General features: G+C 61.5%; 93 protein-coding genes, 2 tRNA genes and 1 pseudogene. 47 read left to right on the forward strand and 49 right to left on the reverse strand.

Features of this window, described 5'->3' with window-relative positions:
* Positions 1 to 121: 121 nt before the first annotated feature.
* Together K6N12_RS29325 and K6N12_RS29330 are read right to left on the reverse strand one after the other, a co-directional pair.
* Entirely contained in the window at positions 122 to 1165 is a 1044-nt protein-coding gene (locus tag K6N12_RS29325) for a hypothetical protein (protein WP_222149060.1), read from the reverse strand.
* The gene (locus tag K6N12_RS29330; RefSeq protein ID WP_222149061.1) at positions 1152 to 1502 is read right to left on the reverse strand and encodes a hypothetical protein; all 351 of its coding nucleotides are present in this window, start codon (positions 1500 to 1502) and stop codon (positions 1152 to 1154) included. Before K6N12_RS29330 ends, K6N12_RS29325 begins: the two co-directional genes overlap by 14 nt.
* Before the next feature lie 95 nt (positions 1503 to 1597).
* Here K6N12_RS29330 and K6N12_RS29335 point away from each other — a divergent pair, with 95 nt between their 5' ends.
* Positions 1598 to 1861, forward strand: a complete 264-nt coding sequence (locus K6N12_RS29335) for a helix-turn-helix transcriptional regulator (protein ID WP_222149068.1) — start codon at positions 1598 to 1600, stop codon at positions 1859 to 1861.
* Positions 1862 to 1878: 17 nt separating this feature from the next.
* Here the strand turns inward: K6N12_RS29335 and K6N12_RS29340 are convergent, their stop codons facing one another.
* The 7 genes from K6N12_RS29340 to K6N12_RS29370 form a co-directional block, all read right to left on the reverse strand.
* Positions 1879 to 2250, reverse strand: coding sequence for a DUF3768 domain-containing protein (locus K6N12_RS29340; protein WP_222149062.1), 372 nt, complete (start codon positions 2248 to 2250; stop codon positions 1879 to 1881).
* 9 nt (positions 2251 to 2259) lie between these two features.
* A complete protein-coding gene (locus tag K6N12_RS29345) occupies positions 2260 to 2835 on the reverse strand; it encodes a hypothetical protein (protein ID WP_222149063.1) in 576 nt (191 codons plus the stop codon).
* Between the two features lie 127 nt (positions 2836 to 2962).
* Positions 2963 to 3748, reverse strand: coding sequence for a hypothetical protein (locus tag K6N12_RS29350; protein ID WP_130705338.1), 786 nt, complete (start codon positions 3746 to 3748; stop codon positions 2963 to 2965).
* A gap of 93 nt (positions 3749 to 3841) precedes the next feature.
* Positions 3842 to 4735, reverse strand: coding sequence for a hypothetical protein (locus K6N12_RS29355; protein WP_222149064.1), 894 nt, complete (start codon positions 4733 to 4735; stop codon positions 3842 to 3844).
* Positions 4736 to 4845: 110 nt separating this feature from the next.
* A complete protein-coding gene (locus K6N12_RS29360) occupies positions 4846 to 5520 on the reverse strand; it encodes a hypothetical protein (RefSeq protein WP_222149065.1) in 675 nt (224 codons plus the stop codon).
* A 353-nt stretch (positions 5521 to 5873) separates the two neighbouring features.
* Positions 5874 to 6812, reverse strand: a complete 939-nt coding sequence (locus tag K6N12_RS29365) for a hypothetical protein (RefSeq protein WP_130705341.1) — start codon at positions 6810 to 6812, stop codon at positions 5874 to 5876.
* 267 nt (positions 6813 to 7079) lie between these two features.
* Complete coding sequence (locus K6N12_RS29370; protein ID WP_097624856.1) at positions 7080 to 7358, reverse strand: hypothetical protein; 279 nt, start codon at positions 7356 to 7358, stop codon at positions 7080 to 7082.
* A 363-nt stretch (positions 7359 to 7721) separates the two neighbouring features.
* On the opposite strand from K6N12_RS29370, the gene K6N12_RS29375 reads away from it, so the two are divergent.
* Entirely contained in the window at positions 7722 to 8105 is a 384-nt protein-coding gene (locus K6N12_RS29375) for a VOC family protein (protein ID WP_097624776.1), read from the forward strand.
* Positions 8106 to 8468: 363 nt separating this feature from the next.
* Here K6N12_RS29375 and K6N12_RS29380 read toward each other — a convergent pair whose 3' ends face one another.
* On the reverse strand, positions 8469 to 10475 hold the full coding sequence (locus K6N12_RS29380; RefSeq protein ID WP_097624777.1) for a methyl-accepting chemotaxis protein: 2007 nt from the start codon (positions 10473 to 10475) through the stop codon (positions 8469 to 8471).
* Between the two features lie 540 nt (positions 10476 to 11015).
* Between K6N12_RS29380 and K6N12_RS29385 the strand changes: the two genes are divergently transcribed.
* Positions 11016 to 11891 carry a transporter substrate-binding domain-containing protein gene (locus K6N12_RS29385; RefSeq protein ID WP_097624778.1) on the forward strand — a complete coding sequence of 292 codons (876 nt, stop codon included), beginning with the start codon at positions 11016 to 11018 and terminating at the stop codon, positions 11889 to 11891.
* A gap of 114 nt (positions 11892 to 12005) precedes the next feature.
* On the opposite strand, the gene K6N12_RS29390 is transcribed toward K6N12_RS29385, so the two are convergent.
* The 5 genes from K6N12_RS29390 to K6N12_RS29410 form a co-directional block, all read right to left on the reverse strand.
* Positions 12006 to 12419 (reverse strand): tellurite resistance TerB family protein, encoded by a 414-nt coding sequence (locus tag K6N12_RS29390; RefSeq protein ID WP_003570543.1) that lies wholly within the window; start codon positions 12417 to 12419, stop codon positions 12006 to 12008.
* 82 nt (positions 12420 to 12501) lie between these two features.
* Complete coding sequence (locus K6N12_RS29395; RefSeq protein WP_097624779.1) at positions 12502 to 13206, reverse strand: thermonuclease family protein; 705 nt, start codon at positions 13204 to 13206, stop codon at positions 12502 to 12504.
* 11 nt (positions 13207 to 13217) lie between these two features.
* The gene (locus K6N12_RS29400; RefSeq protein WP_012556513.1) at positions 13218 to 13895 is read right to left on the reverse strand and encodes a S24 family peptidase; all 678 of its coding nucleotides are present in this window, start codon (positions 13893 to 13895) and stop codon (positions 13218 to 13220) included.
* A 113-nt stretch (positions 13896 to 14008) separates the two neighbouring features.
* A complete protein-coding gene (locus K6N12_RS29405) occupies positions 14009 to 14656 on the reverse strand; it encodes a response regulator (RefSeq protein WP_012556514.1) in 648 nt (215 codons plus the stop codon).
* A gap of 93 nt (positions 14657 to 14749) precedes the next feature.
* A complete protein-coding gene (locus K6N12_RS29410; RefSeq protein WP_097624780.1) occupies positions 14750 to 15148 on the reverse strand; it encodes a hypothetical protein in 399 nt (132 codons plus the stop codon).
* Positions 15149 to 15266: 118 nt separating this feature from the next.
* On the opposite strand from K6N12_RS29410, the gene K6N12_RS29415 reads away from it, so the two are divergent.
* Both K6N12_RS29415 and K6N12_RS29420 read left to right on the forward strand, forming a co-directional pair.
* On the forward strand, positions 15267 to 15620 hold the full coding sequence (locus K6N12_RS29415; protein WP_097624857.1) for a DUF952 domain-containing protein: 354 nt from the start codon (positions 15267 to 15269) through the stop codon (positions 15618 to 15620).
* The gene (locus K6N12_RS29420; protein WP_097624781.1) at positions 15617 to 16705 is read left to right on the forward strand and encodes a quinone-dependent dihydroorotate dehydrogenase; all 1089 of its coding nucleotides are present in this window, start codon (positions 15617 to 15619) and stop codon (positions 16703 to 16705) included. The genes K6N12_RS29415 and K6N12_RS29420 overlap by 4 nt, the downstream gene beginning before the upstream one ends.
* On the opposite strand, the gene K6N12_RS29425 is transcribed toward K6N12_RS29420, so the two are convergent.
* Genes K6N12_RS29425 through K6N12_RS29435 form a run of 3 tightly spaced genes read right to left on the reverse strand, consistent with a single transcriptional unit; the run spans position 16681 to position 18816 of the window.
* Positions 16681 to 18021 carry an MATE family efflux transporter gene (locus tag K6N12_RS29425; protein WP_097624858.1) on the reverse strand — a complete coding sequence of 447 codons (1341 nt, stop codon included), beginning with the start codon at positions 18019 to 18021 and terminating at the stop codon, positions 16681 to 16683. The two genes, K6N12_RS29420 and K6N12_RS29425, sit on opposite strands and share 25 nt — an antisense overlap.
* Before the next feature lie 29 nt (positions 18022 to 18050).
* On the reverse strand, positions 18051 to 18548 hold the full coding sequence (locus K6N12_RS29430; protein ID WP_097624782.1) for a CAP domain-containing protein: 498 nt from the start codon (positions 18546 to 18548) through the stop codon (positions 18051 to 18053).
* Position 18549: 1 nt separating this feature from the next.
* Positions 18550 to 18816: a DUF6460 domain-containing protein gene (locus K6N12_RS29435; RefSeq protein WP_064836366.1), complete on the reverse strand. Its 267-nt coding sequence runs from the start codon at positions 18814 to 18816 to the stop codon at positions 18550 to 18552.
* Between the two features lie 174 nt (positions 18817 to 18990).
* Between K6N12_RS29435 and K6N12_RS29440 the strand changes: the two genes are divergently transcribed.
* The 3 genes from K6N12_RS29440 to K6N12_RS34695 all read left to right on the forward strand — a co-directional run bounded on the left by K6N12_RS29440 (position 18991) and on the right by K6N12_RS34695 (position 21033).
* The gene (locus K6N12_RS29440; RefSeq protein ID WP_097624859.1) at positions 18991 to 19923 is read left to right on the forward strand and encodes a class I SAM-dependent DNA methyltransferase; all 933 of its coding nucleotides are present in this window, start codon (positions 18991 to 18993) and stop codon (positions 19921 to 19923) included.
* 208 nt (positions 19924 to 20131) lie between these two features.
* Positions 20132 to 20767, forward strand: coding sequence for a YitT family protein (locus tag K6N12_RS29445; RefSeq protein WP_097624783.1), 636 nt, complete (start codon positions 20132 to 20134; stop codon positions 20765 to 20767).
* 131 nt (positions 20768 to 20898) lie between these two features.
* Positions 20899 to 21033 carry a hypothetical protein gene (locus K6N12_RS34695; RefSeq protein WP_275617445.1) on the forward strand — a complete coding sequence of 45 codons (135 nt, stop codon included), beginning with the start codon at positions 20899 to 20901 and terminating at the stop codon, positions 21031 to 21033.
* Between the two features lie 377 nt (positions 21034 to 21410).
* Here K6N12_RS34695 and K6N12_RS29450 read toward each other — a convergent pair whose 3' ends face one another.
* Both K6N12_RS29450 and K6N12_RS29455 read right to left on the reverse strand, forming a co-directional pair.
* Positions 21411 to 21872: a carboxymuconolactone decarboxylase family protein gene (locus tag K6N12_RS29450; RefSeq protein ID WP_097624784.1), complete on the reverse strand. Its 462-nt coding sequence runs from the start codon at positions 21870 to 21872 to the stop codon at positions 21411 to 21413.
* A gap of 21 nt (positions 21873 to 21893) precedes the next feature.
* Positions 21894 to 22394: an RrF2 family transcriptional regulator gene (locus K6N12_RS29455; protein ID WP_097624785.1), complete on the reverse strand. Its 501-nt coding sequence runs from the start codon at positions 22392 to 22394 to the stop codon at positions 21894 to 21896.
* 130 nt (positions 22395 to 22524) lie between these two features.
* Between K6N12_RS29455 and K6N12_RS29460 the strand changes: the two genes are divergently transcribed.
* From K6N12_RS29460 to pdeM, 3 genes are all read left to right on the forward strand, one after another.
* A complete protein-coding gene (locus tag K6N12_RS29460) occupies positions 22525 to 23154 on the forward strand; it encodes a YitT family protein (protein WP_097624786.1) in 630 nt (209 codons plus the stop codon).
* Positions 23155 to 23202: 48 nt separating this feature from the next.
* The gene (locus K6N12_RS29465; RefSeq protein WP_097624787.1) at positions 23203 to 25728 is read left to right on the forward strand and encodes a ligase-associated DNA damage response DEXH box helicase; all 2526 of its coding nucleotides are present in this window, start codon (positions 23203 to 23205) and stop codon (positions 25726 to 25728) included.
* A 69-nt stretch (positions 25729 to 25797) separates the two neighbouring features.
* The gene (pdeM, locus tag K6N12_RS29470) at positions 25798 to 26523 is read left to right on the forward strand and encodes a ligase-associated DNA damage response endonuclease PdeM (protein ID WP_097624788.1); all 726 of its coding nucleotides are present in this window, start codon (positions 25798 to 25800) and stop codon (positions 26521 to 26523) included.
* Between the two features lie 70 nt (positions 26524 to 26593).
* Here pdeM and K6N12_RS29475 read toward each other — a convergent pair whose 3' ends face one another.
* The 9 genes and pseudogenes from K6N12_RS29475 to K6N12_RS29515 form a co-directional block, all read right to left on the reverse strand.
* A complete protein-coding gene (locus tag K6N12_RS29475; RefSeq protein WP_003588729.1) occupies positions 26594 to 27175 on the reverse strand; it encodes a transglycosylase SLT domain-containing protein in 582 nt (193 codons plus the stop codon).
* Positions 27176 to 27203: 28 nt separating this feature from the next.
* On the reverse strand, positions 27204 to 28190 hold the full coding sequence (locus tag K6N12_RS29480) for an alpha/beta hydrolase family protein (protein ID WP_097624789.1): 987 nt from the start codon (positions 28188 to 28190) through the stop codon (positions 27204 to 27206).
* 108 nt (positions 28191 to 28298) lie between these two features.
* A complete protein-coding gene (locus K6N12_RS29485) occupies positions 28299 to 28856 on the reverse strand; it encodes a dihydrofolate reductase family protein (protein ID WP_097624790.1) in 558 nt (185 codons plus the stop codon).
* Positions 28857 to 29037: 181 nt separating this feature from the next.
* Complete coding sequence (locus K6N12_RS29490; RefSeq protein ID WP_097624791.1) at positions 29038 to 29838, reverse strand: TIGR02186 family protein; 801 nt, start codon at positions 29836 to 29838, stop codon at positions 29038 to 29040.
* The gene (locus K6N12_RS29495; RefSeq protein WP_054183786.1) at positions 29838 to 30761 is read right to left on the reverse strand and encodes a sulfite exporter TauE/SafE family protein; all 924 of its coding nucleotides are present in this window, start codon (positions 30759 to 30761) and stop codon (positions 29838 to 29840) included. The genes K6N12_RS29490 and K6N12_RS29495 overlap by 1 nt, the downstream gene beginning before the upstream one ends.
* 346 nt (positions 30762 to 31107) lie before the next feature.
* Positions 31108 to 34893, reverse strand: coding sequence for a peptidoglycan-binding protein (locus K6N12_RS29500; protein ID WP_097624860.1), 3786 nt, complete (start codon positions 34891 to 34893; stop codon positions 31108 to 31110).
* A gap of 327 nt (positions 34894 to 35220) precedes the next feature.
* Positions 35221 to 35586: a VOC family protein gene (locus K6N12_RS29505; RefSeq protein ID WP_097624792.1), complete on the reverse strand. Its 366-nt coding sequence runs from the start codon at positions 35584 to 35586 to the stop codon at positions 35221 to 35223.
* Positions 35587 to 35670: 84 nt separating this feature from the next.
* Entirely contained in the window at positions 35671 to 36372 is a 702-nt protein-coding gene (locus tag K6N12_RS29510; RefSeq protein WP_097624793.1) for an SDR family NAD(P)-dependent oxidoreductase, read from the reverse strand.
* A gap of 75 nt (positions 36373 to 36447) precedes the next feature.
* A pseudogene (locus K6N12_RS29515) lies at positions 36448 to 37137 on the reverse strand (DNA-3-methyladenine glycosylase I).
* Positions 37138 to 37367: 230 nt separating this feature from the next.
* Between K6N12_RS29515 and K6N12_RS29520 the strand changes: the two are divergent.
* The 5 genes from K6N12_RS29520 (at position 37368) to K6N12_RS29540 (ending at position 43883) form a co-directional block, all read left to right on the forward strand.
* Positions 37368 to 39164, forward strand: coding sequence for an acyl-CoA dehydrogenase C-terminal domain-containing protein (locus K6N12_RS29520; RefSeq protein ID WP_097624794.1), 1797 nt, complete (start codon positions 37368 to 37370; stop codon positions 39162 to 39164).
* A gap of 226 nt (positions 39165 to 39390) precedes the next feature.
* On the forward strand, positions 39391 to 40599 hold the full coding sequence (locus K6N12_RS29525) for an acetyl-CoA C-acetyltransferase (RefSeq protein ID WP_097624795.1): 1209 nt from the start codon (positions 39391 to 39393) through the stop codon (positions 40597 to 40599).
* Between the two features lie 2 nt (positions 40600 to 40601).
* Complete coding sequence (locus K6N12_RS29530; RefSeq protein WP_097624796.1) at positions 40602 to 40985, forward strand: cupin domain-containing protein; 384 nt, start codon at positions 40602 to 40604, stop codon at positions 40983 to 40985.
* 16 nt (positions 40986 to 41001) lie between these two features.
* A complete protein-coding gene (locus K6N12_RS29535) occupies positions 41002 to 43215 on the forward strand; it encodes a 3-hydroxyacyl-CoA dehydrogenase NAD-binding domain-containing protein (protein ID WP_097624797.1) in 2214 nt (737 codons plus the stop codon).
* 458 nt (positions 43216 to 43673) lie between these two features.
* Positions 43674 to 43883, forward strand: coding sequence for a cold-shock protein (locus K6N12_RS29540; protein WP_003545273.1), 210 nt, complete (start codon positions 43674 to 43676; stop codon positions 43881 to 43883).
* A 223-nt stretch (positions 43884 to 44106) separates the two neighbouring features.
* Here the strand turns inward: K6N12_RS29540 and K6N12_RS29545 are convergent, their stop codons facing one another.
* A complete protein-coding gene (locus tag K6N12_RS29545; RefSeq protein ID WP_097624798.1) occupies positions 44107 to 44607 on the reverse strand; it encodes a MarR family winged helix-turn-helix transcriptional regulator in 501 nt (166 codons plus the stop codon).
* 54 nt (positions 44608 to 44661) lie between these two features.
* Here K6N12_RS29545 and K6N12_RS29550 point away from each other — a divergent pair, with 54 nt between their 5' ends.
* The 3 genes from K6N12_RS29550 (at position 44662) to K6N12_RS29560 (ending at position 48231) form a co-directional block, all read left to right on the forward strand.
* Positions 44662 to 45066 carry a GFA family protein gene (locus tag K6N12_RS29550; RefSeq protein ID WP_097624799.1) on the forward strand — a complete coding sequence of 135 codons (405 nt, stop codon included), beginning with the start codon at positions 44662 to 44664 and terminating at the stop codon, positions 45064 to 45066.
* 83 nt (positions 45067 to 45149) lie between these two features.
* Entirely contained in the window at positions 45150 to 45614 is a 465-nt protein-coding gene (locus tag K6N12_RS29555; protein ID WP_131711355.1) for a nuclear transport factor 2 family protein, read from the forward strand.
* A gap of 259 nt (positions 45615 to 45873) precedes the next feature.
* Positions 45874 to 48231: a methyl-accepting chemotaxis protein gene (locus tag K6N12_RS29560; RefSeq protein ID WP_222134636.1), complete on the forward strand. Its 2358-nt coding sequence runs from the start codon at positions 45874 to 45876 to the stop codon at positions 48229 to 48231.
* Positions 48232 to 48291: 60 nt separating this feature from the next.
* On the opposite strand, the gene K6N12_RS29565 is transcribed toward K6N12_RS29560, so the two are convergent.
* Positions 48292 to 49485 carry an MFS transporter gene (locus K6N12_RS29565; protein ID WP_097624801.1) on the reverse strand — a complete coding sequence of 398 codons (1194 nt, stop codon included), beginning with the start codon at positions 49483 to 49485 and terminating at the stop codon, positions 48292 to 48294.
* A gap of 163 nt (positions 49486 to 49648) precedes the next feature.
* Here K6N12_RS29565 and K6N12_RS29570 point away from each other — a divergent pair, with 163 nt between their 5' ends.
* Positions 49649 to 50206 carry a TetR/AcrR family transcriptional regulator gene (locus K6N12_RS29570; RefSeq protein WP_097624802.1) on the forward strand — a complete coding sequence of 186 codons (558 nt, stop codon included), beginning with the start codon at positions 49649 to 49651 and terminating at the stop codon, positions 50204 to 50206.
* A gap of 9 nt (positions 50207 to 50215) precedes the next feature.
* On the opposite strand, the gene K6N12_RS29575 is transcribed toward K6N12_RS29570, so the two are convergent.
* Entirely contained in the window at positions 50216 to 53719 is a 3504-nt protein-coding gene (locus tag K6N12_RS29575) for a PAS domain-containing hybrid sensor histidine kinase/response regulator (protein ID WP_097624803.1), read from the reverse strand.
* 221 nt (positions 53720 to 53940) lie between these two features.
* Here K6N12_RS29575 and mscL point away from each other — a divergent pair, with 221 nt between their 5' ends.
* From mscL to K6N12_RS29600, 5 genes are all read left to right on the forward strand, one after another.
* Positions 53941 to 54378, forward strand: a complete 438-nt coding sequence (mscL, locus tag K6N12_RS29580; protein WP_097624861.1) for a large conductance mechanosensitive channel protein MscL — start codon at positions 53941 to 53943, stop codon at positions 54376 to 54378.
* Between the two features lie 122 nt (positions 54379 to 54500).
* The gene (locus K6N12_RS29585) at positions 54501 to 55667 is read left to right on the forward strand and encodes a pyridoxal phosphate-dependent aminotransferase (RefSeq protein WP_097624804.1); all 1167 of its coding nucleotides are present in this window, start codon (positions 54501 to 54503) and stop codon (positions 55665 to 55667) included.
* A 194-nt stretch (positions 55668 to 55861) separates the two neighbouring features.
* Entirely contained in the window at positions 55862 to 56896 is a 1035-nt protein-coding gene (gene galE / locus K6N12_RS29590; protein ID WP_097624805.1) for a UDP-glucose 4-epimerase GalE, read from the forward strand.
* A 107-nt stretch (positions 56897 to 57003) separates the two neighbouring features.
* A complete protein-coding gene (locus K6N12_RS29595) occupies positions 57004 to 58965 on the forward strand; it encodes a putative bifunctional diguanylate cyclase/phosphodiesterase (protein WP_097624806.1) in 1962 nt (653 codons plus the stop codon).
* 127 nt (positions 58966 to 59092) lie between these two features.
* A complete protein-coding gene (locus K6N12_RS29600; protein WP_097624807.1) occupies positions 59093 to 60145 on the forward strand; it encodes an enoyl-CoA hydratase/isomerase family protein in 1053 nt (350 codons plus the stop codon).
* A gap of 13 nt (positions 60146 to 60158) precedes the next feature.
* Here K6N12_RS29600 and K6N12_RS29605 read toward each other — a convergent pair whose 3' ends face one another.
* Both K6N12_RS29605 and K6N12_RS29610 read right to left on the reverse strand, forming a co-directional pair.
* Complete coding sequence (locus tag K6N12_RS29605) at positions 60159 to 62219, reverse strand: ATP-dependent helicase (protein WP_097624808.1); 2061 nt, start codon at positions 62217 to 62219, stop codon at positions 60159 to 60161.
* Positions 62220 to 62325: 106 nt separating this feature from the next.
* Positions 62326 to 62592 (reverse strand): hypothetical protein, encoded by a 267-nt coding sequence (locus K6N12_RS29610; protein WP_097624862.1) that lies wholly within the window; start codon positions 62590 to 62592, stop codon positions 62326 to 62328.
* A gap of 176 nt (positions 62593 to 62768) precedes the next feature.
* Here K6N12_RS29610 and K6N12_RS29615 point away from each other — a divergent pair, with 176 nt between their 5' ends.
* Together K6N12_RS29615 and K6N12_RS29620 are read left to right on the forward strand one after the other, a co-directional pair.
* Complete coding sequence (locus K6N12_RS29615) at positions 62769 to 63029, forward strand: BON domain-containing protein (protein WP_097624863.1); 261 nt, start codon at positions 62769 to 62771, stop codon at positions 63027 to 63029.
* Positions 63030 to 63087: 58 nt separating this feature from the next.
* Positions 63088 to 63348: a hypothetical protein gene (locus tag K6N12_RS29620; protein WP_097624809.1), complete on the forward strand. Its 261-nt coding sequence runs from the start codon at positions 63088 to 63090 to the stop codon at positions 63346 to 63348.
* Positions 63349 to 63615: 267 nt separating this feature from the next.
* Here K6N12_RS29620 and K6N12_RS29625 read toward each other — a convergent pair whose 3' ends face one another.
* Positions 63616 to 63858: a DUF982 domain-containing protein gene (locus K6N12_RS29625; protein ID WP_003588688.1), complete on the reverse strand. Its 243-nt coding sequence runs from the start codon at positions 63856 to 63858 to the stop codon at positions 63616 to 63618.
* A 279-nt stretch (positions 63859 to 64137) separates the two neighbouring features.
* On the opposite strand from K6N12_RS29625, the gene K6N12_RS29630 reads away from it, so the two are divergent.
* On the forward strand, positions 64138 to 64560 hold the full coding sequence (locus K6N12_RS29630; RefSeq protein WP_310804127.1) for a hypothetical protein: 423 nt from the start codon (positions 64138 to 64140) through the stop codon (positions 64558 to 64560).
* Positions 64561 to 64750: 190 nt separating this feature from the next.
* Here the strand turns inward: K6N12_RS29630 and K6N12_RS29635 are convergent.
* Positions 64751 to 64825, reverse strand: a tRNA-Thr gene (locus tag K6N12_RS29635).
* A gap of 156 nt (positions 64826 to 64981) precedes the next feature.
* Here K6N12_RS29635 and K6N12_RS29640 point away from each other — a divergent pair.
* From K6N12_RS29640 to K6N12_RS29685, 10 genes are all read left to right on the forward strand, one after another.
* A complete protein-coding gene (locus K6N12_RS29640; RefSeq protein ID WP_003588684.1) occupies positions 64982 to 65176 on the forward strand; it encodes a hypothetical protein in 195 nt (64 codons plus the stop codon).
* A gap of 106 nt (positions 65177 to 65282) precedes the next feature.
* Complete coding sequence (gene murA / locus K6N12_RS29645) at positions 65283 to 66575, forward strand: UDP-N-acetylglucosamine 1-carboxyvinyltransferase (protein WP_088939387.1); 1293 nt, start codon at positions 65283 to 65285, stop codon at positions 66573 to 66575.
* Positions 66576 to 66668: 93 nt separating this feature from the next.
* Positions 66669 to 67100 carry a DUF2948 family protein gene (locus tag K6N12_RS29650; RefSeq protein WP_097624811.1) on the forward strand — a complete coding sequence of 144 codons (432 nt, stop codon included), beginning with the start codon at positions 66669 to 66671 and terminating at the stop codon, positions 67098 to 67100.
* 115 nt (positions 67101 to 67215) lie between these two features.
* Positions 67216 to 68514, forward strand: coding sequence for a histidinol dehydrogenase (gene hisD / locus K6N12_RS29655; RefSeq protein ID WP_097624812.1), 1299 nt, complete (start codon positions 67216 to 67218; stop codon positions 68512 to 68514).
* Positions 68515 to 68518: 4 nt separating this feature from the next.
* The gene (locus tag K6N12_RS29660; RefSeq protein WP_097624813.1) at positions 68519 to 68992 is read left to right on the forward strand and encodes a UPF0262 family protein; all 474 of its coding nucleotides are present in this window, start codon (positions 68519 to 68521) and stop codon (positions 68990 to 68992) included.
* On the forward strand, positions 68989 to 69474 hold the full coding sequence (locus tag K6N12_RS29665; protein ID WP_179867088.1) for an arsenate-mycothiol transferase ArsC: 486 nt from the start codon (positions 68989 to 68991) through the stop codon (positions 69472 to 69474). The genes K6N12_RS29660 and K6N12_RS29665 overlap by 4 nt, the downstream gene beginning before the upstream one ends.
* Before the next feature lie 123 nt (positions 69475 to 69597).
* Positions 69598 to 69816 carry a translation initiation factor IF-1 gene (gene infA, locus K6N12_RS29670; protein ID WP_003545338.1) on the forward strand — a complete coding sequence of 73 codons (219 nt, stop codon included), beginning with the start codon at positions 69598 to 69600 and terminating at the stop codon, positions 69814 to 69816.
* Positions 69817 to 69871: 55 nt separating this feature from the next.
* On the forward strand, positions 69872 to 70492 hold the full coding sequence (locus tag K6N12_RS29675; RefSeq protein WP_003570453.1) for a Maf-like protein: 621 nt from the start codon (positions 69872 to 69874) through the stop codon (positions 70490 to 70492).
* A 167-nt stretch (positions 70493 to 70659) separates the two neighbouring features.
* On the forward strand, positions 70660 to 70872 hold the full coding sequence (yacG, locus tag K6N12_RS29680) for a DNA gyrase inhibitor YacG (RefSeq protein ID WP_003588672.1): 213 nt from the start codon (positions 70660 to 70662) through the stop codon (positions 70870 to 70872).
* Between the two features lie 284 nt (positions 70873 to 71156).
* A tRNA-Phe gene (locus K6N12_RS29685) sits at positions 71157 to 71232 on the forward strand.
* Positions 71233 to 71313: 81 nt separating this feature from the next.
* On the opposite strand, the gene K6N12_RS29690 is transcribed toward K6N12_RS29685, so the two are convergent.
* The 4 genes from K6N12_RS29690 to K6N12_RS29705 form a co-directional block, all read right to left on the reverse strand.
* Positions 71314 to 71610 (reverse strand): transposase, encoded by a 297-nt coding sequence (locus tag K6N12_RS29690; protein WP_131711357.1) that lies wholly within the window; start codon positions 71608 to 71610, stop codon positions 71314 to 71316.
* On the reverse strand, positions 71600 to 73042 hold the full coding sequence (locus tag K6N12_RS29695; protein WP_131711358.1) for an HlyD family type I secretion periplasmic adaptor subunit: 1443 nt from the start codon (positions 73040 to 73042) through the stop codon (positions 71600 to 71602). Before K6N12_RS29695 ends, K6N12_RS29690 begins: the two co-directional genes overlap by 11 nt.
* A gap of 14 nt (positions 73043 to 73056) precedes the next feature.
* Entirely contained in the window at positions 73057 to 74772 is a 1716-nt protein-coding gene (locus K6N12_RS29700) for a type I secretion system permease/ATPase (protein ID WP_097624817.1), read from the reverse strand.
* A gap of 93 nt (positions 74773 to 74865) precedes the next feature.
* Positions 74866 to 75441: a hypothetical protein gene (locus tag K6N12_RS29705; protein ID WP_012556558.1), complete on the reverse strand. Its 576-nt coding sequence runs from the start codon at positions 75439 to 75441 to the stop codon at positions 74866 to 74868.
* 477 nt (positions 75442 to 75918) lie between these two features.
* On the opposite strand from K6N12_RS29705, the gene K6N12_RS29710 reads away from it, so the two are divergent.
* The 3 genes from K6N12_RS29710 to K6N12_RS29720 all read left to right on the forward strand — a co-directional run bounded on the left by K6N12_RS29710 (position 75919) and on the right by K6N12_RS29720 (position 78731).
* On the forward strand, positions 75919 to 77007 hold the full coding sequence (locus K6N12_RS29710) for a hypothetical protein (RefSeq protein ID WP_097624818.1): 1089 nt from the start codon (positions 75919 to 75921) through the stop codon (positions 77005 to 77007).
* A gap of 641 nt (positions 77008 to 77648) precedes the next feature.
* Entirely contained in the window at positions 77649 to 78422 is a 774-nt protein-coding gene (locus K6N12_RS29715) for a response regulator transcription factor (RefSeq protein ID WP_097624819.1), read from the forward strand.
* A gap of 108 nt (positions 78423 to 78530) precedes the next feature.
* Positions 78531 to 78731: a hypothetical protein gene (locus K6N12_RS29720; RefSeq protein WP_179867089.1), complete on the forward strand. Its 201-nt coding sequence runs from the start codon at positions 78531 to 78533 to the stop codon at positions 78729 to 78731.
* A 37-nt stretch (positions 78732 to 78768) separates the two neighbouring features.
* Here K6N12_RS29720 and K6N12_RS29725 read toward each other — a convergent pair whose 3' ends face one another.
* The 6 genes from K6N12_RS29725 to K6N12_RS29750 form a co-directional block, all read right to left on the reverse strand.
* Positions 78769 to 79494, reverse strand: a complete 726-nt coding sequence (locus tag K6N12_RS29725) for an SDR family oxidoreductase (RefSeq protein WP_097624820.1) — start codon at positions 79492 to 79494, stop codon at positions 78769 to 78771.
* A gap of 10 nt (positions 79495 to 79504) precedes the next feature.
* Positions 79505 to 80566 carry an ABC transporter ATP-binding protein gene (locus K6N12_RS29730; RefSeq protein ID WP_222149066.1) on the reverse strand — a complete coding sequence of 354 codons (1062 nt, stop codon included), beginning with the start codon at positions 80564 to 80566 and terminating at the stop codon, positions 79505 to 79507.
* Between the two features lie 153 nt (positions 80567 to 80719).
* Positions 80720 to 80926, reverse strand: coding sequence for a DUF2160 family membrane protein (locus K6N12_RS29735; protein WP_097624822.1), 207 nt, complete (start codon positions 80924 to 80926; stop codon positions 80720 to 80722).
* A 4-nt stretch (positions 80927 to 80930) separates the two neighbouring features.
* The gene (locus K6N12_RS29740; RefSeq protein ID WP_097624823.1) at positions 80931 to 81767 is read right to left on the reverse strand and encodes a carbohydrate ABC transporter permease; all 837 of its coding nucleotides are present in this window, start codon (positions 81765 to 81767) and stop codon (positions 80931 to 80933) included.
* 4 nt (positions 81768 to 81771) lie between these two features.
* Positions 81772 to 82647: a carbohydrate ABC transporter permease gene (locus K6N12_RS29745; RefSeq protein ID WP_097624824.1), complete on the reverse strand. Its 876-nt coding sequence runs from the start codon at positions 82645 to 82647 to the stop codon at positions 81772 to 81774.
* Positions 82648 to 82741: 94 nt separating this feature from the next.
* On the reverse strand, positions 82742 to 84175 hold the full coding sequence (locus K6N12_RS29750; protein ID WP_097624825.1) for an extracellular solute-binding protein: 1434 nt from the start codon (positions 84173 to 84175) through the stop codon (positions 82742 to 82744).
* Between the two features lie 294 nt (positions 84176 to 84469).
* On the opposite strand from K6N12_RS29750, the gene K6N12_RS29755 reads away from it, so the two are divergent.
* The 6 genes from K6N12_RS29755 to K6N12_RS29780 all read left to right on the forward strand — a co-directional run bounded on the left by K6N12_RS29755 (position 84470) and on the right by K6N12_RS29780 (position 90457).
* Positions 84470 to 85354, forward strand: coding sequence for a sugar phosphate isomerase/epimerase family protein (locus K6N12_RS29755; protein WP_097624826.1), 885 nt, complete (start codon positions 84470 to 84472; stop codon positions 85352 to 85354).
* Positions 85355 to 85415: 61 nt separating this feature from the next.
* On the forward strand, positions 85416 to 86630 hold the full coding sequence (locus tag K6N12_RS29760; RefSeq protein WP_097624827.1) for an ROK family transcriptional regulator: 1215 nt from the start codon (positions 85416 to 85418) through the stop codon (positions 86628 to 86630).
* 31 nt (positions 86631 to 86661) lie between these two features.
* Positions 86662 to 87639, forward strand: coding sequence for a tagatose kinase (locus tag K6N12_RS29765; RefSeq protein ID WP_097624828.1), 978 nt, complete (start codon positions 86662 to 86664; stop codon positions 87637 to 87639).
* The gene (locus tag K6N12_RS29770; RefSeq protein ID WP_097624829.1) at positions 87639 to 88934 is read left to right on the forward strand and encodes a class II D-tagatose-bisphosphate aldolase, non-catalytic subunit; all 1296 of its coding nucleotides are present in this window, start codon (positions 87639 to 87641) and stop codon (positions 88932 to 88934) included. The genes K6N12_RS29765 and K6N12_RS29770 overlap by 1 nt, the downstream gene beginning before the upstream one ends.
* A gap of 12 nt (positions 88935 to 88946) precedes the next feature.
* The gene (locus K6N12_RS29775; RefSeq protein ID WP_097624830.1) at positions 88947 to 89672 is read left to right on the forward strand and encodes an SDR family oxidoreductase; all 726 of its coding nucleotides are present in this window, start codon (positions 88947 to 88949) and stop codon (positions 89670 to 89672) included.
* A gap of 11 nt (positions 89673 to 89683) precedes the next feature.
* Complete coding sequence (locus K6N12_RS29780; protein WP_097624831.1) at positions 89684 to 90457, forward strand: SDR family NAD(P)-dependent oxidoreductase; 774 nt, start codon at positions 89684 to 89686, stop codon at positions 90455 to 90457.
* A 122-nt stretch (positions 90458 to 90579) separates the two neighbouring features.
* Here K6N12_RS29780 and K6N12_RS29785 read toward each other — a convergent pair whose 3' ends face one another.
* From K6N12_RS29785 to K6N12_RS29795, 3 genes are all read right to left on the reverse strand, one after another.
* Entirely contained in the window at positions 90580 to 91515 is a 936-nt protein-coding gene (locus tag K6N12_RS29785; protein ID WP_097624832.1) for an AraC family transcriptional regulator, read from the reverse strand.
* 43 nt (positions 91516 to 91558) lie between these two features.
* Positions 91559 to 92332: an L-iditol 2-dehydrogenase gene (locus K6N12_RS29790; protein WP_097624833.1), complete on the reverse strand. Its 774-nt coding sequence runs from the start codon at positions 92330 to 92332 to the stop codon at positions 91559 to 91561.
* On the reverse strand, positions 92332 to 92729 hold a 398-nt coding region (locus K6N12_RS29795; protein WP_222149067.1), incomplete at its 5' end, for a TOBE domain-containing protein. The genes K6N12_RS29790 and K6N12_RS29795, both read right to left, overlap by 1 nt.

The following is a 92729-nucleotide window of genomic DNA, read 5'->3' on the forward strand; positions in this document are numbered from 1 at the left end:
ACAATAAGCATCCAAACAAAAAGCCTCCGATGAAACCGGAGGCTGTTGTAACCCCATCGCAGATGGGGGTCCCGTTTGGACGCCGATCACCCCAAATGCGGGGTCCTTATTCCATGCCTAATCACAATTTGGACACTGCGTCGGCCGCGCCTGCCAAATCGACAAGAACCCGCTCACCGCTTGCGCCCGTTACCGCCATTTCCTTACCGTGTGACGCTTGATCCAGCAATTCAAACGGCAACTGACCAAATTCGTGCCAACCGAAATAGTCGCTCTCGCCTCCGTCTGAGACATAGGCAGGCTTGTCATCTACATGCCATGTTGCTCTGGTGTCGCCACTGAACAAGCTGCTGACAAAACCGACGAGATCATCCTTGCCCGGCGAGCCCATAAAGCCCACCATCACAATTCCACGATGGGTTTGGGCAAAGCAGGTGGGACCCCAATCCTCGTCACGGGTATAGAACTCCCAATCCGAGGGGGCAGCCGGAAGCTGAGAACTGACGGAAGGTTGAGCTGGAGGCTGGCCCGCTGGTGAGGCAGCGCCGAAAGGCGAGGTGACTTCCTGGCTGCTGCCGTCCTGTTCGGTTTTGGACTGCAAACCCCTGAGGTCGAGGGCACAACGTTTAAACGCGTCATTCATTTCGAAAGCCTGGAACCGGTCCAGCGCTGGGACGGTCCATAGCGGTTCGTTGCCACTGAATCTGATGGGTAGCGGCTGAGGTTGCCGCGCCGCCAACACGGAATCGACCATCGCGCCTATTACAGCATTATATAGAAGAACAGGCACACTGGGCACGCCCGAATAGAGTTCTTGCTTGCCGATCGACTTCATTGGGAGGTCGACCACTCCCATCACAGTGTCGGCGGCGACTGTCGTTGTTTGATTGGCTGGAAGTTGCCAAGCGTCTTTTCGGATACGAAGGGCTATGGCCACCTCATCGCCGGCTCCGATCATCTTTTCGATGGAGATTGACCTCGTCTCCCACAACGATGTTCGAAACGCGCAATAGGGGCGTTCGTTTTGTTCGTCGGGCACATGCAAAACGATCTCCCAAGGCTTGCCGCTATAGTAGCTCGTCTTGCTCGCTGCCGCGCCGCCTGTCACGGCAACAAAAGCCGATAGGCTGATAGCAAAAGGCTTTAGGCGATCAAACAGACGCATCGAGCTTCTTCCGCTTGGACGAACGCCACGTGAAGAAGCTCATCATGGCTAGCACCAAGGCGATAAAGCCCCAGATCGTGATGTCGGAGAAGCTGCCCGACGTTGATGCAATGAAGGCGAAGGCAGCGGCAAGCGCAAACATGATCGCGCCGACGAGCGGCAGGGCGAACGAGAACGCCCCTGCGATGAAGAACAGCAAGCCAACCAGCATACCGATGGCGCCGGCGCCTCCGGTCGCTTTGTCCTGCAGCAGGCCGCTGCCTGCCGTCACGGCGCACGATTGCATCAGCACGAGCAGGCCCAAGAACAGGCCAATAATTCCGACTGCTATTTTCATTGATTGCCCCCAGCAGCGCTAAGCTCGCGCACGAATTGAAATATGTCGGATATATCCGATGGATTACGAGCCTTCAAGGTGGTCGCCATGCGATCATGGATACTCGCGAACGACTTGCCTGGAATCTTCGGAAGGTGCGCGCCGACAAGAAGGTGACGCAGGAAAATCTTGCCGTAGATGCCAGCGTCGACCGCACGACTATAAGCGGAATCGAGCGAGGTGACTTCAACGCGTCGATCGATCTCATTGATCGTATCGCAGCAGCACTGGCCATCGATATCGCCGAGCTCTTTGCGATCCCAAATGAGGGTGAAGCGCCGCCGAATACGCTGCCCGCCGGGCGAAAGCCCGGTCGTTGATATAGTGAGATCGGTCATCAGTATTCGTCCGCCCGCATGATCGTCAGCACGCGACGCGTGACGTGTGGATTGGCGGGGTCTGGTGACGCCATGTCGTAATCATGGTCGTAATAATCGATCTTCCAGAAATAGCTGACCCCATCCTGTTCGATCGCGCCGAAGTCGTGTTCGTTGTACGGATCATCGCCGGCGTTGAAGTTGTCAAAGCCGACAACGGCCATCAGCAGGGCCAATCGTTGGTCATGGGGCAGAGCGCTCACCGCTGGGGTGATGACAACCCTTCCAGCGGTGGGATTGCGCCTGAACGTGTCGTTGAGGGTTCGGATGGTGGCCGCCTTGTCGACGGCCTCCTCTTGATGATTTGCTGAAGTCATGGCGAGGCTACGCATCGGCCAATCTCACAGCTTGATGGTGGGATGCAGCAGCGCCACGTCTTCGAGCTTGCGGTTGAATGGCGGCAGGTCGAGGTAATGCCGCCACTGAAGCCGCAGAACACCGTCAGACTTCAATTCGAAGACGGTCGCCTCAAACCAGCCCTCGAGCGGATCCTCGGTGGCGAGCACCAAACTGCCGACCACGATCTTCGACCAGTCGTCCGGCACATTGCTCGGCGTTGCAGCGTGCCCCTGCTGCGAAATATCGGCAGGGGCAGCTCGCACTTCCTCCGCCTTCGCCCGATCGGCCTCGGGCAGATGGGCCGCAATCTGCTTGTAGAGGTCCTGCTTCACGAAAGGCACAAAAGCCTTGCCGCTATCGAAAAGCTTTCCCTTCGGCAGCTTCGGTAGCAGGGAGCGAACCGCGTCATTATCTGCCTTGAGCGAAAACATGCCCATCAGGCTTGCGGCACGGGACGCTGGTTGGGCGTCAGTGGCTGAAAAAAACGATGCGTGGGCCTTGCCGCTGTCGTCACGACCGAGAATGATTACAGGATGGGGTAGGTTGATCCCGGCCACGGCGGTTGAAGTGATGCTCATTTCTCTCTCCAAAAAAAGAGGGGCCGAAGCCCCCGAAACACGCCGGCAAAACACCGGCGTGCAAATGTTATATCAGAACGCCCTGTAAATGTCAATCGTAGGTTGTTTTGTTAGTCAACGCTACCCTCTATAGATGAAAAAACGGAGGCATAACGAGATCCGACGCAGATGCGAATATGAAGCCATCACCAGACGGTTCTAGACCGACAACTTCACATCTCATGGTGGCGTCTTCCGGTCCGTAATTTGAAGCCATTTCCGCCAACAGTCTTTTATTTGAGATAACCATCGGGCGCTCTGGCCGATCAAGCCGTCGTTTCATGAAGCCGAACATGAGACCTTCGGAAGGAGCTGCGTGAACGCCCCGTCCCGTTGCGAATGGCACCGACGACACACGCCCGTCAAAACTAGACATGAGTGACTCCAGAACATCGAAATCGGCCTCGGCACTCACGCCGGTCACCGCAAACTCCACAAGCATCACGCGTTTTCCCTGTTTTTCGGTTCCAGCATCCTCAACAAGTCCAAAAGTCGATACACATGCAAAATGTTCATTGGGCGGTCGATCCTCGACTTGAACCGCGAATCGCCTCCAATGATCAATCGATCTTCTTATTTTGTTGGCAATATCTGTAATCGGCAGAGAATTCGTATTCCCATTGGGAACCGTTAACGAATGCAAAGCAAAAACGCTTCGTCTCCAAGATTGGCGTTTGATTGACGTTGATCTGTCGATTGTCAGTAGTGCGTCATTGACTCTCGCGGTGCAGTTTGGGCACCGACCCTGTTTGCACCTAAGGGCGGGTTCGCACTTTATGGCTTCATACAATCCATTACCCAAGGTGAGGCCGAGAGAAGCACTACCTTCCACAATTGCGTCCGAAATACCTTTCAAGACGTTGTCGTTCATCATTTTAGTATCCTATCGATTAGGGGAGGGGCGGCATTAACCGGGACATGAGGCGCTATGATCATGTGCCAACGACTAGGCCTCTTGTGACGATTCCTAGTTGCCGAACAGACGGTCGCGGTTTGCCGCGATCTGGTTTGCGGCTTGCATTCTTAGTTCGAGGCGGGTGGATCGAAGGATATCCCGATAAAGCAGACTTCCTGCTCCGCCTGCGAAAGCAAGATCTTCGATCGTCCTATCGGCCATCGCAATAAAAGCGCGAACGAGATTAGTCGGTCTTATTGGTCGCTTGCGGTTTCTCCACCTTCCGGACGGCTGCTTCGTGATCTCGCCGGTGATAGGATCAAAGTGAGCAAGCATTTTCGGGTACGCGGTGTATTCTTTTATGATCGATTTAGTCATGTACCGTGCGTACGACTCAGCTGAACTGGAATCGATGCGCCGGCAGTGCGCAGCTGTGCATCCAGGCACGAAGGGCTGGTGAGCTTGATTAAAGGCGCGGCGTCGCGAGGTCAGCGCTGACTGGGTGGTTTCCCAAACGATAGCGTGGGTGTGCCATGAGAAGTATTGGCCGTCTGGGGCCGGTACAAACGCAGCCTGATAATAAAAGGCCGGCTCGACTATCCCGATGTAATTCCAGCCATTGAGGAACTGTTGTGTCAGATCCTTACAGACCTGCACATCGAAGGAGGCCGCTTCACGCAGTGGAACGGAATGCTTGTCAATGTCTAGCGTTACAAATGAAAATTTTCGCACGCCTAAGTCGACCAATAGACGTTGAATCTTCTCCGAAAACTGCGCCGAAAAAGACATTCTGGCGGCAGCGTTTATCGCTTTAAGCGATAACGCCTCGCGGGAGTTTAAATGACTTCTGAGTTCATGCGCATTGAGCGCCCTCCCGCGCTTCGTATGAAGAAAGGCGCGCAACGCAGCGTCAAGATTTCTATGCAACATATCGAAATCCTCTTGTGACCAAGTGAGTTTTTTCATGATCGTTCTCCATAGAGCAGGCAAAGCTCCGCCATCGGGCGTTGCCCGCCTGCGTCTCTAGTTGTTTGTGGTAAGTTGGATGGTTTGCTTTCGATAAGCACAAAACTGTATTACAAGGTAGCGTGCTTAACTTTACTCGTCTTGAGAACACTTATTGTGATCTCAACGTTATTGTTGGGTAGGCGCTTTAGCTCCCCCCTTATCTTAATTTTTGTTTTGTCGGGCAACCTGTAGAGCGTTGCCTGGATTGCAGTTGGCGCACTAACCCCGATTGAGCGAGAAGCAGCCTGTCTCATCTTTTCGATGCCACCGGCTTCACTGATTATCTGTGGTATCTTAATCGCGGAGATCTTCTCGTCGAAGTGCGGCAACAGTGCCCGATGGTATCTATGGACAGTGCTGTCTGCCTTTTTGCCATTGAACCCCACGGCTAGACGCAAGGCGGCCCGTAAAGGATCGTCTCGATTTGGCTTCAGCTTGGGATGCTGTGCCCATTCATCTGCGGCACAAAGCTCATCCCATTGCTCATCGTCTTCTGCGAGAATCAATGCGGCCCCATAAACAACAGCGAGCTTCGTCGTCAACGCCTGATCTGTATTCTGAAGTAGGTCCGCGATACCTTTGTTTGCACTCCTCAGCGCAGGCACAACACCCTTTTCATGAAGCTCACTTAGGGCTGCCCCAAGCTCTGATTGTGAACCGCCAGTGCTAGCTTTCTTGTCGCCATCTTCTCTTGCTGCCACGTGCTTGTGAGCTTTTTTGCTCGTTTTTTTGTGCGGCTTCATCGATTTGCCTCCGCTAGCGAAGCAACGAAGCGACGTATCGCCGATATCTCATAGACTGACATTCTCGGCCCAATTAAGGTTGGCTTTGGGGCTCTGCCGGCCCGCACGAGCGAATACCAGCTGGATCGGCTAATCGGGATCAGCTTGCCTTTCCCGACAAAGTCATTGAGGCGAGCGAAGCCCTCCATGGGTAAAGTTTGATTGTCTCTGTTCATTTCCGTTCTCCTATCGTCTGAACTAGGTTTCGACAGGAACAGAGATGATCAAAAACGTGGAGCTAGTACATTTGTCCGCGGCTTTGAGGACACTCCGCACTTAAGTGGACACAATATCTAATTGAAAAAATTAGAACATTATAAGTTGCTGTTGATCAGCTTTACCTCATCTGCCGTTAGATCGAAAACAAATGACTCGGCTTCAAGTCCACCGAGGAATTTTGAGTTAGAAGATTGGAGTTCGTCAGACATCAGCCGCAGCACGCTATCGCAAACAAACCTCGTCCTTCGCATCCATGTGCGAAAGAAACGGTGGTCGCGGGAAAATTTCAGATCGCCGCTCAACACTACGTCAAGGAGTGTTTTCGAAGGAGAGACCTTGATCGAACTGGCTGCATAGATGAACGCGATATTCTCTTTGACTTGGCCCCACATAGCATAAGTTGCAGTGGATGACTTGAGGCTATCATCGCTGTTCTTCTCTAGAAACCGCATTGCGAAATTCACGCTCGGGTCTCTCTTAGAGTTCACCCGTTTCGCGGAAACGTAGTGACAGCACGCCATCAGCTTGACTATTGTCATGTAGTCCTTTTTTCGTGTGTAGGTCTCATCTTCAAGCAATGCGCCCGAGCCGAAGGCAAGAAATCCTCCCGCGCCCTGAAAAGCTGTATAAATATTGAAGATGAACTGTGATCCGGCAAAATAGTACCGGGCAATCATATCCGCCGCCGTGTTCGAATCGAGATCGAGTCTCGCAGCCTTGTCTTCCGCTTCGGCAAGGAGTTGTTTGATCGCAATGCCAATTAAGTCAAACCTTACGTCTGGATCAAAAGGTGCGACCGCCCAGCCGCAGAAGGCAAAGAAGGTGGCTTCCTTATGTCCGTAATATGAGGGCGCGCCATTCATCAGAAGTTTGACGGCAGCCCCTGCATCGTAGGTTTCGAGGAGGTTTGCCATGCCAAATGACGGTTCGTCAGCGGGCCGTTCTATAGATCCGTATTCTTCGATCTGGGATGCGAATTGATCGAACAATTTCATCACCTCCGGAGGTACGGTGGGCTTGGGTGCGGGGCTCATTGCTCGACTCCATCAATGCGGCGGCGGTAGTTTATAAAGGGAAAGTAAGTTGCCTCGCGCCGAAAGAAAAGCACGACCCGGAGGCCGCCTCAGATTGATCGGGATCGGTGCGGATTGTTCATCGAACGTGCGGAGACATCCAGCTGATTTCGCGGTATATTTGACGGTATCACGGCGATAAGCAAAAAAATGATTAGTTTTTGCAATGCTTTAGTAGGTTAGCGGGGTTCCATTCACCCGCTCCAACTGCCTTTCCAGCGAACTTCTCTAATCCCCAAAAAACCGGATCGGCTTGTACCGGCGGTGCGCGATGATCAGGCTCCGGTCGGGCTGGATGATGTAGGTTTCTTCCACCTGCTGGCCATACTGGTCGATGAAATCATGCGGGAAGGCGGAGCCAGCAGGTGATTTGGTGAGCTTGCTGCGTGGCTGGCCGTTATAGGTGATGCTTCCCGGGATCGGCTCCAGGCCGGGGCCGCTATAGGTGGCGGTGCTGCACCCGGTGAGAATGAGGCTGCCGATCAAGCCGATGAGTGCGGGTTTCATGTCCATCCCTTCCGATGCGCCGAGGATGCGATCTTACTCCCGATCGGATCACGCTCGCCAGATGAAACGGCGTATCCGCCTTCAATCCTTCGAGAAACGCTGCTTGGGACGCCGTGATCGGGCGCGGGCTATTTCATTGCCGAAACCGGCGCCGTCTGCTAGATCGGCAGCGTCGAAAAAGGCAGGATCGGTTGAGGTAAGCCCGATCCCTTCCGTCAGAGCGTCACGAGCGCTCTCAAAGAAGCTCTGCTCCGTAGCCTATGGCAAGAGAACCCGCGACGTGATCTGCATCAGATGCGGGATCCCGGCGGCGTGCGGAGACGGCAAATTGCAGTCCCGGGATTTTTTTGAACGGAGACTGTCATGCGCCTGAACCATCTCGATTTTCACGTACCCGATATCGCTGAAACGGCGGACTTCTTCATCCGCCATTTCGGCCTGACGCTGAAGGATATGCGCGGCAACAACGGCCTCGCGATCCTGGAGGACGATACCGGCCTCGAAATCGTCCTCAGCCACGCCATCGCCAAGTTCGGCATTGCCGACCAGGTCGAACTGCAGCGCCAGACCTATCATATCGGCTTCATTCTGCCTGATAGGGCGGATGTCGATAGGGTTCACGCCGGGCTGGTTGCCGCCGGCGTGGAGCTCTCCGGCCCGCCGGCCGCTATGCGCGGCGGCTGGCTGTTTTATTGCACGGCGCCGGGGAATATCCTCGTGGAGGTTGGGTGGCGGCCGGCCAGGTAAACGCGGCGAAAGGAGGAGATGCCGCGGCCTTGCGATTGCCTCTTCTCCGGAGCGGGGGTCCGAAGGACGGGCGAGACCCGTGGCTCGCCCAGGCTGGTGCCCGTAGGGCGGATGAGGGGGCCGGCGAAGCCGGTCTTTTCATCGACGTCCATGCAGGCTTCGACAGTGGGATAGATTGTGACGGGAGGGCTTTCCGCGTAGCCCCCTCATCCGCCTGCCGGCACCTCTCCCCGAGGGGAGAAGAGACTTGTGGCTGCCGCTCAGTTCCTCGCTCACCTCTCACAAGGCAAATCGCCTACGGAAGGGTGAGGTGCAGCCATCGGCGCGAAACGCATAGCTGCACCTTGTGCCGAGATTTGCTGCTCAGAACTCCGTCCAGTCACCATCCTGGCCCTTCGGCGCGCTGTCGGTTGCGGCGAAGGCGTTGGCGAGGGTCTGGCCGAGGGCGCGGGCCGGCGAGGCGATCGGGCGGGCCGCACCTTCCCGCGCGACCCGGATCGCGGGTGCCTTGGCCACTGGGCGCGCGGCGGCGCGCGGTGCGGCTGCCGGCGGTCGGGCAGAGGAAATCGGCGCGGCAGCGGCGAAGCCGCCGGTGCCGGTCAGCTTGAACTGGCCGAGCAGGTTGTTCAGCGCCGTCGCTTCCGTCGCCAGGCTGTGGCTGGCGGCTGTCGACTGCTCGACCATGGCCGCGTTCTGCTGCGTACCCTGGTCCATGGTGTTGACGGCGGTGTTAATCTCCTGCAGCCCGATCGACTGTTCGCGCGAGGCTTCGGCGATGGCGTGGACGTGCTGGTTGATTTCCTGCACTTCCTGGACGATCGAATCGAGCGCCTTGCCGGTTTCGCCGACCAGCGAGACGCCGGTCTGCACATGTGTGCCGGAATTGGTGATCAGGTCCTTGATTTCCTTTGCCGCCTTGGCGGAGCGCTGGGCGAGCTCCCGCACTTCCTGGGCAACGACGGCAAAGCCCTTGCCGGCTTCGCCGGCACGCGCCGCTTCGACGCCGGCATTCAAGGCCAAGAGGTTGGTCTGGAAGGCGATATCGTCAATGACACCGATGATGTTGGAGATCTCGCCCGAAGACTTTTCGATCTGCTGCATGGCGGAGACGGCCTTGCGGACGATCTCGCCGGATTTTTCGGCGCCGAGGCGGGTGCGGGCGACGAGCTGGCTCGCCTCCTCGGCGCGCTTGGCGGCGTCGCGCACCGTCGTGGTGATCTCCTCCAGTGCTGCCGCCGTCTCTTCGACGGAGGCCGACTGCTGTTCCGTCCGCCGGGAAAGCTCGTCTGCGGAAGAGCGGATCTCGTTGGCACCGGCGCCGATCGCCCGGGCATTGGCGCCGACCGTATGCAGCGCCTCGTTGAGCTTCTCGACCGAATTGTTGAAATCCTCGCGCAGCGCGTCGAGATGGGCGACGAAAGGCTGGTCGATATGCGAGGCGAGATCGCCGGCGGCAAGGCGGCGCAGGCCGTCGCCGAGCGCGGTCACGGCGCCTTCGAGCTCCGCAGCTTCACGGGTCCGCTGCGCCTCGCGTTCGCGGCGCTCGCCGTCGCTAAGGTTGCGGTCGGCTTCGGCACGCGCCTCGATCCGCGCACGCTCGATCGCGTTGTCGCGGAAGATCGACACGGCCTTGGCCATCTGGCCGACTTCGTCGCCGCGGTCGAGGCCGCCGACCTCGCTTGCGGTATCGCCCTCGGCAAGCCGTGTCATGCGCAGGTTGAGCCTCGTCATCGGGCCGGCAATACCCATCTGGGCGACGACCACGCTGAAGCCGACCGCGAGCAGCACGGCGATGCCGATCAGAACGAGGCAGAAGACGATCCGCCCGTTGACCGAAGCCGAAAGCGCGTCGCCGCCGTCGTTGAGCATCGCCATCATCGCATCATTGTTGGCGATCATCTTCGGCGTCAGCGCATTGAGCTTGGCATTGATCAGAGCAACGCTCGCCTGCGCCCCGGCGCCGTCCTTGGCTTTGCTCTGCTCGATGATCTTGTTCGCCAGCGTTTCGATCTCATCGATGCCGGCCTGAATCTCGTCGATCGCCGGCTTGCGGCTCGGCACCAGCGCCAGCGCATCTTTCATCCGCTCACGGGCCTGCGGCAGCTTGCTCGGCGTGGCGAGCGTCGTCTGGAATGCCGGCGTATCCGGCTTCATGTCGGCAAGCAGGCTCACCTGCAGCACCGAGGCCACCACCGAGGCGCTGGCGCGCGCGCTCTGCATCGAGGCCAGCGCTTCATGATCGATGAAGGCGCTGTAGGCGGCGTCCGCACGGCGGAATTCGGCGACGACATAGACCAGCCCGGCCATCGTGATCAGCCCCAGCAGCGCCACGACCGATATGATTTTCGTGCGGATTTTCAGATGCTTCATGGAAATGTCACCCGGTTGACCGGGCGTCGCACGCCCGGTTCTTTGAAATCAATTGTTGCAAACAGAGCACTGCGTCGGTGTCGCGGCTCAGGGATTATTGCGGGGTTGACGCATGCATCATGCAATCGGCCGGCGGGTCCGTGTCGTCGTCACAAATAGAGGCGATATTCTTTAATTCCGCGCTAACGGCGGGGCGGCGCCGCGGTGATTTTTGGGAGCGTCAACCGGCAAGCCGCTCCGGCTGCCACCGCGCCGAAGGCTGCCCCTCGCCCTAACCCTCTCCCCGTTCTGACGGGGAGAGGGGACGTGCCATGAAAGAGGTTAGCGAGGGACGGAGAGGTCGCGACATATCCCCTTCGCCCCGCAGGCGGGGGTCCGAAGGACGGGTCGAGACGCGTGGCTCGACCCCGTTTGGTGGCGGCAGCCGGATGAGGGGCGGATGTGGCACGATCCGTCCCATGCATATTCCCCGTCCCGCATGACTCTGCTACATCTCGCCGACACCACACGCTTCGCGCTTAATTCGAGACCAAGATCACGATGATGCAATCCAAGTTGGCATCCCTGGCTGTGAAGGGGTTTCTCGCGTTCGGCCTGTTTCTGGGCGCTCTATCTTTTGGCTTTGCCGCATCCGCCCAGCAGGCAACACCCTCGCTGCCGCTGCTTTTCGATGCCCGTGAACGTCTGGCGCGGCCCGATCTCTCCTCGCTGGTCCGCCTGCGCTTCCTGACCTCGGTCGATTTTCCGCCGTTCAATTTTACCGATCAGAACGGCAAGCTTTCCGGTTTCAACGTCGATCTCGCCCGCGAAATCTGCAGCGAGCTGGAGATTTCGGACAAGTGCCAGATCCAGGCGATCCCCTTTGCCGATTTGAAGGATGCGCTCGCCGCCTCGCAGGGCGACGCCGTGATCGCCGGCCTTGCCGTGACGCCGGAGCTGCGCCGGCAATTCGTCTTCTCCCGGCCGTATCTGATGCTGCCGGCCCGCTTCGTGCGCAATCTCGCCGTGCCGCTCGACGGCAAAACGGCTGCCGCCCTTTCAGCGCACCCGGTCGGTGTGGTCAGGGGCACGGTGCACGAGGCGATGCTGGCCGCGTTCTTTCCGGCGATCAAAGCCCAAACCTTCGACACCAAGGACGCCCTGCTTACGGCACTCAAGGATCGCAAGGTCGATGCCGCCTTCGCCGATGCGCTGCAGCTCTCCTTCTGGGTCTCCTCGCCGGCCTCGGCCAAATGCTGCGCCCTGTTCGACGGCCCTTATCTCTCCGAGCATTTCCTCGGCGAGGGCATGACGATCATGCTGCGGCAGAAGGATAGCGTGCTGACGGCGGCGATCGACCATGCGCTCGCCACGCTGTCGCGCAATGGCCGGCTCCAGGAAATCTATCTGCGCTATTTTCCCTACGGGCTTTATTGAGCCTTCAAGCCTAAAGCGCGTCGCGATCTTTCAGATTCGCTCCTCGCGCTTTAGCTCTTTGTTTTTGCGCATGTCGTTGCCGCAAAACCGCGGCACATTTTTGCGCGACATGCCTTATCCCTTGCGGAAGCGGGCAATGGCGCTGCGCTCGATCGCCGCGCAGGTGAGCTTGTCGAGGCCGAGCCGGTCGCGCAGCAGGCTGAGCAGCCGCAGTTCCTCGGCTTTGACGGAGAGATCGGCGGAAGCGACTTCGACGGCCAGCGCATAGGCGGTGTCGTAGAGTTTTGCCGGCAGGGTGTCGCGCACGGTTTCGAGAACGACGTCGAGGCCTTCGGGCCCGGCCAGCAGCGAGGCGCAGTCGCGCGCCACCGAAATCAGCTTGTCGTCGTCGAAGTCCCGGAAAACCGGCAGGAACCCGATCAGTTGTCCGATCCTTTCCATCTCCCGGTCGTTCATCGTGCTGTCGACGGCTGAGGCCATCACCATCACGTAGATCAGCGCATCATGGGCGGAAAGCGGCTTGTTCATCTCTGATTCCTTTTTCGATCAGCCCAGAGTGGGAATTGGCAGCCGGCATTACAAGGGATCGGCGCCCTGTCAAGACCGCCGGTTATCTCCGGCGCGGATCGTCGCCGTAAAGGCCTTTTCCGGCTTGCCTGGCCTTCTCGGCGGCCGATGCCAGCGGCGAACCCGCCGCTGCCTCGGCCCAGCCGTTTTCGGCAAGCCATGCGCCGAGATCCTGCGTGCCGAGCCGGCAGGCGACCGTCGCCGTTTCCGTCCATTCAACAGCGTCGAGATCGCAGGCGATGCTGCGGTTGCGCAAGAGCTGGCGCAGCGCGGTCTTTGCCATCATGCCGCAGGGCCATTGCCGGCCGGTCGGCCCGCATATCTTGTCGGCCGGCGTCGGCACGATGCCGGCAAGCTGCAGCTTGCGCTCGCCGAAGGAGAGAAGGCCGGCATTTTCGACTGCCGGCCGCGCCAGCTCCACCGGTTTTTTCACGGCTGGGCTTGCCGTCTGCCCGGCGGCCGTCTCGGCCCGTTTCTCGCTCTCGGCGACTTTGGGTGCCGTGCCGTCGGCAGCCCCGAGGGAGGGCGCCGCCGGTTCCGTCGAGCGGACGATCACTTCGGCCCGGTCCTCCGAAATCGCAGCCGGTTCGCCGGCTGGCGCGGGCTGATCCACCGCGGCCACCGTTTCCTCGGCAGGCACGGGCTCGCCTTCGGCCGTGCCGCCCCGCAGCCTTGCTTCACCCGCCATCAGCAGGCCGGCCACCACCACCATGCCTATGAGACCTGTGAAGATGGCGGCAGGGCGCATGGAATATCTTCCTATTGGCTGGCCCAGATGATGCGGGCGATCCAATCGACATCGGAAAGCTCGAGGGTGCGGTTGGGATGCTCGGGATTGAGCGACATCAGCTCGATCGAGCGCGGGCTCTGGCGCAGCAGCACCTTGGCCATCACCTCGCCCTCGCATGTGCGCACGACGACGCGGTCGTTGCGGCGCACCTGCGCGCCGGGCTCGACGATCAGCACGTCGCCGTCGCGATAGAGCGGCATCATGCTCTCGCCCTGCACCTCCAGCGCATAGACGGCTGATTTCTGCGCCGGCGCCGCCGGAAATTCCACCACGTCCCAGCCCTGGCCGGCCGGAAAACCGCCATCGTCGAAGAAGCCGCCGGCGCCGGCTTGGGCAAAGCCGAGCAGCGGGATTGAACTGCCCTGCGGCGGAAAGGCGCCGTCAGATTGGCCGGCCGGCCGCTTGGAAAAACCGGCATCGGGCTGCAGAAAGGCAAGGAACTGCTCGACGCTCGCCCCGGTGGCGTCGAGCACCTTGGCGATCGATTCCGTCGAGGGCCAGCGCAGCCGCCCATCGGCGGAAAGCCGTTTCGACTTGTTGAAGGAGGTAGGGTCGAGCCCGGCACGCCGCGCAAGACCGGATGGCGTCAGTTCGTGCCGCTCGGCAAGCCTGTCGATCGCTCCCCAGATCTGATCGTGTGACAGCATAGGCGCCCGATTCCGTGCGCGGCTCATCCGCGCGTCAGCCGGTCGGAATATTAACCGACCGTGCCGCCGGAGTAAAGGCAAAGGAGGAATAAAATCCTGATATTGCAAGGGTTTCAGGCGACCATCGCCATGTTGATCTTGCCGAGCTGGATGACTGCCTGCGTACGGCTGTCGACGTCGAGTTTCAAGAGGATCGCCGAGACATGCGCCTTGATCGTCGCCTCGGAGACGCCGAGTTCGTAGGCGATCTGCTTGTTCAACAGCCCTTCGCCGAGCATGGTCAGCACCCGGCTCTGCTGCGGCGTCAGGGTATGCAGGCGGTGGATCAGGTCGGCGACATCGGGATCCTGCTCCTGGCCGCCGCGGTAGTTTTCCGGCGTGGCAATGTCGCCGGCAAGCACCGTCTGGATGCTGCGGCGAATGTCGTCGATGCCGGCGGATTTGGAAATGAAGCCGGAGGCGCCGAGTTCCAGCGCCCGACGGATCGTCGTCGCATCGTCGGTTGCCGAGACGATGATGATCGGCAGGCTGGCGAATTCGGAGCGCAGCGCCATCAGGCCGGAAAAGCCGCTGACCCCGGGCATGGCGAGGTCGAGCAACATGAGGTCGGCCTCCGCATGGGCGCCTGCCGCCTTGCGCGCCGCCGCGAAATCGCCGGCTTCGACGATCGCCTGCCGGCCTTCCATGCCGATGACGGCCTGGCGCAGCGCATCGCGAAACAGCGGATGATCGTCCGCAATGATGATGGTCTGTTCCTGCATCGAAAACTCCCTCCCAAGAGCCCGATCGTGCCTGCATGCGCCGCCGTCCCCTCCGAGGTTTGCATGCATGCCTAGTGATATGACTATATCAGATCAGGTCTTCTGCGGAAGGGGATTGGTGTTTTCCTCAGCCTGAAACTCCTTCACCATCCCCATGAAACTCTTCATCATCTTCTCCATGATGCTGATCGAGCGGTCGATCTCGGCATCGCTCGGCAATGCGCGCTGGATGGGGCCGCCCTGTTCCAGCTTCGTCACCCGCTCGGACAGCCGGTCGAGTTCGTCCTCGTAGGCCGCCCGTTCGTCGGCCGCCATCCGGCAGACGAGGGCGCCGTCCTTGTCCAGGCAGATCGACATGGCCCCGGTCTGCCGGTCGAGCCGGACGAAATGGTCGCCGCTCTTCTCCAGCTGGAACCGACTTGCATCGGCCTCGGCTGCGGCCGCGCCAAACGGCAGGAGAAGAACGCCAAGTGTGAGAACCAAAATCTTCATCGTCTCATCCTCCGGATTTTGCTTGTGCGGGTCCTGTTTTTAAGCGCCGGGGCGTGGACATCGCCGCCTCTTTCCGGCAAAGCGCTGGTGATCGAGGACCAGCAACCGCGAGGCCATGATGACCCTGACACCGACCCTTTACAAGATCGTGACGGAAACGCTCTGGCAGCAAGCCAGACAAACCGGCATTTTTCATGGCGCCGGCATTGATCTCAAGGACGGCTTCATCCATTTCTCGACGGCAGAACAGGCCAAGCAGACCGCCGCGCTGCATTTTAACGGCCAGGCCGGCCTGCTGTTGATTGCCGTCGATGGCGGGGGCTTCGGTGACAAGCTGGTATTCGAACCCTCGCGCAACGGCGATCTCTTCCCGCATCTCTATGCCGATCTGCCGCTTGAAGCCGTGCTCTGGGAAGCGGCGTTGCCGCTCGACGAGACCGGCGCCCATATCTTCCCGGAGCTGCAGCCATGATCGATCCCTTCAAACGTCTCGCCCGCAGGGGTCTCTTCCTGTTCGATCCGGAAACGGCGCACGGCATGTCGATCGCCGCCCTGAAATCCGGCCTCGTGCCCGCCTGCCAGATCACGCCCGATCCGCGCCTGCGCCAGACCGTCGCCGGCCTCACCTTCGAAAACCCGCTCGGCATGGCCGCAGGCTATGACAAGAATGCCGAGGTGCCAGAGGCGCTCTTGAAGCTCGGCTTCGGCTTTACCGAGATCGGCACGGTGACGCCGAAACCGCAAGCCGGTAATCCCCGGCCGCGCATCTTCCGCCTGGTCGAGGATGAGGCTGTCATCAACCGCCTCGGCTTCAACAATGAAGGCCATGAGGCCGCTTTCGCGCGCCTCGCGGCGCTGAGCGGCAAGGGCATCGTCGGCGTCAATATCGGCGCCAACAAGGACAGCGAGGATCGCATCGCCGATTACGTCGCCGGCATCCGCCGCTTCCATTCGGTGGCGCGCTATTTCACCGCCAACATCTCCTCGCCGAACACGCCCGGTCTGCGCGACCTGCAGGCGCGTGAAAGCCTGGCAGCGCTGCTGTCGGCGGTGCTGGCAGCACTCGACGAGATGGCGGCGACCTCCGGCCGCAAGGTGCCGGTCTTTCTGAAGATCGCCCCGGATCTGACCGAGGAAGGCATGGACGATATCGCGGCGGAAGCGCTCTCGCATGCGCTGGATGGCTTGATCGTCTCCAACACCACGCTGTCGCGTGACGGACTGAAAGATCAGCGCCAGGCGAAGGAGACGGGCGGTCTCTCCGGCGTGCCGCTGTTCGAAAAATCGACTGCCGTGCTTGCCAGAATGCGCAAGCGCGTTGGCCCCGCGCTGCCGATCATCGGTGTCGGCGGCGTTTCCTCGGCCGAAACCGCGCTGGAGAAGATCAGGGCGGGCGCCGATCTCGTCCAGCTTTATTCCTGCATGGTCTATGAAGGCCCTGGCCTGCCCGGCGATATTGTCCGCGGCCTCTCCAAACTCATGGACCGCGAAAAGGCATCCGGGATCGGCGAGTTGCGCGACAGCAGGCTGGATTACTGGGCGGCGCGAAAAGTCTGATCGGCCCGCGGCTTGACCAGCACGGCCAGGAAAAAGCCCCGGAAGAGCAGGAAGGCGTTCATAGCAAGCCACAGGCCGTGATTGCCGACGAGCGGCACGAAAACGGCAAGCATGGCGAGGTAGCCGGCAAAGGACATCAGCATCCGGTTGCGCATCTCGGCCGACCATGTCGCGCCAATGAAGACTCCGTCCATCAGGAAGGCGAGTGCGCCGGTCAGGCCGGTCACCGCCGCCCAGGGCAGATAGGTTGCTGCCGCCTGCCGCACCTCGGGCGAAGTCGTCAGCACCGAGATCAGCCAGGGACCGGCGAGGAAGAAGAAAGCGGAAACGATCGCTGCCAGCCCGAAGGACCACAGGATCGTCAGCTTCAGCCCGCGGTCGAAGGCCGGCCGGTAACGTGCGCCGATCGCCCGGCCGGTGATCTGCTCGGCGGCATTGGCAAGCCCGTCGAGATAATAGCTGGAGAGCAGGACGAAATTCATCAGCACGGCATTGGCGGCAAGTGTGACCGCGCCGAAGCTGGTGCCGATCCGCGTCATGATGGTGAAGGCGCCGATCAGCACGAAGGTGCGGATCAGGATGTCGCGGTTGAGGGCGAAAAGCTCGGCCAGCCGATGCCGCGAAAAGATCTCCGCCCATGCCGGCCGCTCGGCCTTGGCAAAGCCGCTAAGCACGATGGAAAGCCCGGCAAGCGCGCCGGCCATCTCGCCGGCCATCGTTCCCCAGGCGACTCCCGCCACGCCCCAGTCGAGCGTCAGGCCGAGATAGATCGACAGCAGGATATTCATGCCGTTGATGATCGCCTGCAGCAGCAGCCCGATCTTGCCCTGTCCGCGCCCGAGCACGAAGCCGAGAATGGCGTAATTCGCAAGTGCAGCCGGTGCAGCGAGAATCCGGATCGAGAAATAGGTGCTGGTCGCCTCTGCGATCGCGCCTTCCGCGCCCATCAGCCGCAACCCCGCCGTATTCAGCAGCGGCGAAAGAAAGAGCAGAGCCAGCCCGCAGCCGAGCGCCGAAATCAGCGCCCGGGAGAAGACCGCCTGCTGCTCGTGCTGGTCGCGCCGCCCATAGGCCTGCGCCGTCAGGCCGGTCGTCGAGGCGCGCAGGAAATTGAAGCTGCCCATGATCAGATCGAACAGCATCGCACCGATCGCCAGCCCCGCCAGCGCTTCCGGATCACCCATACGGCCGACGACGGCGGTGTTGGTCAGCCCGAGCATCGGCGTCGTCATGAAGCCGAGCGTCATCGGAATGGCGATCGACAGCACCAGCCGGTGCGTCACCTCGAAGGCGAACCTGTTATTGTGCGTATCCATCCATGGCCTGATATCGAGGCCGAATCGCCTCAGCTCGACAGCACCATGGCCCAATAGGGCAGGTTCCGGGAAGCTGAATTGTGGGCAACGGCGACGCCGAGGCCGTCATAGCGCCCGAGCATGTTTTCCAGATGATGCGGCGAGTTGATCCAGGCGGTCACCACCGCATCGACGCTCTGCTGGCCGGAGGCGATATTCTCCGCCGCCGGCAGCCGGACGCCGCTCGCCTTGACACGGGCGCCGAAACTGTCGGTCAGCCCCATCAGATGCGCCATCTTACCGGCACTTGCCATGCGTTTGGCCTGGAACAGCGCGGCGGTGCTCGCCGCCGGATCGACAGCTAGCGGCGGCAAGCCGTTCTTCGCTCTCAGTTGGTTGACCAGCGGCAATACGCTCGCCGTTTCGTCCTCGCCGTTCGAAGGCGTGCCGGCAAGGCGCGGGGTGGTGGTGCAGCCGGCGATGCCGGCGGCAAGCGAAAGCCCGGAAAGGATGAGCAGGCTGCGCCTGGAAAGATCGATCGATGTCATGTTACCGGCGATAGCTGAAAAGGCGAAGGATGACGAAAAGCGGGATGACGATCGTCGCCCCGAGGAGGAGGTAGTCGCCGACGCGCCCGAGCGCTGAAAAACCGCGATGCCAGATCTCCAGGATGAAGTCGCGGAAGCCATAGATGATGTTCCACGGCGTCAGGCCGAACACGGTCATGACGAAACCGACGATCAGCGACACGACGACAAGCTTTATCAATGTGCGGGCGAAGGAATCGCCGAGGAACCTGTTCACCTGATCGGACATGCGCCATCTCCTGTTTGCCCTTGGAATAAGGTTGCGGCGTGTTGCCCGCAAGCCCTTTCGGGGATTGGCCGCTTCGCCTCTGAAATAGGACTTGAGTTTTTTTGTGGCCGCCGCCAGATGCGGGCCACGTAAAACTGTGCAGCGCAACGACATGCGTCAAATAAAGAGCCGATGATGCAGCCTCACCAGCTTTCCTCAGGCGACGTCATCGCCGACCGCCGCGCCGATTATGCCCGAATGCTCGACGAGGGCGGCGAGCCGGAAGCGGCCGCCGAGCTGATGGAACAGGCCCTCGAACTCGTGCCCGGCTGGGCCGCCGGCTGGTATCGCCTTGCCACCTATCGCGAAAAGGCGGGCAGCGGCGAGGCCGCGATCGAGGCCTATCGCAACACGCTTACCCTTGATCCCGACGACATTTTCGGCGCCGCCCTCAAGCTCGCCCTTCTCGGCGACGGCGCCACACCCGACCGGCCGCCGAGCCGCTATGTCGAGCGCCTGTTCGACGACTATGCCGACCGTTTCGAATCGGCGCTCGTCGAGAAACTCGATTACACCGTCCCGCAGAAGCTCGCAGCCCTCGTCGCATCCACCGGCAGGCATTACGCACGTGCCGTCGATCTCGGCTGCGGCACCGGCCTGCTCGGCCCCGAGATCCGCGCCGGCGTCAGCCGCCTCGAAGGCTTCGACCTCTCGCAGAACATGCTGGCCAAAGCCGCCGAGAAGGGAGTCTATGATCACCTCGCCCGGGCCGATCTCTCGCTGGCGCCCAATTTCTCCGGCTTGTTCGCCGACGCCGCGCGCCATCGCGCCGAGCTGGTAACGGCCGCCGACGTGCTGATGTATCTCGGCAATCTCGAAAGCGTCTTTGCCATCATCGAGGACCTCGCCGCATCGGGCGCCGACATCGCCTTTTCCGTCGAGGATGCAGGGGACAGCGGGGGCTTCCACCTCGCGCCGTCGCTGCGTTACGCCCATTCGGAGGCCTATGTGAGGCAGCTCGCTGCCCGCCACGGCCTCGAAATCCTGAAGATCATCAAGACGGTCATTCGCAAAGATGGCGGCAAACCGGTTGCCGGCATTCTGTTTCTTACGCGCAAACCCGCGTGAGCGAATATTTCTTGCGATTTTTTAATAGGACAGCATTGCTTACCTATTTCACTTGCTCGGCACGCCAGAACACTGATATTGCACAGCTATCCGCAGAAAGCGCGGCCAAAACGCCGGGCGATCCTGTCCATTTCACAATCAAAACCACCGCGTCCGGCTTTTCCCCCGGACGTGTTCCCGAACGCGTCTGCTGTTGGAGACTGGCGACATGACACAGCTCATCAATGCCCTTGGCTTCTGGAATACCAGCGCTACGCGCCATGCCCCGATCGAGGACGTGCAGGGCATATTCTCCGGCAGCCTGGTCGCCGCACTCGGCCTCTACGTGCTCGCCAGTGCCGGGCTTTTGACCGGCAGCACCGCCGGTGTTGCCTTCCTCCTGCATTATGCCTTCGGCGTCAATTTCGGCCTTGCCTTCTTCCTGCTCAACCTGCCGTTCTTCTGGCTCTCCTGGAAGCGTCTCGGCATGGCTTTCACGATCAAGACCTTCGTCGCCATCGGCCTGACCTCGGTACTGGCCGACGTGCAGTCGCGCTTCTTCTCCATTTCCAGCATCCACCCGGCCTGGGCCGCCCTTCTCGGCGGCCTGTTGCTCGGCTTCGGCGTGCTGGCGCTCTATCGCCACCGCGCCAGTCTCGGTGGCGTCGGCATTCTCGGCGTCTATCTGCAGGAGCGGTTCGGCATCCGCGCCGGCCTCGTCCAGCTCGCCATCGACCTCTGCGTGCTCGCCGCTGCCTTCTTCGTCGCCACGCCGCCGGTGGTCTTCTATTCCGTCCTCGGCGCCGTCGTCCTCAACCTCTTCGTCGCCATCAACCATCGCGCCGACAGGTACATCGCGCTCTGACATTACAAATCGGTAAGCCATTCTAAACAAAACGTAACTTGCCTGAAGCCCCTCCCGGCGCGACACTTCTTCCCGCGCCGGATTTGATGAGGTGAGTTATGTCAGATTTGGAAAAGCTTGTGAGACGCCGCATGCAGGAAGAATACGCCAAAGGCGCTTCCGCAGAGGAAATCGCGAAAGTCGTCCGCGACCTCTTCAACAGCATCGACCTTTCGGGCTTATCGCCTGACGCCGTTGCTGTACGAGCCACTCCGAATTACGAGTGACCTTATATTCAACCGACCCGAATTTTTCGGGTCGGTCGCCGGGATGCCATCATGAAGGCGCCTGGAGGGCAGATGATGGAGTTGAGAAGCCCACGTAAAAATCGCAGCCGGGCCCCGATTCCTCGCTGTTCTTGCTCCAAAAATCACCCCACACTCCGTCCTCCTCGGGCTTGATCCGAGGATCCACGCCGCCCCACCGCGGCGGGGCCATTGATCCCAGGCTCAAGGCCTGGGATGACGGAGGGTGGGGGCCTGTTTTGCCAAACTCGCCGTTGACGCAGCGGATGACACGTCGCACTTCCTGGTTCAGCGCGGTGCCGTGTGGCCCCGACGTTTGCCTGGGTTCAGCCCCCAGCCTCAACCCCGTGGCATTGGCCTCAAGCGGCCTTGACGGCAGCATCGATCGGATGTTGCGAGCGGAAGCCGACGGCAAGCCGGTTCCAGATATTGATCGCGCCGATCGCCACGGTGATCTTGGTCATCTCCTCCTCGGAGAAATGCGCCTTCAGCGCCTCGTAATCGGCATCCGGTGCGCCGGTTTTGGCAAGGTTCGTCACCGCATCGACCCAGCCGAGCAGTGCCCGTTCTCTGGCGTCATAAACAGGCGATTCCCGCCAGACGCACATCAGGTTGATCCACTGCTCGGAGAGCCCATCATGGCGGGCTTCCTTCACATGCATGTCGACGCAATAGGCGCAGCCGTTGATCTGCGAGGCGCGCAGCTTGATCAGGTGGATGAAGCGGCGCTCCAGCCCGGAAGACTGGACGTACTGCTCGAGTGCGGCGACCGCCTTGTAGGCATCGGGGGCGGCTTTGGCGAAGTTGAAACGGGGTTGCATGGTCTTCTCCTTTGATATGGCTCAGCGAGCCGTCTTGCGTTCATGGATTTCAAGGAAGGCGCAGCCTCTGGCTGCGATCGATCCATCGTCGAGGGCATTCAATTCGATGCCGAGATCGGCAATGCTGGTCTTGGCCAGTTCGGCCCGGTAGACCCGTTCTGCCCGGAGCATCGCCGCGCTGATATTGCATGGCTTGGCAAAGAAGCGATCGGAGACAGGGTTCGGCCCGCGCTGGCGGATTTCGGCGCAGCGGAACGCCGGCGCCGGTCCTTCGACCGCGAGCAGGATATCGAGCAGCGAAATCTCTTCCGCCGCCTTTGCCAGCCGGTATCCGCCTTTCGGCCCCGGCACGGTATCGAGGATGCCGGCGCCAGACAGCGCCTGCAGATGTTTCAACAGATAGCTCGTCGACACACCGTGGAATTCTGCCAGGGCTGCGGCCGACAGCACGCCGCTCTCGGAAAGGCCGGAAAGCATCGCAACGCTGTGAATGGCCTGCTCGACGCCATCGCTCATCTTCATCGAGGCAATCTCCTAATCGTGGATAAAAGATATCCATGATTATATCGGCTGTCAAGAGCAGACCTTACGGCTGGCGGCTTGCCTTTCTCCCGACGGCGGATAGAAACGGGAAAAACGACAGGGGAAGATCATGGCAGCCAACGCCTTCACAGGCCTTCTGAACTCCAGCGCCGACCGCCACTCGCTGTTCGACGACGCCCAGGGCATCGTCGCCGGCAGCATGCTCGCCGTGCTCGGTGTCTCGCTGCTCTCCGGCGCCGGGCTGCTTGCCGGCGGCACGGCCGGTCTCGCCTTCCTCGCCCATTACGCGACCGGCTTCAGCTTCGGCCTCTGCTTCTTTGCCGTGAACCTGCCCTTTTATTATCTCGCCTTCCGCCGCATGGGGCCTGCCTTCACCATCAAGACCTTCGCCGCCATCGCGCTGACTTCGGTCCTGTCGGAATTCGTCCCTGGCTTTATCGGTATCGGGCATGTCAATCCGATCGCCGGTGCGCTCTTCGGCGGCCTCGTCATCGGCGCCGGCCTGGCGCTCTTCCGTCACCGCGCCAGCCTCGGCGGCATCGGCATTCTCGCCCTCTATATCCAGGATCGGCTCGGCTGGCGCGCCGGCCTCGTCCAGCTCGGCTTCGACTGCGTCATCCTGGCGCTCTCCTTCCTGGTCGCCAGCCCCTCGATCATCGCCTGCTCCGTGCTCGGCGCGGTCGTGTTCAACCTCACGCTTGCCATCAACCATCGCAAGGACCGCTATATCGCCGTATGAGGCGATGGACGCTCTTCTTTTTCCTTCCTATTTCACTACCTTCAGGGCGTGGACCAGATCGATTCCGAAGCCCGCGCTTTGCTGCCTGCCGCCTTTACCCGCTGGTTTGCGGAAAAGGGCTGGCGGCCGCGCGCGCATCAGCTGGAGCTGCTGTCCCGCGCCGAGGCCGGTGAAAGCACGCTGCTGATTGCGCCCACCGGCGCCGGCAAGACGCTTGCCGGTTTTCTGCCGTCGCTGACCGATCTTACCCGCCGCGGCAAAATTCCGCCCGGCTCCGCCTTCACCGGCATTCACACGCTCTATGTCTCGCCGCTGAAGGCGCTGGCAATCGACATCGAGCGCAACCTGATGAAGCCGGTGGCGGAAATGGGCCTGCCGGTCACCGTCGAAAACCGCACCGGCGATACGCCGAACGCCAAGCGCCAGCGCCAGAAGCTCAATCCGCCGGATATTCTGCTGACGACGCCCGAACAAGTCGCCCTGCTTCTCGCCAACCGCGAGGCCGAGCGCTTCTTCAGGGATCTGAAATATGTCGTGCTCGACGAGCTGCATTCGCTCGTCACCTCCAAGCGCGGTCATATGCTGTCGCTCGGCCTTGCGCGTCTGCGACGTCTTGCCCCCGGCCTCCAGACGATCGGCCTGTCGGCGACTGTCGCCGAACCGATGGATCTGCAGAAATGGCTGGTCGCCCAACAAGAGGGCAGCGGGCAGGAGAGCAGGGAACACCATGCCGGTCTCGTCGTCGTCGAAGGCGGCGCCAAGCCGGATATCTCGATCCTGTCGACCGAAGAGCGCATTCCCTGGGCCGGCCATTCCGCCAAATATGCCATTCCCGATGTCTACCGGCAGCTCCTCGACCACCAGACGACGCTGCTCTTCGTCAATACCCGCAGCCAGGCGGAAATGCTGTTCCAGGAACTCTGGACGATCAATGACGACAACCTGCCGATCGCCCTCCATCACGGTTCGCTCGATGTCGCCCAGCGCCGCAAGGTCGAGGCGGCGATGGCCGAAAACCGGCTGCGCGCCGTCGTGGCCACCTCGACGCTCGATCTCGGCATCGACTGGGGCGATGTCGATCTGGTCATCCATGTCGGCGCGCCGAAGGGCGCCTCGCGCCTTGCCCAGCGCATCGGCCGCGCCAATCACCGCATGGACGAGCCGTCGAAGGCGATCCTCGTACCGGCCAACCGTTTCGAGGTGATGGAGTGTCAGGCAGCGCTCGACGCCAATTATATCGGCGCCCAGGACACGCCGCCCGTCGGCCGCGGCGCGCTCGACGTGCTCGCCCAGCACGTGCTCGGCATGGCCTGCGCCGAACCCTTCGACATGCTGGATCTCTACGACGAAATCGTCAGCGCCTCGCCCTATGCCGATCTCAGCTGGGAGACCTTCGAGCGCATCGTCGATTTCGTCGCGACCGGCGGTTATGCGCTCCGCACCTATGAGCGTTATGCCCGCATCCGCAAGACCAAGGAGGGCCGCTGGCGTGTCTCCAATCCGGCCGTCGCCCAGCAATATCGCCTCAATCTCGGCACCATCGTCGAAAGCCCGATGCTGAACATCCGCATGGTCAAGCGCGGCGAGGGCGGCCGGATCGGCCGCGGCGGCGCCACGCTGGGAAAGGTCGAGGAATATTTCCTCGAGCAATTGTCGCCGGGCGATACTTTCGTCTTCTCCGGCAAGGTGCTGCGTTTCGAGGGCATTCGCGAAAACGAATGCCTGGCCTCGCAGGCCTTTTCGCTCGATCCGAAAATCCCCTCCTACAACGGCGGCAAGTTTCCGCTGTCGACCTATCTCGCCGAGCAGGTGCGGGCGATGATTGCCGATCCTGACCGCTGGCGCCATCTGCCGGATCAGGTGCGCGATTGGCTGTCCTTGCAGGACGACAAGTCGATGCTGCCGAAGCGCGACGAGTTCCTGATCGAAACCTTTCCGCGCGGCAGCCGCGGCTATATGGTTGCCTATCCCTTCGAGGGCCGTCTCGCCCATCAGACGCTCGGCATGCTGCTGACCCGCCGGCTAGAGCGGGCCGGCGCCAAGCCACTCGGCTTCGTCGCCACCGATTATTCGCTGGCCGTCTGGGGTCTCGAGGATATGGGGCTGATGATCGGCAATGGCCGGCTCAGCCTTTCCGACCTCTTCGACGAGGACATGCTCGGTGACGATCTCGAAGCCTGGCTCGACGAATCCTTCCTGCTGAAGCGCACCTTCCGCAATTGCGCCGTGATTGCAGGCTTGATCGAGCGCCGTCATCCGGGCAAGGAAAAGAGCGGCCGGCAGATCACCGTCTCGGCCGATCTGATCTATGATGTGCTGCGCAGCCACGAGCCGGATCACATCCTTTTGCAGGCGACGCGGCAGGATGCGGCGACGGGACTTTTGGATATTGGCCGCCTTGGCGATATGCTGAAGCGAATCAGGGGCCACATCACCCATCGCCCGCTCGACCATATTTCTCCGCTTGCCGTGCCGGTGATGCTGGAGATCGGACGCGAGGCGGTGCCGGGCGAGGCCCATGACGCGCTCTTGGCCGAGGCGGCCGACGATCTGATCGCCGAGGCGCTCGCCTGAGGAGACTGGGCCCGAAGAGATTGGGCCCGAAGAGATTGGGCCTGACGAGAATTGGAAACGACGATAGTGATGAACCGCCTGGCGCTGGCGCGCGACATATCCGGATTGGCTGCGATCCCCGGCATCGAGACATCGGTCCATGGCATTGCCGCTGTCTGCGATCCGCTCGGCGCCCTCTATCTGCCGGACGCCGGCCTGCTCGTCGTCTCCGACCTGCATCTGGAAAAAGGTGCCGCCTTCGCCCGCCGCGGCATGATGCTGCCGCCCTATGATACGCTGGCGACGCTGACCGTGCTTGCCGCCCTCATTTCCCGTTATGATCCGAAGCTCGTCGTTTCGCTCGGCGACAATTTTCACGATCGCATCGGCTCCAAACATCTGCCGGAGAATTTTCGGGCGCTGATCGTCGCCATGGCCCGCGGCCGCGAATGGATCTGGGTCAACGGCAACCACGATCCCGACGGCGTCGTCGATCTGCCCGGCACCTCCGTCGACGAAATGCACTATGCCGGCCTGACTTTTCGCCATGAGCCGAGGAACGGCTTGCAGAGCGGCGAAATCGCCGGCCACCTGCACCCGTCGGCAACGGTGCGCCGCCGCGACAGATCCATCCGCCGTCCCTGCTTCGCCACCGACGGCGCCCGCCTCCTGATGCCCGCCTTCGGCGTCATGAGCGGCGGCCTCGATCTCGGCCATCAGGCGATGAAAGGCCTGTTCGACAAGGGGTCACTGATCGCACATCTGCTGGGGCGAGATCGGATTTATTCGGTCAGGTACGGGAATTTGCGGGGGTAGCGATCTCCCCACCTGCGGGGGGATGCCCGGCAGGGCAGAGGGAGGCGCCACACGGCACGCCCCAATATCGCTAATCACACCCCTGCAACTGCTGCTGATAGGTCCCAGCCATCCGCGCGAACTTCTGCGCGGTCTGCTGCAATTGCCCGTTCGAGCGCCAGTCGCCGCGTTTGTATCCGGTCGGGCCGGAGTAATAGGCGAGATAGAGATTATAAGCATCGTTCAGCGGAATGCCGGTCTCGGCGCTGTTCTGGGCGTGGTACCAGCCGATGAAATCGATCGCGTCGGCGAAGTTCGCCCGCCGCGCCGTCCAGTTCCCGGTCTGCGACTGATAATGGTCCCACGTTCCGTCGAGCGCCTGCGAATAGCCGTAAGCGGTCGAAGGCCGCGTCCAGGGAATGAAGCCGAACAGTTTGGTGCGGGGCGGCCGCGCGTAGGGCTGGAAGCCGGATTCGGTATACATCGTCGCCATCAGGATCGGCACCGGCACGCCGTATTTCTTTTCCGTCCGCTCGGCCGCACTCTGCCAGCTGGAGAAAAGTCCGTCGCGCTCGTCGAAGACGGCGCAGATGTTCCGCGTCTGCTTCGGCGCCGTCGCGCAGCCGGCGAGCAGCGCGAGACCCACAGCGGTCAGAACGATACGAGTACGCATGACAAAATCTCTCGTTTCCGAGAGATTACTAACTCGTAAATGTTAAAAACCGGTTTTTAGTCGAATACGAAGTTTTCTGAAGGGCTGCCTGTGCCGTCCAGGGATGGATGCCGTCGCGCAGCCAGAGGACGCTATCGCGCCAGAAACCCTCGCAATGACGTGAATGGAACAGGCCGAAATGGCCGATCGCCTCGAAGCCGAGATCGGCGGGACGCAACAGCACTTCGTCGATCTCGGCATTGCAGTAATAGGCAAGCGTGCGACGGATCGCCGGCACGGTTCCGAGCTCGTCGTCCGACATGGCGACGGCCAGGATAGGTGCGGTCACCGCAGCAAAACGCGCGAGCACCTCGTCCCGCTCCGCAGCCGGGTGGCTCATTTCCATGCGCGCCCGGCGAAAGCTCCATTCATGGGCGACGCCGGCCGGCAGATCCTCGAGCCAGCCGAGGCGTTTGCCGGGAAAATAGCCGAAGAGCGCCGTCAGCGCCGGCATGGCGACGTGCCATTTCATCAGCAGCCGCATTCGGCGCGCCGGCGCATAATCGCGCCAATAGGCGTATTGGGCGCCCATCGTCAGAATGCGGTCGATCCGGCCGGCATATTTCGAGAGGCCGGGCAGAAAACCGCCGATGCTGTGGCCGACGATGCAAAGCGGCTGGTCCGCCCGTCCGTCCATAAACCGCAGCGCCGCGTCGAAATCCTTTTCGCCCCACTCCCGCCACCGATAACCGCAGCCGCGGAGCCGCGCCGGCCTCGAAAGCCCAATGCCGCGGTAGTCATAGGTCAGAACGTCGAAACCATGAGCGGCGAGAAACTGGGCGTAACGGTGATAATAACGTGCAAGCACGCCGGTCGCGGGATTGATGATGACGCTGGCGTGAGCTTTCGCCCCGCCCGAGGTCCAAAGGTGGCCGCGGAGCATCACGCCATCGCTGCATCGGATCTCCACCGGTGTATCCACCGCCGGCCGTTCATCTTGTTCTTGCGCAAGCGACAGGTCAGCGCCTTCTGCCATGCTCCGTCTCCCCAATCTTCGGGGATGATGATAGAGGCGCCATTTCCGCAGGAAAAGCCGAATGCGGCCCCAGATTGGGCCGCCGGCGTCATCAGATAGTCTAAGACGCTACGCTTTCACCGGCTCGTAGCGCAGGATCACCGCACCGCCCTGCGTCGTCGAGGATTCGATGAGCTTCAGCGGCACCTGGCCCTCGGCAGGCTTGAAGAGCGGGTTGCCGCCGCCGAGGATGACGGGCACCACGCAGACCCTGATTTCATCGATAAGACCCGCTTTCAGCAGGCTATCGGCGAGCTCGGCACTGCCGAAGATGAAGATCGTTTTGCCGTCTTCCTGCTTCAGCCGCGTCAGTTCCGGGATCGGATCGCTGACGACGCGGGCATTGTTCCAGCCGGGCTCGGTCATCGTCCGCGACACGGCGATTTTGGCGATGCCGTTCATATAGGCTTTGATTGTGTCTTCGCTTTCGGCGGTCGGCCAGTAGGAGGCCATGCCCTCATAGGTCTTGCGGCCGAAGACCAGGAGATCGCCTTCCTCGCCGAATTGCTCGGCATAGTGCTGCAGCTCCGGCCCCCAGGCGAGATTGTGGAAGTCGATATCCCAAGGCTTGGTGCCTTCGAAATAGCCGTCGAGGGTCATCAGGTTCCAGACGATAATCTTTCTCATGTCCATCCTCCTTGTGGATTGCATTCACCGCAACAAACCGATTGCGAATAGCAACTGGTTCAAGCTAGAGCGACTGATAGCAAAATGCAAGCGGTTTTCACGGGAAGGCAAGATGAGCCGCATCCGTGTCGCGTGCCATTCCGGGAGGAGATTTTCATGAATGCCGCGCCGGCGGCGGAGATCAGTCCTTGCGGAAGATCAGGCTGGCGCCCCAGCCGGTGATGACGGCGAGCAGCACGGCAGCGCAGCCGTAGAGGATCGGCTGACCATGCGCGGCGTCGGTGATCGTCTGCTCGATACCGGTCTTGATGACGCGCAGCGGAAGCGATTCCTCGGTAATCAGAGTCCCGCTCTTGAAGAGATAGGCGCGCACGGTGTGGACGCCGTTCGGAATGTTTGCCGGCAGCCGCAGGCTCGCCTTGAAGAGGTTGGAGGAAACGAAACGCACGCCGCTCGGGTTGCGGTCGTAGAATCCGCCGCCCTGCTGCAGCCGCCGGAAGGCATCGCGGAATTCGCCGAGATTGCTGCCGTCGCCGACGAAGCCGACCGGTGTCAGCGGAATATGGTCGATGCCGATCCCCTGGTCGGTCAGTTCGAGTGGCGTCGTCAGGTCGTCGATCATCCGCGAACTCGACATCGAATAGGAGTGCGGTACGGATTCGAAGGTCATCGAGCGCGTATTCACCCAGATGCCGAAGACGCGCTCCTTCTTGCGCACCGTCGCATCCTGACGCGGGCCCTCCAGGACCACGACCACGTCATATTGGCCGATGGCGAGCAGCAGCTGGTCGGTATTCGACAGCGCCCCGAAGATGGTCAGATCGGCGCCGTGGAAATCCGAGGTGATGGCGATTTCGCTGGTCGACGTGCCGATCTCAAGTCCTTCACGCACTGCTTCGGTTGACTGCCCCGGCAGCCATTGCGCTCCGGCCGCCGCCGGCAGCAGACAAAGCAATGTGAGGACGGCGGCAAGCAGGCGCATCAGTTGTGGGCTCCGATCACCACCGAATAGATGTCGGCCGGCGTCACCACCAAGGCGATCGCCAGACGCAGGCCGACGGCAAGCACCAGCAAGCCGAGCAGGGCGCGCAGCTGCTCGCCGCGCAGCTTCTGGCCGACGCGCACGCCGTATTGCGCCCCGATGACGCCCGCCACCATCAGGATGAAGGCGAGCACGATATCGACGGAAAAGTTCGTCGCCGCCTGGACGATCGTCGTATAGGCGGTCACGAAGATGATCTGGAACAGCGACGTGCCGACGACGACATTGGTCGGGATGCGCAGCAGATAGATCATCGCCGGCACCATGATGAAGCCGCCGCCGACGCCCATGATCGAGGTGAGGATGCCGATCGCAAAACCGAGCGCGACGATCGGAATGACGCTGAGAAAGATCTTCGATTTCTTGAAGCGCACCTTCAGCGGCAGTCTGTGCACCCAGTGCTGATGGCCGGGTTTGCGCGGCGCCGGCGGCTCGTTGCGCGCCGCCCGCCGCATGGCATTGATGCTTTCGAGCAGCATCAGCCCGCCGACCGTGCCGAGGAAGATGACATACATCAGCGAGATGATCAGATCGAGCTGACCGATGGCGCGCAGCAACGAGAAGATCCAGATGCCGACCGTGGCCCCGGTGAGGCCGCCGATCAAAAGCACCGTGCCGAGCTTGACGTCGAGCGTGCCGCGCCGGAAATGGGTGATCGCGCCGGAGATCGACGAGGCCACGACCTGGTTGGCGCCGGTGGCGACGGCAACCACGGGGGGAATATTGTAGAAGATCAGCAGCGGCGTGATCAGAAAGCCGCCGCCGACGCCAAACATTCCAGACAGGAATCCGACGGCCGCCCCCATGCCGAGAATGATGAAGATGTTCACCGACAATTCTGCGATGGGCAGATAGATTGTCACAGCCGACCCCGAATGATGACCGCTCCTGCCGGGCGGTTTCTGTCACGTCCCCGTTCGAATGCGCACCATACTGTGAAATCGTTGCCAGAGGCTTTCGATCGGCCCTTGGATCGAGCGATGGAGATCGGTGGCAGAAGATTCGCCGGATGCGCGGATGGATATGTCCCGCATAATCCGGCTTTTTTCAGGTTTTGTGACAGTCGGCGGCAAAATTGGAAAAAGCCTTGCGGCATAGTGCCGCCAGGCTTTTTCTAAAGCAATTTCAGCAGAAGGGCCGTGCGGTTTGCGCCCGGTTTGGCGCAATCACGATAGAAGTCATTTCCGCGCCCGAGGGAATGGAAATGCTCTAGATCGCTTTGGCTCCCTGCTTGTTGCGTTCGAGCAGCGCCTTGACGGTTGCGTCGGTCACCTTGCCGTCCGGCTCTTGGCCGATCGACTTCTGGAAGTTCTTGATCGCGGTCACCGTCTTGGCGCCCATTTCGCCATCCGGCGTCCCGGCGTCGAAGCCGTTATTGTTGAGGATCGCCTGGATGTTGCGGACCGCCTTCTTCATGTCGACGCTCGCCGTCTTCAGGCCGGTTCCCGCCCATTCGTCCGGAATGTCGATGGTATTGCTGCGGTGGTCGAGCGGCTCCGGCTTCCAGAGATCGGCCTTGGCGCGGGCACGTTCGAGCTGGTCGGGCTTCATGGCGTTGGCCACTTCGTCGCGCTTCTGCGCCGCATCCTTGTCGCCGGCCTTGGCGGCAATCGCAAACCATTTGTAGGATTCTTCGAGATCCGCCGGGACGCCGTTACCCCTCGCGCAGAGGATCGCCAAGTTGAACTGGCTGTCGGTGATGCCGAGGTTGGCAGCCTTGGTGAACCAGGAGGCGGCCGTCGCATAATCCTGCTGGCCAAGAGCGCCAGAGGCGTAGAGCACGGCGAGATTGTGCATGGCGCTGGCATTGCCCTGGTTTGCCGCCTGTTCGTAGAAGCCCTTGGCCTTGGCGATGTCGCGTTCGACGCCGTTGCCCTTCTCGTACATGCTGCCGAGCCGGTATTGCGCCGGTGCAAAACCCTTGTCGGCCGAAAGCTGGTACCAGCCTGCGGCTTGCTTCTGATCGACGGTGATGCCGTTGCGGCCGTCCGAATAACGCGCGCCGATCTCAAACAGCGCCAGCGCATCGCCGCCCTGCGCCGCATCGGCAAGCGATTTCGGCTGGATGGTGTCGGGAATGGCGATGGCGGCCTGGGGCGCGCTGGCCGCCGGCGTATTCGCGACGAAGCCCGATGTCTCCTGCGCAGCACCCGATGGCGCGCCGGGGGCAAAGGTCGCGGCCCCTTCGCCGTCGAGCGGCGTCGCGTCGGTCAGATGATCTCCGGCAACCGGTGGGGTTGCCTCGGGTTGTGCCTGCTCGGCGGCGGGTGGGGTCGCCTCCGCTGTGGGAGCGGCCGTCTCTGCGGCATTGCTGTCCGACTGGGCCGGCGTCGCTTCAGGCAAGGCCGGCTGCGGGTTCTCGGTCGCGCCGGTCAGGGCCGAGACCTCGGCCGGCGGCTGCGGTGCGCTCTCGCCGCTCGTCAGCGTTCTCGCAAGCGGAAAGGCCATGATCGCGAGCAGCACGGCGCCGACTGCCAGCAGGATCGGCCGGCGGTAACGCGAAAAGGCGCTGGTCTTGCCTGCCTTATCCGTCTTCTCGGAAATCTTGCCGCCCTTGTCGGCAGCCTTCTTCTCGCCCTTGACGGCTGCCTGTTTCGGATTGGCGTCCACCTCCATCGCGGCCGCCTGAGCGGCGCGACGGGCAGCGGCGATATAATCGGCGCGATCAGTTTCGGCGGCAGGTTTGCCACGTGCCGCACTCTGGCTGGCGCGAACCCGCTCGAGGATCTTCTTGACGTCCGGTGCGCCCGAGCCCGGCTCGAGCAGTTCGTTTGATGCATCCGACGGCATCACGTCGGCGGGATCGATCGACGGCGCGGGGTCGATCATCGGGCGTTCGGCTGCCCGGTTTTCGGCCTTCTTGCCGGGCCGCAGCCGCTTGCCGAGGCTGGCGAGCAGGCTGGCCTTTGCCGGTGCCTGTGCCAGCGCGGGGGTGGCAGCCTCCGGCGTCCTGGTGGCGGCTTCGATGGCGATCGCGCTCGTTCCGCTCATGGCGGTTGCCTGTGCCGGGGGGGCAGGTTCGGGGGCGACCTCGGCGGTGCGGATGACGGGAGAGGCCTTCGCCGTCGCGACAGCGGCCGGCGCCTTGTTCATCTCGGCCTCGGCCACCATCAGCGCATAGGGATCGACATCGAAGTCGACCTCGGCCAACGGCATCTGGGCGGCCGGCCGCCCGCGCTCTTCCATGCCATCGAGGCGATCGGCGATATGCACCAGCGTCTCGTGCAGCGCCTTGAAGGTCTTGTGCGTGCGTTCCTCGCTGTCGCGGCTGATATCCTCGAGATGGCGCAGGTCTTCGGCGAGCGCCGTCAGCGCCGACATGTCGGCGGCGGGCACGCCGCCCTGGGCGGCGCCATTGCGCGAATAGGCCTCTACGACGGCCTCAGCCGCCTGGCGCGCTGCCTCGATGATATATTCGTCGCTGGTCGCCATATAATCTTCGATCGCGCCCATCCGCCGGTCGAGATCGGCGGGGATCGCAGCGCTTTCGCGCGGCTCGCTCATCAGCGCCGAAAGATTGGCGATCTGGTCTTCGAGGTTCTTCAGCGCGTGCGGATCGGTCGGAGCTGCCGCCGTGCTCTCTTCCAGCCGGGCGGCGATGTCGCTCAGCCGTCCTTCCAAACGCTGGAAGGCGCCGTCGTCGACCGCCGCCACGGGCGCCGGCTGCTGATAGGCCATCTCGTCGATGCGTCGGGCGAGATGATCGAGCCGCTGCGCCAGCACGTCGTTGACGGCGCCGTTTTCGAGCGCGTCGATCTTGCGGGAAATGTCGGAAAGCGGTCCGGTGAGATCGGGCTGCGGCGCGGCCTTCTGGGTGTGCTCCAGCAGATAGGACAGATGTTCCAGCCGTTCGTCGAGTCGCGACGTCGCTTCCGCCTTGGTCAGCTCCTCGACGCGGGATGTTAGGGCCTCGAGCCGCAGCGCCAGCTCCTCATCAGGCGTTGCGCGATTGGCCGCATCATGACTCATCAGGTCGATCTGGTCGGCCAGCGCCGAAAGCCGGCCCTCCAGCCGCTGCATCAGCCCCGGATCGTTGGCGGCGGCCGCGCGTCCGCTGGCCGCGATCGCCCGGCTGATCTCGTCGAGCCGCATGTCCATGGCGGCGAACTGTTCGGACATCACCCGGTCGTGCGGCTGGATCATGCTGCCGAACTGTTCCATCGCCGTGGCGATGGCGATGAGCTTGTCCTCAAGCGCCCTGACCGCCGGGCTTTCGCCCATGCCGCCGATATGGCGCTTGATGTCGTCGAGCCGATAGGCGAGCGAAACCAGTTCTTCCTGCAGCCCCTCGGTATCGAGGGCGGCAAGCCGGCTTTCGAAGCCGTCCCAGCGATTTTCCATATGGCGCAGCGAATCCTCGCGCGCCAGCCCGTCCATCAGCGAGCGCAGTTCCTCGAAATCCTCGCGAAGGCCGGCGGCCTCCGGGGCGCTCGAACGGCCGGTCAGCTGGGTGATGCTCTGGGCAAGGCGGCCCATATCGGCGCGCATGTCGTCGGCGAAGCGGCCGTCTCCGGCATTCGTCTTGATCTCGCGAAGTTCGGCGCGCAGCGCGTTCATCTCGCGGGTGACGCCTTCGGAAATGTCGCGCTTCAGGTCTTGGCGCAGGTTGACGAGCGCCTGGGCGATCTCCGTCATCGTGTCGTCGCCGGGGCGGAAGGCGGGTGCCGCCTGCGGTGCGGCGCGCGGCGCAGGGTCGCGCAATTGCGGGGCCGGCTCGCGTCCGTAGGGCCGCTCACGGCCGGCTTCGAGCGCGCGTTGGCGCTGGCGGATTTCGGCGAGCGGATCCGGCCGCGGCTCGATCGGCGCCCTTGCCGGGCGCGGAGGGTTGGAGCCGGCATAGGGATCGCGCTCGGCCGTTGCCGTGCGCGGCCGCTGTTCGCGCCCGCTGCCCATCAGCCCTTCAATGCGCGCCTCCAGCCCCTCGATCGTGCGGTTCAGCGCATCGAGCGAGGTCCTGTCGGACTGTCGGGAAGGATTTGATCGCGATCCGTTCATCTTCTTGCTCGCTTCGACTGCTCGACCCCTCGTCAGAGCTCGATCTGTGGCTTTTCCGTCTGTGGCCAGCGTCTTCACGCGGACCGGAGCATCTTTCATCAGAAGTTAGTCAATTAGACTTTCCTCAAGCTGAACGATGTAGCGGCATCCCTGGGAAACGCGAGACTGGGAAAAGGAATGCGGATTGCTGTTGCTCAATCCGCACCTTTCACGAAACGTGGTAAACAAGCCGTTAATGTCGCTGAGAATTTTTTAACGTTTGGGCTCAAAACGCCGTTTTTGGCGGCAATTGCCGGCCAATTGGTCGGATCGAAGGGCGGTGCGCGTTCAGGCCGGCCGCTTATATTGCAGCTCGATCTTCACGCCCTCGGGGCCGTAAACGAAGACCTGGCCGAGATCGGTGTCGGGGATATCGTAATATTCGTAGCGATAGCCGCTCGACTTGATGCGCTCCAGCGCCGGGGCGAATTCGTAAAGGCTAAAGGCGACATGGTTGAAGATGCCGGGTGGAAAATCACCGCTGCGCGATGTCAGGCTGAGATGGATGACCGGGCGGTCGTCGAGATAGAGCCAGTGGCCGGGCGAGGGGAAAGGCGGCCGGTAGCCTTCCTCGACGCCGAGCACGGTCTTGAAGAAGCCGATCATGCGAGGCGCATCGCGGGTATCGATCGTGACATGGTCCAGGCGCGGCATCGGTTCCTCCCTGCCAGCTCTTTCGACGAAACATAGTCTGTTCGTAACCGCCGCGAAAGCGGCCTCTTCTGCGCCGCCGGCAGCTCAGAAATTCTCCGTCCATGGCCGGACTTCCACTTCCAGCGACCAAGCACTGCGGTGCTGGCGAAGCACGTCGATATAGGTCTGGGCGATCGCGTCCGGCAGCAGCGTGCCGTCTGGTTTCTCCGCCCGGTCCGGCCGGATTTCGGAACGCACGCCGCCGTCGATGACGAAATGGGCGACATGGATGCCCATCGGCCCGAGCTCGCGGGCGGCACTCTGGGCAAGGCCGCGCAGCGCGAACTTGCCCATAGCGAAGGGAGCCGATTGCGCAAAGCCTTTCACGCTTGCCGAAGCGCCGGTGAAGAAGATCGCGCCGCGGCCGCGCGGTATCATGTGCTGCGCCGCCTGTTGCGCCACCAGAAAGCCGCCGAAGGCGGTGGTCGCGATCGCCTTTTCCACTTCGGCGGGGTCGAGTTCGGCAAACGGGCCGCGCACCCGGGCGCCGGCATTGAAGATCACGACCTCTGGCCCGCCGATGGTGGCGGCAGCCTCTTCGAACAGCGCCGCGACGCTGGCAGGCTTCGACACATCGGCGCTGAATGCGCTGGCGCCTGTTTCCTCCAAGAGCGCCTGGAGCTTTTCGATGTTGCGGGCGGCAAGCCCGACCTTGACTCCGAGCGCCGACAATTGCCGGGCGAGCGATGCGCTGATGCCGGAACCCGCCCCGACGATGAGGGCGCTGGCATAGGGAAAGTCGGACATGAGTATCTTCCTGCGTGGATCGTCCGAAAGAGGTAGGAAGTGCCGATGGCTCGTGCCAGCGCCCTGGCGGGAATTTCAGTGCGGCCCTACCGCATCGATCGAATAGGCGCTGATGCGCGAGAGGTGATTGAAGGAAAGGCCGGTCTCCTCGGCCCATGCATTGAAGGCCTGCTGGATCAGCGGCTGGTCCTTCTTCGCTGTGCCGGAGGCAGACAGCGGCACGCCCGCCGATCGCAGGCAGGCGAGTACGTCCATCGTGGCGACGAAGCTGTCGCGGCCGATGCCGCGCAGGAAATATTGCCCGGTCATGCCGCCGAGCCGGCTGCCGCGTTTGCTCAGCAGGTCGAGAAGGCCGATCTGGTCCTCTCGCGGCCAGTCGGCGATAAAGGCGCCGGCGCTGCCATATTCCTTCGCCAGCTCCCTCACGAAAGCGGCATTGGCGCGCACCGCCATGATCTTCGCGCCGTTGCGGATGATCCGTTCGTCCGAGGTCAGCTCATGTCAGTAATCGTCCGGCGCAATATTGAGCATTGCCGGATCGAAACCGTAAAACGCCGCTTCGAAGCCCGGCCACTTCGCATCGATCACCTTCTGGACGAAGCCGCTGTAGAAGATACGTCGGGTCATGTCGGCGAGGATGCGGTCGTCGGGCATGGTGCGCAGCCGGTCGTGATCCGGCCGATGTTTCTCCAGCATTGCCTGCAGCGCTGCCGCGCCGCCTTTCCGTTGCTCCGCACGCTGCCTTATCGCATCGAAACTGATCATCTGAAGCATTCCCGATCTGCGGTTTAAAGAGCCTTGCCGCTTATACGTCGTTCCGCAATGGACAAGGAAGGGGAGACGACGTCTCGTCAGCAGTTGCGGATTCGCGCCCGTAATTTTTTTCGCGAAAGGCAGCCAAGGTGGCGATTTTGACGTTTACGCAAACGTCAATATTTTGTAAGACAGTCCGCGAGGCCGGCGCGACCGGCAGTCGAATGGGAGGAATTTGACAGATGCCAGTCTACAAGGCCCCGGTGAACGATACGCTCTTCGTCCTGAACGACGTGCTGGGCCTCGAACGCTACAACAATCTGCCGGGTTTCGCCGACGCCACGCCCGATATGATCGAAGCGATCCTCGGCGAGGCGGCCAAGGTGGCCGAAGAAGTTCTCTTTCCCGTGAATTATTCCGGCGATCAGGAAGGCTGCACGCGCCACGACGATGCCAGCGTCTCGACGCCGAAAGGCTTCCAGGAGGCTTACAAAGCCTATCGCGATGGCGGCTGGATCGGCCTTGCGGTGCCGGAGGAATTCGGCGGGCAGGGGCTTCCCTATACGCTGCATACCGCCGTCGGCGAATATACCTCCGCCGCCAACATGTCGTTGATGATGTATCCGGGCCTGACGCAGGGCGCGATCGCCGCGATCCTCGTCCACGGTTCGGCCGAGCAGAAAACCACCTATCTGCCGAAGATGGTGGACGGCGCCTGGACCGGCACGATGAACTTGACCGAGCCGCATTGCGGCACCGATCTCGGCATACTGCGCACCAAGGCAGTGCCGCAGGCCGACGGCAGCTACAAGATCTCCGGCCAGAAGATCTTCATCTCCGCCGGTGAGCATGACCTTGCCGACAACATCGTCCACTTGGTGCTTGCCCGCATCGAAGGCGCGCCGGAGGGTACCAAGGGCATCTCGCTCTTCATCGTACCGAAATTCCTCGTCGGCAAGGACGGTGCGCTTGGCGCCCGCAACGCGGTCACCTGCGGTGCGATCGAGCACAAGATGGGCATCCACGCCAACGCCACCTGCGTCATGAATTACGACGAGGCGACCGGCTTCCTGATCGGCGCCGAAAACCGCGGCCTCAACGCCATGTTCGTGATGATGAACGAGGCCCGTCTGATGGTCGGCCTGCAGGGTATCGCCATTTCCGAGATCGCCTATCAGAATGCCGCCAACTACGCCCGCGACCGCATCCAGGGTCGCTCGCTGTCCGGCCCTAAGGCGCCGGACAAGAAGGCCGATCCGATCATCGTCCATCCCGATATCCGCCGAACGCTGATGACCATCCGCGCCTTCAACGAGGCCGGCCGCGCCTTCCTGCTCTGGACGGCGCTCAAATCCGATATCGCCCACCGCGCCACCGACGACAAGGAGCGCCAGACGGCCGACGATATTCTCGGCCTCGTCACCCCCATCCTCAAGGGCGTGATGACCGACAAGGGCTTCGATAACGCCGTCATGGCCCAGCAGGTCTTCGGCGGTCACGGCTATATCGAAGAACACGGCATGAGCCAGTATGTGCGCGATGCCCGCATCGCCATGATCTATGAAGGCGCCAACGGCATTCAGGCGCTCGACCTCGTCGGCCGCAAGCTCGCCCTGAACGGCGGCCGCGCCGCCATGGCCCTCTTCAAGGAGATCGGTGATTTCTGCGAGGAGAACCGCGGCGACGAAAAGCTCTCCTTCTTCACCAAGCATCTGAAGAAGGGCTTGAACGACGTCCAGGCCGCGACCATGTGGTTCATGCAGAACGCCATGGCCAAGCCCGACAACGCCGGCGCCGGCTCGACCGACTATATGCATCTCTTCGGCCTCGTCGTTCTCGGCTATATGTGGGCAAAGATGGCGAAAGCCGCCGATGACGGCCTTGCATCCGGCGATGCGAGCCGCGAAGATTTCCTGAAGAACAAGCTGGTGACCGCCCGCTTCTTCATGGAGCGCATCATGCCGGAAACCGCGCTGCGCAAGACCCGCATCGAAGCCGGCGCCGACACGATGATGGACCTGGCCGCGGAAGCCTTCTAATTGAGGTTCCCCCTTCTCCCTAGCGGGGAGAAGGTGGCCCGAAGGGTCGGATGAGGGGGCCGCAGGCGCGGCTTTCGTTTGGCTCCGGCCTTGCCGGAGACCCCCTCATCGCCTCGCTTTGCCCAAGGTCGAGCCACTGGTCTCGACCCGTCCTTCGCACCCCGCTGGGGAGAAGGGAAAACACGAAATTTACCGGCGCCCGCCGCGCCGCCAGGGAGACGAGACAATGACCGAGGTTTTCATTTACGATCACGTCCGCACGCCGCGCGGCCGCGGCAAGAAGGATGGCGCCCTGCATGAGGTGCCCTCCGTCCGCCTTGCGGCCAAGACGCTGGAGGCAATCCGCGACCGCAACGGGCTCGACACCACGACGGTCGACGACATCATCATGGGCTGCGTCGATCCGGTGATGGATGCCGGCGCGGTCATCCCCAAGGCCGCCGCTTTCGAGGCCGGTTATTCCACCAGGGCGCCCGGCATGCAGATCTCCCGTTTCTGCGCCTCCGGGCTCGATGCCGTCAATTTCGGCGCCGGCAAGATCGCCCAAGGGGCCGACGACATCGTCATCGCGGGCGGCGTCGAAAGCATGTCCCGCGTCGGCCTCGGCATGTCCGGCGGCGCCTGGTTCATGGATCCCTCGGTGAATTTCCCGGCCTATTTCATGCCGCAGGGCGTCTCGGCCGATCTCATCGCCACCAAATACGGTTTCAGCAGAACCGATCTCGACGCCTATGCCGTCGAGAGCCAGAAGCGCGCCGGACATGCCTGGGCGCAGGGTTGGTTCGACAAGTCGGTCGTCCCGGTCAAGGATCAGAACGGCCTGACGATCCTGGATAAGGATGAACATATGCGCCCGGGCACCGATATGCAGGCGCTGGCTTCGCTCAATCCGTCCTTCCAGATGCCGGGCGAGATGGGCGGCTTCGAAGCCGTCGGCATCCAGGCGCATCCCGAGATCGAGCGCATCAACTATGTCCACCATGCCGGCAATTCCTCCGGCATCGTTGACGGCGCCGGCGTCGTCCTGCTCGGCTCGAAGGCCGGCGGCGAAAGCATGGGGCTGAAGCCCCGCGCCCGCATCAAGGCCTTCGCCAATATCGGCTCCGATCCGGCTTTGATGCTGACCGGCCCGGTCGATGTCACCGAGAAGCTGTTGACGCGGACCGGCATGCGCCTTGCCGATATCGACCTCTTCGAGCTGAACGAGGCCTTCGCCGCCGTGGTGCTGCGATACATGCAGGCTTTCGACATCGATCACGACAGGATCAACGTCAATGGCGGCGCCATCGCCATGGGCCATCCGCTCGGCGCCACCGGCGCGATGATCCTCGGCACGGTGCTGGACGAACTTGAACGCCGCGACCTCAACACCGCGCTGGTGACGCTCTGCATCGGCGCCGGCATGGGCACGGCAACGGTTATCGAAAGGGTCTGAGGATGGGCTTCAACACCGGCACGATCGAAACCGAATATGCGGAGGTCACCGAGCACTGGTCGCCCCGCGTCATCGCCGATCTCAACGGCCAGAGCGTCAAGCTCGCCAAGGTCCAGGGCCAGCTGACCTGGCATTCCCACCGCGACGAGGACGAGCTTTTCCTCATCTGGAAGGGGTCGCTGACCATCGAATATCGCGACCGCCCGCATGTGCATCTGAGCGCCGGTGATTTTCATGTCGTGCCGAGAGGTGTCGAGCATAATCCGGTTGCGCCAGAGGAATGCTGGATCGTGCTTTTCGAGCCGTCGCAGACCAAGCACACCGGCGATGTCGTCACCGAAAAGACGAAGACCTTAGACGCGCAGCGCAGCCATTTGCCGGCTTGATCGGGGAGGAAACCCAATGACCTACACCAATTTCACGCTCGAAACCGACGCCGACGGCATCGCTCTCGTCACCTGGGACATGCCCGGCAAATCGATGAACGTTTTTACCGCCGAGGTGATGGCCGAACTCGACGCGATCATTGACGCCACGACCGCTGACGCTGCCGTCAAGGGCGTCGTCTTCACCTCGGGCAAATCCTCCTTCTCCGGCGGCGCCGATCTGTCGATGATCAAGTCGATGTTCAGCGCCTATCAGGACGAGAAGGCAAACAGCCCGGAGACAGCGGTGCAGACGCTTTTCGGCCTGGTCGGGCGCATGTCCGGCCTGTTCCGCAAGCTCGAAACATCGGGCAAGCCCTGGGTTTCGGCCATCAACGGCACCTGCATGGGCGGCGCCTTTGAACTGTCGCTTGCCTGCCACGGTCGTGTCGCCTCCAACGCCAAGAGCGTCAAGATCGCGCTGCCCGAGGTAAAGGTCGGCATCTTCCCCGGCGCCGGCGGCACCCAGCGTGTGCCGCGGCTGGCCAACGCCCAGGACGCGCTGCAGATGATGACGACCGGCCAGTCGCTGACCGGCTCCCGCGCCAAGGCGATGAACCTCGTGCATCAGGTGGTCGACCCGGATCAGTTGATCCCCGCCGCCAAGCAGATGATCAGGGATGGCCTGAAGCCGGTCGCCCCCTGGGACGAGAAGGGCTTCAAGGCGCCGGGTGGCGGCATCTGGACGCCGGCCTCCGCCCAGCTCTGGCCGGCCGCACCGGCAATCCTGCGCCGCGAAACCTCCGGCAATTATCCAGCCGCGCTCGCCATCCTGAAATGCGTCTATGAAGGCCTGCAGGTGCCCTTCGATACCGGCCTGAAGGTCGAGCAGCGTTATTTCACCGAAGTGCTGCAGACCCGCGAAGCCTTCTCGATGATCCGCTCGCTGTTCATCTCGATGCAGGAACTCGGCAAGGGTGCCCGCCGCCCGGCAGGCCATCCCAAGACCGAACTGAAACATGTCGGTGTCGTCGGCGCCGGCTTCATGGGCGCCTCGATCGCCTATGTCACCGCCGCCGCCGGTCTCCCAGTGACGCTGATCGACCGCGACATGGAAGCGGCCGCCAAGGGCAAGGCCGTCTGCGAAGGCCTGGTCAAGGATTCCGTCGGTAAGGGACGGTTTACGCAGGACGAGGCCGCGGCCCTTCTTGCCCGCATCACGCCCTCCGCCGATTATGCCGGTCTCGCCACCGCCGATCTCGTCATCGAGGCGGTGTTCGAGGATCGCGAAGTGAAAAAGTCGGTCATCGAGGCGGTCGAAGCCGTACTGCCGGAAGGCGCGATCTTCGCCTCCAATACCTCGACCCTGCCGATCACGGGACTGGCGAAGAACTCGAAGCGCCCCGCCGATTTCATCGGCATCCACTTCTTCTCGCCCGTGGAGAAGATGATGCTGACCGAGGTCATCCTCGGCAAGGAGACCGGCGACAAGGCGCTCGCCGTCGCTCTCGATTATGTCGCGGCGATCAAGAAGACGCCGATCGTCGTCAACGACACCCGCGGCTTCTTCGTCAATCGCTGCGTGCTGCGCTACATGTCTGAGAGTTACGACATGCTGATCGAGGGCGTGCCGCCTGCGATGATCGAGAATGCGGCGAAGATGGCCGGCATGCCGGTCGGTCCCCTGGCGCTAAACGACGAGGTGGCGATCGACCTGTCGCTGAAGATCCTCAAGGCCACCGCCGCCGATCTTGGCGAGAAGGCGATCGACCCCAGGCATATGGAGCTGATCTCCCGAATGGTGGAAAAGGAGGGCCGTTTCGGCCGCAAGAATTCCAAGGGCTTTTACGACTATCCGCCGAAACCGGCGAAAAAGTCGCTCTGGCCCGAACTGAAGAGCCTCTACCCGCAGAAGAAGGCGGATGAGGTCGATGTCGCCGTGCTGAAGCAACGCTTCCTCGTCACCATCGCGCTCGAAGCCGCCCGCACCGTCGAGGAAGGTATCGTCACCGATCCGCGCGAAGCCGACGTCGGCTCGATCCTCGGATTCGGCTTCGCGCCCTATACCGGCGGCGCGCTCAGCTATATCGACGGCATGGGCGCTAAGGCCTTCGTGGACCTGGCAGAAAAGTTAGCTGGGGCTTACGGAGATCATTTCAAGCCGACGCCGCTGCTGAAGGATATGGCTGCCAAGGGTGAGACGTTTTATGGGCGGTTCGATCCTTATGCGGGGGCGAAGGTGGCGGCGTAAGCCGTTTCGCGGTCTTGGTTTTAACGGGACGAGCTTTTCCGTTGTGCCGCGGCCGCCCCCCTCTGCCCTGCCGGGCATCTTTCGCACAGGTGGGGAGATCACAAGTGGCCAAACCTTCCCGTCCCTCGACGGTTTCGCCACGCTGTGACGCCAGTTGTTTGGGGAAGCCAGTAAGCCAAGCCAATCTCCCCACCTGGGGGGAGATGCCCGGCAGGGCAGAGGGGTGGCCACGGCACGCCGTCCAAGAACGTCCCGCAAGCTGATTCGACTTTTCCGTGCCGACGCCTTGCCACGGACACAATTCCCGATTAAACGTTCTCGCATCGATCTTGCTAGATGAACTTTGAAACGGCGCTTGCGTCGTTCCTGGCGAACTTCCTCCAAAATCGGTTTTCATCGCCGCTCGTGCTTCGGTACGCGCGGCAATCTTCTATGAGCGATTCGAAAAGGATATCGTCATGAGCACTGGTACCGTAAAGTGGTTCAACGCAACCAAGGGCTTCGGCTTCATTCAGCCGGATGACGGCGCTGCCGACGTTTTCGTCCACATCTCGGCCGTCGAACGCGCCGGCATGCGCGATCTCAAGGATGGCCAGAAGCTGTCTTACGAGCTCGTCCGCGACAACAAGTCCGGCAAGATGTCGGCTGACCGCCTCCAGGCGGCTTAAGGCCCAGAGCAATTTCCAGGAAAACTGCGAAGCGGTTTTCCGTCGGGAATTGCGTAGAATAAAAAGCAGCGCGTCCCTTGGACGCGTGGAGCTTTGAATATCATCTCCGGATCGTGACCACGGATGTACTGGCACGGTTCGTTGAGATGGCAGGGAAGGTCGGGTTAGCCCGGCCTTTTTTATTTGCGGTCAGCCCCGGCCGTATCATCGCAAGGCCGATCGTTCAGCCGCGCGACGCCTCTTCGGCCTCCAGCATCTCCATCACCCGCGCCATCACCCCCCGCGCGGCATCGAGTTCGGTCGACATAAACGCGGCTCCAAGCCCATCGGCCCATCGGGCCTGCGCCACCTCGATGACGCCGAGCCGCGCTGCCCCTTCCGCGGTCAGCCGCACCAGCTTGGCCCGCTGGTGCTGCGGGTTGTCGGCATAGGCGATCAGCCCTTCACCCTCCAGCACGTCGGCAAGCCGCTGCACGCCCTGGCGGGCGAGGCCGAGCGCACGGGCGATCTGCGCCACCGACATGTCGCCGCGCCTTGCTGCGGCCAGCACCTGCCATCGCGCGCTTGTCTGTCCCGCGGGCTTCGCCAGCTGGTCGCCCGCCGCCGTCAGATGGCCGGCGAGGCGAAGGGCGGTGATCGCGAAAGCGGAAAAGGCATTCCCCTCCATCGTTCGCTCCGGCCGATTTTGTTTGACAACATGTTGTCGATTTTGTATCTCATCCATAATGACAACATATTGTCATATCGAAGTGTTGAAGGCAACAGTGAGGCGAGCGCCATGAAGAAGACCTACAAGGGAAGCTGCCATTGCGGCAAAGTGCACTACGAGGTCGATATGGATCTCGAAGAAGGCACCGGCCGCTGCAATTGCTCGATCTGCGCCAAGCGGCGCTATTGGGGCGCCAACGTCAAGCCGGAGGATTTCCGGCTGATGTCCGACGCAGCTGAGACATCAGATTACCAGTTCAACACGAAGAGCGGCCATCACCGCTTCTGCCGCACCTGCGGCGTGCCTGCCTTCGGCGACGGTTATGTCGAGGCGGTCGGCGGCGCCTATGTCTCGATCAACATCGCCTGTCTCGACGATATCACCCCTGAGGAACTGGCAGCCTTATCAGTCCGTTATTACGACGGCAGGCACGATGCCTGGTGGAACGAGCCTGAAGTGACGAGTTATCTCTGAAGCAATTCAGCAAATTGCGTGGCGGTTGTCGGATCGTCCTCCTCTCGTTCGTCCTCTGGCCGTAGTGGAAAAGGAGAACGATCGTGAACGACGAAGCCAATGCCAGGCATGAAGAAGAGGCGATCATCGCCATGCTGATGATGCGGGCCAAGGCGCTCGGTGAAAAGAACGCCGAAGAGGCGCTTTCCTATGAGGCCGAGGATTCCGTCGAGTTTTCGCTGGCGCCGCCGCTCGTCATCAATGGCAAGGACGAGGCCGGCGTGCAGGCCTGGTTCGATACTTGGGAAGGCCCAATCGGTGGCGAAGTGCGCGATGCCAGGTTGACGGTCGGCGGCGATGTCGCCTTCTGGAGCGGGCTGACGCGCATGACAGGCACCAAGACCGATGGCACGGAGGTCAATCTCTGGTTCCGCCAGACGCTGGGCCTCGTCAAGCGGGATGGCCGCTGGCTGGTCGTCCATCAGCACGCTTCCGTCCCCTTCGCCATGGATGGCAGCGGCCGTGCGCTGCTCGATCTGAAGCCGGAAAGTGCAGGCCCTGCGGAATAATCCCGTCGTCTTCAAAGCATGCCGTGCAGACCGCGCAGCGGTTTTGCGGCAAAGACATGCGAGAAAATAAACACTTAAAGCGCGCGCGGATCTGAAGGATAGCGGCGCTGCTTTAGAGCATAAGAACTTTCTTTTAATCAAATTTTGCAAGCATGAATATTGGGGGGCCTTCAGTTTCTGCTGGATGACGGTTGTTTAAACGCGCCGGCGAATTGGACTTAAGGCATGCGCCAGTACAGCAGCGAAGGCGAGCGGGAACATGCTTTTCAAGTCTACGACAAGTCGCAATCTCTTCTCTGTGGCGGCCTGCGGCGTCATTGCCGTTATTGTCGCTTCGGGGGCCATTTTCTATCGGTCCTATACCGAAATTCACAGCGGCAGCATCGAGCAGATGCGCCAGATCGCGACGGCCGAGGCGCTGAAGGTCGAAAAGAACATCGGCGGCACCGTGCATATCGTGGACGGTCTGAACGCCGTGCTGACGACGATGAAGGAAATGGGCGACACCGATCGAGCCAAGGCGGACAAGGTCCTGCGCAACATGCTGCAAGCCAACCCCCCGGTCCTTGGGATTTGGACCGGATGGGAGCCGAATGCTTTCGACGACAAGGACAAGGAATACGTCGGCAAGGAAGGACACGACACGACGGGCCGCTATGTGCCCTATTGGGTGCGCAGCGGCGGCCAGATCACCCATGCGGCTTTGACGGATTACACCGTCGCTGGAGCGGGCGACTATTATCAACTGCCGTTCACGCAGCGCAAAACCGTGATCATCGAGCCCTATTCCTATGCGATCGATGGAAAAGACGTTTTGATGACCTCTGTCACCGAGCCGATTGTGATCGACGGCAAAGCCGTCGGCGTTGCCGGCCTTGATCTTTCGCTTCAGGACACCGCCAAGGCGCTGTCAGCCAGCCGACCGATGGGAGCGGGCTTTCTTGGCCTGGTCACCAGTGCCGGCAAGATCGTCAGTCACCCGGATGCAAGCCTCATCGGCAAGAGCCTTTCCGAGACCGGAGCGAAAACTGCGGATTGGGACCATCTCATCGCCAACGCCGGTCTTGAGCGTGAAGTGACCAATGAGGACGGCAGCGTCTCCCTGGCAATTGCCACCGCCGTCAAGCTTGCCGAGGGCTCCAATTGGTATGCGATCGTTTCGGTCCCGAAGGCAACACTGTTCGCACCGCTCTATGCGGTGGTTCGGGATGCCATCGTCGCGACGAGCCTTGCGGCGGTGCTGCTGGGCATTGCCGGGTGGCTGATCGCACGCCGCTTCGTCGGCCGGATTTCCGGCGTCATCGCCGAGACTGCCGAGATTGCCGCGGGCAAGCTCGATGTCACCCTGAAGGACGGTGAGGCGAAGGACGAAATCGGCGATCTCTCGCGCTCGCTGAAGGCGCTATTGGAGAGCAACCGCGACAGGGCGCGTCTGGAGACCGAGGCAGAAGAAAACCGCGCGCTGCAGGAACGGGAGCGTGCCGAGCGCGCCCGGATCGACCAGGCCCAGGAAGCGGACGTCAAATTCGCCGTCGGTGAATTGGCGCTTGGCCTAGCCAAGCTTGCCGAAGGCGACATGACGAGCGCGCTCGAGCATCCTTTCGCCGCGACGCTTGATGAGACCCGCATCAATTTCAACGAGTCGGTCGTTAAACTGCGTTCGGCGCTGGTGTCGTTCTCGCAGAATGCGGAGGTCATCCAAAGCGGCACCGAGGAGATTCGTTCTGCGGCCGACGATCTGGCGCGCCGGACGGAACAACAGGCTGCCTCCGTCGAGCAAACTGCCGCGGCGCTTGAGCAGATCACGACATCCGTCAAGGATTCCACGGCGCGTGCCGAAGAAGCCGGATCGATGGTTGTTCGCACGAAGGAAAATGCCGAACGGTCCGGCCAGATCGTGCAGCGGGCTGTCGAAGCGATGAACGACATCGAACAGTCCTCCAAGTCGATCTCCAATATCATCGGCGTCATCGACGAGATCGCCTTCCAGACGAACCTGCTTGCGCTGAATGCCGGCGTCGAGGCCGCCCGTGCCGGAGAAGCCGGCAAGGGCTTCGCGGTCGTCGCTCAGGAGGTCCGGGAGCTGGCGCAGCGCTCGGCCGGCGCAGCCAAGGAGATCAAGGCGCTGATTAGTGCTTCCGGCGGCCAGGTGCGGCATGGCGTTGCCCTGGTGCGTGAGACCGGCGATGCCTTGGACGGGATTGTGCAGGAGGTGCAGCAGATCGACCGCAATGTCCACGCGATCGTCCAATCCGCGCGCGAGCAGTCGACCGGCCTTCAGGAAATCAATACCGCCGTCAATCAGATGGATCAGGCGACGCAGAAGAACGCGGCTATGGTCGAGGAGTCGAATGCCGCGGCCCACACGCTTGCGACCGAGGTTTCCGCCCTGTCCGGACGGTTGGGCCAGTTCCGCCTCGATACGGGCACGGGCATGACATCGGCTATATCGCGATCGAACGCGCCGCGTCCGCTCGCCGCGCCGAAAATCGTCTCGTCGCATGCAACGATCCCGGTTCCCTCGCCGGCGCGTGCGCTGAAGAAGACGCTGGCGGCCGCGCTTGGCGGCGGTTCAAAGGCGGCCGCGCCGGCCGACCACGGCTGGGAGGATTTCTGACCCGATCCCTTCAACGGAACGGTGACGGATCCCCACCATGGATGATTGCGGCGGCCGTCCTCAGGCCGCCGCCTTCCGTCGTCCGGCGCGAAGCCCGAGCAGTCCGGCGCCCATCAGCAGCAGGATTGCCGTCGCATAGATATCGGTCGTCAGCGCATAACCGGCAGATTTCGCCAGGAACCCGGCAAGAATCGCCGGCAGGCTGAAGGCGAGATAGCTCTGAACGTAGAACGCCGACAGCAGCCCGGCCCGTTCATCCGCCTTGGCGAGCGGCATGATGGTGCCGATCGAGCCGAGGAAATTGGTGCCGAAACCGGCGCCGGTGAAGACGGTGCCGATGAGAAGCAGCGGCACATTGGCGAGATGCACGCCGGCAACGACCGTCAGAATGCCGAGCGTCTTGGCCGACACGCCGAAACCGAGATTGGCCGAGGCCGACTTGCCGCGCCTGAGATAGACGGTGATCGCTCCGCTCGCCATCAGCGCAGTCACGACGGCCCCTCCGGTCAGTGGCGCGCGGCTGCCGGTGGTGCTGGCGACCAGCGACGGGACCAGCGAAAGATAGAAGCCGGCGAGCGTCCAGTTGGCGATGTTGATCGGCGTCACCAGCGACAGCGGCCGCTTCACCTGCTGGGGAACCGTGACCCTGGGGATCAGCGAACCGAGCGCGCCCGGCCGTGTGCCGCCGGTCTCCTGCGTCAGCCAGATCGCCGCCGCCAGCAGCGCGAAGGCGAGAAGCAGCAGGGCATAAATGAGATGCATCGGGAAGGGGCCGTATTGGATCAGGGCGCTGGTGCCGACCGCGCCCACCGCCATGCCGCAAAGCGGCGCGATCGAATTGACGATCTGCCCCTTTGCCCGGTCGACATCCACGAGAGCAGCGCCCAGCGAGGCGCCGGCGATCCCGGTCGCAATTCCCTGGACGATCCGCGCCGCAATCAACCAGCCGGGGCCGCCGGCGACGACGAAGAGGCCCATGGCGATGATTTCGAGCACCAGGGCGAAAAAGATCACCGGCTTGCGGCCGAGATGATCCGAGAGCGAACCGGCGGTCAGGAGCGCTGCCAGCAGCGCGAAGGCGTAAACGGCGAAGACCACCGTAATCAGCACCGGCGAGAGCGAGAAGTTTTCCTGGTAGATCCGGTAGAGCGGCGTGGGCGCCGCGGAGGCGCCGAAAAAAGTGGCGAGCGTCAGCGCATGGAAACCGATCGAGGGCTGCGGCGCATTCTCTGTGGATTTGGCTGCGGCGACCATATATAAGCCCTCTTAAAGCTAAGCCGTTGCGTTAGCTCCATGTAAGGCGAGTGCATCGTAAAGGCAAATTCTTTGCGTTTATGGTTCTGTCAAAGATTTTGAACCATGCGTGTGTAAGGCATGTCGCCCGGAAGGTTCCGGGATAAGAGGTCGGGTTGCAGGCATGGCAGTGAAAGAGAATCTCCGTCCGGGCGGCAGAAGCGCCCGGGTTCAGGCATCGGTGCACAAGGCGGTCCGTGAGCTATTGGCCGACATGAACCGTGCCGAGGTGACGATTCCGCTGATCGCCGCCAGCGCGGGTGTGACGCCGTCGACCATCTATCGCCGCTGGGGCGACCTGCAGGAGCTTCTTGCCGATGTCGCCGTCGAGCGGCTGCGTCCGGATATGCAGCCGATCGATGCCGGCAGCGGCAAGGCCGATCTACAGGCCTGGGCTGAGCAATATGCCGAGGAAATGTCCTCCGGGCCGGGCCGCGAGATGATCCGCGACGTGCTGGCGGCACAAGCGGGCGCCAATGCCTGCAAATGCTCGGAATATACCCGCCAGCAGATCCTCGTCATCGCCGAGAGGGCCAAGGCCCGTAGCGAGATCTTTCCGGATGTGGACCGGGTCATGGATGATGTGGTGGCGCCGATCATGTACCGCATCCTGTTCGACGACGTGCCGGATGCCGCGCGGGTGAGCGATCTAGTCTCGCGCGTCATGACCACGAAGGATTGAGCCTGTCTCTTACTCCGCGGCCGCGCGCTTGAGGCCGGAAATCTGCGTGATATAGGCGCGCAGGGCTGCCGGCCGCACCGGCTTGTGCTGGACGGCGATGCCGTATCGCTCGGCCTCGCTGCGCACTTCAGGCGTGCGGTCGGCGGTAACCAACAAAGCGGGAATATCGGCGCCGAACTGCCGGCGCAGATGCAGGATCGCGGCGATGCCGGTGCCGTCGTCGAGATGATAATCGGCGATGGCGAGATCCGGCGGCCCGTCACGGCCGTCGCCTGATATCACGTCGGCGAGGCCATTAAGCGCCTTGACCTCGCAGCCCCAGCCGCTCAGCAGCAGCCGCATGCCCTCGAGGATCTTCGGCTCGTTGTCGATGCAGAGGATCTTCAGTCCCTTGAGCGGCTGCCCCGGCCGGTCGGCGGGCGTGACGGCCGCCGCCGCCTCGGCCGGCCGCGAGATGTCGAGCGGCATGGCGATGCGGAATTCCGTGCCCCTGCCGTGCGTCGAGTGCAGCTCCACCGGATGGTTGAGCACCCGGGCGATGCGGTCGACGATCGACAGGCCGAGTCCGAGGCCGGAAGCGGTTTTCGCCCCTTCGTCCAGCCGGGCGAATTCCTTGAACACCGTGCGGAATTTCGACGGCGGTATGCCGATGCCGGAATCGATCACCTGGATGATCACCTGGTTACCGCGCCGCCGCGCGCCCACCAGCACCTTGCCGGTGATCGTGTATTTGATCGCGTTGGAAACGAGGTTCTGCACCAGCCGGCGCAGAAGATTGGGGTCGGAGCGCACCCTGAGCGACGTCCGCATGACCACTAGCTTCAGCTGTTTTTCGCGGGCGATCGGCGCGAAATCGGTTTCGATCCGCTCCAAGAGGTCGGAAAGTGCGACGGCAGCGAGCCGCGGCCGCATCGCGCCGGTATCGAGCCTGGAGATATCGAGCACCGCGCCGAGAATGGTTTCGACCGATTCCAGCGCCGAATCGATATTGCGGACGATCGGGCTGTTGTCGGATTGCGCCATGCGCTCGACCAGTGCCGAGGAATAGAGCCTGGCGGCGTTCAGCGGCTGCAGGATATCGTGGCCGGCGGCGGCGAAAAAGCGCGTCTTGCCGATATTCGCCTCGTCGGCGGCGGCCCGCGCCTCGGCGAGTTCGTGATTGACGCGGGTCAGCTCGGCCGTGCGTTCGGCAACGCGCTGCTCCAGCGTCTCATTTGCCTGTTTCAGCGCCTGGTCGGCGCTGACGCGCTGGGTGATATCGGTGAAGGTGGCGACGATGCCCTTGTCCGGCATGGCGTTGGAGCGCACCTCGATAATCCGCTCGCCGCCGCTGAGCACCAGTGCGAAGGGTTTGTCGAGCGTCAGGAAATGCCGCACCGTCTGATTGAGATCGCCGGGCGCGATGTCGCCGCGCTCGCTGAGTGTTTTGACGATATCGGACAAGGGGAAACCGACCTGGCCGGCGCTTTCCGGCAGGTCCAGCAATTGCCGGAAGCGCCGGTTCCAGATCGTCAGCCGGTTGGAGCTGTCGAAGACGGCAATGCCCTGGTCCATCTGCGAAAGGGCGGTTTGCAGCATATCCTGGTTATATTGCAGCGCCTCGCTCGCCTGGTCGAGCAGCCATGCAGTGTCGGAAGAGGCGTCCTCGGTCTTCTGCAGGATCAACGACAGCACCAGCCGCGCCGAGGACGAGCCGATGGCGCTGCCGAGCAGCTGCTCGCTGAAATGGATCAGCGCCATATCGGCCGGCTGATCGTCCTCCAGCTTGCGGCCGGAGCTTTGTTCGTAGGTCGTCAACGAGCGCTGCATGCGTTCTTCGCCGAGATAACGCGAGATCGCCGCCTTGAGATCGCCGACGCTGATGCGGGTCTTCCAGCCGCGCGTGGCAAATTGCGAGCGCGAATGGCGTTTGACGAAGATGCCGGCCTGGATGCGTTCGAGTGGCCTGGCATTGCGGGTCAGCGAGCCGACGATGAAGAAGGCGGTGTTGACGAGGAGGCTCATCACCGTCGCATTGACCAGCGGATCGGCGTCGGGCGCGGCAAACAGTGTCGTGCCCGGAAAGATGAAGCCGAGCACGGCGCTCGCCACATAGGAATAATCGGGGCCGCCGAGCGAGGGCAGGAACAGCAGGTAGATCCAGATGACGAAGCCGGAGGAAAGCCCGAGGATCGCGCCGCGTGCATTGGCCCGCCGCCAGATCAGCCCGCCGAACAGCGCTGGGGCGATCTGGGCGATGGCGGCAAAGGAGAGAAGGCCGATCGAGGCAAGGCCGGCGGTGCTGTCGGTCGAGCGGTAATAGGCGTAGCCGAACAGCAGCACCGCAAAAATGGCGCTGCGGCGGATGTTGAGCAGCGTCTTGGCGAAATTGTCGCGCTGGCTGGCGCGGCCGGCAAGTTTACGCCTCAGGAAGATCGGCATGATGATGTCGTTCGACACCATGATCGACAGCGCCACGGAATCAACGATGACCATCGCCGTTGCGGCGGAAAAGCCGCCGATGAAGGTAATCAGCGACACCACCGGCATCTCACCGGCCAGCGGCAGCGACAGCATGTAGAAATCGGCATTGCCGGCGCCGCCGAAGGTCAGCAGTCCGCCGATCGCCACCGGCAGCACGAAGAGATTGATCGCAATGAGGTAGGTGGGAAACAGGAAGCCTGCGAGTTTCAGCTGTTTCGGCGTCCGGTTTTCGACGACCGTCACGTGGAATTGCCGCGGCAGCAGGATGATCGCGAAGGCCGACAGCGCGATCAGGGTGATCCAGCGGCTGATCGGCGTGTGGTAGCTGAGGGCCGACATGACGAGGCTGTTGTCTACGGTCTTTTGCCAGAGATCGCTCGGGCCGTCGAAGAGAAACCAGATGACGCAGACGCCGGCCGTCAGGAAGGCGACCAGCTTGACCACGGATTCCATCGAAACGGCGAGGATGAGGCCGTCCTGGTGTTCCGTCGCGTCGGTATGCCGCGTGCCGAACATGATGGCGAAGCAGGCAAGCACCAGCGTCGCCACGAGCGGCAGGTCGAGAAAGTAGAGATTGCCGCTGCCAATGCCGTAGTCGGACGGGTTGACCATCGCGCTTACGGTGCTGGAGATCGCCTTCAGCTGCAGCGCGATATAGGGAATGGTGCCGATCAGCGAGATCAGCGCGACGATGGTGGCGACGGTCGGGTTCTTGCCGTAGCGCGCGGCGACGAAATCGGCAACCGAGGTGAGCTTCTCGGCCTTGGCGAGCTCGATGATGCGGCGAAGCAGCGGCATGCCGAGCGTGAAGACCAGAATGGGGCCGATATAGATGCCGGCAAATTCCAGGCCGCGCTGCGCGGCAAGCCCGACGCTGCCGAAATAGGTCCAGGAGGTGCAGTAGATCGCCAGGCTCAGCGCATAGACCACCGGCCATCCGCCTTCGAGCGCACCCGGGCCGCGCTTCTTGCGGTCGCCATAGCTTGCCACGGCGAAAAGCAGGAGCAGATAGCCGAAGGCAGACGCGAATATGACCCAGCCTGGAAGCATTGACCCTCCGCCGGCGGAAAACCCGCCGGGACCTCCCGCAACCCTTTCAGCTTAAGTCATTTCAGAGGCGTTGAAAATTCCCGCCCGTCTAGGCCTTAAGTCAAAGACCACCGGGGGTATTGCCAAATAATTGCGATTGCCGATTGATTAATCGCAATGAAGATGTAGCTAATGAAATCCATCGCATACTCTCTGAAATGGATCGAAGGGAGACGGATCCGATGCTCAACGAATTCAAAGCCTTTATCGCCCGCGGCAATGTCATGGATTTGGCGGTCGGCGTCATCATCGGCGGCGCCTTCGGTGGCATTGTCAAATCTCTGGTCGACGACCTCATCATGCCGATCGTCGGCGCCATTTTCGGCGGCTTCGATTTTTCGAATTATTTCCTGCCGCTCTCCTCTGCCGTCAACGCGCCGACACTGGCAGCCGCCCGCGCGCAAGGGGCGGTGTTTGCCTATGGCAGCTTCCTCACCGTGCTCATCAACTTCCTGATCCTTGCCTGGATCATCTTCCTGATGGTCAAGGGCGTGAATACCCTGCGTGCCCAGGTCGAGCGCAAGGAAAAGGCCGCACCGGAGGAACTGCCCCCGCCGCCGGCAGACGTTCAGCTGCTCACGGAAATCCGCGATCTTCTGGCCACACGCCCGACGGCTTGATCCGAGCTGGAGCCCATCCGTTCCTGCCGGACTCATTCATCACGAAAATCGATGTGCCATCACTGGATATCATGGGATTTGCCGGCGCAAATCCTCTATGAAGGCGGAAACCGGAGATATGCATGTCGATTGTGAAGAGCCTCAGCCCGCGCGCCTTGGCGGCGCCAGAAAGCGGGATCGTCGAAGTCGTCAATTATGCCCGCGGCCGCGAAGGCCTGCTGCCTCTCTGGGTGGGGGAAGGCGACCTGCCAACGCCGGATTTCATCAGCCGGGCGGCGATGGACGCGCTTGCTTCAGGCGAGACCTTCTACACCTGGCAGCGCGGCATTCCCGAGCTTCGCCAGGCGCTTTCGGATTATTACTTCAGGCATTTCGGACACCGGCTTCCGGTCGAGCATTTCTATGTCACCGGCTCCGGCATGCAGGCGATCCAGATCGCCGTGCAGACGATGACCTCGCCGGGTGACGAATTCGTCTATCTCACCCCCGCCTGGCCGAATATCGCCGCAGCCCTGGAGATCGCGGGTGCGCGCTCCGTCGGCGTCGAACTGCAGTTCGAAGGCGGCAAATGGGCGGTCGATCTCGACCGCGTCGAAGCCGCCATCACGCCGAAGACCAGGGGCATCTTCGTCAACACGCCGTCGAATCCGACGGGCTGGACGGCGACGAAGAAGGATCTTGCCGATATCCTGGCGCTGGCCCGCCGGCACGATCTCTGGATCATGGCCGATGAAATCTACGCGCTCTATTATTTTGCCGGCGGCCGGGCGCCGTCTTTCCTCGATGTGATGCAGACGGACGACAAGATCATCTTCGTCAATTCCTTCTCGAAGAACTGGTCGATGACCGGCTGGCGCGTCGGCTGGATCGTCGCCCCGCCTCAGATGGGCCAGGTGCTCGAAAACCTCATCCAGTATTCGACATCGGGTGTCGCCCAGTTCATGCAGAAGGGCGCCGTCGCAGCCCTTAATCAGGGCGACGATTTCATCGCCGCCAATATCGCCAAGGCGGCCCGCTCCCGCGATCTTCTCTGCGACGCGCTTGTCGCCACCAATCGCGTGGAGACACTGAAGCCGGATGGCGCGCTCTATGCCTTCCTCAAGATCGACGGCGTCACCGACAGCCGCAGCGCTGCCATCGACATCGTCGACAAGACAGGCGTCGGCCTTGCCCCCGGAACCGCGTTCGGCGCCGGCGGCGAACTTTTCCTGCGCGCCTGTTTCCTGCGCGATCCCGCCCAGGTGGCGGTCGCGGCCGAGCGTCTCTGCGATTATATCCTCAAGCGCTGAGAAGCGGCTCGATCCAAACGATTTCGTGCCGGAATCGGCCGATCGATAAAACTTGAGCAAAGCCTGAAATCGGCCTCTAACCACAAGTCCAAACATACCGGTTCAAAGGGCCTGGAACGGCCGTTCGATAAGAAAATTGGAAAGAAAAACCGGGCCTGATGACCCTGCTATAAAACAAGGCAGGGATGCGGGACATGGCGGTTTTGGTGACGGGCGGCGCCGGATATATCGGCAGTCACATGGTTTGGGCGCTGCTCGATGCGGGGGAGGATGTGGTCGTGCTCGACCGCCTCTCCACGGGCTTTCGCTGGGCCGTGGCGCCGGCGGCGCGTTTCTATCTCGGCGACGTCGCCGATCCCGACATCTTGAAGAAAATCTTCATCGAAAACGACATCGAGGCGATCATTCATTTCGCCGGCTCCGCCGTCGTCCCGGTCTCGGTCGCCGATCCGCTTTCCTATTACGACAACAATTCAGGCAAGACCCGGGCGCTGCTCTCCGCGTCGGTCGAAGCCGGCATCCGCAATTTCGTCTTCTCGTCGACCGCGGCCGTCTACGGTCAGCAAAAGACCGACCTGCCGGTGAAAGAGACTGCCTCCCTCAATCCGGAAAATCCCTACGGCCAGTCGAAGCTGATGACCGAATTCATGCTGCGCGATGCCGCCGCGGCCTATGACTTCAACTATGTCGCGCTTCGCTACTTCAACGTTGCCGGGGCCGATCCCGACCACCGCGCCGGCCAGTCGACGTCAGGCGCCACCCACCTCATCAAGGTTGCCTGCGAGGCAGCGCTCGGCAGGCGCGACAGCGTCAGTGTCTACGGGATCGATTATCCCACCCATGACGGCACCGGCGTGCGCGACTACATCCATGTCACCGATCTTGTCGATGCGCATCTGAAAGCGCTGCAGCACCTGCGCCGCGACAAGGGTTCGCTCGTTGCCAATTGCGGTTATGGCAGCGGCTATTCCGTGCTCGACGTGCTGAACATGGTCACCCGCCTGCACGGACATTCCTTCAAGATCCACATGGCGCCGCGCCGCGCCGGCGATTCAGCCAGCGTCGTCGCCGACGCTTCGCTCGCCCGGCAGGTGCTCGACTGGAAGCCCAGGCACGATTCGCTGGAAACCATCGTCCAGAGCTCTCTCGATTGGGAACTCTTCCTAGCGAACAGAAACGTCGACGACCTGCACAGCATCCACCGGGCACTCGCAGCCGCTTCCTTCTGAGCGGCCTGAGCGCTGACCATCCCGCGCTTACAAGCCTCGCATGCCGTCACGTGAATAAGGAATGATCAAGCTTTCTCTGGCCGGCTGTGGCCGACGGAAAAGGGAAGATGAAGAAGTTTCTGGCCTCATTGCAGCTGCAAAAAGACAATCCGACGCTTCTGACGGCGCAGTTTCGGGCCCTGTCGTCGCAGATCCCCATTCTCTATGTACTCCTGGTCATCAACGCCCTTGCGGTGGCGATCACCCATCTTGAATCCGCGCCGCTCTGGCTTTCGCTCTATATCCCTGTCGCCTTAAGCATCGTCTGTGTCTTCCGTCTCTGCTGGTGGGAAATCAGGGGCAAGGAGAACGTCACAGCCGAGCGCGCCTACCGGCTGATGAAGATCACCATATCGGGCGCCGCCATCCTCACCGTCGCTTTCGGCGGCTGGGCGATTGCGCTTTCCCAGTATGGCGATGCGTCCCAGCAGGGCCAGATCGCCTATTTCCTCGTCGTCACCGGCATCTCCTGCATCTTTTGCCTGATGCATCTGCCGATGGCGGCGGCGCTCACCACGGTCATCACCTTCTCGGCCATGGTCGCGACCTTCATGTTCTCGGGCAATCCTGTTTTCGTCGCGACCGCCGTCAGCGGCCTCTTCCTGATCCTGCCCTTCCTCAGGGTGATCGACAGCTATTTCCAGAATTTCGTCGGTCTAGTGCAATTGACCGAGGAACTGAAGCAGAAGCGGGCGGAAGCCGAGCAGTTGAACCTCGTCAATAGCCGCAACGCGCTGCAGGACCAGCTGACCGGCCTCGCCAACCGCCGCAGCTTCTTTCTCTCGCTGGAAAAACGGTTGCAGAAGGATCCGTCCGCGCCGCCCGTTCTCGGCATTCTCGATCTCGACGGCTTCAAGCCCGTCAACGATGTCTTCGGCCATGCCGCCGGCGATCTGGTGCTCAAGGAGACGGCCCGCCGTTTTGCCGCGCTGGTCGGCGAAGAGGGCATCGTCTCCCGTCTCGGCGGCGACGAGTTCGGTATCATTTTCCCCTGTTCGATGACACGCCAGGCGATCGCCGATCTCGGCCAGGCACTCTGCGCCGCCGTCCGCGATCCCTATGAAATCCCCGACGGCTCGGTCCGCGTTTTCGGCTCCTGCGGCATCGTCTATCCCGAGATCGGCAGATACACCGCAGAGGATCTCTACGAGAAAGCCGATTTCGCCCTCTACCAGGTCAAGAGCAAGCGCAGCAGTGGCGTCGAATTCTTCTCGGCCGAGCACGAGAAGATCCTGACCCAGCGCCACCTGATCGAACTCGAGCTGCAGGCGAATGATTTTGCCAGCGAATTGAAACTCGAATATCAGCCGATCGTCGAGTTGAAGAGCGGCCGCGTCGTCGGTTACGAGGCGCTTGCCCGCTGGGACAGCGCCCGCTTCGGCCGCATCAGCCCCGAAGCTTTCATTCCCGCGGCCGAGCGCACGGCCGTCATCGGCCGGATGACGCGCATCCTTTTTGCCAAGGCGCTCGAAGCGCTGGCAATCATTCCATGCCATCTCAAGCTGTCCTTCAATCTTTCGGCCCGCGATATTTGCGACCATGAAACATCGATGGCGCTGCTTGGCATGATCACCCGCTCCGGCCTCGATCCCCGGCGCATCGAATTTGAAATCACCGAGACGGCGCTGCTCTCCGATTTCGACACCGCCGACCAGGTCATCACCATGCTGCGCGCGGCCGGCATTTCGATCGCGCTCGACGATTTCGGCACTGGCTATTCGAGCCTCAGCCATATCCACCGTCTTGGCTTCGACAAGCTGAAGATCGACAAGGCCTTCGTGATGAATTTCGATCGCGACGCCCGTTGCATGAACATCACCCGCTCGGTCGCCAATCTCTGCCAGAATCTCGGCATTGCCTCCGTTGCCGAAGGCGTCGAAAGCGAAGGGGTCGCCGAGGGATTGAAGGCGATGGGCGTTCGCCTGGCGCAGGGCTATCATTTCTCGCGGCCGCTGCCGCTGGAGCTTGCCATCGACTACGCCACCCGCTGCGAAGCCGAAGCCATCGCCCGCAATTCGCTGTCGGCCTGAACCGATCGATTTCGCCTGTGTTAAATCGACTGGAGCGACGCTGCATCGTCGTCTATTCATGGTCCCGAGCCTTTCCTGGGCAGAATGTCTCAATGGATCAGGAAGGCTCCAGCAGCGGAGGCGAAGCATGCAGGACGGCGAAGTCATCATTGAACAGCAGGGCACTGCCGGCATCATCCGGCTCAACCGACCGCGGGCGCTGAACAGCCTGACGCTGCCGATGATCCGGGCGATCACCGAGGCTCTTGATGGCTTTGCCTCTGATGCCGGGGTGGCGAGTGTCGTGGCGACGGGGGAGGGTGAACGCGCTTTCTGCGCCGGCGGCGACATCCGGGCCCTGCATGAAAGTGCGCGCGCCGGCGATGGGCTCGCAGGCGCCTTCTGGCGCGAGGAATTCAGCCTCAACCATCAGATCGCCGTCTACCCCAAACCCTATGTCGCGCTGATGGACGGCATCACCATGGGCGGCGGCGTCGGTCTATCGTCGCATGGCCGCCACCGCATCGTCACCGAGCGCACCCGGCTTGCCATGCCCGAAACCGGCATCGGCTATGTCCCCGATGTCGGCGCCACCTGGCTGTTGCCGAAGGCGCCCGGCGAAGCCGGAACATGGCTCGGTCTGACCGGGCTCGATATTGGTGCTGCCGACGCGATCCACACCGGGCTGGCCGATCGTCACATCGCCTCGTCGCGGCTTGGCGCCGTGATCGAGGCGCTGTCGGCCCTGCCGCTTGACAGCTCGTCCAGCGAAGTCGATGCCCTCTTGCAGCAGTTTGCCGAGCCTGCCGGAGAAAGCCGGCTCAGGCAGAATGCTGCGATGATCGATCGCGCCTTTCGTTTCGACAGTGTCGAGGAAATCCTGGCAGCGCTTGCCGGGGAGGAGGGCGACTTCGCCGCCGAGACCCGCCGGGTGCTGTCGACCCGTTCGCCGACCAGCCTGAAGCTCGCTTTGGCGCTGCTCAGGGCCGGCCGACGCAGCGCCTCGCTTGCCGAATGCCTTGGCCGCGAACTCGGCGCCTGCCTGCGGATGCTCGATAATCCCGATTTCTTCGAAGGCATCCGCGCCGCCGTCATCGACAAGGACCGCAACCCGAAATGGTCGCCGGCCTCCGTCGAGGCGGTGGGAGCTGCAAGGATCGAGCATTTCCTGAAGCCGGCCGAACCGCCGCTATCTCTCTGAGACGATAGTCGATTTATCGCCACATGCCGCGCATGCGGGCGCCGACATCGATGCGCATCTGCCGCACATGCGCTTGCGCGGCGGTCTCCGATTTCACCTGCGGCCAGCTGCAGGCCTCGAAGAACTGCAGCAATGTTGCCGGAATGAAGCGGCTGCGCGAGGCATAGACGTGCCGGTCGCCCTGCGCATTCTGCCCATAGGTGAAGAAGCGCTGCGGCACGACGAGATCGAGACCGTCCCGAGCACGGGTCATCGCCACATAGAGCAGCCGGCGTTCCTCCTCGATTTCGGCGGTGGCGCCGACGGCGAGATCGCTCGGAATGCAGCCGTCGACGACATTCAGCATGAAGACCCTCGTCCATTCCTGGCCCTTGGCGGAATGGATGGTGGAAAGGATGAGGTAATCCTCGTCGAGCAGCGGCACGCCGGCCTGGTCGCTGGTGGCATCCGGCGGATCGAGGGTGAGCTCGGTGAGGAAACGCTCGCGTGAGGCATAACCGCTAGCGATCTGCTCGAGCTGCAGCAGGTCGGCCTGCCGCGTCGCCGCGTCCTCGTGCAGCCGTTCCAGATGCGGCGCATACCATTGCCGCGCCAGCTCGATTTCCGCCGGCCAGCCGGCCTTGCCGGATTTCATCTCCTGCAGCATCGAAACGAAACCCGTCCAGTCTTCCCCGGAACGCGGCGGCGCCGGCATGGCGGCGAGTGCCGTGATCGGGCTCGCATCCTCGGCCATCAGGTCGAGCGCCTTCTGCGCCGTCGACGGCCCGACGCCCGGCAGGATCTGCATCAGCCGGAAGCCTGCCACCCGGTCGCGCGGGTTCTGCGCGAAGCGAAGGGCGGCCAGCATGTCCTTGACATGGGCGCTGTCGAGAAACTTCAGCCCGCCGAACTTGACGAAGGGAATGTTGCGCCGTGTCAGCTCGACCTCCAGCGGCCCGCTGTGATGCGAGGCGCGGAAGAGTACGGCCTGCTGCTTGAGCGTCAGGCCTTCCTCGCGGTTGTCGAGCACCATGTCGGCGATATAACGCGCCTGGTCAGCCTCGTCGCGCACCGTGACGAGGCGCGGCCGCTCGGCAGATTGCCGCTCGGTCCAGAGGTTCTTGGTGAAGCGCTCCGAGGCGAGATCGATGACGGCGTTGGCCGCCGCAAGGATCGGCTGCGTCGAGCGATAGTTGCGGTCGAGCGTGACGATATTGGCGGCCGGGCTGAAGGCGGCGGGAAAATCGAGGATGTTGCGCACCGTCGCCGCGCGAAAGGAATAGATCGACTGCGCATCGTCACCGACGACCGTCAGCCCCTGGCCTTGGGGTTTCAGCGCGAGCAGGATCGAGGCCTGCAGCCGGTTGGTGTCCTGATATTCGTCGACCAGCACATGGTCGAAGCGGCTGCCGATATCCTCGGCAATCACGCTCTCGCCGACCATCTGCGCCCAGTAGAGCAAGAGGTCGTCGTAATCGAGCACGTTCTGGCTCTGCTTCGCCTCGACATAACAGGCGAAAAGCTCGCGCAGCTGTTTCTCCCAGGCCGCGCACCAGGGAAAAGCGTCGCGCAGCACCTGATCGAGTGCCGTTTCCGAGTTCACTGCCCGGGAATAGATGGCAAGGCAGGTGCCTTTGGCCGGAAACCGGCTTTCCGTTTTGGAGAAGCCGAGATCGTGCCGGATGAGGTTCATCAGGTCGGCGCTGTCTTCGCGGTCGTGGATGGTGAAATCGGCATCGAGGCCGATCTGCTGCGCATAATCGCGCAACAGCCGCGCGCCAATACCGTGGAAAGTGCCGGACCAGTGAAGCGCATCGGCCATGACGCCGGCGTTCGTGCCCAGCACATCCCGGCAGATGCGCTCGACGCGCCGCGCCATCTCGGCGGCGGCCCGCCGCGAGAAGGTCATCAGCAGGATGCGGCGGGGATCGGCGCCCTTGACGATGAGATGGGCGACCCGATGCGCCAGCGTATTGGTCTTGCCCGAGCCGGCGCCGGCAATGACCAGCAGCGGCCCGGCAATATGGCTGCCGTCGGTGAGCGTGCCATGCTCGACGGCCATGCGCTGCTGGGGATTGAGCTTTTCGAGATACATCCAGCCGTCCGGTCGGGCTTCCGCAGAATCACTGCGGAAAGATTAGATGTTCCTTGAATGTTCGCGATTTCAGCCGCTGTCAAGCATTCTGGCGCAGAGGGGTGCCTCAATCGGGGAAATCCGGCCCTACCACGCGCCGCACCAGCTTCAGGCTGCGATCTGGCTGAAGAATGTAGGTTTCCTCGACGCGCTGGCCGGTCCCGTCGTAGAACTGGTGGTGGACGGCGCTGCCGACCGGCGATTTGGTCAGTTTCGTTCGCGGCTGGCCGCCATAGGTGATGCTGCCGGGAATGGGGTCCAACGCCGGACTATCGGCCGACGAGCAGCCGGCCAGCAACACTCCGGCAAACAAAACGGGCAGCAGCACTTTCATCACCGTCATCCTCTTTCGGCTGCAGAGAGATATGGAAGCCGCGGCACCTTTCGCCAAGGGTGGGCCAAGCCTGGCCCGCAGAAATCACGCGCGAATATCCGGTCGAGACCGGCGGGCCGCAACGAAAAGCGTTGTTGCGGCGTTAACCGGATATACCAACCTCAGGAGGCGCTTTGGTGATCGGGTATCCTTTATTCCCCGACCATGACGAACCCGGCCGACAAGGCCATGGCGATGCGGCGACACGTGCTTCGGTGGAGAGCGCTCTTCATGCCGCCGATGATCTCGACGCTGAGGAAATTGCTGTGAGCATGCTGGGCTCCTATGTCATTCTCGACGGTTTCGTGCGACGGCGCGGCGATGTCGAGCGGGCGGTCGCAATCGCCGAAAGCATCGTCGGCCGAGGTTATGTGCACAGTCGTCTGTTGCGGCGCTGAGGGAACCAAGTGCCCTTCCGCGGGTTGAAATGCCGGATCGAAACGCTGGAGACCCCTCATGCAGTCGCTTCCTCGCCTCTCGGCAGTCACCATGATATCGGCCGGCGTTTTTGCCGGTTCCGCTTATGCCTCGCTGGAAACCGGCACAAATTATTCGGCGCTGCCGAAGGACCAGGTCGCCCTCAATGAATATACCGGCGCCATCGCCTGCACGCCGGCAGAACCGCAGTATCTCCCCTCCTTCATCCGCGCCGGCGATGGCACGATCATCGGCGTCGGTTATATCGAGGTGGAAAGTGAGGGTGGCGCGGACTGCTGAAAATAGTCCTGCCCAAACGAGGCTCGCCTGCGTTCCCGCAGAGGTGACGAGCCTCTAACCATCATCATGATGGCTGCGTGTCTTTTATGAATAGACTTATCCCGGGCACAACGCCCGTTGCACCAAAACCCGCCATAGGTTCGATGCAGGGTTAAGTAAATTAAAGCGTCGCACCGTTCCGGCACACTCCGTTTACGGAAATGCCGGCAGAAGAACCCAGTTCATCGTGGCGGAGCGTGCTTCCGCGTCCTGTCGGACGCTTGGGCGCTAATGCAACTTCAGCTTCGCCTCTTCGGCCGCCGCCAGGAATTCGGCTCGTGCTTCCTCCACGCTCTTGCGCCCATCGAGCGCTGCCCGGCAGGTGCTGCGGGCCTTGATATAACGCAGCCCGCGCGAATTCGGCCAGAAATCCGCCAGGCATTTCAGCGCATCGAACGGCCCGCTGACCGTTCGCGCGTCGGCATCTTCGAAACCGACCTTGACCGGGCTGTCCCATTTTTCAGTTGCCATCAATGCTCCTCCACGATTGTCGACAGAAACAAAGCATGCAGCGCCTCCGTATTCCTCCGTGGAGACGTCGCCATAGTGGCATTCTAGCGGGATTTTCACGGCCAACAATGGTGAATCGTTTGTTGCCGATGAGGCCAAATGTCAGCTTGTGGAGGACGGACCGCGAGCGGGCGCCAAACGAAATTTTTCGCAGTCGCAAATAAGTTGTATGGCGTCGGCGCGGTGCCACCGCTACCGTGCCGGGAAATCTGAGGGCTCGAGATGAGTTTAGATCGAAAAATGATCCAGGCTGCTTTTCTCTGCGCGGCGCTGGCAATGCCGGCCTTCGCTCGCGGGGCAGAGGTATCTGCTACTGAAGACGCTTTCCTGACACATATCTCCGTCGAAACCATCCCCGAAATGCAGCGGAAATATTTGCAAGCTACCCTCCCGGTGTACGGCACGGTCATTGATCTTGGCGCCTATCTCTCGGCAGAGAAATTTGATCACTGGTATGTCGAAAGCGTGTTCGATGGAGTTCCTTTGGGGCCTCACGAACCAATTCCAGATGAGGAAGTAGTGCTGACCGGAGAATTGTTCGACCTCTGGCAGTTTTCGCCCTTCATACCTTATTATCTCGAAGTCACCGAAATCCCGGATTGCACTGCCGTGCTGTCCGCTTCGTGCGGATGGCTGCCCCTCACCCTAACCCTCTCCCCGTAAACGGGGCGAGGGGACGTGCCATGCAAGAGGTTAGCGAGGGACGGAGAGTTCGCGACATTCCCCCTTCGCCCCGCAAGCGGGGGTCCGAAGGACGGGTCGCGACGCGTGGCTCGACCCCGGTTGGTGGCGGCAGCTGAATGAGGGCAAGCCGAGCGCGCGGAAAATGATATCGGATACTGAAAGAGAAAACTGGTGCTGCCGAGTGGGATTGAACCACCGACCTCACCCTTACCAAGGGTGTGCTCTACCACTGAGCTACGGCAGCAGGACCAGGACCCGTGCAAGCCGGGTGGCTCAAATCGCGGGAACGGGGCGGCTATTGCCACAGCTTGGCGGCAAGCGCAAGCAGCAAATTCCAACTTCGCGTGGATTGGGGCGCAAGGCCCTTTTGGATCGGCGCGAATTCGGCTAATCCTGTCACATGAACGACAAGACCGAAACCGGCCAGCAGAGCCGCAAACAGGCGATCGAGGCCCAGGCGAAACTGCGCCGCGAACGCGCCGCCGAAAAACTCAGGGAAAATCTTTCGAAACGCAAACAGCAGGTGCGCGCCCGCCGTTCGGGCCAGGCCGACGAAACAAATGGACTGCCTGCCGCAAAAATGGACGAATCGTAATGTTCCGTCCGCGGTCAATTGAAGCGTCGCGAAAAATCCCTTAAACACCCCACTCCCTATTCCAAGGCAGTATTTCAGGAAAGGCGGGCGCGGCCCGTAAGCGCACATGGATCGTATCAGAATCGTCGGCGGTAATGAGCTGAATGGCATCATTCCGATTTCCGGCGCCAAGAATGCCGCATTGCCGCTGATGATTGCCTCGCTTCTGACCAGCGACACGCTGACGCTGGAAAACGTGCCGCATCTGGCCGATGTCGAACTCTTGATGCGCATCCTCGGCAATCATGGCGTCGATGTCGCCGTCAACGGCCGCCGCGAGCGCCAGGAAGATTCCTACGCCCGCACGATCCATTTCACCTGCCGCACGATCGTCGATACCACCGCTTCCTACGAACTGGTCTCGAAGATGCGCGCTTCCTTCTGGGTCATCGGCCCGCTCCTGGCGCGCGAAGGCCATTGCCGGGTGTCGCTGCCGGGCGGCTGTGCCATCGGCACGCGTCCCGTCGATCTCTTCATCGAGGGCCTGACGGCGCTCGGCGCCACTATGGAGATCGACGCGGGTTACATCAACGCCAAGGCGCCGAATGGTGGCCTGATCGGCGCGCGCTACACCTTCCCGAAAGTCTCCGTCGGCGCCACCCATGTGCTGATGATGGCGGCAACGCTCGCCCGCGGCACGACCGTCATCGGCAACGCCGCCCGCGAGCCCGAGGTCGTCGATCTCGCCAACTGCCTGAACGCCATGGGCGCCAAAATCTCGGGCGCCGGCACGGCGACCATCACCATCGAAGGCGTCACCTCGCTCTCCGGCGCGCGCCACCGCGTGCTGCCGGATCGCATCGAGACCGGCACCTATGCCATGGCGGTTGCCATGGCCGGCGGCGACGTCGTGCTCGAAAATACCGATGTAGCGCTGCTCGACACCGCCTTGGAAACGCTGCGCCGCGCCGGCGCCGACATCTCTTCGACCAACAACGGCATGCGCGTCAGGCGCAATGGCGCCGGCATCAAGCCGGTCGATATCGTCACCGATCCCTTCCCGGGCTTCCCCACCGACCTGCAGGCGCAGTTCATGGCGCTGATGACCCGCTCTTCCGGCATCTCGCACGTGACCGAGACCATCTTCGAAAACCGCTTCATGCATGTGCAGGAGCTGGCCCGCCTCGGCGCCCGGATCACGCTCTCCGGCCAGACGGCAAAGATCGAGGGTGTCCAGCGGCTGCGCGGCGCCCCCGTCATGGCGACCGATCTGCGCGCCTCCGTCTCGCTCGTCATCGCCGGCCTTGCCGCCGAGGGCGAAACCACGGTCTCCCGCGTCTATCACCTCGACCGCGGTTTCGAGCGGCTCGAGGAGAAGCTGACCCGCTGTGGCGCCGTCGTCGAGCGCATCAGCGAGTAAGCCGTTCATCCCGGTTGCGTATTTGGCCGCAGCATCTTATTTCCCTTGTCTGACGCATCGCCATTTCGGCGGTGCCTGCTGGGATGAAGCTGAATGACCGAACTGAAGCTTGTGGCGCTCGATGACGAGGATCTTGCGATCATCTCCGCGCATATGCAGGACAGCGTCTTCAAGGTCGGGGATATCGACTGGTCGCCGCGCGACGCGCAGTTCGCCCTTGCCGTCAATCGTTTCGTCTGGGAAGGTGCCGAGCGCAAGCGCAGAGGCTTCGAGCGCCGCCGGGCTGCCCTGGTGTTCAAGCGGGTGCTCGCCGTGCGGTCGCTCGGCATCGACCGCGGCAAACGCGACGAGGTGCTGTCGCTGCTGGCCCTGCGCTTCGAGCAGAAGGGCGAGGGACCGGAGGGTACGATCGAGCTGTCGCTGTCCGGCACCGTCTCGCTTGCGCTCGATGTCGAATGCATCGAGGTGCAAATGGCCGATATCGGCGGTGCCTGGGAGGCTTCGTCCAAGCCTCGTCACCGCTAATGCATGTCGCCCGGAAATGTGCTGCGGTTCCGGGATAACGACATGCATAAAACAATGAGTGTTTGACGCTTGAGGTTTGAACATCGCAGTTTCGAGTTGAGAAGGAATATCGGCCTTGGCAATCTGGCTGGATCAGGCATCGGAAGGTTTCGAGCAGCGTTTTGCCGCCTTTCTGACGACCAAGCGTGAAGTCTCCGAGGATGTGAACACGGTCGTTCGCGCCATCATCGATGATGTCAGGGCCCGCGGCGATGTGGCGCTTGCCGAATATTCGCTGAAGTTCGACGGCATCGATTTCGCCGCCGTGCCGATGCGGGTCACGCCTGAGGAATTCGACGCGGCGATCGAGGCGGTGCCTCCGGAAGTGCTGGGGGCGCTGAAGCTCGCAGCACTGCGCATCGAAAGCCATCATCGCCGGCAGCTGCCGAAGGACGATATCTACGAAGACGACATGGGTGTTGGACTCGGCTCGCGCTGGACGGCGATCGAGGCGGTCGGGCTCTATGTTCCGGGCGGCACGGCGAGTTATCCGAGCTCGGTGCTGATGAATGCCGTGCCGGCCAAGGTTGCCGGCGTCGATCGCATCGTCATCGCCGTTCCCGCCACCGGCGGTGCCGTCAACCCCGCCGTGCTTGCCGCAGCCAAGCTTGCCGGTGTGACCGAGGTTTATCGTGTCGGCGGCGCCCAGGCGATCGCCGCTCTTGCCTATGGCACCGAGACGATCGCCCCGGTTGCCAAGATCACCGGTCCCGGTAATGCCTATGTCGCAGCCGCCAAGCGCCACGTCTTCGGCACTGTCGGCATCGATATGATCGCTGGCCCTTCCGAAGTGCTGGTCATCGCCGACAAGGACAACAATCCCGATTGGATCGCCGCCGATCTGCTGGCGCAGGCCGAGCACGATGCCAGCGCCCAGGCAATCCTGATCACCGATAATGCCGAATTCGGCAAGGCGGTGGAGCAGGCGGTCGAACGCCAGCTGAAGACGCTGAACCGCGCCGAGACCGCCGCGGCAAGCTGGCGCGATTTCGGCGCGGTCATTCTCGTTGCCGATCTGAACCAGGCCATTCCGCTTGCCAACCGCGTCGCCGCCGAGCATCTGGAGCTTGCCGTTGCCGATCCGGACCGGCTGCTCGACGGCATCCGCAATGCCGGCGCGATCTTCATCGGCGCCCATACGCCCGAGGTGATCGGCGATTATGTCGGCGGGTCCAACCACGTGCTGCCGACGGCGCGCTCGGCGCGTTTCTCCTCCGGCCTTTCGGTGCTCGATTTCGTCAAGCGCACCTCGATCCTGCGGCTTGGCCCACAGCAATTGCGCACCCTCGGCCCGGCGGCGATTGCGCTAGCCGTCTCCGAAGGCCTCGATGCCCATGCGCGATCGGTTGCGATCCGCCTCAACCTCGAAAGGTGAGGGGATGGCGGCGGGCGATTTCCGGCTTTGCGATGTCGTCCTCGACGATACGATCGGCCGTTCGACGCCCGATGTCGAGCATGAACGCGCCGTCGCCATCTTCGATCTGATCGAGGAGAACCGTTTTGCGCCGATCGGCCATGCCGGCGGCCCTTACCGGTTGAATATCTCGCTGGTCGATTCCAAGCTGGTCTTTGCCATCAGGACGGAGGAAGGCATCGACGTCGCCACCCATATCCTGTCGCTCACCCCCTTCCGGCGGATCGTCAAGGATTACTTCATGATCTGCGAGAGCTATTATGAAGCGATCCGTTCGTCGACGCCGAGCCGCATCGAGGCGATCGACATGGGCCGGCGCGGCATCCACAATGAAGGTTCGCAGACGCTGAAGGACAGGCTGACCGGCAAGATAGAGGTCGATTTCGACACCGCCCGGCGGCTGTTCACCCTGGTCTGCGTGCTCTACTGGCGCGGATGACGGCAATGGATCGCGCCGCCGACGTCGAGGAAGGAAAAAGGCCGGGCGCCATCCTCTTCATGTGCGGGATGAATGCCATCCGCTCGCCGATGGCCGAAGCGATCGCCCGTAGTATTCTGCCGGCCAATACCTATATCAGGTCGGCCGGCGTGCGCGCCGGCGAGCGCGATCCTTTCGTCGATGTCGTGCTCGACGAGATCGGCCTGTCACTGGGGCGCCGCCTGCCGCAGACGCTTGAAGAACTCGAAGACGATTATTTCGATCTGATCATCACGCTGTCGCCGCCGGCCCATCACGCCGCCCTCGAGCTGACCCGCTCGAATGCGATCGACGTCGTCTACTGGCCGACGATGGATCCGACGGTCGTCAGTGGCACGCGCGAGCAGATTCTGGAGAGCTACCGCGAGGTCCGCGATCACCTGGCCGGCCTCATCGAAAGCCGGCTGCTCAAACGAAATGGCATTGCCGCGCAATCGGCATGAAAACAAATAAAGGAAAGCCTGATCAACAAGGTTCACAAACCTTCGTTGATTGTGTAGTTTCCGCCCAAATTTTAAGGGCGCGCGCTGCGCTGCCTTTTCAACCCACAGGAAGAAAACACTTATATGCCGAAAGAAGAAGTCCTCGAATTCCCGGGTATCGTCACCGAACTTCTGCCGAATGCGACGTTCCGCGTGAAGCTCGAAAACGAACACGAGATCATCGCCCATACCGCCGGCCGCATGCGCAAGAACCGCATCCGCGTTCTCGCCGGCGACAAGGTGCTTGTGGAAATGACGCCCTACGATCTGACCAAGGGCCGCATCACCTACCGTTTCAAGTAAGCTTGCCCAAGATCCTGCAAGGGGTTTTCTCCCGTCTGCCGATGGTCGAGGTTCCATGGCGCTGAAATACAAGCTCATTCTGGCCTCGGGCTCGCCCCGCCGCGTCGACCTGCTCAACCAGGCGGGCATCGAACCGTCGCGGCTGATGCCGATGGATATCGACGAGACGCCGAAGAAGTCGGAGCATCCGCGTTCGCTGGCGCGCCGGCTTTCGGCCGAGAAGGCGGAAGCGGCCCTTGCCGCCATCAAGAGCGATATCACCTGGAAGGGCAGCTATATTCTCTCGGCCGATACGGTGGTCGCCGTCGGCCGCCGCATTCTCGGCAAGGCCGAGTTCGCCGACGAGGCGTTAAGTTCGCTGCATCTGTTGTCGGGACGCAACCATCTCGTCTATACCGGCGTTTGCCTGGTGACGCCGGATCGCAAGATCCGCCAGAAGATCGTCGAGACCAAGGTGCGCTTCAAGCGTCTCTCCGGCTTCGAGATCGAAAACTACCTGGCCTCCGGCCAGTGGCGCGGCAAGGCAGGCGCCTATGGCATTCAGGGACTTGCCGGCACCTTCGTGCAGAAGATGGTCGGCTCCTACACCAATGTCGTCGGCCTGCCGCTTTATGAAACCATCGTGCTTTTGACCGGCGAAGGCTTCGACGTGCATAGCCGGTGGCCCGAGGGCTAAAGCCCGAAGGCCGACTCCTGAACTAAAGCATGTCGCGCAAAAGTGTGCAGCGGTTTTCCCTGGCAAAGCGCGAAGCGCTTTTGCCGTAACGACATGCGTAAAAACAAAGAATTAAAGCGCAAGGAGCGAATCTGAAAGATCGTGACGCGCTTTAGGACGGACCGATCATGCCCGAAGACAACAAAGCCGCCGCCAAGGTCGAACCGCTGCGCAAGGCGCGCCCTTGCCCCGAATGCGGCAAACCCTCTCACCGCGAACATTACCCCTTCTGCTCCAACCGCTGCCGCGAGGTCGATCTCTCTCGCTGGCTGACCGGCGCCTATGCCATTCCGGTTGCCGACGACGAGACCAAGGCCGAATATCCCGATGAGGAAAACTAATGCATGTCGCCCGGAAGTGTGCAGCGGTTCCGGGGTAACGACATGCATCAAAACAAAGAACTAAAGCGCGTCGCATGAATCAAGTTTGATGCGACGCGCTTTAGAGAATTCGGCCAGCGAAGCTCTTATTTTTCCTCACGAATCGGCAAAACGGGCAAGACCGTCAAAAAAGAGTCATTTGACGCTTGCCATGGCCGAACAAGATGCTATAACCCCGCTCGCTTCCGGGGCGAACCAAGGCCCCGCGGTTCTTTTTCGAAAAAGGCACCATCGGAAGCAGGTTAGCCCAGGTAGCTCAGTTGGTAGAGCAGCGGATTGAAAATCCGCGTGTCACTGGTTCGATTCCGGTCCTGGGCACCACTCAATCCCCTAGAACTAATCTCCATGCACAGTATTGGATAGCGGGCCAGAAGCTGGCCAACAAACCCCTCTGTCGAGAAGCTAGTGCCGCCCTTTTGTCGTCTTCGCCAGCATCTCGCTCAGAGTTGCCGCCGAAAGCATGGATTCGGCCAGAAGCTTCTTGAGCTTCTGGTTCTCTTCCTCCAGGGCTCTTAGCCGTCTCGCATGGAGACCGGCATTTCCGGACTGCAGGGATTGCCACCGATAGAAGGTCGGCTCGCTGATGCCGTATCGGTGGCAAACATCGGCCACCGTCACGCCGGCCTGGTGCTCCTTGAGAATGCCCGTAATCTGGTCGTCGTCAAATTTTCGCTTGCCCATCACCGCTTCAGTCCTCACGAAATGCTCTGTTGAAACTGTCGAGAAGCGGTCTGACAGCGTAGAGCGCCACGCTGCTTTTGCCGGTTTCGATCAGTGTCTGTGCGGGCATGCCCGCGACCAGTTCGACATCACGCATTTTCGCCAGCCGCTCGTCCGTTACGCGGATTGTCGCGGCATAATAGGGTTGGCCGCTCTGCGTATCGGTGAGGCGGTCGGCTGACACATACTCGACCCGACCTTTCAGCAGTGGAACGCGCCGCTGATTGTATGGAAGAAGGTGCACCTGCGCCTCCAGCCCCGCATGGACAAGATTGATGTCCTCCGGCCTGACATGGGCAGACACGATCAGGCGATCGGAGCGTGGCAGAAGATCGACGAGCGGTTCGCCCGCACCGATCACCCCGCCTGCTGTGTGGATGCGCAGGTTCATGATCGTTCCATCTTCGGGAGCCCGGATATCGGTCCTTGAAAGTTGGTCGTCGATCGCCCGCAAGCGCTCGCGCAATTGCATGATCCGGCTTTCCGTATCGCGCATGCCTTGGGCGACTTCGCTCAAGCGGTCGCTCTCAAGCTTTGCGAGATCGACCTGCGACTCGCTGATCACCTGGTAGGCGCGAGCGATCTGTGCCTCGACTTGGCCCTGCTGGCCGTCAAGATCTGCTTTTTCGCGCTCGAGGTTGAGAAGCCTGCTCCTTCGTTCCAGTCCCTTGGCAGTGAGGATCGTCACCTGATCCAGTTCTTCCTGCGAGATTGCGGCTCTGTCGGCCAGTGCCCCTTTCTGAGCACCAAGCCCGACGATTTCTTGCCGCACCTGCGCGATTTTTTCATTGCCGATCTGAATTTCCGCCTCCATGACCCGGCGGCGGGCCTCGAAGATTTTCTGTTGCCCGGTCAGAATCGCGCCGACCGAAGGATATTTGTCCATGGCTGCCCTGAGATCGTCGGGATAGGCGACATGGTCGCCGCCCGTCTGCTCCGCAAGCAGCCGGGCGCGGCTTCCTTCGGCGTCCCAAAGCTGCCCTTGGATGCTGTCGCGCTCCGAGCGGGACTTGGTGTCGTCGAGTTCTATGACGATTTGCCCGGCCATCACCGTGTCGCCGTTCCTGACGAGGATCCGCCGCACAATTCCGCCTTCGAGATGTTGGATGGTCTTGCGGCTGGTCTCCGGCTCGATAACGCCGGATGCGACCGCAGCGCTGTGCAGCGGGGCCAGAGCCGACCAAATTCCCAATCCGACGACAAAGACGAGGATCAGCAGGTTCCCCGTCCAGACGACGCCTCTGAGCACCGGCATGGGCGAAGGGGCGGCGGGTCCGCGCTGTTTCTGTTCGATCACCGGCGGATAGGCAGTCTGCCTGGCTGTCGCTGTCCATCCATGAGCGAAGCGCTGGCCCATCCTTGACGAATTCGAAAATTTCGCCGGCGGCGCGTCCAGTGGAACAAGGGTCATGGCAGCATCCCTCCCTAGGTTCCCGTTCGAGCCGGTGGCTGAAGATAGGTTTCATAAATCCGCTCGCTGTCGCCGAAGGCAGCCACCGTTCCGTTGCGCATGATGGCAATCTTATTGGTGACCGGCAGGATCCCCATCCGGTGCGTTATGATAACGACGGTCATGCCCCTGGATCTCATCCGCTCGATTGCCGTAAACAGCATGCGTTCGCCGTCATAATCCAGGCTCGAATTCGGATCGTCGAGAACGATAAGGGACGGATTTCCATAGGCGGCCCGTGCCAGCCCCAGCTGTTGGCGCTGAGCCCGAAGGAGCAGGTTTCCGCCTTCACCGATATCGGTCTCGTAGCCCTGCGGCAGTCGCATGATCGCGTCGTGCAATCCAACCAGCTTTGCGGCGTCGATCGCCTTGCCGGGATCTCCTCCGTCCAGCCGGCCGATCACATCCTTGATTGCTCCGCCGAAAAGCTCGATATCCTGCGGCAGGTATCCGACGTGGCAGGTCCCCCCGCAAAGACGCAGAGCCGAGATATCGACCCCGCCCAGAAGAGCATATCCGCTCGTTGCCGGCACAACGCCTGCCATGATGCGGCCCAGTGTCGATTTTCCCGATCCAGACGGACCGATGAGCGCAATGCAATCGCCAGGTGCCAGGCGCAATGTGATATCGGTCAATATCGGTCGATCGGCGAATGGCTTGATATAGCTGACATTATCGAGAACCAAGCCATTGGGTTCCGGCAGCGGCACCATGCGGGCATCGCATTCCGATGCAATTGCTATCAGCATTCTGTTCAAGCGATTGAAGGCATTGCGCGCAAACATGAAGGAGCGCCATGCCCCTATTGCGCCCTCGATCGGTGCGAGCCCACGCCCGAGCAGCAGGCTCGCAACGAAGATGATTCCGGGACTGCCGCTGTTGACGAGCACCAGCCAGGTCGCCGATCCCATCATCAGGATCTGCGCCAATGTGCGGATCGATTTCGAGAAACCAAGGATGATCTCCGTGCGATGCATCGCGATGTCCTGGGCCCTTCTTGCCATTTCCGCATCGCGATAGACGATCAGCGCTGCACCGTCCTGCATGCCCATGGCCCGGATCACTTCGATGTTTTTCAGTGCGGTCGCAAATCGCAGATAGCTCCTCGAAAGGGCAAGATTGGCGTGAGCAAGCGGCGCTCGCGTCGCCAGTTCCGTCGCCAACGCAAACAGCAAGAGCGCAACTGCGCACAGAAGACCGATGGTTCCAAGCAGCGGGTGAACAAGAAAGAGCAGAAGCAGGAATACCGGCGCCCAGGGAACGTCGAATAAAAGCGAGCTGGCCGGTGAATCGAGGAACTGGCGCAATGCGGCGAGATCCCTGTAGCACTCTGAGGCGGCTCCCGTATCGGCGCGAGCGGCATATTCGAACGATGCGGTAAGCACCATGGGCCGCAGCCTGTGGTCCAGCCAGCTGCCGATGCGCGAAAGAGCTGCCCTGCGCACGATATCGAGCGTCGACCCGACCAGCACGGCGATGGCGATGATCATCGTCAGCATCAGCAGCGTGTCGACGCTTCGGCTCGACAGGACCCTGTCGTAGATCTGCAGGAGATAGATGGAAGGCGTGAGAAGAAAGAGATTGTAGCCGCAGCTGTAAAGGAAGACCAACCCGAAGGCCCCGGCACAAGCCCGGAGCGCAACAACGAGCTGTGTCGGTGGTCGCGGCGGTTTTATGGAGATTGTTGTCATTATCAGATCTCGCTGCACTTGATACTGACAAGAAGAGACTGCTTGCCCTGAGGACCGCCGGCCGAAACCAGCGGCCCTTGATGTCGTCTGAGTTCAGGAACCGAGATGGTCGACGTCGATATGGCCGAAGGCGTTGATGAAGTGATCGAGAGAATTGGTCACCGTCGTCGTTTCGGGATCCGTGTGGACCAATGCCGACGAGATATCGCCGCCATGCGCCATGTTTCCGTTGCCGCCGTTGCCGCCGACACCGGCGAGGATGGTGGCATGCTGATCGGCCATAAGCTGCGTATATTGTGTCGCGGTCGTTGCCGCAGCCACTGCAGCCGTGTCGCCGCCGCTTGAGTTTCCTTGACTGCCGTTCGAGTTGGAATCTCCGCCCGCGCCGCCGTCGCCGTGGTTCGAGATTTTCGCCAGGAAGCCGTTCTGGGCCTCGGTAAAGCCACCGGATCCACCATGGCCGGCATCCCAATCGGCCGTCTGCCAAACGTGATCGCCGTTGTGCACATCGGTAGTGGCCCCATAGACCTTTTGCACGGGATCGACATATGCAACCGGGTTGTAGTTGATGTTGCCATCGTTGTGGCCATCACCACCGTTGCCGGCATTCGCGTCACCCGCATCCGGATGGCTGAGATGAATCGTGTCGGATATTTGTGGAATAGGCATTGATGTCACTCCTCTACTTGGTTTCGTGCGTGTTGGTTTTTTACGGCGTCCCCCTGCGGCATGCGTTCCGGCATATCGCCACAGCCAATACGACCGCGGAGGAATATTGCTCGCGATTTAAACTTTGAACTACCTAGATATTCGGAGACATTCCTTCGGATGTATACTTGATGTGGCGGAACGTTATTTGGATTGATGTTTGGTGATTTGGCGCAGGGCGGCATGCTCATGATCAAGTCTTCGACTTCGCCGAAGCGACGCCCGGAGCCTCTCATCCAAAGCCGATTGAGTGCTTGCAACGCGCACAGCGGGTGCTGCGGCCATGACACCCAAATGGCTAGAGAACTAGCCGAGTGGATGTAGACGAATTGCAGGCTCTGCTTTTCCGAGGTTCAGATGCACAATGCCTGAACAATTAAAGGCGGCATGGCGCCGCATGCTCGGTGGCCGTGCGGTCGACCGCGAATGGAGACGGTAATGGCGGAACCTCGTCCCTTATTGGAAGACCTGCCCAAGACGGGCACCGATCAACACCTCGCCGCCAATGTGGCTGCGGGGCATCTGGCACTAGTGCCGACCTGGCTTCCATTGGATGTCGCTTCCGCGCCAACTCATACGTCAGCCGGCAGCGGTGGTGACGGGATAAGCGAAGGCGTGATCAGCAGCAATGCGTTGGCCGTCTTCATGCCGTCCAATGCGGCTATTGCGGGACCTCATTCGAGTGCCGACGCTTTCCAGGGCAACGATGCATCAATCAATCAGCATCCCACCGAAATGGCTGGGATCGGCGGGAATGGCGGAAGCGGCAATGTTGCCATCGGCAGCGGCGATGGCGCCACTCATGCCGGCACCGGGGGCAACGGGCTCTTCTATGGCGGGCTGGTCAGCACCGAAGTCGCAGTCTTTGCGCCCGTCAATACCGCTGTGGCTGCCGGCCCAGGCGCGGAGGCTCACGCCGAGCAGTCGAACAACGCAATGTTCCTGCAGGGCGCAACCCAGATGGGTGGCATAGGCGGCTCGGGCGGAGACCATAATGTCGCGACCCATGGCTCGTCGATGAGCCCGGGAACTGCGTTGACATTGACCGGCGACTATTATGCCGGCCACGGCGGCGATGGATATTTCGTCGGCAGCATGGTCGACGTGAGCATCGCCATCTTCTCGCCGATCAACATCGCCATCGGCGCCGCAGGCGGCTCGGCGGAGGCTCATCAGACAAACAATGTGATTTTCGATCAGGGCACTGTGCAGATCGCAGGCATGGGCGGCAATGGCGGTGGCTTCAACCTGTCGTCGGACACGATTTTTACCGGCAACCATGCCGGTGGCGGTGGCGGCGACGGATCGTCGACCGGCGCCATGGTCGACGTCAATTTCGGCTATTTCCATCCCATCAACATTGCCGTTCCCGCCGGTGGGACGGCGGACGCCCAACAGATCGATCATGTTCTCTATGATCAGCATGCGCTTCAGCTGGCCGGCATAGCGGGCCACGGCGGAGAGGGTAACCTCACGGACGCCCATTCGGCGCTCGTCGACGACATTCTGACTTTCATGCATAGCTAGCGGGATAGACTCCCCGCTCGTATTGCGCCGGCACAACTGCACGAGATTGTTCTCGGTGCCGTTTTTCAAGCCTTATGATTAATCGCTTTCTTCGCTCGGTTTCAACGGAGATACCGACCATTCCCCCATGACCTTATCGGCATAGTCGGCGCCTTCGCGATGCTGCCTGAGTGAAAAGCGATGCCGGCTGGTATTAATGCGTCATTGGAGCGCGGTTTTCAGTAATCAAAAAGGGTAGTCGCCGATCTCAGGCTTTTGTTGCTTCCGGCATTTGTCGTTTTTCTGTCGAGATTTGCAACTGTTTTGAATTGAGACAGATAAATAACGCCGAACCGATCCGCACCTTGTTATGTAAGACAGCATTTTGCAGAATTGGACCGTAGCAGATCGGTTGGCTTTTCAACTCCTTTCAAAGCTTTGTTGACCTGCTTGCCGTACGTGAATTCGGCGAAGTCGGGAAAGTCTTCGGCGATAAGTCGAGCCATCGGCTAATGATGAACAAGCGCATCAATATGCTCTCAGAGAATAGTTATCTCTCATGGAAATCTTATAGGCTATAATAATTATCCTGAGAGATCAGACTATTGATAGTGGCAATACACTCGCTTTTTCTCATGACATGTCGCGAGAACAGGAATAGTATGAATGACTGTTGGGTTGCACATAATCTGGGGAGCACGCAGGTGTCCGACAGTGCTGGAACAAAGCGCCGGCGCAATGCACCAACTGTGATCATTATTGAGCATTCTACACTGGCGCGCACAACCGTGGTGAAGCTACTTGAGCGGGAACTCGCGGGGTGGAACTTAATCGATTTGAGCTCGACCGAAAGTCTCGATCGGGCGCTTGGAGCCGAGGTGCGTTTGATCGCATTGGATCTGGCCGGCAGAGGTTTTGAGAGCGCCAGCCTGCGGGATGATCTCGCCGCGATTACCGCACGTTTTCCCGAGGTTCCTATCACGTTGCTCTCAAGTACGGATGACGCCATCATTGCCCGTCAGGCGCTGAAGATCGGCATCCGCGGCTTTTTCTCGACGTCCCTTCCCATCGACATTGCTCTTGCCGGTCTTCGCCTCGTCCTGGCAGGAGGAACATTTTTCCCACAGCTTCTGGGGGCAGTTACAAACGGCTCAAACGAGCATAGCCCCGCCAGAAACGAGGCCGAAAAAAGCCTGGATGAGAGGACGCAATACTTGGCGCTTGCCGAGTTCACGCCCCGCGAAGCGGATGTCCTCGCAGAGTTGCAATCCGGCTGTTCAAATAAGGTCATTGCAGGAAAGCTCAATTTGTCGGGGCATACGGTGAAGATGCATCTGCAACACATCATGCGAAAGCTGCAGGCGCAGAACCGGACTGAAGTGGTTGCCCGCTTGATCCAAAGAGCCGCCAGCGGGCCTGACGCCTCGCCCAGTTAGGCCCAGCACCACCCGCGCGGCCGTGTTCATGTCAGCTGGTTTTATATCGTGAATCCCTCATGGGAACCGCGAGTCCAGCCGGCCGTTACCTTTTGAGGAACGGAGGATATGGACATGCGCAAGAAAAAGGCCATCGTCGAGGCGGCGCTCGAGTCCGAATATGAGCGCCAGCCGCTCGGGATCATGAATACGGAGCAAGCCCTCGAGCTTGAGGATGCCGACGGTCTTGTTTTCAGTCACCCGGATAAAGAGGCCGGGGTGACGGATCACTTTGTCGATCAGGAACAGTTGCGCCGATTGGTGCAGTAGATCTTTGCGCGTTTGGAAAAACGCGCAGCTATCGATCTCAGGCAATCATATAACCGCCGTCCACCGGCATCGATATCCCGTTCACCATCGCCGCCTCATCCGACAGCAGGAAGAGAACGACTTCGGCGACGTCGCTCGGCTCGGCGAAACGACCGACGGGGATGCGCTGCATCATCCCGGCGGCCTTCTCGGGGTCGCTCCAGGCCTTCACCGCCATTGGTGTCAGCGTCACCGTCGGGTGCACGCCGTTCGCGCGGATGCCGTGCGGGGCAAGCTCCTTCGCCATGACACGCGTCAAGCCATCCAGCCCGCCCTTCGATGCACAATAAGCTGCGTGGTCGGGGATCCCGACAAACGAGGCGACCGACGAGACGTTGACGATGGCGCCTTTGCGGCCCTCCTTGATCAGGAAGCGGGCATATTCCTGCGCCACGATCATCGGTGCACGTGTGTTGACCGCCACAAGCCGGTCGAATGCTTCGACTGTCGTCTCCAGGAACGGCTGGAGTTCGGTGGTGCCGGCGCAATTGATCAGGAAATCCGCCGGCAGGGCCGCAATCGCCGCCTTCCTCGTCGCATCGGCGTCGGCGAGATCGACCTCTATGGCGCGGCAACCCGCTTCCTCTCGCAGGGCGTCGACGTCGGCGGAACTGCGGGTGAGGGCAACGACATCAGCACCCCGTTCGACGAGCATCCGGGCAATTTCGCGTCCGATGCCCTTTCCCGCTCCGGTAACGATGACCGTCTTTCCATTGAAGTCCATGGTCGCCTCCTTACAGTCTCTGGCCCGTTTCCCGATCGAAGATATGTGCACGCCGGGGATCGATGTGGAAATACACCGTCCGTCCGGGATCTACCTCGATACGTTCGCGGATCAAGGCGTCGATCGGCACACCTTGCGTACGGCCGAAGATCAATGTCTCCGAACCCGTCGGCTCGAACACTGATACCTCGACGGGAACGCCATCGTCGCCGATCGTGATATGCTCCGGTCGGATGCCGTAGGTCACGGCTCGTCCGTCGTCCGCATTCGTCTTGTCGACGGGCAGGACGACGCCCTGGTCTGTGACGACGACCTTCCTGCCGTCGCGGGTGGCGATGCGGCCCTGAAGGAAGTTCATCGATGGGCTGCCGATGAAGCCGGCGACGAAGAGATTGACCGGGAAGTCGTAAAGATCGAGAGGCTTGCCGATCTGCTCGACCCTGCCGTCGCGCATCACCACGATCTTGTTGGCCATCGTCATGGCCTCGATCTGATCGTGCGTGACGTAGACGGTGGTGGTTTTCAGCCGCTGGTGAAGCTCCTTGATTTCGACGCGCATGGTGACGCGAAGTTTGGCGTCGAGATTGGACAGCGGTTCGTCGAACAGGAAGACCTGCGGATCGCGGACGATGGCGCGGCCCATCGCCACGCGCTGACGCTGCCCGCCCGACAGTTGCTTCGGATAGCGATCGAGATAACGCGTCAGGTCGAGGATCTCGGCGGCCCTTCCGACCTTCTCGTCGATCTCCGCTTTGGGGCGCTTGGCCATCTTCAGCGGAAAGCCCATGTTTTCGGCGACCGTCTTGTGGGGATAGAGCGCGTAGCTCTGGAAGACCATCGCGATGTCGCGCTCCTTTGGCGGAGCGTTGGTGACGACACGGCCGCCGATCCGGATGTCGCCGCCGCTGACGGTCTCGAGGCCGGCGATCATCCGCAGCAGGGTGGACTTGCCGCATCCGGAGGGGCCGACCAGCACGACGAATTCGCCGTCCTCGATGTCGACGCTGACGCCGTGCATGACCTGAAGCGCGCCATAACTCTTGGTGACGTCGCTAACCTGTACGTTTGCCAATGTCGTTCCTCCCTAAAGCATGTCTCGCAAAAGTGTGCAGCGGTTTTGCGATAAAGACATGCGTAAAAACAAAGACCTAAAGCGTGAGCGAATCTGAAAGATCGCGACGCGCTTTAAAGCAGCGCGGCTGGTGTGTTGACGGAAGTCATCGGCTCATCCCTTCCAGACGATGTAGGCGCCAAGCACCGCCGAGATTGCCGCCGCGCACCATACCGACAGCCCGACCGGCTCGATGAACCGCATCCAGAACAACGAGAGAGCGACCCAGATCACCACCGAGATGAACAGCCGGTCGAACCAGTTCGTTTCGATCGGCAGAAATCCCGGCTTGCGTTGGTTGTTTCTTGATTGAGAGCTCATGGCTTCACCCTTTCACCGCACCGAAGGTCAGGCCGGCGACGATGTGACGTTGCACCACTGAAAAGACGATGAGCGCCGGCACCAATGTCAGCATCGAGATCGCGGCCATGATGCCCCAGGCGGTCCCGGTGGTCGTCACATATTCCGACAGGCCGGTGGTCAGGGTTCGCGCATTGAAGTTGGTGAGCGTCGCTGCGAGCAGATATTCGTTCCACGCAAACACCCAGGTCAGGATCAGGGTCACCGCAAGTCCGGGCCGCGCCAGGGGAAAGACGATGTCATAGAGGACGGTCCATGGGCTGGCGCCATCCATATAGGCCGCCTCGTCCAATTCCTTTGGAATGCCTTCGACGGTCGGGCGCAGCGTCCAGATGGCGAAGGGAAGGTTGAAGGAGCAGTAGACCAGGATCATGCCCAGCCGGGAATCGGCGAGCGAGAAGTCGCCGATCTTGTAGACCTGCGTCAGCAGCAGGAAAAGCGGCAGCAGGAAGACCGCCGGAGGCGCCATGCGGTTGGTGATCGTCCAGAAGAAGATGCTTTCCTTGCCCGCGAGGTCGAAGCGGGTCAGCGCGTAGCAGGCAAAGAAGCCGAGCGTCGTGACGAGCAGTGCGTTGCCCGACGATATGATCATCGAGTTGAGCATGTATCCGCGCAGGGTCGGATTGGTCAGCACATCCTGGTAGTTTTTCCAGAAGAAGCTGCGGAGCACGACATCGGGCGTCGAGAACAGGTCGAAGGGCTGTTTCACCGATATGACGAACAGCCAGTAGATCGGGAAAAGCGTCGCGAGGCTGATTAAGATCCAAAGGACGACCGGAAGCCAGGGGGTCTGGTTTTTCATCGGATCAACCTCTCTTCACGCGGGGCGCAATCAGGCCGACATAGAGCAGCCAGCACACGACGATGGTGAGGTAAAGGACGATGACGGAGATGGCCGAACCATAGCCGTAATTGGTCTTGGGGAAGACCTCCTTGAAGATGTGGACGCCGATATAGCGTGTCGACGAACCCGGGCCGCCGCCGGTCAGCATCAGGACCTCGTCGACGGTGCGCAGCGCATCCATCAGCCTGATGAACACCGTGGCGAGCAGGGCCGGGCGGATCAGCGGGAGCGTGATGTGCCAGAAGATCTGGCTCTTGCCTGCGCCGTCGATCTGCGCCTGCTCGAACGGATCGGGCGGGAGCGAGACCAGTGCGGCGATCAGCGACAGGGTGACAAGCGGCGTCCAGTGCCAGATGTCCATGATCACCGTAACGGTGAAGGCCGCGACAGCACTCTGGCCGATATTCAGATCGTAGCCGAACCAGCTTCTGAGAAGATACGGGATGATGCCGATCGACGGTGTGGTCATCAGCTTCCAGACAGAGCCGACGATGATTGGCGCCATGATCAGCGGCAAGGTGTGGATCGTGCGAAACACCGCTTTTCCAGGAAAATCCTTCAGCAGCGCCTGGGCGAGGATATAGCCGAGGATCAGTTCCGAGACGACCGCGAAGAAGACGAATGTGAGGGTTATGCCGAGCGATGCCAGGAATTGGGCGTCGAAGACGAGCCGCCGATAGTTGTCGGCCCAATTGAAGACCATGCCCGGATTGGCCGCGAACGGGTTCCATGCATGGAACGAGACCCAGAGGACGTAGATGAACGGAAAGATCCCGAACAGTCCAAGGATCACGATGGTCGGTGACAGCAACAGCCACCCGAGCTTCTGCGAATGCATCGCCTATCCCCCATTGAACGTTATGTGACGTCCGCCCATCCTGGAGCGAAAGATGACGGGTCGTAGGACACGACCCGTCAATTGGGGAGGATGTTTATTTGCGATAGCCGAGCGATGTCAGTTCCTCTTCGGCCTTGGCCGCCATCTGGTCGAGCCCTTCATCGGGAGCGATCTTGCCGGTCAAGATGTCGTAGAAGATCGGGGCGGTCGCTTCCCGCACCTGCGCATGGAAGGGGTAGGGAGGAGCGCCGGCGAAGAGTTTGCCCTCATCCTTCAGCATCGTGTAGAAGCCGCCGAGCTTGGTATCCATCTCCTTCACCTTCGGATCGTCGAACGTCGCCTTATTGGTGATGCGCGGCGCAGCGATGGCCCAGTCGGGCTGCACTTCGTTCTGACCGATGAATTCGAGGAACAGCAACGACGCTTCCTTGTTCTTCGACGTGATCGGCACGCCGAAGGCGCCGCCGTCGTAGTAACCGATATAGCCCTTTCCGGCTTTTGCATCGTCCAAAACGCCTGGTTCGAGCGGCGGCAGCGCGAACCCGACCTTTCCGACGACCTTCGACTGCGCTTCATCGCTTGCAATCCACGCGGCATTCTCACCGTAGATCAGCCCCTGGGCGACACGGCCGGCGGCAAAGGTCGTTGCCGTCTCCGTCCAGGTCGACTGGGTCGATTCCGGCGGAGCGATGTCGCGCAGGTGCAGCCAATATTTCAGCGCGGCCTTCGCCTTGTCGCCGTTCATCGTGCCGCCGTGTTCGACGGTGGCCGCATAGTTGTTCTTGGCGTCGATGCCCCAATTGTAGACCCCGAACGTCGGCACGATGGACTCGAAGAATTCATACCAGGAAGCCGGATGGCCGGTATGGGCCTGGGCGGTCGTGCCCCAGAGCTCCATGCCGTTGTCCTTGCCGTACTTGGTGAAGAATTCGGCAATCTGAGTGTATTCCTCGTGGGTGGTCGCCGGCTTCAGGTCCTTGCCGGTTTCCTTCTTGAAGGCCTCCTTGATCTTCGGATCGTCGAAGAGGTCCTTGCGATAGAGATATGTCTTGAGGAACGCTTCCATCGGCGTGCCGAAGAGATCGCCGTTGGCGTCCTTGAAATAGTCGGCGAAGCTGGTGAAATTCGAATCGTCGTAGGTCGGGGCCTTCAGATCCGGCTGATCCTTCAGCGTCTTGGTGATGTCGACGAGGAAATTCCTGGCCAGATAGGAATAGATGATGTCCTGCTCGATGTAGACCATGTCATAGATGCCGGTCTTGGCTTCCATGTCCTTGATCGCCTTGTCGTACATCTGATCCCAGGAGGTCGTCTCGATTTCGACCTTGATGCCGGTCTTCTTTTCGAATTCCGGAGCGAGCACGTTCTTGATGTAGTTCGATGGCGGGGTGCTTTCGGTGACGCCGTGCAGGGTCACACCCTTGTATTTTGCGCCCGCGTCGGACCAGAAGTCAGCCCAGGCCGGCGAAGCGGTCGTCGCAAGGCCGAGCGTCAGCGCAAGCGCGCTAGCCTTCAAAGCATAGTGCATTTCCAATCCTCCCAGATAGCAGCGAGAACATTCGCCGGTGCTTGTGTAGGCCAAAAAAACCGACAGCGCAACATTTGTTGTCTAAACATGCAAATAGATAGCCTATCCCATTGATTTTCACAGGAACAAATTTTTCGTACCGACCTGGAAACGAAGGCCATGGCATAAAATGCTGCAACGCAAAGTCTTTTTGCAGGACAGCAAAATGACGGTGTCAGAATTTATTTGTTGCCTTGCCAAACTAAATGGCATAGCACTGGGCACAATCACCGGCATATCGTGGAGGAAAGACCTATGCGTCGATTGGGTATCCATTCATTTGTATGGACAGGCGGCCAAACGCAGGAAGGCCTGGAGATGGCCCTCAACAAGACCGCCGAACACGGATATCGCACCATCGAATTTGCCTATCTGCGCCCCGAGAAATTCAATCTCGACCGGCTGGCAAAGCTCGCCCAGTCCCTCGATGTGGAGATCGGCGTAACCATGGGGCTGCCGCTCGACAAGGACGTGTCGAGCGAGGACGCTGCTGCGGTGTCCGCCGGCAGGCAGACGCTGGCCGACGCCGTTCGTGCAGTCCGTGATATCGGCGGCAACAAGCTCGGCGGGATTCTCTATTCCGCCCACACCAAGTACAATCGCCAGCCGACGAAGAAGGGCTGGGACAACAGTGTGGCCGCGATCGCCGCGACCGGCGAGGTCGCCAAGCAGGCGAACGTCGACATAGTGCTGGAGGTGGTCAACCGGTTCGAGACCAACCTGCTGAATACCACGGCGCAGGGGCTGAAGTTCATCGCCGAGACGGGATCGCAGCATGTTCGTCTCCATCTCGACACGTTCCACATGAACATCGAGGAAGCCAATCCGGCCGCCGCCATCCGTCTTGCCGGCGACAAGATCGGTTATTTCCACATCGGCGAAAGCAATCGCGGCCATCTTGGTGATGGCGTCATCGACTTCGAGCTGATCTTCGACGCCCTGCTCGACATCGGCTACGAAAGAGACATCGTGTTCGAGAGCTTCTCGACGACGGTCGTGGATGAAGGCCTGTCGCTCGCCTGCGCCATCTGGCGCGATACCTGGGAGGACAATGATTTGCTTGCGGCGCACGCCAAGCGCTACATCGAGCTGAAATATGACGAGGCCAAGCGTCGCCGGGCCACAAACGCGCGGCCCTGATTATCCTTCTGACAGCCTGTTCCAGTCGTGTAAGGGTGGGCGGCTTGAAGGGAATAGACCTATGAACGACACCGTCTCCATCGGAAGTTCGCCGCGCAGGATCCGGCAGAACAACATCGTCGCCGCCTTACAGACGATCTATGTCCACCGAAGCCTCAGCCGGGCCGATCTCGCTCGTAAGCTCGGCATGAACCGCTCATCCTCGGGAGAGATCGTCGCCGAACTGACCGAGGGCGGGTTCGTTCAGGAGTCGGAGGAGAGCGGCAGGCAGCGCCTGGAACATTCCCGTGCTGGCCGTCCCGGCATCATGCTTGAACTGGTTCCGGATGCTGCCTTCTTCGTCGGGATAGAGATCGGCGTCGAGCATATATCGGCCGTCGTTGTCGATCTCTCCGCCGAAGTTCGCGCATGTCGGAAAGTCGCGTTCGACACACCGTCTTCGACGGTGGAGGAGGCTGTGGCGCAGGGTATCGAACTGATTGTCGGCGCAATGGCGAAGCGCATGATCGACAGGTGCAAAGGCTTGGGCCTATCGACGCCGTCCCACGTGCGTCCGGATGGATTTGTCACACTGGCGCCGATCATCGGCTGGCGGGACGTGCCGTTGAAGGAAATTGCCCGGTCAGCCTTCCCGGCCGCCGTCCCGATCGCGGTCGAAAACGATGCCAATGCGTTTGCGATCGGCGACAGCTATCGTCACGGCGTCGCAGGGGTGACCCTGTTCCTGCTGATGGAAACGGGCGTCGGTGGCGGCATCATGATCGATGGCAAGCTGTTTCGCGGCGGCCATGGTCTGGCGGGAGAAATCGGCCACACGCTGGTGCCGGGAAGCGGCGGTCAGAAGCTCGAACAACTGATCGGTCGCGAGGTGCTGATCGGTCAATATCGCGAGGCTGTCGGACACGAGGACGCCGATCTGCAGGATTTCCTTGGTGGCGTTCGCGACCGCGTCCCGGCCGCGGTCAACATCGCCGAAACCTGGTCGCGCCATCTTGCATATGCACTGCTGCAGGCCTGTCGCCTGCTCGACCCAGACAGGATCGTGCTGGGCGGCTCCGTGGCACCGCTCTATCCAATGGTGGCTGCCCGCGTGGCGGTTCACATGTCGGAAGGCCAGAACATCGCTTTCCCCACGCCGGAGATCGTCGTGGACGATGATGCAGAGTTCGATTCCGCCTTCGGGGCGGCATGCATGCTGCACCGGCGCTTTCTGTCGTTGGAGAACGAGGAGTTCGGCAGCGAGGACGGTGCGCCGGTCCAATCGGCGCTGAGTTAAGAGACAACAGGGATCGAAAGCAGGACTGCATATGGCTTCAATACTGGCTCCGGACGCACTTGGTCCCACGGTTTGCGTAGGGGAGATCCTCGTGGAGATCGTCGCAACGACGGTTGGAAACGGCTTCCTCGAAGCCCAGCCGCTCGTCGGTCCGTTCGCGAGCGGTGCGCCGGCGATCTTCATTTCGCAATGCGGCCGTCTCGGCGGTCAGGCGGCAATGGTCGGCGCCGTCGGCGATGACGATTTCGGCCGGGTCAATACCGATCGCCTCAAGCGCGACGGCGTCGATATCTCGGCGATTTCGATCGATCCGGATTACCCGACGGGAAGCGCTTTCGTTCGCTACCGCAAGGATGGCTCCAGAGATTTCGTCTACAACATCGCCACCTCCGCAGCCGCGCGCTTCGGCTGGTCCCGAGGGGTCGCCGATCTCATCGATCGGACCGGGCACCTTCACGTGATGGGCTCCGCGCTGTCGGTTCCGAGTGCCCGTGCGGTGATCGACAAGGCGGTCGACATTGTCAAGGCGCGCGGCGGAACGCTGTCGGTCGATCCGAACCTTCGCAAGGAGTTGAAGCTGGACGAGGAGACCGAACGCCGGTTTGCCAAGCTTGTTGCTGCCGCCGATCTGCTTCTGCCGTCCGGAGAGGAGCTTGAGCGCGCCGCCGGTGTCGAAGGCGAGGCGGAAGCGATCCAGCGTTTGTTCGAGATAGGCGTCAAGGAGATCGTGCTGAAGCGCGGCGCCGGCGGCGCGACCTACTTCGCCAGCAGCGGAGACCGCATCCACGCTCCCGCCTTCGTCGTTCAGGAGGTCGACCCTACGGGGGCCGGCGACTGCTTCGGCGGTGCCTATCTCACCTGCCGGCGGCTCGGAATGTCTCCAAAGCAGGCTCTGACCTATGCCTCGGCCGCCGGCGCCCGCAACGTCACGGTGCTGGGGCCGATGGAAGGTGCGGGCACCCGCCCGGAACTCGATGCATTTGTCGCGTCAACGGAAAGGCGGCCGTGATGGAGGTGCATCTCAACGAACTGGCGAGGCTCAGGATCGAAGGCCACCCGAAAGGCGTGACCTCCGTATGCTCCGCCCATCCGATCGTGCTGCGCGCCGCCCTCCGGCACGGGCGGCAACAGAAAAGCACCGTGCTGATCGAAGCGACCTGCAACCAGGTCAATCACCTCGGCGGCTATACCGGCATGACGCCGAGCGATTTCGCCTCCCTCGTCATGAAGATCGCGGCGGAGGAGGGGTGCCCGGAAAAACTCATCGTTCTCGGCGGCGACCACCTCGGCCCCAATCCGTGGTGCGACCGGCCTGCGGAGGAGGCCATGGCCGAGGCGGAGACGATGGTTGCCGCCTATGTCGACGCCGGGTTCCGCAAGATTCACCTCGACGCTTCGATGGGCTGCAAGGGCGAACCGATGGCGCTCGACGACGTAACCACCGCCCGTCGCGCCGCCCGGCTTGCCGCGGTCGCCGAGGCTTCGGCCAGGAAGACCGGTGGCGCGATGCCGGTTTACGTCATCGGCACCGAAGTGCCGCCGCCGGGCGGGGCCGACCATCCCCTGACGACGATCGAGCCGACGGCTGCCGCGGCGGCGTTGAAGACGATCGAAGTCCACCGCCGGATCTTTGCGGCGGCCGACCTCGGGCAGGCGTTTGGGCGGGCAATCGGCCTGGTCGTTCAGCCGGGTGTCGAATTCGGCAATCACAACGTCATCGTCTACGACAGCAGCAAGATGGAGGCGCTGCAATCGGTGCTGACCGAGGAGCCGCAATTCGTGTTCGAGGCGCACTCGACCGATTATCAGGGCGCCGAGCCGTTGAGCGCGCTGGTGAAGGACGGTTTTCCGATTCTGAAAGTCGGTCCCGAACTGACCTTCGTCCTGCGCGAGGCGCTCTACGGGTTGGACGCGATCGCTTCCGATCTCCTGCCCGGTTATGGCCAGCGTCCGCTCTATGCGGCGATGGAAGTGTTGATGCTCGACCAGCCCGGAAATTGGCGGCGCCACTATCACGGAACGGAGGCCGAGATGCGTTGGCTGCGGCATTACTCGCTGTCTGACCGCATCCGCTATTATTGGGCGTCGGCTGAAGCACAAGAGGCCGTCTGGGGCCTGTGCGAGGCTCTTCGAGGGCAGTCGGTACCGCTGCCATTGTTTTGGCAGCATATGCCGGCCGCCCAGCATTTCGCCGAAGCGCCGCTCGATCCGGATGAGGTTCTGATCTGGAGAGTAACGAAGAGCCTGGCGGACTATCATGCCGCCTGCGGCGTCGGAAAAAATGAGCAATCGGGATCAAGATAGGAGGAGACATCGATGCAGGAATTGAATGGGAAGATCGCGGCGGTCACGGGTGCGGCCTCCGGCATAGGATTGGCTTCCACGGAAGCAATGCTTTCCGCAGGCGCGACGGTCGTGCTGGTGGACCGGGATGAGAAGGCCCTTGGGGCGGTTTGCAGCCGGCTTGGCGAGCGGGCTATTCCGCTCGTGATCAACCTGCTCAATCCGAACGAATGCGCGGGACTGCTTGAGGGCGTCCTGGCGAAGACGGGCAAGATCGACATCCTGCATGCCAATGCCGGCACCTATATCGGCGGCGACCTTGTGGAAACCGACCTCGATACGATCGATCGGATGCTCAATCTCAATGTGAATGTCGTCATCAAGAACGTTCGCAATGTCATTCCGCACATGATCGAACGCGGCACCGGCGACATTGTCGTCACGAGCTCCGTCGCTGGACATTCGGCTATCCCGTGGGAGCCGGTGTATTCCTCGTCGAAATGGGCGATGACCTGCTTCGTCCAGACGATGCGGCGCCAGCTTCTGAAAAACGGCATTCGCGTGGGGTCGGTTTCTCCGGGGCCGGTCATCAGCGCTCTGCTTGCGGATTGGCCGGAGGAAAATCTTCGCAAGGCCAAGGAGGCCGGCGCTTTGATCGAGCCCAAGGAAGTCGCCGACGCGATCATCTTCATGCTGACCCGTCCGCGCAACGTCACCATCCGTGATATCGTGGTGCTTCCAAGCGCCTTTGACATCTGAAGGAGCCTGATATGAGCTACCAGAAGAAATTTCGCCTCGACGGCGAACGGGCGGTGGTCACCGGCGGAGGGCGCGCCATCGGGCTATGCTGCACCGAGGCGCTGGCGGAGGCGGGTGCGGCTGTCGTCGTCATCGAGCGCAGCGACGCCGACGCCCGGCAAGCGCTTGCGCTGCGCGACAACGGCTACGACATCGAAGTCCGGCTGGGCGACGTCACCGACGCGGCCCGCATGGACGAGATCGCCAATGAGCTTGCCGACGGAGGCCGGCCGGCGACGATCCTCGTCAACAATGCCGGGATTGGCCAGAGCGGCATCCCGGCGGAGGATCTCACCGACGCGGACTGGCTGCGCATGATGGACGTCAATCTGAACGGCGTCTTCTGGTGCTCGCGTGCTTTCGGCCGTCACATGGTCACGATGAGGCGGGGCGCCATCGTGAACCTCGGCTCGATGTCGGGTCACATCTGCAACCGGCCGCAGCCTCAGACGGCCTATAACGTCTCCAAGGCGGCAGTCCATCACCTCACGCGGTCGCTGGCCGCCGAGTGGGCGCAGCATGGTATCAGGGTAAACGCCGTCGCGCCCACCTACATCGAGACACCGATGGTGGTGGCCGTCGAAGCCAATCGCGAGCGTATTCCGCTCTGGCTCGCCGACACGCCGATGGGCAGGATGGGAACGCCGGAAGAGGTTGCCAGCGCGGTCCTCTTTCTGGCGTCGGGTGCAGCCAGCCTGATGACCGGAGCAATCGTCAACGTCGATGCAGGCTTCACCTGCTGGTAGTCCTTGCGTGAGGCGTGCGCCTCGTCCGCACCGGAAAGAGGCGGTGATCGGCCGCCTCGGAGACGCAAGTCCGCCAATGGGCAACTTGCCGCAGCAAGCAGCAATCTGAAAGTGGATAGTCGTCAGCTGTCGGGCGAAACGCGTTTTCCCCGTGCGGCCTTCCGGTAGACGGATGGAGTCTTGCCGACATGGCGAAGAAACGCGCGATTGAAGTTCGACAAGTTGGTGTAGCCGACTTCATAGCAGATATCCGTCACGGTCTCATCGGACTCCGACAGCAATTTGCAGGCCCTGCCTATGCGCAAACTCACCACGTAATCCGTAAAGCTGCGTCCGGTGTTCTTGATAAAAAATCGGCTGAAGGTGTTTGTCGACATGTTGACTACGGATGCGACGTCGGGGAGCTGAATTTTCTCAGTAAAGTGGCCGTGGATATGGAGAATTGCCCGCTGCATGGTGTTCAGCGTCGCCGCGTCGACATTCGGCGAGAAGTCGGGCGATGACAAAAGTTCGTATTCGCGGGAATCTGCCAGCAGTTCCAGAACGCGAAGGAAACGGATCAGCCTTTCCAACCCACCAACTGCTCCAATGCGTTCGAGCAGAAGAGTCGCACGTCGAGCTGTAGTCCCCGAAAATCGCAATCCACGCTGTGCGGCCGTCAGAAGCGTGTCCAGGCGCTTCATCTCCGGCAGATACCTGCTTGCTTCTCGAATTTTGTCCGGATGAAATTGAACGACAAGATCCCGTTCCGGGATCCTGTCGCCTTTGCCAATATGCGAGACCCAATCATGTGGCAGATTGCTGCCGACGATTGTTAGATCGCCGGGACCGAAATTGCCGATATAATCACCAACATACGCCGTGCCGGACGATTTGCGGATAAGGTGTATCTCGAATTCCGGATGAAAATTCCAGAGCGAATTTGCCCAGGGATAGTCGTCGATCCGCCAGAGGAAGGTATCGTCTTCAGCGGTCAGAACGTGCTCAAATTTCGGCGCCAGCCGCGATGTTCCGTTGCGGGCAACCGACGGCTTGGTCAAGCTGGTCGAGGCGCTCATTCCACTTGTTCCATCAACGGATAAGCCGGGTTGAGGATAGCGGTTAGCTCATCCAGTTACCACCATCGACGTTGTAGGTCTGTGCGACGATGTAATCGGCTTCTTTCGAGGCGAGGAAGATTGCCATTCCGGCCAGGTCTTCCGCCGTCCCCATGCGGCCGAAGGGAACAGCTTCACCGACCAGCCGCTTTTTCTCGCCAAGCGGGCGGTTTTCGTATTCTGCGAATTTCGCATCCACGCCGTCCCAATGTTCGCCATCGACGACGCCGGGTGCAATGGCGTTGACGTTGATGCCGTGCTTGATCAAGTCGAGCCCGGCTGACTGCGTCAAGGAAATGACAGCAGCTTTCGTTGCGCAATAGACGGCGACCAGAGCCTCTCCGCGTCGTCCCGCCTGGCTCGCCATGTTGATGATCTTGCCGCCCGTGCCGCGCGCGATCATCGATTTCGCCGCTGCCTGCAGCGTGAAGAGCGTGCCCGAAACGTTGATGGCAAAAAGTGTATCGAAGCTCTCGCGGGTAATGCCGGCGATCGGCGCAAGATCGAAAAGCGCGGCATTGTTGACGAGAATGTCTATGCCGCCTGTCTTGGCATCGACAGCGGCAATCGCCTGGTCGATGGAAGTCTGATCGGTAACGTCGATCTTCAGTGCATAGGCGGATGCGCCAAGTTCGCTGGCCGTGTGTTCGGCGCGCTCGAAATTGATGTCGGCGATTGCGACGGTAGCGCCCTCGCGGATGTAAGCCTCTGCGAACGTTCGGCCGATGCCACGCGCCGAACCGGTAATCAACGCTGATTTTCCTTCAAGCCGTTTCATTACTTTGCCACTCCCTTTTCGTTGAATCTATGGATCCTCGCCGGATCGGGGGTTAGATAAACCGTCTCCCCGGCGCGGATGCCCGTCTCACCCAAGACCCGCACCGTCAGCAGGCCCGCCACCTCGGTGCGAACATGGATGAAGGTATCGGAGCCGAGATGTTCGGTGACGCTCGCCTCACCCTTCCACAGGCCTTCGGCCGTGGAAATGGTCAGATGTTCGGGCCGGACGCCGATGGTATGTGCATTCAGCGCGGCGGCGTTCTGGCCTGTTATGAAGTTCATCTTCGGCGAACCGATGAAGCCGGCGACGAAGAGGTTGCGGGGGCGGCTGTAGAGTTCGAGCGGCGAGCCGACCTGCTCGATATTGCCCCTGTTCAAGACGACGATCTTGTCGG

The organism is Rhizobium redzepovicii, assembly GCF_019793435.1.
Taxonomy (GTDB): domain Bacteria; phylum Pseudomonadota; class Alphaproteobacteria; order Rhizobiales; family Rhizobiaceae; genus Rhizobium; species Rhizobium redzepovicii.

Bases quoted from the DNA above. Each gene is read 5' to 3' on its own strand.
- K6N12_RS29325 (WP_222149060.1), bottom strand. From the start codon at position 1,165: ATGCGTCTGTTTGATCGCCTAAAGCCTTTTGCTATCAGCCTATCGGCT.
- K6N12_RS29330 (WP_222149061.1), bottom strand. From the start codon at position 1,502: ATGAAAATAGCAGTCGGAATTATTGGCCTGTTCTTGGGCCTGCTCGTG.
- K6N12_RS29335 (WP_222149068.1), top strand. From the start codon at position 1,598: ATGGATACTCGCGAACGACTTGCCTGGAATCTTCGGAAGGTGCGCGCC.
- K6N12_RS29340 (WP_222149062.1), bottom strand. From the start codon at position 2,250: ATGCGTAGCCTCGCCATGACTTCAGCAAATCATCAAGAGGAGGCCGTC.
- K6N12_RS29345 (WP_222149063.1), bottom strand. From the start codon at position 2,835: ATGAGCATCACTTCAACCGCCGTGGCCGGGATCAACCTACCCCATCCT.
- K6N12_RS29350 (WP_130705338.1), bottom strand. From the start codon at position 3,748: ATGATGAACGACAACGTCTTGAAAGGTATTTCGGACGCAATTGTGGAA.
- K6N12_RS29355 (WP_222149064.1), bottom strand. From the start codon at position 4,735: ATGAAAAAACTCACTTGGTCACAAGAGGATTTCGATATGTTGCATAGA.
- K6N12_RS29360 (WP_222149065.1), bottom strand. From the start codon at position 5,520: ATGAAGCCGCACAAAAAAACGAGCAAAAAAGCTCACAAGCACGTGGCA.
- K6N12_RS29365 (WP_130705341.1), bottom strand. From the start codon at position 6,812: ATGAGCCCCGCACCCAAGCCCACCGTACCTCCGGAGGTGATGAAATTG.
- K6N12_RS29370 (WP_097624856.1), bottom strand. From the start codon at position 7,358: ATGAAACCCGCACTCATCGGCTTGATCGGCAGCCTCATTCTCACCGGG.
- K6N12_RS29375 (WP_097624776.1), top strand. From the start codon at position 7,722: ATGCGCCTGAACCATCTCGATTTTCACGTACCCGATATCGCTGAAACG.
- K6N12_RS29380 (WP_097624777.1), bottom strand. From the start codon at position 10,475: ATGAAGCATCTGAAAATCCGCACGAAAATCATATCGGTCGTGGCGCTG.
- K6N12_RS29385 (WP_097624778.1), top strand. From the start codon at position 11,016: ATGATGCAATCCAAGTTGGCATCCCTGGCTGTGAAGGGGTTTCTCGCG.
- K6N12_RS29390 (WP_003570543.1), bottom strand. From the start codon at position 12,419: ATGAACAAGCCGCTTTCCGCCCATGATGCGCTGATCTACGTGATGGTG.
- K6N12_RS29395 (WP_097624779.1), bottom strand. From the start codon at position 13,206: ATGCGCCCTGCCGCCATCTTCACAGGTCTCATAGGCATGGTGGTGGTG.
- K6N12_RS29400 (WP_012556513.1), bottom strand. From the start codon at position 13,895: ATGCTGTCACACGATCAGATCTGGGGAGCGATCGACAGGCTTGCCGAG.
- K6N12_RS29405 (WP_012556514.1), bottom strand. From the start codon at position 14,656: ATGCAGGAACAGACCATCATCATTGCGGACGATCATCCGCTGTTTCGC.
- K6N12_RS29410 (WP_097624780.1), bottom strand. From the start codon at position 15,148: ATGAAGATTTTGGTTCTCACACTTGGCGTTCTTCTCCTGCCGTTTGGC.
- K6N12_RS29415 (WP_097624857.1), top strand. From the start codon at position 15,267: ATGACCCTGACACCGACCCTTTACAAGATCGTGACGGAAACGCTCTGG.
- K6N12_RS29420 (WP_097624781.1), top strand. From the start codon at position 15,617: ATGATCGATCCCTTCAAACGTCTCGCCCGCAGGGGTCTCTTCCTGTTC.
- K6N12_RS29425 (WP_097624858.1), bottom strand. From the start codon at position 18,021: ATGGATACGCACAATAACAGGTTCGCCTTCGAGGTGACGCACCGGCTG.
- K6N12_RS29430 (WP_097624782.1), bottom strand. From the start codon at position 18,548: ATGACATCGATCGATCTTTCCAGGCGCAGCCTGCTCATCCTTTCCGGG.
- K6N12_RS29435 (WP_064836366.1), bottom strand. From the start codon at position 18,816: ATGTCCGATCAGGTGAACAGGTTCCTCGGCGATTCCTTCGCCCGCACA.
- K6N12_RS29440 (WP_097624859.1), top strand. From the start codon at position 18,991: ATGCAGCCTCACCAGCTTTCCTCAGGCGACGTCATCGCCGACCGCCGC.
- K6N12_RS29445 (WP_097624783.1), top strand. From the start codon at position 20,132: ATGACACAGCTCATCAATGCCCTTGGCTTCTGGAATACCAGCGCTACG.
- K6N12_RS34695 (WP_275617445.1), top strand. From the start codon at position 20,899: ATGCAGGAAGAATACGCCAAAGGCGCTTCCGCAGAGGAAATCGCGAAA.
- K6N12_RS29450 (WP_097624784.1), bottom strand. From the start codon at position 21,872: ATGCAACCCCGTTTCAACTTCGCCAAAGCCGCCCCCGATGCCTACAAG.
- K6N12_RS29455 (WP_097624785.1), bottom strand. From the start codon at position 22,394: ATGAAGATGAGCGATGGCGTCGAGCAGGCCATTCACAGCGTTGCGATG.
- K6N12_RS29460 (WP_097624786.1), top strand. From the start codon at position 22,525: ATGGCAGCCAACGCCTTCACAGGCCTTCTGAACTCCAGCGCCGACCGC.
- pdeM (WP_097624788.1), top strand. From the start codon at position 25,798: ATGAACCGCCTGGCGCTGGCGCGCGACATATCCGGATTGGCTGCGATC.
- K6N12_RS29475 (WP_003588729.1), bottom strand. From the start codon at position 27,175: ATGCGTACTCGTATCGTTCTGACCGCTGTGGGTCTCGCGCTGCTCGCC.
- K6N12_RS29480 (WP_097624789.1), bottom strand. From the start codon at position 28,190: ATGGCAGAAGGCGCTGACCTGTCGCTTGCGCAAGAACAAGATGAACGG.
- K6N12_RS29485 (WP_097624790.1), bottom strand. From the start codon at position 28,856: ATGAGAAAGATTATCGTCTGGAACCTGATGACCCTCGACGGCTATTTC.
- K6N12_RS29490 (WP_097624791.1), bottom strand. From the start codon at position 29,838: ATGCGCCTGCTTGCCGCCGTCCTCACATTGCTTTGTCTGCTGCCGGCG.
- K6N12_RS29500 (WP_097624860.1), bottom strand. From the start codon at position 34,893: ATGAACGGATCGCGATCAAATCCTTCCCGACAGTCCGACAGGACCTCG.
- K6N12_RS29505 (WP_097624792.1), bottom strand. From the start codon at position 35,586: ATGCCGCGCCTGGACCATGTCACGATCGATACCCGCGATGCGCCTCGC.
- K6N12_RS29510 (WP_097624793.1), bottom strand. From the start codon at position 36,372: ATGTCCGACTTTCCCTATGCCAGCGCCCTCATCGTCGGGGCGGGTTCC.
- K6N12_RS29520 (WP_097624794.1), top strand. From the start codon at position 37,368: ATGCCAGTCTACAAGGCCCCGGTGAACGATACGCTCTTCGTCCTGAAC.
- K6N12_RS29525 (WP_097624795.1), top strand. From the start codon at position 39,391: ATGACCGAGGTTTTCATTTACGATCACGTCCGCACGCCGCGCGGCCGC.
- K6N12_RS29530 (WP_097624796.1), top strand. From the start codon at position 40,602: ATGGGCTTCAACACCGGCACGATCGAAACCGAATATGCGGAGGTCACC.
- K6N12_RS29535 (WP_097624797.1), top strand. From the start codon at position 41,002: ATGACCTACACCAATTTCACGCTCGAAACCGACGCCGACGGCATCGCT.
- K6N12_RS29540 (WP_003545273.1), top strand. From the start codon at position 43,674: ATGAGCACTGGTACCGTAAAGTGGTTCAACGCAACCAAGGGCTTCGGC.
- K6N12_RS29545 (WP_097624798.1), bottom strand. From the start codon at position 44,607: ATGGATGAGATACAAAATCGACAACATGTTGTCAAACAAAATCGGCCG.
- K6N12_RS29550 (WP_097624799.1), top strand. From the start codon at position 44,662: ATGAAGAAGACCTACAAGGGAAGCTGCCATTGCGGCAAAGTGCACTAC.
- K6N12_RS29560 (WP_222134636.1), top strand. From the start codon at position 45,874: ATGCTTTTCAAGTCTACGACAAGTCGCAATCTCTTCTCTGTGGCGGCC.
- K6N12_RS29565 (WP_097624801.1), bottom strand. From the start codon at position 49,485: ATGGTCGCCGCAGCCAAATCCACAGAGAATGCGCCGCAGCCCTCGATC.
- K6N12_RS29570 (WP_097624802.1), top strand. From the start codon at position 49,649: ATGGCAGTGAAAGAGAATCTCCGTCCGGGCGGCAGAAGCGCCCGGGTT.
- K6N12_RS29575 (WP_097624803.1), bottom strand. From the start codon at position 53,719: ATGCTTCCAGGCTGGGTCATATTCGCGTCTGCCTTCGGCTATCTGCTC.
- mscL (WP_097624861.1), top strand. From the start codon at position 53,941: ATGCTCAACGAATTCAAAGCCTTTATCGCCCGCGGCAATGTCATGGAT.
- K6N12_RS29585 (WP_097624804.1), top strand. From the start codon at position 54,501: ATGTCGATTGTGAAGAGCCTCAGCCCGCGCGCCTTGGCGGCGCCAGAA.
- galE (WP_097624805.1), top strand. From the start codon at position 55,862: ATGGCGGTTTTGGTGACGGGCGGCGCCGGATATATCGGCAGTCACATG.
- K6N12_RS29595 (WP_097624806.1), top strand. From the start codon at position 57,004: ATGAAGAAGTTTCTGGCCTCATTGCAGCTGCAAAAAGACAATCCGACG.
- K6N12_RS29600 (WP_097624807.1), top strand. From the start codon at position 59,093: ATGCAGGACGGCGAAGTCATCATTGAACAGCAGGGCACTGCCGGCATC.
- K6N12_RS29605 (WP_097624808.1), bottom strand. From the start codon at position 62,219: ATGTATCTCGAAAAGCTCAATCCCCAGCAGCGCATGGCCGTCGAGCAT.
- K6N12_RS29610 (WP_097624862.1), bottom strand. From the start codon at position 62,592: ATGAAAGTGCTGCTGCCCGTTTTGTTTGCCGGAGTGTTGCTGGCCGGC.
- K6N12_RS29620 (WP_097624809.1), top strand. From the start codon at position 63,088: ATGCAGTCGCTTCCTCGCCTCTCGGCAGTCACCATGATATCGGCCGGC.
- K6N12_RS29625 (WP_003588688.1), bottom strand. From the start codon at position 63,858: ATGGCAACTGAAAAATGGGACAGCCCGGTCAAGGTCGGTTTCGAAGAT.
- K6N12_RS29630 (WP_310804127.1), top strand. From the start codon at position 64,138: ATGATCCAGGCTGCTTTTCTCTGCGCGGCGCTGGCAATGCCGGCCTTC.
- K6N12_RS29640 (WP_003588684.1), top strand. From the start codon at position 64,982: ATGAACGACAAGACCGAAACCGGCCAGCAGAGCCGCAAACAGGCGATC.
- murA (WP_088939387.1), top strand. From the start codon at position 65,283: ATGGATCGTATCAGAATCGTCGGCGGTAATGAGCTGAATGGCATCATT.
- K6N12_RS29650 (WP_097624811.1), top strand. From the start codon at position 66,669: ATGACCGAACTGAAGCTTGTGGCGCTCGATGACGAGGATCTTGCGATC.
- K6N12_RS29660 (WP_097624813.1), top strand. From the start codon at position 68,519: ATGGCGGCGGGCGATTTCCGGCTTTGCGATGTCGTCCTCGACGATACG.
- K6N12_RS29665 (WP_179867088.1), top strand. From the start codon at position 68,989: ATGACGGCAATGGATCGCGCCGCCGACGTCGAGGAAGGAAAAAGGCCG.
- infA (WP_003545338.1), top strand. From the start codon at position 69,598: ATGCCGAAAGAAGAAGTCCTCGAATTCCCGGGTATCGTCACCGAACTT.
- K6N12_RS29675 (WP_003570453.1), top strand. From the start codon at position 69,872: ATGGCGCTGAAATACAAGCTCATTCTGGCCTCGGGCTCGCCCCGCCGC.
- yacG (WP_003588672.1), top strand. From the start codon at position 70,660: ATGCCCGAAGACAACAAAGCCGCCGCCAAGGTCGAACCGCTGCGCAAG.
- K6N12_RS29695 (WP_131711358.1), bottom strand. From the start codon at position 73,042: ATGACCCTTGTTCCACTGGACGCGCCGCCGGCGAAATTTTCGAATTCG.
- K6N12_RS29700 (WP_097624817.1), bottom strand. From the start codon at position 74,772: ATGACAACAATCTCCATAAAACCGCCGCGACCACCGACACAGCTCGTT.
- K6N12_RS29705 (WP_012556558.1), bottom strand. From the start codon at position 75,441: ATGCCTATTCCACAAATATCCGACACGATTCATCTCAGCCATCCGGAT.
- K6N12_RS29710 (WP_097624818.1), top strand. From the start codon at position 75,919: ATGGCGGAACCTCGTCCCTTATTGGAAGACCTGCCCAAGACGGGCACC.
- K6N12_RS29715 (WP_097624819.1), top strand. From the start codon at position 77,649: ATGAATGACTGTTGGGTTGCACATAATCTGGGGAGCACGCAGGTGTCC.
- K6N12_RS29720 (WP_179867089.1), top strand. From the start codon at position 78,531: ATGGACATGCGCAAGAAAAAGGCCATCGTCGAGGCGGCGCTCGAGTCC.
- K6N12_RS29725 (WP_097624820.1), bottom strand. From the start codon at position 79,494: ATGGACTTCAATGGAAAGACGGTCATCGTTACCGGAGCGGGAAAGGGC.
- K6N12_RS29735 (WP_097624822.1), bottom strand. From the start codon at position 80,926: ATGAGCTCTCAATCAAGAAACAACCAACGCAAGCCGGGATTTCTGCCG.
- K6N12_RS29740 (WP_097624823.1), bottom strand. From the start codon at position 81,767: ATGAAAAACCAGACCCCCTGGCTTCCGGTCGTCCTTTGGATCTTAATC.
- K6N12_RS29745 (WP_097624824.1), bottom strand. From the start codon at position 82,647: ATGCATTCGCAGAAGCTCGGGTGGCTGTTGCTGTCACCGACCATCGTG.
- K6N12_RS29750 (WP_097624825.1), bottom strand. From the start codon at position 84,175: ATGCACTATGCTTTGAAGGCTAGCGCGCTTGCGCTGACGCTCGGCCTT.
- K6N12_RS29755 (WP_097624826.1), top strand. From the start codon at position 84,470: ATGCGTCGATTGGGTATCCATTCATTTGTATGGACAGGCGGCCAAACG.
- K6N12_RS29760 (WP_097624827.1), top strand. From the start codon at position 85,416: ATGAACGACACCGTCTCCATCGGAAGTTCGCCGCGCAGGATCCGGCAG.
- K6N12_RS29765 (WP_097624828.1), top strand. From the start codon at position 86,662: ATGGCTTCAATACTGGCTCCGGACGCACTTGGTCCCACGGTTTGCGTA.
- K6N12_RS29770 (WP_097624829.1), top strand. From the start codon at position 87,639: ATGGAGGTGCATCTCAACGAACTGGCGAGGCTCAGGATCGAAGGCCAC.
- K6N12_RS29775 (WP_097624830.1), top strand. From the start codon at position 88,947: ATGCAGGAATTGAATGGGAAGATCGCGGCGGTCACGGGTGCGGCCTCC.
- K6N12_RS29780 (WP_097624831.1), top strand. From the start codon at position 89,684: ATGAGCTACCAGAAGAAATTTCGCCTCGACGGCGAACGGGCGGTGGTC.
- K6N12_RS29785 (WP_097624832.1), bottom strand. From the start codon at position 91,515: ATGAGCGCCTCGACCAGCTTGACCAAGCCGTCGGTTGCCCGCAACGGA.
- K6N12_RS29790 (WP_097624833.1), bottom strand. From the start codon at position 92,332: ATGAAACGGCTTGAAGGAAAATCAGCGTTGATTACCGGTTCGGCGCGT.